General features: G+C 59.5%; 77 protein-coding genes and 3 pseudogenes. 28 read left to right on the forward strand and 52 right to left on the reverse strand.

The annotated features are described in order from the left end of the window. The coding region (locus BMZ83_RS10970) for a TFIIB-type zinc ribbon-containing protein (RefSeq protein ID WP_281243259.1) at positions 1–239 on the reverse strand (239 nt) is incomplete at its 3' end. 184 nt (positions 240–423) lie between these two features. After that, positions 424–850, reverse strand: a pseudogene (locus BMZ83_RS10975) (hypothetical protein). Between the two features lie 601 nt (positions 851–1,451). On the opposite strand from BMZ83_RS10975, the gene BMZ83_RS16330 reads away from it, so the two are divergent. Next, a complete protein-coding gene (locus BMZ83_RS16330; RefSeq protein WP_143076932.1) occupies positions 1,452–1,673 on the forward strand; it encodes a hypothetical protein in 222 nt (73 codons plus the stop codon). Between the two features lie 391 nt (positions 1,674–2,064). On the opposite strand, the gene BMZ83_RS10980 is transcribed toward BMZ83_RS16330, so the two are convergent. Further along, on the reverse strand, positions 2,065–2,934 hold the full coding sequence (locus BMZ83_RS10980) for an SDR family NAD(P)-dependent oxidoreductase (RefSeq protein ID WP_074878601.1): 870 nt from the start codon (positions 2,932–2,934) through the stop codon (positions 2,065–2,067). 239 nt (positions 2,935–3,173) lie between these two features. On the opposite strand from BMZ83_RS10980, the gene rdfA reads away from it, so the two are divergent. Further along, on the forward strand, positions 3,174–3,791 hold the full coding sequence (gene rdfA, locus BMZ83_RS10985; protein ID WP_074878604.1) for a rod-determining factor RdfA: 618 nt from the start codon (positions 3,174–3,176) through the stop codon (positions 3,789–3,791). Between the two features lie 95 nt (positions 3,792–3,886). Then, positions 3,887–5,827, forward strand: a complete 1,941-nt coding sequence (locus BMZ83_RS10990; RefSeq protein ID WP_074878605.1) for an archaea-specific SMC-related protein — start codon at positions 3,887–3,889, stop codon at positions 5,825–5,827. A 477-nt stretch (positions 5,828–6,304) separates the two neighbouring features. Here BMZ83_RS10990 and BMZ83_RS10995 read toward each other — a convergent pair whose 3' ends face one another. After that, complete coding sequence (locus tag BMZ83_RS10995) at positions 6,305–7,072, reverse strand: IclR family transcriptional regulator (protein ID WP_074878608.1); 768 nt, start codon at positions 7,070–7,072, stop codon at positions 6,305–6,307. Positions 7,073–7,474: 402 nt separating this feature from the next. Between BMZ83_RS10995 and BMZ83_RS11000 the strand changes: the two genes are divergently transcribed. Beyond that, entirely contained in the window at positions 7,475–8,194 is a 720-nt protein-coding gene (locus tag BMZ83_RS11000; RefSeq protein WP_074878611.1) for a competence/damage-inducible protein A, read from the forward strand. A gap of 41 nt (positions 8,195–8,235) precedes the next feature. After that, positions 8,236–10,146 (forward strand): oxidoreductase, encoded by a 1,911-nt coding sequence (locus BMZ83_RS11005; protein ID WP_074878613.1) that lies wholly within the window; start codon positions 8,236–8,238, stop codon positions 10,144–10,146. A 19-nt stretch (positions 10,147–10,165) separates the two neighbouring features. Here BMZ83_RS11005 and BMZ83_RS11010 read toward each other — a convergent pair whose 3' ends face one another. Both BMZ83_RS11010 and BMZ83_RS11015 read right to left on the reverse strand, forming a co-directional pair. Then, a complete protein-coding gene (locus tag BMZ83_RS11010) occupies positions 10,166–10,987 on the reverse strand; it encodes an SDR family oxidoreductase (RefSeq protein ID WP_074878731.1) in 822 nt (273 codons plus the stop codon). A gap of 2 nt (positions 10,988–10,989) precedes the next feature. Beyond that, the gene (locus tag BMZ83_RS11015; protein ID WP_074878732.1) at positions 10,990–11,808 is read right to left on the reverse strand and encodes a mycofactocin-coupled SDR family oxidoreductase; all 819 of its coding nucleotides are present in this window, start codon (positions 11,806–11,808) and stop codon (positions 10,990–10,992) included. Positions 11,809–11,927: 119 nt separating this feature from the next. On the opposite strand from BMZ83_RS11015, the gene BMZ83_RS11020 reads away from it, so the two are divergent. Continuing rightward, positions 11,928–12,233, forward strand: coding sequence for a putative quinol monooxygenase (locus BMZ83_RS11020; protein WP_074878615.1), 306 nt, complete (start codon positions 11,928–11,930; stop codon positions 12,231–12,233). Positions 12,234–12,278: 45 nt separating this feature from the next. Next, the gene (locus BMZ83_RS11025) at positions 12,279–12,584 is read left to right on the forward strand and encodes a hypothetical protein (RefSeq protein ID WP_074878616.1); all 306 of its coding nucleotides are present in this window, start codon (positions 12,279–12,281) and stop codon (positions 12,582–12,584) included. Between the two features lie 21 nt (positions 12,585–12,605). Here BMZ83_RS11025 and BMZ83_RS11030 read toward each other — a convergent pair whose 3' ends face one another. The 9 genes from BMZ83_RS11030 to BMZ83_RS11070 form a co-directional block, all read right to left on the reverse strand. Then, on the reverse strand, positions 12,606–13,433 hold the full coding sequence (locus BMZ83_RS11030) for a mycofactocin-coupled SDR family oxidoreductase (protein ID WP_074878618.1): 828 nt from the start codon (positions 13,431–13,433) through the stop codon (positions 12,606–12,608). 3 nt (positions 13,434–13,436) lie between these two features. Then, a complete protein-coding gene (locus BMZ83_RS11035) occupies positions 13,437–14,264 on the reverse strand; it encodes a mycofactocin-coupled SDR family oxidoreductase (RefSeq protein WP_074878620.1) in 828 nt (275 codons plus the stop codon). Between the two features lies 1 nt (position 14,265). After that, complete coding sequence (locus BMZ83_RS11040) at positions 14,266–15,087, reverse strand: mycofactocin-coupled SDR family oxidoreductase (protein ID WP_074878622.1); 822 nt, start codon at positions 15,085–15,087, stop codon at positions 14,266–14,268. Positions 15,088–15,105: 18 nt separating this feature from the next. Beyond that, complete coding sequence (locus BMZ83_RS11045) at positions 15,106–15,927, reverse strand: mycofactocin-coupled SDR family oxidoreductase (RefSeq protein WP_074878624.1); 822 nt, start codon at positions 15,925–15,927, stop codon at positions 15,106–15,108. Between the two features lie 9 nt (positions 15,928–15,936). Continuing rightward, on the reverse strand, positions 15,937–16,758 hold the full coding sequence (locus tag BMZ83_RS11050; RefSeq protein ID WP_074878626.1) for a mycofactocin-coupled SDR family oxidoreductase: 822 nt from the start codon (positions 16,756–16,758) through the stop codon (positions 15,937–15,939). 2 nt (positions 16,759–16,760) lie between these two features. Further along, positions 16,761–17,582 carry a mycofactocin-coupled SDR family oxidoreductase gene (locus BMZ83_RS11055; protein ID WP_074878628.1) on the reverse strand — a complete coding sequence of 274 codons (822 nt, stop codon included), beginning with the start codon at positions 17,580–17,582 and terminating at the stop codon, positions 16,761–16,763. Between the two features lie 32 nt (positions 17,583–17,614). Then, positions 17,615–18,436, reverse strand: a complete 822-nt coding sequence (locus tag BMZ83_RS11060; protein ID WP_074878630.1) for a mycofactocin-coupled SDR family oxidoreductase — start codon at positions 18,434–18,436, stop codon at positions 17,615–17,617. Between the two features lie 168 nt (positions 18,437–18,604). Then, the gene (locus BMZ83_RS11065; RefSeq protein WP_074878632.1) at positions 18,605–19,696 is read right to left on the reverse strand and encodes an ATP-binding protein; all 1,092 of its coding nucleotides are present in this window, start codon (positions 19,694–19,696) and stop codon (positions 18,605–18,607) included. Between the two features lie 43 nt (positions 19,697–19,739). Continuing rightward, positions 19,740–21,686: a VWA domain-containing protein gene (locus BMZ83_RS11070; protein ID WP_206674355.1), complete on the reverse strand. Its 1,947-nt coding sequence runs from the start codon at positions 21,684–21,686 to the stop codon at positions 19,740–19,742. A 165-nt stretch (positions 21,687–21,851) separates the two neighbouring features. On the opposite strand from BMZ83_RS11070, the gene BMZ83_RS11075 reads away from it, so the two are divergent. From BMZ83_RS11075 to BMZ83_RS11100, 6 genes are all read left to right on the forward strand, one after another. Further along, entirely contained in the window at positions 21,852–23,780 is a 1,929-nt protein-coding gene (locus BMZ83_RS11075; protein WP_255458119.1) for an oxidoreductase, read from the forward strand. A 16-nt stretch (positions 23,781–23,796) separates the two neighbouring features. Continuing rightward, positions 23,797–24,801, forward strand: a complete 1,005-nt coding sequence (locus BMZ83_RS11080) for an electron transfer flavoprotein subunit alpha/FixB family protein (RefSeq protein WP_074878637.1) — start codon at positions 23,797–23,799, stop codon at positions 24,799–24,801. Beyond that, positions 24,798–26,111: an FAD-dependent oxidoreductase gene (locus tag BMZ83_RS11085; protein WP_074878639.1), complete on the forward strand. Its 1,314-nt coding sequence runs from the start codon at positions 24,798–24,800 to the stop codon at positions 26,109–26,111. The genes BMZ83_RS11080 and BMZ83_RS11085 overlap by 4 nt, the downstream gene beginning before the upstream one ends. 84 nt (positions 26,112–26,195) lie before the next feature. Continuing rightward, positions 26,196–26,486 (forward strand): ferredoxin family protein, encoded by a 291-nt coding sequence (locus BMZ83_RS11090; RefSeq protein WP_074878640.1) that lies wholly within the window; start codon positions 26,196–26,198, stop codon positions 26,484–26,486. Between the two features lie 2 nt (positions 26,487–26,488). Beyond that, complete coding sequence (locus tag BMZ83_RS11095; protein ID WP_074878642.1) at positions 26,489–27,268, forward strand: SDR family NAD(P)-dependent oxidoreductase; 780 nt, start codon at positions 26,489–26,491, stop codon at positions 27,266–27,268. Next, entirely contained in the window at positions 27,265–28,122 is an 858-nt protein-coding gene (locus tag BMZ83_RS11100; protein WP_074878644.1) for an electron transfer flavoprotein alpha/beta- subunit, read from the forward strand. The genes BMZ83_RS11095 and BMZ83_RS11100 overlap by 4 nt, the downstream gene beginning before the upstream one ends. Here BMZ83_RS11100 and BMZ83_RS11105 read toward each other — a convergent pair. Genes BMZ83_RS11105 through mftA form a run of 4 tightly spaced genes read right to left on the reverse strand, consistent with a single transcriptional unit; the run spans position 28,119 to position 31,007 of the window. Continuing rightward, the gene (locus tag BMZ83_RS11105; RefSeq protein WP_166623282.1) at positions 28,119–29,669 is read right to left on the reverse strand and encodes a glycosyltransferase; all 1,551 of its coding nucleotides are present in this window, start codon (positions 29,667–29,669) and stop codon (positions 28,119–28,121) included. The genes BMZ83_RS11100 and BMZ83_RS11105 overlap by 4 nt on opposite strands. 4 nt (positions 29,670–29,673) lie before the next feature. Further along, the gene (gene mftC / locus BMZ83_RS11110) at positions 29,674–30,633 is read right to left on the reverse strand and encodes a mycofactocin radical SAM maturase (RefSeq protein WP_074878647.1); all 960 of its coding nucleotides are present in this window, start codon (positions 30,631–30,633) and stop codon (positions 29,674–29,676) included. After that, entirely contained in the window at positions 30,623–30,865 is a 243-nt protein-coding gene (gene mftB2 / locus BMZ83_RS11115) for a mycofactocin biosynthesis chaperone MftB2 (protein WP_074878649.1), read from the reverse strand. Before mftB2 ends, mftC begins: the two co-directional genes overlap by 11 nt. A gap of 1 nt (position 30,866) precedes the next feature. Then, the gene (gene mftA, locus BMZ83_RS11120) at positions 30,867–31,007 is read right to left on the reverse strand and encodes a mycofactocin precursor MftA (protein ID WP_074878650.1); all 141 of its coding nucleotides are present in this window, start codon (positions 31,005–31,007) and stop codon (positions 30,867–30,869) included. A 124-nt stretch (positions 31,008–31,131) separates the two neighbouring features. On the opposite strand from mftA, the gene BMZ83_RS11125 reads away from it, so the two are divergent. Beyond that, a complete protein-coding gene (locus tag BMZ83_RS11125; protein ID WP_074878652.1) occupies positions 31,132–31,920 on the forward strand; it encodes a creatininase family protein in 789 nt (262 codons plus the stop codon). Positions 31,921–31,955: 35 nt separating this feature from the next. Here the strand turns inward: BMZ83_RS11125 and BMZ83_RS11130 are convergent, their stop codons facing one another. Genes BMZ83_RS11130 through BMZ83_RS11175 form a run of 10 tightly spaced genes read right to left on the reverse strand, consistent with a single transcriptional unit; the run spans position 31,956 to position 45,956 of the window. Beyond that, entirely contained in the window at positions 31,956–33,479 is a 1,524-nt protein-coding gene (locus BMZ83_RS11130) for a primase-associated protein (protein ID WP_074878655.1), read from the reverse strand. Beyond that, positions 33,476–34,360: a bifunctional DNA primase/polymerase gene (locus tag BMZ83_RS11135; RefSeq protein WP_074878657.1), complete on the reverse strand. Its 885-nt coding sequence runs from the start codon at positions 34,358–34,360 to the stop codon at positions 33,476–33,478. Before BMZ83_RS11135 ends, BMZ83_RS11130 begins: the two co-directional genes overlap by 4 nt. Beyond that, positions 34,357–38,181: an ATP-binding protein gene (locus tag BMZ83_RS11140; RefSeq protein ID WP_074878659.1), complete on the reverse strand. Its 3,825-nt coding sequence runs from the start codon at positions 38,179–38,181 to the stop codon at positions 34,357–34,359. The genes BMZ83_RS11135 and BMZ83_RS11140 overlap by 4 nt, the downstream gene beginning before the upstream one ends. After that, the gene (locus tag BMZ83_RS11145; RefSeq protein ID WP_074878660.1) at positions 38,174–40,399 is read right to left on the reverse strand and encodes a VirB4 family type IV secretion system protein; all 2,226 of its coding nucleotides are present in this window, start codon (positions 40,397–40,399) and stop codon (positions 38,174–38,176) included. Before BMZ83_RS11145 ends, BMZ83_RS11140 begins: the two co-directional genes overlap by 8 nt. Beyond that, positions 40,392–41,513, reverse strand: a complete 1,122-nt coding sequence (locus BMZ83_RS11150) for a hypothetical protein (RefSeq protein WP_074878665.1) — start codon at positions 41,511–41,513, stop codon at positions 40,392–40,394. Before BMZ83_RS11150 ends, BMZ83_RS11145 begins: the two co-directional genes overlap by 8 nt. A gap of 2 nt (positions 41,514–41,515) precedes the next feature. After that, positions 41,516–42,631 (reverse strand): hypothetical protein, encoded by a 1,116-nt coding sequence (locus tag BMZ83_RS11155; protein ID WP_074878667.1) that lies wholly within the window; start codon positions 42,629–42,631, stop codon positions 41,516–41,518. Between the two features lie 2 nt (positions 42,632–42,633). Beyond that, entirely contained in the window at positions 42,634–43,494 is an 861-nt protein-coding gene (locus BMZ83_RS11160; RefSeq protein ID WP_172863988.1) for a hypothetical protein, read from the reverse strand. Beyond that, complete coding sequence (locus BMZ83_RS11165) at positions 43,491–45,224, reverse strand: hypothetical protein (protein WP_172863989.1); 1,734 nt, start codon at positions 45,222–45,224, stop codon at positions 43,491–43,493. The genes BMZ83_RS11160 and BMZ83_RS11165 overlap by 4 nt, the downstream gene beginning before the upstream one ends. A 27-nt stretch (positions 45,225–45,251) precedes the next feature. After that, entirely contained in the window at positions 45,252–45,671 is a 420-nt protein-coding gene (locus tag BMZ83_RS11170) for a hypothetical protein (protein WP_074878673.1), read from the reverse strand. 6 nt (positions 45,672–45,677) lie between these two features. Next, positions 45,678–45,956: a hypothetical protein gene (locus BMZ83_RS11175; RefSeq protein WP_008364407.1), complete on the reverse strand. Its 279-nt coding sequence runs from the start codon at positions 45,954–45,956 to the stop codon at positions 45,678–45,680. Between the two features lie 474 nt (positions 45,957–46,430). Here BMZ83_RS11175 and BMZ83_RS11180 point away from each other — a divergent pair. Beyond that, positions 46,431–47,305: pseudogene (locus BMZ83_RS11180) on the forward strand (hypothetical protein). Positions 47,306–47,462: 157 nt separating this feature from the next. On the opposite strand, the gene BMZ83_RS11185 reads toward BMZ83_RS11180, so the two are convergent. The 7 genes from BMZ83_RS11185 to BMZ83_RS16345 all read right to left on the reverse strand — a co-directional run bounded on the left by BMZ83_RS11185 (position 47,463) and on the right by BMZ83_RS16345 (position 54,165). After that, a complete protein-coding gene (locus BMZ83_RS11185; protein ID WP_074878675.1) occupies positions 47,463–48,701 on the reverse strand; it encodes a phage integrase SAM-like domain-containing protein in 1,239 nt (412 codons plus the stop codon). A gap of 27 nt (positions 48,702–48,728) precedes the next feature. After that, complete coding sequence (locus tag BMZ83_RS11190; RefSeq protein WP_174955904.1) at positions 48,729–49,238, reverse strand: DNA-binding protein; 510 nt, start codon at positions 49,236–49,238, stop codon at positions 48,729–48,731. Continuing rightward, entirely contained in the window at positions 49,231–49,926 is a 696-nt protein-coding gene (locus tag BMZ83_RS11195) for a nucleotidyltransferase domain-containing protein (RefSeq protein WP_074878677.1), read from the reverse strand. The genes BMZ83_RS11190 and BMZ83_RS11195 overlap by 8 nt, the downstream gene beginning before the upstream one ends. A 100-nt stretch (positions 49,927–50,026) precedes the next feature. After that, the gene (locus tag BMZ83_RS11200) at positions 50,027–50,608 is read right to left on the reverse strand and encodes a DUF7342 family protein (RefSeq protein ID WP_074878679.1); all 582 of its coding nucleotides are present in this window, start codon (positions 50,606–50,608) and stop codon (positions 50,027–50,029) included. Positions 50,609–51,110: 502 nt separating this feature from the next. Then, positions 51,111–52,733, reverse strand: coding sequence for a transposase (locus tag BMZ83_RS11205; RefSeq protein ID WP_096396406.1), 1,623 nt, complete (start codon positions 52,731–52,733; stop codon positions 51,111–51,113). Between the two features lie 125 nt (positions 52,734–52,858). Next, positions 52,859–53,161: a hypothetical protein gene (locus BMZ83_RS16340; protein WP_137711804.1), complete on the reverse strand. Its 303-nt coding sequence runs from the start codon at positions 53,159–53,161 to the stop codon at positions 52,859–52,861. Between the two features lie 38 nt (positions 53,162–53,199). After that, a complete protein-coding gene (locus BMZ83_RS16345) occupies positions 53,200–54,165 on the reverse strand; it encodes a hypothetical protein (RefSeq protein WP_143076933.1) in 966 nt (321 codons plus the stop codon). Between the two features lie 191 nt (positions 54,166–54,356). Between BMZ83_RS16345 and BMZ83_RS11215 the strand changes: the two genes are divergently transcribed. Continuing rightward, positions 54,357–55,151, forward strand: coding sequence for a helix-turn-helix transcriptional regulator (locus BMZ83_RS11215; RefSeq protein ID WP_074878682.1), 795 nt, complete (start codon positions 54,357–54,359; stop codon positions 55,149–55,151). A gap of 143 nt (positions 55,152–55,294) precedes the next feature. Here the strand turns inward: BMZ83_RS11215 and BMZ83_RS11220 are convergent, their stop codons facing one another. Both BMZ83_RS11220 and BMZ83_RS11225 read right to left on the reverse strand, forming a co-directional pair. After that, complete coding sequence (locus BMZ83_RS11220; RefSeq protein WP_074878684.1) at positions 55,295–55,702, reverse strand: hypothetical protein; 408 nt, start codon at positions 55,700–55,702, stop codon at positions 55,295–55,297. After that, on the reverse strand, positions 55,699–56,517 hold the full coding sequence (locus tag BMZ83_RS11225; protein WP_074878686.1) for a ParA family protein: 819 nt from the start codon (positions 56,515–56,517) through the stop codon (positions 55,699–55,701). The genes BMZ83_RS11220 and BMZ83_RS11225 overlap by 4 nt, the downstream gene beginning before the upstream one ends. 406 nt (positions 56,518–56,923) lie before the next feature. Between BMZ83_RS11225 and BMZ83_RS11230 the strand changes: the two genes are divergently transcribed. Both BMZ83_RS11230 and BMZ83_RS17460 read left to right on the forward strand, forming a co-directional pair. Further along, positions 56,924–57,598, forward strand: coding sequence for an RNA polymerase subunit sigma-70 (locus tag BMZ83_RS11230; RefSeq protein ID WP_074878688.1), 675 nt, complete (start codon positions 56,924–56,926; stop codon positions 57,596–57,598). Then, positions 57,595–58,272, forward strand: a pseudogene (locus BMZ83_RS17460) (hypothetical protein). Before BMZ83_RS11230 ends, BMZ83_RS17460 begins: the two are co-directional and overlap by 4 nt. A gap of 76 nt (positions 58,273–58,348) precedes the next feature. Here BMZ83_RS17460 and BMZ83_RS11240 read toward each other — a convergent pair. The 5 genes from BMZ83_RS11240 to pglZ all read right to left on the reverse strand — a co-directional run bounded on the left by BMZ83_RS11240 (position 58,349) and on the right by pglZ (position 71,822). After that, entirely contained in the window at positions 58,349–61,984 is a 3,636-nt protein-coding gene (locus BMZ83_RS11240; protein ID WP_074878690.1) for a UvrD-helicase domain-containing protein, read from the reverse strand. After that, a complete protein-coding gene (locus tag BMZ83_RS11245; protein ID WP_074878692.1) occupies positions 61,977–65,033 on the reverse strand; it encodes a PD-(D/E)XK nuclease family protein in 3,057 nt (1,018 codons plus the stop codon). Before BMZ83_RS11245 ends, BMZ83_RS11240 begins: the two co-directional genes overlap by 8 nt. A gap of 320 nt (positions 65,034–65,353) precedes the next feature. After that, positions 65,354–68,272, reverse strand: a complete 2,919-nt coding sequence (locus tag BMZ83_RS11250) for a helicase-related protein (protein WP_074878693.1) — start codon at positions 68,270–68,272, stop codon at positions 65,354–65,356. A 55-nt stretch (positions 68,273–68,327) separates the two neighbouring features. Continuing rightward, entirely contained in the window at positions 68,328–69,605 is a 1,278-nt protein-coding gene (locus BMZ83_RS11255) for a hypothetical protein (protein ID WP_074878696.1), read from the reverse strand. Between the two features lie 21 nt (positions 69,606–69,626). Then, positions 69,627–71,822, reverse strand: coding sequence for a BREX-5 system phosphatase PglZ (gene pglZ / locus BMZ83_RS11260; RefSeq protein WP_074878697.1), 2,196 nt, complete (start codon positions 71,820–71,822; stop codon positions 69,627–69,629). 154 nt (positions 71,823–71,976) lie between these two features. Here pglZ and BMZ83_RS11265 point away from each other — a divergent pair, with 154 nt between their 5' ends. Then, on the forward strand, positions 71,977–74,439 hold the full coding sequence (locus BMZ83_RS11265; protein ID WP_074878699.1) for a hypothetical protein: 2,463 nt from the start codon (positions 71,977–71,979) through the stop codon (positions 74,437–74,439). Positions 74,440–74,545: 106 nt separating this feature from the next. Next, on the forward strand, positions 74,546–76,201 hold the full coding sequence (locus BMZ83_RS11270) for an ATP-dependent nuclease (RefSeq protein ID WP_074878701.1): 1,656 nt from the start codon (positions 74,546–74,548) through the stop codon (positions 76,199–76,201). Positions 76,202–76,205: 4 nt separating this feature from the next. On the opposite strand, the gene pglX is transcribed toward BMZ83_RS11270, so the two are convergent. Continuing rightward, positions 76,206–80,414: a BREX-5 system adenine-specific DNA-methyltransferase PglX gene (gene pglX / locus BMZ83_RS11275; protein WP_074878703.1), complete on the reverse strand. Its 4,209-nt coding sequence runs from the start codon at positions 80,412–80,414 to the stop codon at positions 76,206–76,208. A gap of 149 nt (positions 80,415–80,563) precedes the next feature. Between pglX and BMZ83_RS11280 the strand changes: the two genes are divergently transcribed. Next, positions 80,564–80,815 carry a hypothetical protein gene (locus BMZ83_RS11280; protein WP_074878706.1) on the forward strand — a complete coding sequence of 84 codons (252 nt, stop codon included), beginning with the start codon at positions 80,564–80,566 and terminating at the stop codon, positions 80,813–80,815. 120 nt (positions 80,816–80,935) lie between these two features. Here BMZ83_RS11280 and BMZ83_RS11285 read toward each other — a convergent pair whose 3' ends face one another. Next, on the reverse strand, positions 80,936–81,979 hold the full coding sequence (locus BMZ83_RS11285) for a PDDEXK family nuclease (RefSeq protein WP_074878708.1): 1,044 nt from the start codon (positions 81,977–81,979) through the stop codon (positions 80,936–80,938). A gap of 269 nt (positions 81,980–82,248) precedes the next feature. Here BMZ83_RS11285 and BMZ83_RS11290 point away from each other — a divergent pair, with 269 nt between their 5' ends. Beyond that, complete coding sequence (locus tag BMZ83_RS11290; RefSeq protein ID WP_143076934.1) at positions 82,249–83,022, forward strand: hypothetical protein; 774 nt, start codon at positions 82,249–82,251, stop codon at positions 83,020–83,022. Between the two features lie 110 nt (positions 83,023–83,132). Here BMZ83_RS11290 and BMZ83_RS11295 read toward each other — a convergent pair whose 3' ends face one another. Genes BMZ83_RS11295 through BMZ83_RS11310 form a run of 4 tightly spaced genes read right to left on the reverse strand, consistent with a single transcriptional unit; the run spans position 83,133 to position 92,069 of the window. Beyond that, on the reverse strand, positions 83,133–86,972 hold the full coding sequence (locus BMZ83_RS11295; protein ID WP_074878712.1) for a hypothetical protein: 3,840 nt from the start codon (positions 86,970–86,972) through the stop codon (positions 83,133–83,135). Beyond that, the gene (locus BMZ83_RS11300) at positions 86,969–87,550 is read right to left on the reverse strand and encodes a BREX protein BrxB domain-containing protein (protein ID WP_074878714.1); all 582 of its coding nucleotides are present in this window, start codon (positions 87,548–87,550) and stop codon (positions 86,969–86,971) included. The genes BMZ83_RS11295 and BMZ83_RS11300 overlap by 4 nt, the downstream gene beginning before the upstream one ends. After that, the gene (locus tag BMZ83_RS11305; RefSeq protein ID WP_074878715.1) at positions 87,547–91,230 is read right to left on the reverse strand and encodes a hypothetical protein; all 3,684 of its coding nucleotides are present in this window, start codon (positions 91,228–91,230) and stop codon (positions 87,547–87,549) included. The genes BMZ83_RS11300 and BMZ83_RS11305 overlap by 4 nt, the downstream gene beginning before the upstream one ends. Continuing rightward, positions 91,227–92,069, reverse strand: a complete 843-nt coding sequence (locus tag BMZ83_RS11310; protein WP_074878716.1) for a DUF1819 family protein — start codon at positions 92,067–92,069, stop codon at positions 91,227–91,229. Before BMZ83_RS11310 ends, BMZ83_RS11305 begins: the two co-directional genes overlap by 4 nt. Positions 92,070–92,374: 305 nt before the next feature. On the opposite strand from BMZ83_RS11310, the gene BMZ83_RS11315 reads away from it, so the two are divergent. Beyond that, positions 92,375–93,403: a Cdc6/Cdc18 family protein gene (locus BMZ83_RS11315; RefSeq protein WP_074878717.1), complete on the forward strand. Its 1,029-nt coding sequence runs from the start codon at positions 92,375–92,377 to the stop codon at positions 93,401–93,403. A 15-nt stretch (positions 93,404–93,418) separates the two neighbouring features. On the opposite strand, the gene BMZ83_RS11320 is transcribed toward BMZ83_RS11315, so the two are convergent. Continuing rightward, entirely contained in the window at positions 93,419–94,108 is a 690-nt protein-coding gene (locus BMZ83_RS11320; RefSeq protein ID WP_074878719.1) for an SOS response-associated peptidase, read from the reverse strand. Between the two features lie 66 nt (positions 94,109–94,174). After that, positions 94,175–94,765 carry a hypothetical protein gene (locus BMZ83_RS16905; RefSeq protein WP_174955907.1) on the reverse strand — a complete coding sequence of 197 codons (591 nt, stop codon included), beginning with the start codon at positions 94,763–94,765 and terminating at the stop codon, positions 94,175–94,177. Positions 94,766–95,037: 272 nt separating this feature from the next. Here BMZ83_RS16905 and BMZ83_RS11330 point away from each other — a divergent pair, with 272 nt between their 5' ends. From BMZ83_RS11330 to BMZ83_RS11345, 4 genes are all read left to right on the forward strand, one after another. After that, positions 95,038–95,982 carry a hypothetical protein gene (locus tag BMZ83_RS11330; protein ID WP_174955909.1) on the forward strand — a complete coding sequence of 315 codons (945 nt, stop codon included), beginning with the start codon at positions 95,038–95,040 and terminating at the stop codon, positions 95,980–95,982. Positions 95,983–95,984: 2 nt separating this feature from the next. After that, positions 95,985–96,290, forward strand: coding sequence for a hypothetical protein (locus tag BMZ83_RS11335; protein ID WP_074878720.1), 306 nt, complete (start codon positions 95,985–95,987; stop codon positions 96,288–96,290). Between the two features lie 2 nt (positions 96,291–96,292). Beyond that, a complete protein-coding gene (locus tag BMZ83_RS11340) occupies positions 96,293–98,458 on the forward strand; it encodes a type B DNA-directed DNA polymerase (protein WP_143076935.1) in 2,166 nt (721 codons plus the stop codon). Positions 98,459–98,632: 174 nt separating this feature from the next. Then, a complete protein-coding gene (locus BMZ83_RS11345) occupies positions 98,633–99,901 on the forward strand; it encodes an orc1/cdc6 family replication initiation protein (protein ID WP_074878724.1) in 1,269 nt (422 codons plus the stop codon). A gap of 560 nt (positions 99,902–100,461) precedes the next feature. Here BMZ83_RS11345 and BMZ83_RS11350 read toward each other — a convergent pair. Beyond that, positions 100,462–100,785: a hypothetical protein gene (locus BMZ83_RS11350; RefSeq protein WP_074878727.1), complete on the reverse strand. Its 324-nt coding sequence runs from the start codon at positions 100,783–100,785 to the stop codon at positions 100,462–100,464. 137 nt (positions 100,786–100,922) lie between these two features. Here BMZ83_RS11350 and BMZ83_RS11355 point away from each other — a divergent pair, with 137 nt between their 5' ends. Next, a complete protein-coding gene (locus BMZ83_RS11355) occupies positions 100,923–101,849 on the forward strand; it encodes a helix-turn-helix transcriptional regulator (protein WP_074878729.1) in 927 nt (308 codons plus the stop codon). Positions 101,850–102,004 lie beyond the last annotated feature (155 nt).

Below are 102,004 nucleotides of genomic sequence, written 5' to 3' on the forward strand. Positions count from 1 at the left end.
CGATCGTGCCGTGCCGGTGTCAGTGTCGCTCCGGTTCGTTTCGCCGTGTCGGCGCCGTCGTCGATGTGCCACTCTGGCCCGTGATCGATCGCTTGGTCGTCGATGATGAGGCCACAGTCGTCACAGACCGTTTCAGCCGCATTCGTCCGGACGGTGCCGCCACATTCAGGGCAGGGATCAGTTGGACCGCACTGGACATCCTCGTCGAAACCACGACCGTAGATGTCGCTTGTCGTCATCAGTCTCACCTACGCGAGGCGACGCCGATGCAGCGCGCCCCGCATCCCTCTCGGGGGTGACAAACTCGGCAGCGGGAGGCGCAAATCGGACTTCGACGCCGATGATGCCGAGGTGTTAACCAACACTGTGTCGGTATCGGTCCGGTGTGTTGGTTAAGCCTAACCGCTACGGCGTTCGGAGCTCTCAAACTGGCTTCACGACGAAGGTGTCTGGCTCGCTGGTTGCTCCTTCACCTAATCGCTCCGCCGACATCGAGGACGACTGCGTGAGCTGGGTGATGAGCTCGTCGCGAACGGTTCGTCGAGGGACGGTGGTCTCGTGCCAGCCCAGTCGGTCGTCGAAGTGCCGTTTCTGGAACTGCTCGCCGACGTCGTCGGCGGCGACGTACTGCGTCCGCGTCGACCGCCCGACCTGGTGGGCGACGAAGACGGCGCCCACGGCCTCGTGCGTGAGCTCGACGAGAGCACACTCCACGAGCGCGACGACCGACGCGTGATCCCGGTCGGTCGGTCGGAACCGCCATCTCGAGGTCCGCCAACGGCGCCTCATCGTCGGTGGTAGTTCCTACGTGATCCGCTGATCGTGACTTGCTGCGTCGTTCCGAAGCCATCGTTTCTCGAGGGCACGTGATACGCACCCCGCCACCCCCTCCCGGGGCGACAAACACCACCGAAACAAACCCCGCCAACCTATGCGCTAATTCTGATACTTCCGTAGTTCCGCTACCCCTGTGATGGCCCCTCGGCCTGAGAGAGCCGGCGGCCTTCGCACATTGCATATCGCCTCTTTCTTTGGACGAAAACCGCGATATGCATGGCAAAATAACGAACTCAAATTACAGAAGAGGCCCGTCGGGCCGATTTGAGGGCGTACAAAGTACCTCGACGAGTTTGAGGATTGTTCCTAACGGACAGAATTTGCTCGACGACGGGGTAAGGAGGAAGATCTCGGCCGCACCTAATCCGTTTCGAGACGATGCTCCATCGGTCCTCGGTAGCTTGAAACTACACCGTTAGCACTTCGAAACGTGAATTACCCCCCAATTCAAACGAATCTGGTCGGGAGAACTGCTGGAAATTGCTTGACGAAGATACTGAAGTAACTGATACTAGGCAGTAGCTTAGCTCTCGAAGTACTGATAGATACAAACCCTGTGAGCCATTACAGTTTGGCTGCGGAAGTTATTTCGATTGAAACAGCAGTCATCAGACATGGATAGGACGTTGCCCCGCCCCTGGACATTCGAGAGAGAAGCAATATTGATTGGGTTGAGGAAACTCAATATTCATCTTCATTGTCCAGATATTTCATCTATAGATGATATATCTATTCTTGATAAATATGGTATTGATAGGTACCGACCCAACGGTCACAGATGGGTTTACAAAGGCGATCCACAGCCGGATGGAACTGGACCCAAGATCACGGTGTGATTGGAAAAGTTTTAATTAGACTTACTATAGAATAGTATTGAATCTACGCTGCTGTCGAGTCTGATACGAACGATTCACCCAATACAAAGCTAGATTTCTAACTACTATTTTATATGCTGTGCTAAATACCGTAAAAGACGACGTTGATCGCGTCGTGTTCACTGACGGCGTCGCACGGCTGAAAGAGGTGTGCTCGTCACAACCTCGATGACAGATACGAGAACACGGCAATCGGACCGTACCGAATACATATTTTTAGAGGTAATAGTAAATACCTACCAATCTCTCGATATACCACAAACGTGGTTCGAAACTGCTGTCGAGTGGGCCGGAACTTCGCCTACCATAGACAAGCGTATCTGAACACTCTACTGTGTCGATCCGGAGGCGGTCAGGGCCACGCCGGATCAACGCCAACAAGTTCGGCGCTCCGGCGCCAGAGTCGCGCCCGGATTTCAGGGTCGACAGCCTCGTCGGCCGGTTGGACGACACCGTCGCCGGTCACGTATACGCCAGTCCGGTCACCGAACTCGGGTGCAGTCGCGAGACGGACCAGCCGTCGTCCGCCCGCCCGTTCGCTGGTCCCGACACCGGGAACGATCCCCGCAATACGGACAGCGAGCCGGGTAGTGAGGGCAGCATCGCGAAACAGGTTCGTCGACGGGACGAACCCAGGGTGGAAGCTGTTCGCAGTCACATCTTTCGGAACCCGGTCAGCGAGTTCGAGTGTGAACGCAATCAGCGCGTGTTTCGAGCGTGAGTAGGCCTGGAGGGCGTCGTAGTCGCGTTCGAACTGGAGGTCCTCGAAATCGATCGAGTCGCGGCGATGCATTTCGGAACCGGTCGTGACGATCCGGGCCGGTGCCGACGCGAGTACGATGTCGAGCAATTCGTGTGTGAGAAGATAGGGGGCCAGATGGTTGACTGCGAGCGTGCGTTCGATCCCGTCGGCGGTCTCAGTGCGCTCGCTCACAGAGAGCCCGGCGTTGTGGGCGAGCACATCGAGGCGATCATACGTCTCTTGGATCTCCGTCGCGAGTGAACGCACTGCCGACTGAGACCCCAGGTCGGCGCGGTGGAACCGGATCTCGCCCGGTAGCGTCGACGACTCAGCCGCCAGCGACTCTCCACGGGACCGATCGCGACCGACAACACCGACGGTCGCCCCACGTTTGGCCAGCTCCGTCGCCGCGATCCGCCCGATACCGCTCGTCCCGCCAGTGAGGAGCACGACGTGCTCGTCCATGTCGCTAGAGGACATTGGTAGATGTTTGCTCGCCGACGGGATCAAGTTTCGGGTCGATATCGGGGGTTCATGCTGACAAGATGTCGGACGAGAGTTTACAGGCGGCCGAGGCGAATGCCACGGGGCTTGACTCCAAGGCGATTCACGACGAGTGAGATTCCCGACCAGTTCGCTATATCGACTCCGGATAATAACGCCAGTACTGTTGTTATTTAATCCATACGCCTTTACGATCGGAGCCGGACCAGAGAGTAGTGAGTGATTCAGAACCTGGCCGGCGGGGTAAAGTAGAACAGCTGATCGAGAAGCACGATTTGGAGGGAATCGGTGATCGACTCGAACGTCGCTGGACTGCGAACGGTGAGGAACGGAAGAGTTTGCGGGACCTTGCCGACGAGTTCAACCGAGAACTCCTACGTGTCGCAATGATTGATGCAGAGATGCAGCCTCTCGATGGAGCTGTCGAAAACGTGTACCGACTTTTGACTGACGACGACGTTAGCACCGCCGACCGTAAAAGGGCCCAACGTCGCCTCGATCGTGAGGATGTCGACGTCGATCAACTTCAACAGGAGTTCGTTACCTACCAAGCTATCCGAACCTACCTGAGGGAACACCGCGGCGCCTCGTACTCTGGTGAGACGAGAGACCGAACCGAATCCGAGAAGGAGCACATCCAGCGACTTCGTGGCCGCGTTCAGTCGGTTACCAACAGCAAACTGGCACAATTGCAACGGAACGGTGACATCGATCTCGGCTCGTTCCGCACGCTAGTAGAGGTTAACGTACTGTGTGAGGACTGTGGTACTCAGTACGCTGTTGAGACGCTACTCGACAACGGCGGCTGTGACTGCGTCGGTTCGGACGAGTAGCAACCTGTTCGAGGGGTGGCTGTACTCTCTCGAATGGGAGATGACATCGGGACTGGCGCCGACATGTTTATACGATTTCCGCTGGCAGAATACCTATGCAGCGACGACAGGCCTCCGCTCCCCGGGCTACGGTCCACGCCAACAATATCGGAGGGATTCAGGAGACGGAGGTTACGATCGAACCCGGAGTAACTATCCTTGTCGGCCGGAACGCCACAAACCGTACTTCGTTCCTTCAGGCCATCATGGCCGCGCTCGGGAGCGAGAACGTCGCGATGAAGGGGGACGCCGACAACGCCGAGGTCACGCTCGAACTAGGCGAGGAGACGTACACCCGGACGTTCACCCGGCGTGAAGGGGGCATCGAGCGGGGCGGCGATCCGTACCTCGACGATCCCGAGTTGGCGGACCTGTTCGCCTTCCTGCTCGAGTCCAACGAGGCGCGACGGGCGGTCACGACGAACGCGGACCTCAGGGAGCTCATCATGCGCCCCGTTGACACCGAGGAGGTCCAGGCTGAGATCGACCGCCTCCAAGACCACCGTGACGATCTCGAGGGGGAGCTCGCCACCATCGACGACCGGAAGGGCGAGCTCCGCGGCCTCGAGGATCGCCGCGAAACGCTCCGCGGGAAGATCGAGGAGACGAAAGCCGAACTCGAAGCCACGGAGGACGAACTCGACGCGGCCGACGCCGATGTCGAGGCCCGGCAGGAAGAACAGTCCGAACTCGAAGACCGGCTCGAAGAACTCCACGAGAAGCGTGCCGACCTCGAAGATGTGCGGTACGAACTCGAAACGGAACAGGAGAGCCTGCAGGCGCTCAAGACCGAACGCCGAGAGTACGAGTCCGAACTGGAGGACTTGGACGAAAAGCCCGACGCCGACGCCGACGAGATCGAAACTCAGCTCCGAGAGCTCCGGGAACGAAAAAGCGAGCTCGAAAGCCAGGTGAACGAACTCCAGAGCGTGATCCGGTTCAACGAAGGGATGCTCGACGAGGACGGGCCGGCGGCGCCGATCGACCTCGACGCGGGGGGTGACGGAGCTCTCACGGACCAGCTCGTCGACGATGCCGTTACCTGCTGGACCTGTGGAACCGCGGTCGACCCGGACCAGATCGAGTCCACACTCGAGCAGCTCCGCGACCGCAGCCAGTCGAAAGTCAGCGAGGTCGACCGACTCGAACGCGAGATCGAGCAACTCCGGAGCGAGAAGCGAGAGATCGAACAGGTCCAAACGGAACGTGAGCGACTTGAACACCGGCTTGACGAACTTGAGACTGAGATCAGGCAGACGGAGGCGACAATAGACGATCTTCGGGATCGACGTGAGCAGCTGACTGAGTCGATCGAAGAGGTCGAGGCCGCTGTCGACGAACTGGAGGGCGAGGAATACGACGAGGTGCTCGAGCTCCACCGGAACGCAAACGAACTCGAGTACGAACTGGGACGGCTAGAAGGTGAGTTGGAGGACCTTGAGTCCACTATCGCCGAGGCGGAGGCACGCATTGAAGAAGAGGACGATATTCGTGCTGAACTTGACGACGTAAATGAGGATATCGAGCGCCTTCGCACGCGGATTGATCGAATCGAACGGGAGGCAGTTAAGGCGTTCAACGACCATATGGGCTCGTTGCTAGATCGGCTCGAGTACGAGAACCTCGATCGGATTTGGATCGAACGTGTTGAGCGCGAGGTCCGCGAGGGGCGTCACAAAGTGACTGAACGTGCCTTCGAACTTCACGTTGTCCGCACGACTGACTCGGGAGCGGCCTACGAGGACACTGTCGACCACCTATCCGAAAGCGAACGGGAGGTGACGGGATTGGTGTTTGCACTCGCCGGCTATCTCGTCCACGACGTGTCTGAGACGGTGCCGTTCATGCTGCTTGACTCCCTGGAAGCGATCGATGCCCGGCGCATCGCTGCCTTGGTCGACTACTTCTCTACCCACGCCCGCTACGTAGTGGTTGCGCTCCTACCGGAGGATGCCGCTGTGCTGGACGACGAGTACGAACGGATCACAGAGATCTGATTCGAGCTGACGTGTGGGGCTTGGGACTGTGATTGAACCAGCCGGATTGACTTCACCGACCTCACTGATTCTAAATCGATTTGGGGAACTCTACTAACGGAGGCTCCGCAAATTCAAGGACCGGATCAAAGCAATTCCATATCGAACTCTAACAACCCCTGTTCTATAACAAAAGTACTAGTGTTATCTATAGAGCCCGGTGGCTGATCTGGACGATGTTTCTCGGTTGCGAACAGAACGACAGATTGAATCGAGGAGGAGCAACCGGAAAGGTTCTACAACGCCTTTACTACGTAATACGGACGGGTTCTGGAAACGATGCAAACCGTCAATAGATGCGTTCGCGCCGTAGTAGAGACGAGGCGCTTTCCGGATATTCTGTGGCAGTTCGGTCCTCCATTACCCCGATTGACTTTCCGGGGAGATGATCGAATTTTCAGAGACTAGGGGGTCATTCGGAGCCTAGCGATGCTGATCTCACACAGACATATTCTCCATCAGCTTTAGCTCGATAACGTTTGTCACATCTAAGACGGCATCTGGGAGTTCTTCCTCGAAGAACGGGCCTCGTAACTCCCGTTCCGGGCCCGCAACACTGACTGCCCCGCGCACTTCACCATCCGGGCCTAAGACGGCGGCCCCAACGCCCCTAAGTCGCTTGACATGCTCCCCTCGGTCGAGAGCAAACCCCTGCTGGCGGATCTGCTCCAGTTCCTCGTCGAGTGCGTCCCGATCGACAATACTGGATTCGGTCATTCGGGGAAGGCCATGCTGATCGACGATTTCGTCGACGCGTTCTTTCGGTAGTTGTGCCAGGATCGCCTTCCCCATGGACGAGGTAGTCAGCGGCACTGTCGTTCCGATAGAGCCGAGGTCGATCTCGTTCTCTAGGTGGCGAAAAATCACGGTTGCTAGACCTCGCTCCTCGACAGACAGGTACGCGTTGGTCCCCATCTCACTGCCGAGTTGTTCGATCTCGGTACGTGCAGCTCGGTATACGCTAAGCCGTTGTCTAGCGGCCTCACCGAGGGGAAGGAATTGGAGCCCTAGTTCGTACTCTCCGTCGTTTTTGATGACGTACCCTTCGTTTTCCAGTGTCTCGAGATGGTTATATACTGAACTTTTCGGTAGTTCTGCTGACTTCGCGATTTTGGTCACCCCTGCAGGTTGCAGGTCACGAAGCGTTTCGAGGACTCGCAACGTTCGATTTACCGAGCTTACCTCCGTACTGTGTTCCTCTGCCATAGTGTGTCGATAGTTATCCACTGACATAAATTGAATGGTCATATAGCTTTGTGGGATAGCTGTTTTCTTTTGTAGAACAGATGTTCTTACTCCTCGTGACAAAGGATTGGTCCTAACAGTAGGACGAGCCCTAAACTAGACACAAACTTCTGTGAACAATCATGATGATACCGCCCCGAACAGTCATCAATTACTGTTAATGATTTCTTGCTAATAGGTATGCTTGTTCTGTGTTAATGAACGGATATCGGCTCAAAGAGAACAAATATGATGTATAGCTAAAACTGATGCGGTGGGTGGAACCGAGCAGGCCTCTTAACACTGTACGATACATGTAGCCGCAAAACACGATAGGTCCATCCATACACTTACGAAAGGAGCGATACAACAATAGAGAATAGTATGGCGACAACTGCAGCGATCGTCTCTATTGGGGATGAACTACTGGCGGGCGACATTGAGAACACGAACGCGTCGTGGCTCGCGGCCCGGCTCACAGAGTTTGGTATCGACGTCCGTGAAATACGAGTCGTTCCTGACGAAGCTTCTCCGATCGAGACGACCGTCTCAGACCTCAGCCAGACACATACCCTTGTAATAACGACTGGAGGACTTGGATCGACGCCGGACGATATCACGATCGAAGCTGTAGCTGACGCGCTGGGACTCCCACTCGAACCCAATTCTGAGGCACGAAAACACGTGGAAGCAGCTGTAACCGAAATTCGGGACGACCATCCCGACTTTCAACACGATATTGAGACAGCATCACGGTATCCGGCTTCTGCAGAGATCGTCCCAAACGACGTTGGGATCGCGCCGGGTTGCATCTGTGGGAACGTATACGTACTACCGGGAATCCCAGCCGAAATGAAGGCCGTCTTCGATCACATCGAGAACGATTTGGAGGGGGGTATCACCTCTCGGACTCTCTATACTGAGACGCCAGAAAGTCATTTGAACACGGTGCTTAGTGAGGTAAGTGAGCGGTTCGACGTACGCATCGGTTGCTATCCAACAGGCGAACTGAAGCGCATCAGACTCGCAGGGGAGGAAGAAACGGCAGTCGAAGATGCGGTTGCGTGGCTGGTCCGTCATCCAAACATCCGGCGGGACGTGTGAACTGCGCTATCTTCAAGTACAACTAATTGATACCTGTTACCATGGACCTCTCCGATTCCGCAACAGTTGGATCTCTCTCGGTTCCGAACCGTGGCGTCTTTCGGCCTGTACGCACCCGATTCGTCGACGATGGGCGGCCGACAGAGGAGCTCGCTGCCCATCTCGCTGCTCGCGCGGCCGGCGGTGCGGGGCTGGTGGTCGGCCCTGCTGAGATGCTCGTCCACTCCTCTGCTAGTGGCCCGGCGTTCATCGACGCGTACGACGACGAGGCAGTCCCGGCGCTGACGAGCGTCGCCGATGCTGTCCACGATCAGGACGCGAAGATCGTCGGTCAGCTCACTCATACGGGTGCAGAATCCCGGGGTGACTGGGAGATGCAGCCGCAACTGGCTCCTTCGGCGTCGCCATCCGACGCCGCCTACGAAATGCCCAAGACAATGACGCGGGACGACATCGAGGAGGTACTATCCGGGTTCGCCGAGGCGGCGGCGAACCTCGATGCAGCCGGCTTCGACGGCGTTGAACTGGCTGCAGGCCCGTTTTCGGTTCTCCGACAGTTCCTGTCTCCGCGGTACAACGCCCGGGACGACGAATACGGGGGCGATTGGTCGTCGAGGGCGCGGTTCGTGAACGAAGCACTCGATACGGTCGCCGGCCAGATCGAGGGACCGGTGGGACTCCATCTCTCGCTCGCGGAACTGGAGTACGGCGGCTACGAGTTCGACGACGTGCCCGAGATCCTCAATGCGTTGGACGGATTCGACTATCTCTCCTGTACGGTTGGGAGCCACGCGACGTACAACCAGACACACGCCGGAATTTCGTCCGATGCACCGGATCTGGTTGGTCCGATCGCTACGGCCGCCGAGACCGTCGACGTGCCCGTAATCGGTCGGTTGCCGTTCACGACTGTGGATGACGCCGACACCTTGTTCGATGCGGGTGCCGAACTCGTGAGCTTCACTCGTCAGCTGCTCGCTGACGCCGAAACGCTCCGCAAAGACGAAGCCGGGGAGGGCTACGACCGCTGCATCCAGTGTAACCAGAAGTGCCTTGAAGCGGTGTACGGGCACGCCCACGGCGGTCACGTTGAGTGTGTAGTAAACCCCCGAACCGGTCGTGAGTCCGAACTGAGCGCTCGTTCCGCCCTCGACGCCGCTGCTCTCCCTCAACGCGTCCTCGTCATCGGCGGCGGTCCGGCAGGACTGCGATTTGCCGCGATCGCCGCCGAGCGCGGCCACGACGTGACGTTGCGCGAGGCGAGCGATAGCCTCGGTGGCCAACTCACGCTCGCCGCACAGGGGCCGCTCGCGCCGTTCGAGCGCGCAGCTGCTGATCTGGAGACCGCCGCTCGCGAAGCGGGGGTAACGGTCGAACTCGATTCTCCTGTCACAGCTGACGACGTTGGGCCTTCGTGGGACGCCGTCGTCGTCGCGACAGGGGCAACACGACCCGAGACTGGTGATCGGTTCGACGGTTCGGTGGTAAACGCGTTCGACGTGCTCGAGGGTGCCGATGTCGGGGAGGACGTGCTCCTGTTCGATGAGAACCGCTGGATCGTCACCGCCCAGACAGGGCTCGAACTCCTTGGCCGCGGGGCGTCGGTGGAGATGGTCAGCAGCGACCACTACCCCGCGTTCCGAACCGAGCAGCCGAACCTTCCCGGGTTCGTCGCCGCGCTGCAGGCCCAGGGGGCCGAGTTCACCGGCAACCACACTGTCGATTCGGTCGCCGAGGATGGCACAGCTACGCTCCGGAACACCCTCACTGGTGACACTGCGACTCGCGACCCGGACACTGTTGTCGTCGCCGGCCGCCGACAGGCTGACGAATCGCTCTACCTCGAGTTGGATGAGCGTCGCGACGACGTCTACCGGATTGGCGACGCCGTCTCACCTCGGAAGCTCGACCGCGCGTACTACGACGGCGAACTGCTCGCAAGACGGCTATAGTCGGCAGCCGACGGACCGGTCACGAGAGCGTCCGGTACAGCCAGTCAGTCAGCGCCGTCGGAATGACGCGGTCGGCAAGGATGGCGAGTCGTGCGTCCCACCCAACCACGTACCGTCGCTTCGGGGCATCAGCGGCCGCTGCACGGTAGATCACGTCCGCGACATGGACCGGCGGCATGCCCCGTCGTTCGGCGAATCGTTGTGCCCTGTCGACGACCCGACGTAGCCGTGCGTACGCCGGTCGCTCGTCGAGTACCGCTTCGGTCTCGCGCAGTCGATCCTCGAACCCCGTCCGTACGGTCCCGGGTTCGACCAGCACCACGTCGATGTCGAATCCCCCAACTTCGGCCCGGAGCGTGTCGCTCAGCGCTTCCAGCGCGTGTTTCGACCCCGCGTACGCTCCGCGGGTGGGGTACGTGACCCGTCCCATGAGGCTGGAGACGTTCACAATCGTCCCGCCGCCGGCGTTCCGCATATGTGGCAGAACGGTCTGGATGAGTCGGACGGGGCCGAACACGTTGACGTCGAACTGGGCCTGCAGCCGATTGATCGGAATCTCTTCGATGGCGCCCGCCTGTCCGAAGCCAGCGTTGTTCACGAGGCAGTCGATGCGGCCGTCACGTTCGACGACGCGCTCGACGACGCGCTCGATCTGTGCCCCGTCAGTCACGTCCAGTGCGGCGGTTCGACAGCCAGCGTCGGCGAGATCGGTGATGTCGGTCGGGTCGCGTGCGGTCGCCCAGACCCGCCAGTCGGCGTCAAGGAACTGGTGTGCAGTCGCACGGCCGATCCCTGACGAACAGCCCGTGACGAGGACGACGGGGGTCGCTTCGGGAGCCATGGTCATTTCGCCAGCATGCCGGCGTCGACGGGGAGAACGATCCCGGTGACGTAGCGTGCGGCGTCACTCGAGAGCCACATGTACGCTTCGCTCACGTCGCCCGGCTCGATAAGCTGTTCGTCCAACACGTTCATCGACCCGCTGGCATCGGAAACGGAGGCGAGCGCCGACTCCCCTACCGTCTCCAGGATGCCGTCGATCATCGGCGTGGCGACGCCGGTTGGGGCGACACAGTTGACGTTCACGTCGTGGGGGGCGAGTTCGAGCGCGAGCGCCTTCGTCAGGCCAACGATGCCGTGTTTTGCGGCCGCGTAGTGGCCCGAGCCCTTCGCGCCGACGAGCCCGGCCGTCGATGCCGTGGAGACGATTTTCCCACCGCTGTCGCGCTCGATGAAGTGCTGGCCGACGTGTTTCGCACAGAGCCACGCCCCCTTGAGGTCGGAGTCAACCAGTTCGTCCCACCGCTGTTCGTCCATCTCCACGAGGTCGGTGACGTTCCAGATACCGGCGTTGTTCGCGAGGATGTCGATCTTCCCGAAGCGGTCGATTGCCTCCTCGACGGCGGCTTCGACTGCCGGCTCCCGGCGGACGTCGGCGCGTAGCGCCAGCGCTTCCTGTCCTTTGTCCTCCACGAGACTCGCGGTCTCGTCCAGCTGAGCCACAGAGGCGAGTGGGTACTGACTGGTCTCTATCCCGCGTGCACCGCCGGTTACCACCACGTCGGCGCCGTGTTTCGCGTAGTACTGGGCGTGGGACCGGCCTTGGCCTCGGCCGGCACCGGTAACGAACGCGACCTGTCCGTCGAACTTGTAGCGCGGCACTGCCATGTGTATTGGTGCCACAGCAGTTCTAGTTTGTGGTGTTCGCTTTCGAACAGATACACCGTGTCGCTGTTCCACCCAGAAACTACATTGTGTGGCACGTGCTAGCAAACGATGCAATGATCGTACTCCACGCGTCGTTCCCGATTGACCCGGAGCGGCGAGACGAGGCGCTTGACCACGTAGAGACGCTCGTCGAACAGTCGAACCGGGAAGACGGGATGATCGAATACCGGGCTGCCGTCGACGTCGAAGACGAGAACACGATCCGGTTTTTCGAACAGTACGAGGACGCGGAGGCTGTCGACGCACACAACCAGACGGAGCATTTCCAGGCGTTCGAGGAACGACTTCCCGAACTGCTCGCCGGTGAGCCGGAAGTCGTCCGGTTCGAGGTCAGCGACGCGACCACCCTCGAACTGTAGGGAATTCCCCCGAGATACTATTAGCGAGTAGTCAAATACGGAGGTATGGCAACGAGTGTTGAGTTCGTCGTGTTCGCCCTTATCGGCCTGTTCGGCACGAACGCGATCCCACACTTCGTCCGGGGAGTCACCGGACAGCGCCACATGACGCCGTTCGGCTCGGAGTCGAGCGCGGTGCTAAACGTCCTCTGGGGCAGCGCGAACGCGGCAGTCGCCGGATCGCTGGCGTGGGTGTACTACGACGCCATTGAGGCGAGTACGCTTGTTGTCGCCTTCGTCGCCGGCGTCGTGATGGCTGCCGGGCTCGCATCGTACTGGAGTGAAGAGAATCCGGAACTGCCCTGGGAGTGACCCAGAGCATCGGTTGGTTTACTACTTCGCCGTGAATCCGGCGTCGACCGGCAGCGTGATCCCCGTGACGTAGCGTGCGGCGTCGCTGGAGAGCCACATGTACGCCTCAGTGATGTCCTGTGCGTCGACCATCTCGCCCGGTTCGAAAATGTTGTAGGGTCCTCCGAGCGCCGCGCCCCCCTCGTCAAGGACCTCCTCGCCGTAGGCCTCAATCATCCCCGATAGCATTGGCGTGTCGACGCCGGTGGGGGCGACGGCGTTGACGTTGACGTCGTACTCAGCGAGCTCGAGCGCCAGCGTCTTCGTCAGCCCACGGACCCCCCACTTTGTGGCGACGTAGTGCGCGTTCCCGATAGGAAGACCCGTCATGCCCGACACCGACGTGGTGTTGACGATCTTGCCGCCGTCGCCACGCTCGATAAAGTGCTGGCCAACGTGTTTCGCACAGAGCCAGACGCCTTTCAGGTTCGTGTCGACCAGCTCGTCCCACATCGCCTCGTCGAGCTCCGTCGCCTCAGCAATTGACTCGATACCGGCGTTGTTCGCGAGAATGTCGACGTGGCCGAAGTGGTCAATAGCTTCCTCGACGGCGGCCTGAACCTCGGCTTCCTTCGAGACGTCTGCTTCGACGGTCAGCGCCTCGCTGCCGTGCTCCCGGACTTTTTCGGCGGTCGCCTCGAGCTCGTCCGCGGTTCCGAGATCGTAGGGAATCGTCTCCTTGTTCTCCCCGATATCGAGGCAGACGACATCGGCGCCGTGTTTCGCGTAGTCGATCGCGTGCGATTCGCCCTGGCCGTGTGCGGCCCCGGTGACGAATGCCACTTGGCCGGTGAAGTCGTATTCTGGCATAGTTCACTTGATGGTGTGCCCCGTATCGACAGGGAGAGTAATGCCAGTGACGTAGCGTGCGGCGTCGCTGGAGAGCCACATGTACGCCTCACTAATGTCACCTGGATCGATTCCTGGGTTGTCCGGAGTAAAGATATTCATCGGCCCGGCTACCTCACCAATGGAACCGAGTGCCTCCTCACCGTACGCCTCGGTTAATCCGGTTATCATCGGCGTGTTTACGACCGATGGAACGACTGCGTTGACGTTGACGTCGTACTCGGCGAGCTCAAGGGCCAGTGTTTTGGTCAGCCCACGGACGCCCCATTTCGAGGCAACGTAATGACCGATTCCTGGATTTCCGGTCATCCCTGCCTGTGAGGAAGTAGAGACGATTTTCCCACCGTCACCGCGTTCGACGAAGTGTTGGCCGACGTGTTTCGAGCAGAGCCAAACTCCCTTTAGATTTGTATCGAGAAGCTGATCCCACATTTCTTCGTCGAGTTCAACTAGATCACTTACGGTGACCACAGCGGCATTGTTAGCGAGGATATCGATCCTGCCGAAGTGATCAACTGCCTCGGTAACCGCGGCTTCAACCTCGTCCTCATTTCGCACGTCCATTTCGATAGCCAGTGCTTCTTGGCCTTCGTCCTCGACGAGTTGTGTGGTCTCTTCTAGTTCCTCGCTGGTACCGAGGTCATACGGTACTGATTCGACATCACTGCTACCGATGTCAGTAACGACAACGTCAGCACCGTGTTTGGCATAGTGCTGAGCGTGTGATCGCCCCTGTCCACGTGCGGCCCCGGTGACGAATGCCACCTTGCCGCTGAAATCGTAGCTGACCATCTTACTTGGCTGTCGCGCCGGCGTCCACGGGCAATGCGATCCCGGTGACGTAGCGTGCGGCGTCACTCGAGAGCCACATGTACGCTTCGCTGATATCTCTCTCCTCGATCATCTCACCGGGTTCGAATACGTTCATCGGTCCGGTCAGCTCGCCCATGTTCTCGAGCATCTCCGGCCCGTAGGCCTCCATATAGTTCTGCATCCCTGGACTGTCCAGTGCGGTGGGACAAACGGCGTTGACGTTGACGTCGTACTCTGCAAGTTCGAGCGCCAGTGTCTTGGTGAGACCGATCACGCCGTGTTTCCCAGCGACGTAGTGACCTGTCCCCGGCGCGCCGACGAGCCCAGCCGTCGATGAAGTCGAGACGATCTTGCCGCCGTCGCCGCGGTCGATGAAGTGTTGCCCAACATGCTTCGAACACAGCCAGACGCCTTTCAACAGCGTATCGATCACCACGTCCCACTGTTTCTCGTCCATCTCGGTCATGTCCGCAGCCGGCCAGAGGCCGGCGTTGTTCGCGAGGAAGTCGATGCGGCCGAACTCGTCGAGCGCCTCGTCGACGGCGGACTCGACCTGATCTTCCTCTCGAACATCCATCTGGACAGCGAGCGCGTCCTGCCCTTCGTCCTTGACGAGGCTTGCTGTCTCATGTAGCTCGTCAGTAGTCCCCATGTCGTAGGGAACCGAATCGATGTTGTGGCCTACGTCGGTGACCACAACGTCAGCACCGTGTTTCGCGTAGTACTTGGCGTGTGATCGTCCTTGGCCGTGTGCGGCCCCGGTGACAAACGCCACCTTGCCGCTGAAGTCGTACTCTGGCATGGTTGTCGTGTCTCCTAGTTATTTCGCGAGCATTCCCGCATCGACGGGGAGTCCGATCCCGGTGACGTACCGGGCGGCATCACTCGAAAGCCACATGTACGCCTCGCTGATGTCCTTCGACTCGATCATCCCCCCCTCGTCGAAGATGTTCCACGGACCGGTCATCTCCGTTGCCTCCTCGAGGGCTTCCTCGCCGTACGATTCCAGCACTCCCGAGATCATCGGCGTGTCGACGCCAGTGGGACAGACGGCGTTGACGTTGACGTCGTACTCGGCGAGTTCGAGCGCCAGCGTCTTCGTCAGTCCCAGCACGCCGTGCTTGGCGGCGATGTAGTGTCCGGACCCAGGCCCGGCGACTTTCCCGTAGATGGAGGATGTGGAGACGATTTTGCCGCCGCCGCCGCGCTCGATGAAGTGCTGGCCGACATGCTTGCTGCAGAGCCAGACGCCCTTCAGGTTCGTGTCGAGCATCTCGTCCCACATCGCCTCGTCCATCTCGACCAGATCGCCGAAGTGGGCGATACCGGCGTTGTTGGCGAGGACGTCGATTTTGCCGAAGTGGTCGACCGCCTCGTCGACGGCCGACTCGACGGCCGACTCATCGCGGACGTCCATCTCGATAGCCAGTGCCTCTTGTCCCTCGTCTTCGACGAGGCTCACCGTCTCCTCGAGCTCGTCGGGGGTGCCGAGGTCGTACGGCACCGTGTCCATGTTCTGATTGATGTCGGTGACGACGACGTCGGCGCCGTGTTTCGCGTAGTGCTGTGCGTGCGAGCGTCCCTGTCCGTGTGCGGCCCCGGTGACGAACGCCACCTTGCCGCTGAAGTCGTAGCTAACCATCGTTCTGTGTTACTTGGAAGTCATCCCCGCGTCGACTGGGAGTCCGATCCCGGTGACGTACCGGGCGGCATCACTCGACAGCCACATGTACGCCTCGCTGATGTCCTCCGCCTCGATCATCTCCACACCGTCGAAGACGCTCCAAGGGCCACTGAACTCTCCCATCTGATCCATCATCTCCTCGCCGTAGGCTTCGGAAAACCCCGCGATCATCGGCGTGTCGACGCCCGTGGGGCAGACGGCGTTGACGTTGACGTCGTACTCGGCGAGCTCGAGCGCCAGCGTCTTCGTCAGGCCGAGCACGCCGTGTTTCGTCGCGACGTAGTGGCCCGCGGAGGGACTGCCGACCAGCCCCGCTGCGGAGGATGTGGAGACGATCTTCCCCCCGTCCCCCCGGTCGATGAAGTGCTGCCCGACGTGCTTCGAACACAGCCAGACGCCTTTCAGGTTCGTGTCGATCATGTCATCCCACTGCTGCTCGGGCATCTCCGTCATATCGGCGGCGTTGAAGATGCCAGCGTTGTTCGCGAGGATGTCGATGTGGCCGAAATGATCGACTGCTTGCTCGACAGCTGCCTCGACCTCGTCCTCCTCGCGGACGTCCATTTGGATCGCGAGTGCCTCCTGCCCCTCGTCCTTGACGAGGCTCGCTGTCTCCTCCAGTTCGTCAGGGGTACTGAGGTCGTAGGGGTTGGTGTCGATGTTCTCACAGATATCGGTGACGACGACATCGGCACCGTGCTTTGCGTAGTGCTGTGCGTGTGACTGTCCCTGGCCATGCCCGGCGCCAGTGACGAACGCGACCTTTCCGTCGAAGTCGTATTCTACCATTGTTATTTCGCCGTCATTCCCGCGTCTACTTTCAGCGTTGTGCCAGTGACGTAGCGTGCGGCGTCGCTGGAGAGCCACATGTACGCCTCGCTGATCTCCTTGGGTTGGAGCATCCCGCCGTCATCGAAGATATTGGCCGGACCGGTCATCGCCATCGTCTCCTCGAGGAGTTCCTCGCCGTAGGCCTCGAGGTACCCCGAAATCATCGGGGTGTCCATCCCCGTTGGTGCGACGGCGTTGACGTTGACGTCGTACTCGGCGAGTTCGAGCGCCAGCGTCTTCGTCAGGCCACGGACACCGTGCTTGGCGGCCACATAGTGGCCGTTCCCCGGCGACGCGGTAAACGCGGCCGTCGAGGCAGTGGAGATGATCTTGCCGCCGCCGCCACGCTCGATGAAGTGCTGCCCGACGTGCTTCGAACACAGCCAGACGCCTTTCAGGTTCGTGTCGATCATCTCGTCCCACTGCTGTTCACTCATCTCCGTCGCGTCAGCAGCGTTGAAGATGCCAGCGTTGTTGGCGAGGATGTCGATTTTGCCGAAGTGGTCGACTGCCTCCTCGACTGCGGCTTTGACCTCATCCTCCTCACGGACATCCATCTCGATCGCGAGCGCCTCCTGTCCCTCGTCCTCGACTAAACTCGCTGTCTCCTCGAGTTCGTCGGACGTGCTGAGGTCGTAGGGGTTGGTGTCGATGTTCTCGCAGATGTCGGTGACAACAACGTCGGCACCGTGTTTGGCGTAGTGCTGTGCGTGTGAACGCCCCTGACCGTGACCGGCGCCAGTGACGAATGCGACCTTTCCGTCGAAATCGTATTCGACCATTGTGTGTAGTTGGTAGTGGGAGGGTGGTTAGCTCACTTTGCGAGGAAACCAGCGTCGACTGGGAGGAAGACGCCAGTGACGTAGCGTGCAGCGTCGCTGGAGAGCCACATGTACGCCTCGCTGATGTCGCTCGGTTCGATCATGTCGGTGTCCGGGAAGACGCTCATTGGCCCCGCGACAGCGCCCATTTCGTTCATGAACTCTTCGCCGTACCCCTCGAGCATCCCTGCGACCATCGGGGTATCGACAGCTGTCGGCCCGATGCAGTTGGCGTTGACGTCGTACTCGGCAAGTTCGAGTGCGAGCGTCTTCGTGAGTCCGATGACACCGTGTTTCGCCGCGACGTAATGGCCGTTACTCGGAATGCCAACTTGGCCGGCAGTGGACGCGGTGGAGACGATTTTGCCGCCGTCACCACGGTCGATGAAGTGCTGCCCGACGTGTTTAGAGCAGAGCCATACCCCCTTGAGATTCACATCGACGAGTTCGTCCCACATCGCCTCGTCCATTTCCGTCAGGTCGGCGATCGACTCGATGCCGGCGTTGTTGGCGAGGATGTCGATGTGACCGAACTCTTCGAGAGCCTCGTCGACGGCGGCCTCGACTTCGGCCTCGTCGGAGACGTCGGCTTCGACAGTGAGTGCCCGCTGCCCTTCGTCCTCGACGAGGCTTGCCGTTTCGTCGAGTTCGTCCGCTGTACCGAGGTCATACGGGACCGTGTCCTTGTTGTGGCCGATGTCGACGGCGACGACGTCGGCGCCGTGTTTCGCGTAGTGTTGTGCGTGCGAGCGTCCCTGTCCGTGTGCGGCCCCGGTGACGAACGCCACCTTACCGCTGAAGTCGTACTCTGGCATGGCTCTGTCTCCGGGAACGACCTTGCGTCAAAGATTAACGCGGTGTGCGTTCCCACATTACCATGTTCTATCATCCACAATAAGTGTACTCCAAATAATCAATAGTTGGAACCCTGTTAGAATCAATGAGTCCCACGAACAAGGGAAGAACCGTTTCAGCGGGGCGAATCAGTCTTCGAGTCCAAGTTCACGACGTACGTCGTGGAAGACACTCAAGACGTCCTGCTCTTCTTCCTCGAATGGGAGGCGCTGGAGACGGTGTTCAAGCGCCATCCGTGCGACACGGCGAACAGTTCGAGGGGTGACCTCGTCAGCTCCCTCGTAAGCGGCCAGCGTCCGGGCGGCCCGGCGGAGCGTGATGTCACCCCGGTGGCCGTCGACGTCGAGTTCGATGTTCATCCCCGCGATCAGCCGTGCGATATCGTCGTCGAGCTCTACCTCGTCGAGTCGCTCCCTGGCTGTCGCGATGTCGTTCCGTAGCGCCGCCTGCTCCTCAGCGTATTCGGCGCGGAACGCTTCGGGGTCGGCCTCGAATTCGGCACGGCGGCGGCTGATCTCGACACGATCGTCCACTTCGTTGACCCCCTCCACGTCGACGACGAGGCCGAAGCGGTCGAGGAGTTGCGGTCGGAGGTCACCCTCTTCGGGGTTCATCGTGCCGACGAGGATGAACTCGGACGGGTGGCGGAACGAGACGCCCTCGCGTTCGACGATGTTCTCGCCCATCGCGGCGGCGTCGAGCAACACGTCGACGATGTGGTCGTCGAGCAGGTTCACCTCGTCGACGTAGAGGATGTTACGGTTGGCCTCGGCCAGTATCCCGGGTTCGAAATCCCGTTCCCCCGCCTGGACCGCGCGTTCGAGGTCGATGCTGCCGACAACACGATCTTCAGAGGCGTTTAGCGGTAGGTCAACCACCCGCATCGGCCGCGTCTCGATCGGCAGGTCCTCGCCAGCATCGTATCGCTCGCGGCACTCATCGCACATCCGGTCTGGATCGGTCGGCGGACAGCTGTAGGGACAGTCTGCCACGGCCTCGATGTCTGGGAGCACTTCCGCCAGCGCCCGAACCGCTGTCGACTTGGCCGTCCCCCGCTCGCCCCGGATCAACACACCGCCCACGTCGCGGTTGACGGCGTTCAGCACGAGCGCACGCTTCATTTCAGTTTGGTCGACGATGGCCGAGAACGGGAACGTCCCGCCAGCCCGTGATTCGTCTTCGATCGTCTCGGTGTCGTGTGTGATGTCGTGGTCGGTCATCGATTGGATTCGATCGTTTTCCCGCCAACTTCGTCGCGTTGTATCATGCTGTCCCCTCTTCCCAGTCGAGTGCTTCGAGATCGACGTCACGCGGCAGGTCGATCAGGGGCAGGTAGTCGGCGCCCATCGTCGCCGCGAACTCTCGATTGCGCTCGTGGCGCTTCCGTTTCATTCGCTTGGCCTTCCGATCGGTCCAGATCTCGTCGGGCGTCGTGTCGAGTTTGTGCCCGGTGTCGACGAACACTCCCGGGATGTCGTCCTCGTCGAACAGCGCCGCAGCACGGAGCGCGTCCTCTCTGGCGTCACTGTCCTCGCGGTACTCGACGTTCGACTGTCCGTCCGAGAGCACTACGACCAGCGGATAGAGATCTTGATCGCGACGTTTCTCACGTTCCACGAGCTGGTAGGCCTCGATCAAGCCGTGGGCCAGTGGCGTATTGCCCCCGACGGTCAATCGCGAGACAGCGTCGCGGGCTCGCCGATGGTTCCGAGTGGGTTCGACCAGCGTGAAGGCACTCTCGCCGCGGAAGACCACAACGGCGACGCGGTTTCGGGCGCGATAAGCGTCCTCGATCAGCGAGAGCAGCCCGCGTTTGGTCTCCATCATCTGCCGGCCGCTCATCACGCTACCACTGGCGTCGACGACGAACACCACCAGCGCACGAGCGGTGCGCTCGCGGAGTTTCTGCCGGAGATCTCGTGGTTCGATCACTAAGTCGTCCCCCTCTCGCCCACGCTGTCGTTGGTGAGGTGCAGCCGCCCGAAGCGTCGCGTCGATAGCCACGTCGTCCACGTCTTCCTGTATGCGCGATCGGACGTATCGACCGCTACGCACGTCAACGCGTGAGGGGGTGCGCCGTGCGAGCGCGCTCCGCATCGTCCGGTCCTTCTCCGGGTCGATAGCGGTCCGATCAACTGTGTAGGACTCCTCGCCTTCGGCGATCGGGATACCGCCGCCTTGCTGGTCGGCCGAGTCGTCGCCTTCGGGATCGTCCTCGTCGTCCTCACCCTCTTCAGGTTCGTCGTCATCGTTCCCGGTCGAGAGTACTGCCTCGCCGAAGCTCATCTCGGCGACGCCTTCCACCCGGTGCGGGAACGCGAAGTATTGAGCCTCCGCGACGTGAGCGTCAGTCACCTCGTCCTCGCCATCGAGTGCCGCGAGAGCGCGTGCAACCCGGGAGACAGCGATGTCCGCGCGCATCCCGTGAGCGCGCTGCCGGAGCGCCTCGTAGGAGGCTTCGCGCTGCAGTTCCTCGGTCATTTCGACATCGGTGAGCCGTTCGCGCGCATCCCGCACTTGCTCGCGAAGCGCGTCCTGTTCGGCTGCGTATTCGGTGCGGAACCCCTCGGGATCGGCATCGAACGCCTCTCGACGTTCGGCGATTTCGACGCGCTCGGCTGGGTCGTCGCTGGCTTCGACGTCGACAATGATGTCAAAGCGGTCGAGAAGTTGGGGCCTGAGTCCGCCTTCCTCCGGGTTCATCGTCCCAACGAGGATGAACTCCGCCGGGTGGCGGAAGGAGACGCCCTCCCGCTCGACGATGTTCTCGCCCATCGCTGCTGCATCGAGCAGCACGTCGACGATGTGGTCGTCGAGTAGGTTCACCTCGTCGACGTAGAGGATGTTACGGTTGGCCTCTGCAAGGATTCCCGGTTCGAACGTCGCCTCGCCAGCACCGACGGCTCGCTGCAGATCGATACTGCCGACGACGCGGTCCTCGGATGCGTTTAGCGGCAGGTCCACCACCTGCATCTGTCGTCGTTCGACCGGGAGATCAGTGTCAGCTGCGTGCCGCTGCCGGCACTCGCTGCACATCCGGTCGGGGTCATCGGGTGGACAGCCGTAGGGACAGTCCGCGACGACATCGATCTCGGGAAGGACTTCCGCGAGCGCACGGACCCCGGTTGACTTGGCAGTCCCGCGCTCACCACGGAGCAGTACACCGTTCACCTCAGGGTTGACAGCGTTGATTAGTAACGCACGCTTCATCGCTTGCTGATCGACTATCCCGGCAAACGGGTACGGTGCTTCCATGCCAGTGCTTCCCAATGGGATATAAGGTTATAAACAAGTTCCGGACATCACACCGGCGGTACATCTTTATCCTCGTCCGAACTACACGTGATAGAGAACCACATACAACCTATGCCGGACATGCTTTTCACACCGAGACGCATCGGATCGGTGACTATCCCGAATCGGACGGTGTTCTTGGCACACGAGACGGGGTTCGCGGAGGACGGGCTGCCGACGGAACGCGACGCGGCGTACTACGAGGCCCGGGCCCGCGGCGGCGTTGGTCTCATCATCGGCCCGTCGAGCATGCTCGTCCACCCGAGCGCGTCGAATCCGATGTACGCCTCGGGGTACGACCCTGACGTCGTCCCGCGTCTCCAGATGATTGCGGACGCAGTCCACGACTACGGGACTAAGGTGTTCGCCCAACTCCAGCACACCGGCGGGGAAGATACCGGCGAGCACGCGATGCGGGAGACATGGGCACCTTCGGCGGTTCCGTCAGAGTACGGCTACGAGATGCCAAAGCGAATGGAGAAGGAGGATATCGAGGAGATCAAACTCGGCTTCGCCAAAACCGCTGAACACGTCAAACGGGGCAATCTCGACGGGATCGAACTCAAAGCCGGCCACGACGGGATTCTTCGACAGTTCCTCTCGCCGAAGTACAACCACCGTGACGACGAGTACGGCGGGTCACTGGACAATCGTGTTCGGCTCGTGAACGAGGTAGTCGAGGCCATCCGGGACCGCGTCGGGGACGAGTTCCCCGTCGGCATCCGGCTCACGCTGGACGAGATGGAGGACGGCGGTTACGACTACGACTACGCGGTCGAGGTGATGCGGCGCCTCCACCCGAGCCTGGACTTCATCGACTCCGACATCGCAACCATCTCGAAGCTGCACATCACTGATGCGCCGATGCACGCGCCGCTCGGCTACACCTCCGAGTACTACGGCGCGGCCAGGGAGGAAGTCGACATCCCAGTCATTGCGGCCGGTCGGATTAACGACCTCACGAAGGCCAACGACGTACTGGAGGAGGGCCGCGCGGACTTCGTCGGAATGTGCCGTCAGCTCATCGCCGATGCCGACACGGTCCGGAAGGTCCGGCGCGGCGAGGACGAGGAGGTCACTCACTGTATTGCGTGCAACCAGAACTGTCTGGGCGGTATCCACACGAACGGTCACGTCGGCTGTATCCAGACGCCTCGATCGGGACGGGAGACGAAGATTCCCCACCTCGAGGACCGCGATCCGGCGTCGACGCCCCGGGACGTACTCGTCGTCGGCGGCGGACCCGCGGGCCTCTCTTTCGCGGTGACGGCCGCCGACCTCGGCCATCAGGTGACCATCCGTGAGCGAGAGGGACAACTCGGCGGCCAGTCAAACATCGCGACACAGGTCGACTCCAGACAGGAGTTCGGCGATGCCGTCCGGAACCTCAAGAACCAGCTGGGCAATCGTGACGTGACCGTCGAAACGAACACCGAAGTCGTCCCCGAAGACGTCAGCTCCGACGCATGGGATGATGTGGTTGTCGCCATCGGCGCTAGTGAGAGCCAACCCGATCTGCAGGGACCGGACGTTCACCGCTCGTGGGATGTCCTACGCGGCGAAGATGTCGGGGACTCGGTGATCGTCTTCGACAACAACAAGCACGCTGCAGGAGTCAGCGTCGCGGAGCACCTCGTGGCCGACCACGACGTGACCTTCGTGACCACTTCCTACCATCCGGGTGATCAGCTAGAGGGGACGAACGTTCCGCCGTTTCTCGAAACACTGTACGAGCATGGCGTCGACATCGAAACCCACGCCACCATCATCGGCTTCGAGGATAACACCGCCCAGTTGCTCAACGTCTACTCCGAGGACGTGAACACAGTCTCTGCTGACTCGCTCGTTGTTGCGGAACGTCGGGAAGCCCGGACTGGCCTCGCCGATGCGCTGGAAGAACAGGGATTCGCGGCCGATTCGATCCATCGTATCGGTGACTGTGTCGCCCCGCGACTGATCGACAAAGCCATCTACGACGGCGAACTACTCGCCCGGGAGCTATCCGCATGACTGTGAGGTGCTACCAATGAGTCAGATCGTGGCCGTGCCCGACGCCGACGATGTCGCGCTGCTCGACGAGGCCCACCGACTCGCCGAGGCGATCGGCGATGCGGGGCCGGCGTCCGAACCACCCACCGTCGTCGCTGTCACGTTCGACGGCCTCGTCACACCGGACGAAGCCGCAGCGGGGGCTCCCGACGAGGTACTCCACGTGACCTCCGAGGAGGGGACGTTCACATCGGGCGCAGCGGGGATCCGTCCCCGTTCACAGGCGCTCGCGGAACTCACCGACGACGCACGAGCAGTCCTGCTTCCCGATACCGCAGACGGCGTCGACCTCGCGGCTGCGACGGCGCGGCGACGACGGGGTGCCTGTGTCACCGACTGCCTACTGCGGGTCCGGGACGGCAAACTGCGGGCCGGTCGACCCGCGTACGGCGGCCGTGCGTACGCCGAGTTCGATTTCGAACGGGAGCCTCCTGTGGTGACGCTCAACACCGAATCACTCGGGACACCCGACCAGCAGCCCGAAGGTGAACCAACCCAACGAACCGTCGAGGTCGATGTGGACGACGACGACCGCATCCGGCACGTTGAGACGTTCGAGGTGCCGGAGGACGACCTCTCGAAGGCGCGCCGCATCGTCGCGGGTGGCTTCGGGTTGGGTAGTCCGGACGGTTTCGACCTGATCGAAGACCTCGCAGACGCATTCGGCGCCGCCATCGGCGCCTCGCGTCCCCCGTCGGATGAAGGCTGGGTGCCTTACGACCGCCAGATCGGCGTGACAGGCAAGGAAATCGACGTCGAGGTCTACGTCCCCTGCGCAATCTCGGGTGACTCCTACCACATGCGTTCGGTGAACGCCGACCATCTGATCCCGATCAATTCGGATCCCGAAGCGCGCGTCTTCAACTTCGCCGACATCGGTATCGTCGGCGATGTGTACGAGTACGGACCTGCATTGGCCGAGGCAGTTCGCCGGGCGAGAACGGACAACGAGTCCGCAGCGGCCGAGGAGGTGGTCGAATGACCGACGTCTCCTTCGACGTGGTTGTCGTCGGCGCCGGTCGGGCCGGCGTCGCCGCCGCCTACAAACTCGCCGACGAGGGGTTCGAGGTGGCACTGGTCGAACGCGCCAAACAGCCGGGGATGAAGAACGTCACCGGTGGCGTACTCTACGGCAGTATCTTGGACGATCTCGTGCCGGAGTTCCCGGAAGAAGCACCGCTTGAACGCCACGTAGTCGAGCATAACATCAAACTGCTCCACGGCGATGCAGAGGTCTCCATCGGTTACCGCGACCTCGAGCTCCGGGAGGAACCAAACTACACGCTGATGCTCGGGAAGTTCGACCGGTGGTTTGTCGACCGCGCGGTCGACCAAGGGGTGACGTTCCTCTCGGAAACGGCCGTCCGAGACGTCACACAGGAGGAGAGCCGTGCAGTGGTCCACACCGATCGCGAGGACGGCGATATCGCTTGCGACGTTGTGATCGGCGCCGATGGTGTGAATACGACGGTCGGTCGGAAGACGGGGATCCAGCGAACGATGCGCAACGAGGACATGGCGCTGTCGGTCAAGAAGGTAATCGACGTCGGCCGGGAGACGATCGACCAGCGCTTCAACCTCGATAGTGACGAGGGCGCCGCATACATCTACACGGGATTCCCCGAAGGCGCACCCACCATCGGCTACTTCATCTACACGTTCGACGAGTACATCTCCGTCGGCGCGGTCGGTGGTCTCGAAACCCTCCGGTGGCTTGGCGACGAGGGGTACGGCGAGACCGGTACCCCGCTGTACTCGCTACTGGAGGATTTCATGGAACTCGACACCGTCCGTCCATACGTTCAGGGCGACGCCGTGGAGGAGTACCAGGGAATCCTCGTCCCCGAGCACTCCTACGATACACTCCCAGACCGCCAGGATCGCCGGGTCGCACTCGTCGGCGACGCTGCGGGGCTCGTACTCAACAAGGGGTACACGTTCCGGGGACTCGACTACGGGATCAAGAGCGGTCTCGTTGCCGCCGAGGCCGCAGTAAAGTGTGCCGAAGACGGGGACTGGGACGCATTCGGCCGACGGTACGACACGAGTCTGGAGGACTCGTACGTCCTCCAAGACATGAAGCAGCACCGTCACCTCCCGAAGTTCCTGAAAAACGAACGGATGTACGATGCGTATCCGGGTATCGCGACGGAGACGCTCAGGGGGATGTACTCAGCTGAAACCGACGCATCCGGGCTGACGTGGCGACAGGCGTACCGCGCGTTCCGGCGGAGTGATGCCGGGTTCCTCGACCTGCTCAAGGACGGGTATCGGGGACTCAGATCACTGTGACCAAAAGAGCAATACCTATCGACACCAACACATAGCTATGAGTTCACACACACCACGAACTGACACCGATGGAGAGACAGAGCGATGAGTGTCCAGGACGATCTGGAGACGGTTGAGTGGGATGTGAGCGAGGACGCCCACATCACCGTCGACAACGAGCAGTGTATCACCTGCGAGGACAAGCCCTGCCTACACCTGTGCCCTGCGGAGTGCTTCGATTACCAGGAGGACCAGGAGGGCGGTATCTACTTCGCGTACGAACCGTGCGTGGAGTGTGGCGCCTGTATGGTCTTCTGTGCGAACGACCCCGACAAGGGCGCCGTCTCGTGGTCGAAGGCGGAGGGCGGCAAGGGCGTGGAGTTTGACTTCGGCTGACCATGTACCTCGATGACCAGACGGCTATCGTGACCGGCGGTGCAAGCGGGATCGGTGCGGCGACGTGTCGCATACTCGCTGAACGCGGCGCTGATGTCGTCGTCGCAGACCTCTCCGCCGAGGAGGGTGAGGGGTTGGCCGAGTCTATTGCTGGCGCAGACGGTGGCGACGCCTCGTTCGTCGAGGCCGACGTCAGCGACGAGGATGCCGTCGCAGGGATGGTTGAGCATGCCGAGAAGACGTTCGGGAGCGTAGACGTCCTCGTGAACAACGCTGCTGTCGCCTCACAGGAAGCTGATAGCCGGATCACGGAGTTCGATGACGACGCCTACGAGTTTCTGACCGGCGTGAACCTCAAGGGGCCGATGTATGCCGCGAAGCATGCGATCCCGGCGATGCTCGATACCGGCGATGGAACCGGTGTCGTGGTCAACAACGCCTCGATTGCCGCACTGATCGCGGAATCCGGGATGGACATCTACACTGCGACAAAGGGGGCGCTCGTCTCGCTGACTCGATCGATCGCCGTCGAGTACGCACCCGATATCCGGGCGAACACAATCTGCCCTGGTGTCGTCGAGACGCCGATGCTCGAAGCCGCCATGGAATCGGAGGGAGACAGCGACATACCCGACACGATGGCGTCGATGATCGAGGAGACGCCGCTGGGGATCGCTGAGCCCGAAGACATCGGTCGTGCAATCGCGTTCCTCGCGTCCGACGACGCGGCATTCGTTACCGGGTCAACGATCCCCGTTGACGGAGGGTACACCGCACAATGAAGGCGATCGTCGCCACGCGGCCCGAGCCGCACCGGGTCGTCGACGATGATGGAAACGCAGAGCCGTACCGGCCCCAGCTGAGCATCGACGACCGGGTCGCGCTGGCAGCCGCCCATGACGTTGCCGAGGAGGTGACAGCGGTCGGCATCGGCGGTGATCCGGCAAAGCGCTGTGTTCGTGCGGCGCTCGAACGTGGCGCCGACGAGGGGCTTCATGTGGCCTACGATCCCATCGAGGAGGCTGCCGGGGACAAGTACGCGACCGTACTGGCCCGCGTCGCCGCCCGCGAATCACCAGACGTCGTCGTCGTGGGACAGTCGTCATCGTTCGCGGGATCTGAGATCGCGACGTTTGTCGGCGAACAGCTGGACTGGCCCGCTGCGACGCGGGTAACACGACTCGGCACGCCGAATATCGACACCGAGGTTACGGTCGATCAGGGCGAGCTCGCCGTCCAGCGGAAACTGGCGATCGGCCGGCAAGAGGCAGTCGTTGTCGAGTCACCGACAGTACTGGGGATCGACGCCGGGTATACGGACCCTGACCGTGCACCGCTCTCGACGATCGTCGCCGGCCAGCAAGCCGAAATCGAAACAGTACCCTTGGAAGATGTCGCGCCGGGAGAGTCCCGGTTCTCGATGAGTGTCGGCGCTGCAACGATGGAAGACGTGACCCCAAACGAACGCTGGGGGCGCGGGCGCCCACCGAGAACCGGCACCGTCGAGCAACGCATCTACCGGATGCTCGGCCGCGGGACCGACGAGGGGACGAGCGCCGGCGAGCGCATCGATGCTCCGCCCGAGGAAGCGGCCGAGCAGGTCGTCGACTATCTCCGACGGAACGAACTGCTCTAGGAAACGAGGCGGAAGCGTGCGCTCGGTCGGAGGTGGGCGAGCGTCCCGTGGACGAGTGCACCACGGTAGACGCCGAGCTGGTAGCCGAGGTGGTCGGCAAGGTAGTAGCCAGCGTAGGCAGTTCTTGACGTCTCGGGATCGTGGACGCGGTATTCGACGATCGCCGGGAGGGCGACCGTAACACTGAGAGCGGTGGCAATACTCGGCCCAAGCCACGACGGCCCGACGACCCAAGAGATTCCACCGAGCACCGCGATGGGGAGCACGTAGTAGCGTGTCACCTCCTGTGAGAGTGCGTACGCCGACGATAGTCGCTTGCGGCCCCAGCTCTCCACGAGGTCGCTCAGCGAAACTGCTGGTGTGAGCCGACGGGCACGCCGCCAGCCGCGCCAGCCACGAACGCCAGCAGTAAGTCCGAGTACAGCCCCAGCGAATACGACTGCGCCAGTCGCGACCGTTCCGGTGCCGACGACACCAGTCACCGCGAGTGCGAGGACCAGCAGTACGGCAACCGGGACGTCGACGCTACTGTCCTCACGGTCGTGTTCGCTCGCCAGGAGCGCTTCGGAAGCACCATAGGTTCCTCGCCGGGCGGCGAATTCCCGGGGGCTGTCACGGTATGTATGCTCCACCACGCCGGTCGGGGTGTACACCACCGTGTACCCGGCGTCCAGTGCACCCCAGCAGACATCCACGTCTTCGGCAATGTTTCGCTCGGGAAATGCGACCGTTTCGAACACTGCACGACGGCCGACGAGGTTTGCGGTTGGGAGGTACGGTGTGGTTCCGGCGGGGTCGACGCGGGCAGCGTACCCCCCCATGTCGAGCGAAGAGTTCACGCCCTCGTAGACGCTCGCAGCGCTCTTCCCTGCCGGCCGGACGCGGCCACCGACGAGGTCCGCGGCTGCGAGACACGGGACGAGATCGGCGAGCCACGGAGGCCGCGGTCGACAGTCGGCGTCGGTAAATGCGATCACATCGTGGTGCGCGGCGTCGACGCCACGATTCCGGGCGGCACCGATACCGATCGGGTCGTCCGGTTCGCCGACTCGAACTAGGTGGATATCGCTATCGTCCTTCGCCCGGTCCTCGACTAATTCTCGCGTTCCATCGGTCGAGCCGTCGTCGACGACGACAATCTCGTAATCAGGGTAATTCAGTTCGGCCAGCGCATCGAGGCAGTGGACGAGGTTTTCGCGGTCGTTCCGAACCGTGACGACGACCGACGTCGGCGGACGATGCTGGAGGTCACGTGCCGGTCGCCACTCGAGGAAGTCCCGTGTGGCGAGCCGTTCGAAAAGTCGGTCGACGGTCTCACGGTCGTGACCTGTCTCTGCCGCGATGCTCGCGGGTGAACGGAATTCGGACGTAGAGAGCGCCTCAATAAGCGGCACAGCGGCATTGTTGAGCCGTGTCGCAGTCAGCGGCTGTCGCGAGACCACCACGTTGTCGGCGATCGAGACGGTGTCCCGGCGCCGATACTCGCCCGCGTTGCTAGTGGTTCCGTCGTCGGTCCGTTCGGCAGAAGCGGCAGCGGGGGGCGACACGGTCTCAGTCGCCCGAGAGAATTGCCCGCAGCTGGGGGTCCTCGCCGTCGGGGTCGGAACTCCCCATCGCGACCGCTGGACAGCCTTCGTGATCGTCGATCTGATTGCGAAGGTTGGCGATTTCGTCCCACGCAGTCTGGAAGCCGTCCTCGACGACGTTCCCCGAAGCGAGGTGGTCCCACTGCGTGAACGCACACGGGAACACGTCGCCCGCGGGGTCGACCAAACAGGTCATCGAGCCCGCACCGCATTGCTTGAGCGTGTTGTTGCGCACCTCGCCCAGCGCATTGAGGTAGAAGAAGGAGTCTCCCGTCCGTACGTCAGGGTGGTCCTCGATCCAGCCGTGGAGCCAGCGAATCTGTTCCTCGGTCAGGCGGAACTCGTCCCAGGTATCCTCGCCACGGCCGCTGGGGCGGAAGCGGTTCAGTCGCAGGCCGGCGCCGTGGGCCTCGGCGAGCTCGTAAATCTCCGGGAGGTCATCGACGTTCTGTCGAGTAACCACGGTGTTGACGGTCGTCCCGATGTCGCGATCCTCCAAGCGCTCCAGCGCGTCGACGACCTGCTCGTACACACCCTCACCGCGGATCGCGTCGTTTTCGGCCTGCAGTCCGTCCATACTCACTTGCAGGAACAGAGGATCCATCGCCTCGACCCGGTCGAGCGTCTCCTCGTCGAGTTGAGTCCCGTTCGTACTCACGCACGTCGAGATGTTCCGATCGGTGAGTTCCTCGAGCAGTTCCAGCATGTCGGGACGGACGAACGGCTCGCCGCCGCCGATGTTGACCTGGAAGACGTCCATCTCATCGAGTTCGGCGATGAACTGGTGAGCCTGCTCGGTGGTGAGTTCGTTCGGAAGCTGGTGGCCGGGGCCGCTCCCCGAGAGACAGTGGTCGCAGTGGAGGTTACACCCCAACGTCACTTCCCAAGTGATAGTGACCGGCGCCGAGAGCGGTTCACTCGACATCCGCAAGCACCCCACGGGAGATGAGCGTCTCGACGATGGCCGGCGAGAACTCACGTTCGACAGCCTCACGCGACCGCGGCTGGTCGTCAACGAACTCCAGCACGTCGATGACGGTGTCACTCACTTCGTACATCGACGCGTCTTCATAGCCGTAGTTCTCGTGGTCGTACACCAGTCCTCCGTCGGCCTCGCGGCGGAACTTGACGTAGTCGGGTCTGGCGACGGCCGCCATCTCAGTAGACGCCGCAGATCCCGTCGATTCGGAGCTCCTCCTCGAAGAGGTCTTCCTCGATGTCCGGTTCTTCGGGGGTAGACTGGTCGGTATCCGAGGTAGACTTGTCGGTGTCAGGACTCGAATCCGCTGATTGTGACATGCGGTAAGCATACACAATGGGTTGGTAAATAGATTTTGATGCCTGTGGTACTTTCCTCATAGAGGGATTCGGAATATACGCTATCCGGGAGAATTGTCTTGTGTCGTCCACCCAGGGTTCCCGTATGGAAGATAACGAACTGGAACGGGTGGCCCTGTCTGAGCTGAAGTGGCCGGAAATTGAAGCGACACTCGAAGCGGGAACTGATACGATTATCCTCCCACTCGGGGCGACAGAACAACACGGACCGCATCTACCGCTTGATACGGATACACGGCTCGCGGCAGCGCTCGCAAAGCGCATTGCTCACCGTCTCGGAGAGACACTCGTTGCACCGACAGTACCCGTCGGTCCCTCTGAAGAACACACAGGGTTTCCCGGCACCATCTCTATCTCTCCGGACACACTCACCGATCTCCTCCGGGACTACGTCTCATCGTTCGGGGCGCAAGGGTTCGAACGTGTTGTGCTCCTCCCCGGCCACGGTGGTTGGTTCCCCGTTGTTGAGGCCGCTTACCCAGAACTTTCGCAAGCGGAAGGGATCGAGGTAGTCGCTGTGACAAGGTTACAACGGTATCTAGATCTGCTCCAAGAGGGGTTAACGACCGCCGGAATCAACGTGAACGAACCCGTCGTCCACGCAGGTGCCAGTGAAACCTCGATACTCCTCGCAATTGATCCGTCCCTGGTTGACGACCAATTACCGGAGGGGCACACAGGAACAGTATCTGCAGCCAACTTATTTACTGAAGGAATTGGGGCGTATGATGAGAATGGCGTGCTCGGCGATGCCCGGCCAGCAACTGCCGATGCTGGGGAGATTATACTTGAACACGTAGCTATCGCCTATACCGAGTACATTCGTGAGGAATTTCGCGAGCTGGACATCAATAATTCGGAGAAGAATTTGTAACTCATCGGTCTGATACCGAATCAGCCACTCCTCCATTAGAATTGCTCGGTGGGGCCGTCAAATTCCTCGTCGACTTGCTCGTACATCTCATCCGGAAACGGGAGACTTCCCCAGATCGAGTAGGGACACTGGTCCTGGCCGATACAGTAGCGCTGTAGATCGTCGTTATCGCAGTTCATCGGTAACGGCGTGTCGCCGTCGATTGTGTTCGAGAATTCGTAGCGAACCTGGTATTCGGTCTCCTGCTCGTCGTACCACGGCCACCTGGAGAAGACGTCCTTGAGGTCCGCGACAATCTCGTCGAGGCTGCTGTCTTGGTACTGCGGCAGCCACATCACCATCCGCGCGAAGTTGTAGAGGTCCTTCCGGACGGGCTTCTTCTCGTGTAGTCGCTCCTCCATATTCGCCATACAGGGGAGCTCGAAGAGGTCCTCGATCTCCCGGACCTCGATCTGTTCGGCGCCGGTTCCGGCTCGTCCGATTCGGTACGTATTGACGCGCCCGTCGCGGTCGATGGTGACGGCCGAGTGGGACTCGTGGTCGGCCAGCGTCTTCGCGAGACTGCTGGGACTCGAGATCCAGTCCGTCACGGAGGATTCCCACTCATCCTCGGAGTCGTACGCCGTAACCGCTCGATAGAGCTCCTTCGCCGTGTGGAACTCACCCTTTTGCGCCACGTCATCGGACGCGTCACTCAGGGCTCGTCGGAGGACGCGGATCGTCCGTTCCCCACGGTCCCAGTTCCGCCAGATGCGCTCGTGGTGGCCGGTCTCGAGGGAGCGGTCGATCCGCTCCGTGATCGCCGACTCGTTCGTGGTCAGCCACGTCAGCTGGTCGTCGGAAAGCCCGTCTTCTTGCACCCGCAGGAGCTTCTTGAACGCCCGCTCTGCGTAGTTCCGATACTTGCTGTCGAAATCACCGACCGGGACGTACAGCTTGTTGTCTTTCACTCGCGTCAGTATCTCCCCGCCACCGTCACTCCTCGTCGACGCCTCGTCCTCCCGAACAAGGCATTTGCGTGACGCCGCAGCCATCGGGATTTCGAGATAGAGGCCATCCCCGAACTCCGGCATCTCCGTGATGCCTGTACAGACCCGACCCGGATGCGGGCCATCCTCACCTGGCTCCTTGCTGTACAGTACGTCGGCGATGTCCTGCTGGAGCGACCCATCGCCGTGGGCGCGGATGAGGGAGGCGAGATTGTTGACGTACAGCTCTCGGATGTCGTAGAGCACCTGGATATTCCGGGGCGACGCGTGCTTAAACTTCGGGTGCTCTTTCACACAGATCGCACTCAACGTCGCGAGCACAGCGAGCGTCCCCGGCTCGTCGACAAACGACTCTTCGGCGGCGTCGGCACGAACCTGCTCTTTGAACGCCGCCGTCCCGAACCGCTCGACGTCGTTCACGAGGTCCTCGGGCTGGTCCTCGCCGTCGACGACGTATCGATTGTACCCACGCGTAAACAGCTGGTTGATGCGGGTCTCACCGTACTCCAGCGGGAGTGCCGCAACCCGATACGCCATGTCCTCGTCGTCGGTGGGGGTACTCGGACTCATTCGTCGATCACCTCGGGTGTCGTCGACCGAACGTCGAACGCCGGGCTCTCGATTGGTTGAACGATGCTACAGACGTCGGCGTGCAGCGAGTAAGGCAGGCGAGCGACACGTCGACGGTCGGCCGTCACGACGGGGTCGATCGGGATGTCGTACGTCTCGAGAAGGAGGTCGTTCAACACCTCGCGACTCTGCTCGTCGTATCGGTGCGCCGGGTCGGTATCCAGCAGGTAGACGTGGACACCCTGCCCGCTGTACACGACCATCGTCTCCTCGGCGTCGAAATTGTCCTCGAAGATGTCGCGCACCTCGAACCCGTACTCGATGGCGCGGTCGACGTCTTCGAAGGCGTACGGATACCCCTCGGGAGCGGCGTCAAGGATACCCGCAGTGTCGAGGAGCGCATCGTCGTCCCGATTCTCGATGTCTGCCGAGACCATCTCGTCCGCTCGGTCTCGGGCGATCTCTTTGGCGTCAATATCGACGAGGAGGACCCACGGCCGTTCCCAGTGATCCAGCGCGTAGTAGACGGCGTCGGACCGTGGGTCCGGTTGCTCCAATACCTCCGGATCAGCAAGCGCGAACTTGCTCCGCCCCAGCGGGTCGTTGCGAGCGGGGTGTCGAATGAACTCGACGACGTCCTCGAAGTCGTCGAACTCGGGCGTCGTTCGGTCGCCCGACGCATCTGTTTGCCACGTATCCCGCCGGATGAAGTCCTTGTCCGGCACCTCGTCTTTGCGCACCGGGTGGGACTCGCGGAAGGCGACGGCGTACTGTTTCGGGCCGGTCGCCGTGATGAATCCCGGCAGGTCATCCAGATAGCGGGGGAATTCTTCAGCGTAGTAAGCGTAAATCTCCTCGCGGGTCGCCTGTCGCCAGGTCATTGGTTGAGTTCTTGATCGAGATTTTTGAAGCCCCGAACGGTGGTTAGGCCCGCAGCATCGAACTCATCGACGGCGTCTCTGATGGTCGCGAACGACCGTGCCGCCCGCCCGCTGACCCGCTCGCCGATCCGATCGGCGTCGGCAAGGCTATCCAGGACGTCGAGCGCCGTCTCGCGATTGTTGAAGGCCCAGATTGCGTCGGCGTCCACCGCGCTGAGTTTGTCGTAATCCTCGACCGGGGCGTGCCGGTTGTTACTCGCGAGCTCTGCTTCGCCGGCCCAGACGAGATCGCCGTCCGCGTCGAAGCCGGCCACGTCCAGTACCGTGCCGTCGTCGGTTTCGTAGTACGGCTCCACGCGACCGACGTCGTCCCGCTGCTGGAGCCACAGCTCGAGGAGCCGGACGCCAACCTTGTGTGGCGTTTTCTCGCCGAGATCCCCCGCTCCTGGCCCCGCCTTCAATTCTTTCCCGAGGAGGTCTCGACCGTCTGGGAGGACGGTGTAGTACTTGCGCCCCGCCGCGGAGTCCGCTTCCAGGAGGTCCTGCTCCGTGAGCCGCTCCACATGGAGGTCGTCGTATTCGTCTCGAAGCTGGCTCATTCTGTCCAGTAGCGTGTACTCGTTGTCCTCTCGGTTCATCACGTCGAGGACCCGGTTCAGGAACCGGACGTCGTCACGGCTGAGCCCGCGTTGTCGGAGTTCGTCATCGGGGACGGGTACGCTGCTTTCCTGAACGGGCGTTGCCCCGTTCTCCGGCTGCGTTGCTTGGTCATCAGCTGGTTCCTCGTCCGTCTCGGTAGTCTGTCCGAACAGGGGACTCATCTCGGACTCGTCTGCATCTGGGTCGCTGTCCGTTGCGGGCTGGGTGGTCGACGTCGACGCGTCCTCGGTCGTCGATTCGCTGATGAACGCGGATTGCGTCGGGTCGGTTGCTGCATCGCCGTCGGCAGCCGAGCCCGTCGTTTCGGCCCCCGAACTCCCCCAGCCAGTCTCCTCTGGGGCAGTGCTCGACTCAGTTGGCTCTGTCAGCCCGTACTGGGCCTGTGTCCGTTCGACCATCCGTGGCCGGGACACGGACTCGAAATGGTCTTCCTGGGGCTCTGTGAGCGGCTGGTCGCTTTCTGGATGCCCCGGCGCAATCGGGAGCGGCTTCAGCGAAAACGGTGGCGGACCAGTCTCCCCGAACGACGGACTCGGGAGTTGCGCAATCCACTCGCCGCTCGGCAGCGTGTTGATCCGGTTGCGGAGTTCGGTCGGAGAGAGGTCCTCGTGCGCGAGCGACTCCGCGAGGTCGCGCTCGATCGAGATGTTCCCGATGAGCTTCGTCTTGATGTTGTTCAGCACCTCGTCGTAGGCCCGCTCATTCCGGTTCCGAACCTGTTCAGGGAACTGCATCACAAGCCCCATACTCAGCCCGAACGACCGGCCCTGCGGCAGTAGCTGCTCGGAGACCAGCTTCGTCGACGCGACCGGCGCCGCCTCCTCGATGATGAGGTTCGTGAGCTTCTCGTAGTCGGTCTGACCGTCGCGCCGGCGCACCTGGACGGCATCCCAGAGGTTGCTCAACAGCAGGAGTGTGATTGCGCGCTGTGCCTCCGGCCGGAGGTCGCCGAGGTCGAAGATGATGGTAGCGTCTTCGTCGAGGAACTCGCGGAAGTCGAAGCGGTTGTCGACGTACTCGCCGGCGTCATTCTGCTCGGGGACGTGGCTGAAGATCCGCCGTAGATGCGCGTCCTCTTTGAGCTTGTCGAGGCGGTTCCCGACGGCGTCCATCGACACTTGGAACTGGTGGTTGTCCTTCGCGAAGTGGCGCGTCAGCGATTCCTCGATGTTCTGGTTGTCCGCCGAGACCGGGGGAATCGTCTGATCGCGCTGCATCCGGAGCGCGGCGGCGAAGAGGTCGTCCAGCCCGAACACGTCGTTCCCGTACTCCTCGTCGAACAGCGCCTTGATCAGATAGCTCAGAATCTCGTTCGCGACGAACGCCTGCCCGTACTGTTCACGACCCATAATCATCCGGAGGATGTCGTGGAAGTGGTCGACCTTGTCCTGAATCGCGTCCTCACGGTTGCGACCGGCCTCGAGCGCGGGCCGGATGTCGAAGAAGGAGAACGCGGGGATGGTCTCCGGGACGCGGAAGTGGTAGACGTCGTCGAGACCACCGAACCGCTCGTAGTGGCAGCGCAGGTAGTTCTCACACATCCCGTCTCCCTTCGGGTCGACGAGGACGACGGGGCCACCCGTCGACTCGCGAAGCGAGAGGGCGTCGTTGATGATGGCCTTCGACTTCCCGCCACCAGTCGAGGCGAACCGCCCGTAATGCGTCGGCAACAGATCTGGCGGGATCCGGATGGGGTCCGGCCGTGGCTCACCATTCTCGTCGAGCGCGTAGCCGATGGCCATCCCGTCCTGGAACTGCTGGATCAGATCCGGATTGGGCCACGGAAGCGGGTTCCGACTCTGCTGTTCGGCCCTCGTTCCCCGCGTCCCTTCGACGGTCAACTGTTCGGAGGAGGGGACGAGGACGAAGTTCGCGAGCTCCGTCCCGCTGAGGACCAGCTCGGGACGGGTCTTCCCTCGTCCCGTCGTCAACTCGCGATTGAGGAGTCGCTGGAGAGCGGCCCGTGCCTTCTTCTCCTTCGTTTTCTCCCGGAAGCCGCTGTCCCGGAGGCGTTGCCCCTCGACCTCATAGAACGGCCCATCAAGCGGGTCGAACACGGGGAGGAGCGAGTCCATCCGGCCATCGAGGTCGTCGCGGGTGTTGTCGGTGGGGACGCCGACGGCCCGGATGTTGACCGTGAACGACCGTTTGGCGTTCTTCGCGTCGATGTACTCGATCCGCTTCTCGACGGCCTCGCTGAGCTGCCGGTCGTCCTGGTCGCTCCGCTGCTCCTCGACCTCGAGCAACGAACCGACGACTTCCTGGAAGAACGTATCCCGGCCGTCGACGAGGTCCTCTTTCCGCACCTCCGCGTCGGACTGCCAGCTGGCACGCCGTTGGAAGACGACTTGGAACGCTGTCGGCGCTGTCGCCTCCATCAGGTGGTCGATTAGCGACGCCAGCGCCGCGCCGGGCTCGTCGACGGACGAGAGATCGCCGTTCGTTTCCTCTGCCGTGAACGGCGTCAGCGAGGTCATCCAGTCCTGCTTCCGCGACGCGGCGCCACACCACCGAACCCCGAGCGGCGAGACAGCGTCTTGTGCCGGGCGAGCCAGAATCGTTCCCGCCGGTGTCATCGTCGGCTTCTCGATGGCCCGTCGTTCTTCCTCGTCGTCTGGAAGTGCATCGGGCGGCGCTAGTTCGAGGGCTGAGTCCCCGACAGTAACGTGATGATCGGGGACGCTCGTGGCTGCTGTACCGCCGTCGACAACGGGGTCCGCTTCGGCTGGCTCGGAGTCCGCTGATTCCTCGTCGACGATGTCGTACTGTTCTGCCGGGCCAAACTCGTACTGCAGCCGCCCGGCCTCGTAGTGGTCGACGAATTCCTGCGGTGTGAACTCGACTGGCTGAATGAGCCGAGAGGCGACGTCGACGTCGACGCGCTCGATGTCGAACGTGCTTGGATAGATGGAGCGGAGACGCTTCTCAAGCGTATCGAGGTGCGCATCGGCCCCGTAGAAGAACTCTACCGGGTCGTCCGGGCCATCACTGATCGCGAGGAACTCGAATCGGGGTGGTGTCTCACTGTGGAGTGGGTTCAGCTTCGCCCCGAGGCCCGACGAGCCGGGCGTGGTCAGTTTGTGGAGGCTGTCGAGGACTCGGGGGATGCTCTCCGGGTCAAGCCGCTCGGATGTCGGCGTGACGCGCAGGTACTCAGCCATCGTTGGTGTCCTCCGTTGACCCGCCGTCTGGCTCAGCTTCGACGGCGTCTGATTCCTCGTTCAGTTCGCTCGTTTCGTTCGTTCCGTTCGTTGCTCGGTGTTCGAGCTCTTCCTGGAACTCCTGCATCTCGGTCTCGACGGCGTCGTCGCCGGCGCCGGGCAGCGAGGACCGGATCTGTGAGGTCGGGTCGAAGTCGATGACCTGCTTCTCCTTGGGCATCGCTTTGACCTGGATACCGCGCCACTCGCCGTCGACGCCCACGAGGGCCTCGGAGAAGCCGGCGTCCTCGTTGCCCGGCACGGCGTCCTGGACGAACCGCATCTGCGCGTAGTTCAGCCCGAACTCGTCGGCCCACTCCTCGTCCATCCCGTCGAGGCGGTGGAACTGCTTGACTGCACACTGATCCAGGATCGCCTCGGATTCGGCGTGCTCGAAGAACTCGTCGACCGTCTGCGTGACCAGCCGGATCGAGAGGTCGTGGTGGCGGTGGTGACGGAACACCGTTTCAAGAAACGCCAGGCTCGCGGCGTCCTGCATGATGTACCGCGCCTCGTCGATGTAGAACACGACCTCCTTCTCCGAGACTTTCGCCCGCTCGTAGACGAGCGAGATGAGCAACTGCATCGTCAGCGCCGTGCTGCTGTCGACGCTGCCCTCCTGCTGGGCGAGATCGAGGTAGATAACCTTCTCGTCCCGAATGTCGAAGTCGGACTCTTGGCCGAGGTTGGCGTGCCGACCGTCGTCCTCGAAGGGGCGGAGCTGGTCGAGTAGCCACGTCGCGTCTTCCTTGATCTTCCCCGCCTCCTCGTCGGACCGGACGACGAACTCCTCGGGGTCGTCAACCATGTCCTCGAAGACGTCCATCATATCCTGAATCGTCGGGCTCGGGTTGCCGTGCGTCGAGATGTCGTCGGTAATCCCGTTTCGCTTGTACGCCCGCTTGAGCCCGAGTTCGAGTGTCGTCCGGCGGTCGCCCAGCGAGATGCCGCGGAGGGCGAAGAAGTTCGTCAGGAAGCTCATCGCGTCGTCGAGCTTCTCGTTGAACGGGCTGGCGTCCTCGCCCATCGCCCGCTGGACGTGCTCGGGCGTCTCCCGAATCTCCAAGGGGTTCAGCCCGAGTGTCCCGCCGACAGTGATGCGTTTGGCATCGAGCGCTTCGGCGACGCCGGCCCAGTTATTCAGCGGCTCGAGGATGATGCCGATACGGTCCTTACTCTGCTCGATCGACCGGATGAAGTTCTGCTTCGAACTGAACGACTTCCCCGAACCCGTGTCGCCGACGGTGAACATCGCGTACCCGTTGTCCCGCGCGAACGGGTCGATGACCACGGGACTCTGGTTGTCCTTGTGAATCCCGAACTCGACGCCACCCTCCTCGAGAATCGTCGCGTTGTGCGGCGAGGACAGCAGCGCGCCGACGGCGCCGCCGAGCGCAATCGACGTCCGCCCGAACTCGTTGTCGCCGATGGGCGCGGCGGACTGAAGGGCGAGGTCCTGCCGACAGATTGCCGTCTTCGGCGTGAGGTTCGCCGGGTCGTCGCGGAGCGCGCTCTTGACCTTCTGGACGGCGTCGCGGAGGTCCTCCTTCTCGTCGGCCCGGACCGTGATGAACATCCCCTGGTCGAAGACATTCGCGCCGTTCTCGACGGCCTTGTACGTCGCTGCGGCCTCGTTGGCGCGTTCCTGTAGGTAGGCACTCCGCACGCTCTGTTCAAGGTCAGCGTCCACCTGAAGGTCGTCAGCGATATCCTGCAGTTCGTTCCGCGCCCGCTCCTGGTTCTTCGGCGTGATGTGGGCCGTCAAATCGAACTGCACGTCCGTCATCTCGAAGAGCTCGGAGAGGTAGCCGTCGTTGGGGTAGTCCGGGTAGTCAGCGATGTACAGCGTCGTCGTCCACTGCTCGCCGACCCGTGCGGCTCGCGTTTCCCACTCGGCGGCAGCCGGCGCGGTCACCGTCTTGTGTGATTCGGCGATGTCGTCGAGGAGCTGGCGTTCGGCCTCGCCCTGTTCGAGTGTCTCCTCGTCGAGTACGTCGGAGAACTCGACTTCTTCCGTGTCGTCTTCGGTGTACCAGTCCCAGAGGAGTTTCCCACCGATACCGAGCAGGCCAACGATGAGGAGATAGAGCGCTGCGCCCTCCGTAGAGGTCGGACTGGAGAGCCACCTGACGAGCTGACTGCCCACGCCGCCTCCCGCTTGAAGGATCGCGCTACGCATCGAACGCATCCTCCCGGCGCGACTGGCCGATGATCGGCTGTTCGCGAACGACACGCTCTGCCTCGTCGTAGTCGTGTTCGCGACCGTTCCAGAAGTCCATATTCAGGACGAACAGTTCGACCGTGCTGAGCCGCCGTGCGGACCATCCGGACGCCTGCTGGATGAACTCGGATCGCACGTCGTTCACCCGACTGTCGAGCTTCTCGAACATCTGTGCGCGACGTTCGACGTCGGTGAGGTCCTCGCGACGGGTGACGAACGGGTTGAACAGGAAGCCGATGACGGGAAACTGCGTCAGCTTCTCGGCGGGCGTGCCCTCGTCGCGGAAGCGGTCGTAGACCTCCAACGGGCTGACCTGGACGCCGATGTAGTATCGCACCTGCTGGATGCCGCGCTCCCGCATCTCCTTCGGCCGGGTCTCCCGGTACTCCTCGAGGAGTTCCTTGAAGATCGGATTCTCCGTGACGTCCTCGTCGTTGAGGCGGTCCTCGATGTTCTCCGTGATCTGCTCCACCGGGAATGAGCGGGTTGTGGCGTGGAGTTTGAGCTTCGAATCCAGCTCTTTGTTGGCGAAGTCCTCGCCGGCGTCTTGGAGCTGTGCCCAGTCGTCGGACATCGCGAAGTCCATGTTGTCCGGGTCGATCTCGATGAACGCCTCCATCGTCCCGTCGGCCCGCTGAATGGCTCTTGCGCCCGGCCACGCTCGCTCGATGTTCGTGAGGTCCTGCGTACGTTCGTCCGGCTTGAAGGGCGTGTAGTTCGCCAGACCGCCCTCATTCCGCTCTGTCTCGTTGGTACTCCCATCAGCGTCTTCGGGAGCACTGAAGGTAATCTGCGGCCGTTTGACGTACCGATAGACGTCCTTGGTCCACGTCCACGCGTTCAGGTGATCGGGAGAGACGTAGACGATGGCAACGCCAAAGCCGAAGCCGCCGGCGACGAACGGAAGTGCGAGCGATTCGATCCCCGTGAGGCCGGCGATGAATAGGCCGACGATCGGAAAGGCGATCAGGACGCCGACGTCACCCTCCTCAATGTTGAGGTAGGGGATGCGACTCTCCTCGCCGAACTGGTCCATGATGCGCCGTGCGGCTGCGTCTTGATCTATCGACATTGTTAGTGGATACCTCTATCAAAGTCCATTCCGCGTTCCTCACCCGCTGTATCCGACGTAGTACCACCAGGGTCGTTCTCGGTCCGTCGGTATGAGGGCGTACTATCTCCACCCTCACCATGACCGCCTTGGGCCGCAGCTTTCTGTGCAACGGCATGGCCGGCTGCGGCTTTCGGCCCCCACCGAGCAGCGGTTGTCGCGACGCCGGCACCCCCAACATACGCACCGGCAGCTACGCCGCCGATGAGGGCTGCGCCCTTGGTGGCGCCGCCGATAACTTTCGCCGTCAGCGGGGTTGCGTATTTGAACGTCTTCCAAGTGATATAGAGCGCGATAAGCGGCAGTGACGCGGCAACCAGGTACTTCAGAAACGCACTATTTGGCGTGAGGGCCCCTTCCGAATACAGCAAATCGTATCCTTTGAACACGACTGCTGCTGGGAGGGGTAGAACCGCCAAAGGAACAAACCGCTTGGAGAATCCCATCGCGATGTCCGAAAGGACTGGGACATTACCATAGGCGAGAGCAAACGCTATCGGCATCCCGTAGACATACACGTAAAGCAATACCTCTCGAATATAGTAGAGGGCCTCAAGTGCCCACATCGAGAGGCCACCAACAATTGCGAACACGAATGCAAGCCCGGGATTGGTCAGAGATTCTTTGAGAAAATTCAGCATCGCATCACCCAGGGTTTCGAGACTCGGCATCAATGCGATGGTGAACCCGTCGACGATGTAGAGACCAAGAACACTGACCCAGTACCAGCTGATGATAAGAAACGCGCCAACCCACGCAGTCTTCTTTGTCCGTCTCGCTTCGTATACACTTCCGATATTGAATATCCGAACTGTGTGTCGCCCTTGAATACACATCACCAGAAGGAGTAATGAGATGAGCATAATCTCACCTCCGACCAACGCATCCCGAATTGCAGGCCAGGGTCCGTTTGTTGGCGCACCAAAGACAAATGCACCGTCGGTTTCGGGCGTTGGAGTCCCGAACATCTCCTCAGTGAGGGTTTCATAACCAGTGTTCAATCCCTCCATGAAGAGGGAGATCACCCAATCGACGACGTCTTTGAACCCCTCTAGGACGACATCAATCAGGTCCACCATAGTTAGTCCTCACTAATCGTAATCTCGCAATTATCGAATTCCTCTGACGCGGAGTAGTGGATACTGTAAGTATTGGAAACTCGGTTTGTCCCCACTCGTGTTTCTATAATGACTTCGAAGCTCCCGGTTTGTTCTTCGCTCTCACACGAAGTCCCCTCACCTCGAACGAACGCAAACGGTGAACGGTAACTGTACAGTGTGAGCTGCTCTCCCGGTTCTATGACTACCTCGTCAACCTCTGTATCTTCTTCTGGATCGTATATGCCACTGACATCATCGTTTTCATCATAGTTCGTCCCTTCCTCATCCGAGGGATATGGAACATCTCCAATAAAGAGGAGCTGCGTGATCGCATCCGGGCCATTCCCTTGGTTTTCAACAGATACGAAGGCCTCTTTTGAGATTTTATCACTCGAGCTATTCCACATCTTTTCAGGCTGATTCTTCCCGATCCCCATCTCCACGATGCTAAGATTCGGCTGAACGGACAGAGCGGACTCTTGCACAGTTTCTTCGCCCTCTAGTGCGAGAACGCGATACTCGCCTGGAGCGTATGACGTTCCAATCTCAAACGAAACCTGCTGTGCTCCTGTCGCTACGTCACGTTGACCGAACAATTCTCCATTCGGCTGGATGAGATTGACTTGGCTGACATCGGTGTCTTCCGAGAGTTCCACCACGACCGTTGTCCCATCAACAGCAACGCGCTGAAGTGGACCTTGGTCATTTTGAGATGGAGACCCATTACTGGGTGTTCCGGAGCTCTCATTTGTATTCATACACCCAGCAAGGGTTGTGAGTGCGGCGCCGGCGACTGTTCGGAGGGCGGTTCGCCTACTGATGGGTGGGGTATCTCGTGTCATGAATTGCGTTGGAAGATGTCTGCTGGACCGAGCATCCGCAGGAGGCGCTTGCCAGCGTAGAACATCACGAAGAACGGCAGGAGCTGCCAGCCGACCTCGAACACCAGCGCAAACCAGCCGTCGATCGTTCCTAGAGGGTGCCAGCGGGCCGTCGCGGTATCACTCACGTACGCCGGGTCGTGACCGAGCCACGAGCCAGAGTGGTACCGAGCCGTGTAGATGCCCGGTTCGTCGATGGTCACGATCGCCACCCCCGAGGCGTTGGTCTCGACGCGCTGATCTGCGACCGTGATGTACCCGTTCCGGGTGGTGCCGCCGATTGGATACTGACGGCTATCGTCAAGCGCAATCGGCGCACCAGTTTGATTGTCCCGCAGTTCGACCCTGAGCGTCGCTTGCGACTGATTCTGCTGGATAACCTTAACAGTAAGATTGCTGCGGTGGAGTTGTCGCTCGGAGCCGGCATCCGACTCGACGATTGACGCATTCACGCCCCGGACGATTCCCGCAACATGGAGCGCCTCTCGATCGACGTTCTCAGCTCGAACGGCGACGCCGTACGTCGTCGTGTACGATTGGTTGACGATGTCGATATTGATGTTCTCACCGATGGTGCCGACCGGAGACGGGCGGTCAGTCCCCCAGGTCTCGATGAGTTCCGGCCCGTCTCGAACCGGCTCGGCACGCGGCCCGATCCGCGAGGGATAGGCGTGGACGTACACCGGAATCGCGTCCGACTCGACGGTGGCGCTATCCGTGCGATTCGACCGGACGAGCGTGTCCCAGTTGGTGTTCCGAGCGGTGTAGAACCGCCAGATGCCACGGACCCGTGCCTCACCGTCCTCCGTGAGCGTGTACCCCTGCCACGGCCGCGACTGGAAGATGGCCACGCCGGCTTCGCCGTTCGGATACTCGGCGTAGTAGGGGTACGCCGAGAGGTCGTAGATCTCGACGGCGATCGAATCGGAGACGTTGTGTGATTCCGTCCGATAGGTGACGTCGACGTCCGTCCGGTCACCCAGGTCGGTCCTGACGGTTTTCTTCAGCCGGACGCTAATCTCCGCTTCCAGCGTGAGATTCGCACTCCAGTCGTCCTCGATCTGGTAGTCGAGGACAGGCGTATGGGCTCCGTCACGCTCGGCGATGGTCTCGCCGTCCTTCTTCAACCGGACTTCTTCGATCTCGTGCTCCGTGAGCGACCATGAGATAGTTGTGTTGCCGGAGGAACTCCCGTTGGGGACGCGAACGCGGTAATCAACGAACCCGCGCATCGTCCCATTCGGTGCGATATAGAGTGGGGTTTCACCGGACTCGAGGTGTCCACGAGTGGAGGGCTGGACCGCGAAGATCGTTGCGTGAGCATCTTCGATGAAGACGCCGTCCTCAAGGTCCGCGTGCGGCGGATGCACGGACGTATCTGGGCCGCCGGCGTCGAGGTCCTCAAAGTCGTTCCGCGTCCACGTCGCCGCAGTCGCCGGCGGTCGTTTGAACGTAACGTCCGTCCCGTTGGCGACCTGATGGACGGCGGAGCGGTTCTCGCCGTAGCGCTGGCGGTACTCTTCTTGGCTGATGTAGTTGTCCGCATCACGTGACCACAGCGTTGCCGACTCGTTTTCCGTGAGCCCATTCCCCTCCGTACCTGGTCGTGGCGGGTCAGCGGCGACGATACCCGTGACTAGGCTCGTCGCGAGCAAGCCGGCCATGAGCACGGAGAGCTCTCGGTGGTTCATAGGGCTCGCAACGGTGCTGTGGAGTGCTTACCAGGGGACGAGGTCGACGCACTGCGCCAGCGGGAGGCCCATCATTGACCCGGCGACGGTGTAGAGCGGGCCGAGGACGACGAGGACGACCGCGGACTTCATCGCCGAACGCTTGTGGCGCTTGAGCCCCTTCTTCTGCTCGGGATTGAGGGTGAACATCTCGATAAGGGAGTCAGCCTGCCAAACGATTGCGAGGCCGACGATCCCCAGCGCGGTGGTCAGCTGGAAGAACCCCTCAATCATACTCGGGAGGTTGTCTGCGCTACAGACCGCGTTACTCTGGGCTGCAACCGGTTGAACGGCAAACAGGCTCAGGAGGACGATGGTGAGCGCTGCCTGCCGAGGGATTTTCCCAGTCAGCGGTGACTCGGTGTCAGTGCTACGCTCAGGGTCGGAGGGAGTCTGGTCCTGTGACATAGCGGGTCAATCATCGGTGGCGTCTCCAGCCGTTGGCTGGTTCTGCTGCTCTTCGACGAGCGACTGGAGGTCGTCGAATCGGTTGGTGTCCTCTGCGATCTCTTCGAGGGTGTAGCCCTGCTCGCGGGCCCGTTCGAGGAGGTCGCGGAGCTCATCGGGGTCAACACCGCGGACTTCCATTTCCTCGCGGAGGGCGCGGCGATAGAGGGCGGAGGCGTTGATGTGGTCGTTCCACATCAGGTACAGGTCATCGATGTCCTCGATGGTGACTGACCTCGTAATCATACATGCGGGTATGGGTATGCACCGGCTGAGTCCCGGTACATATTGGCACGGTAGCTGGATGAGGAATAAATGCTTTCTGGCTGCCAAGTGGTGCAAATTTATCCGATAAATTATAACCAAATCACTTGTTGACCTAGTAGAAAAAGTCTTAACCAACATCCACTGAGAAAGTTGGGCATCTGTTGGTTAAGAATGAGAATCAGCTCGCTTACTCGAGCTCTACAACCTCGCCGTTTCCGTCGTCGAGGAGCCCCTTCTCGCCTACGCCCGCGGAGAACTGACTCACGATGAACATGAACAACGTCGAGAGACGCACGAATGAGACACCTGAATTCAGACCACGGACGGCCATAACTGGAGAAATAGGTATTCGGCATGCTTAGCAGTATAAAAAAGCAGTCCACCGACTTTTCGAAGAGAATCTCGCTCGTGAACTTGATTAAGAAGCACAGATGAGTAGTAATACGCACGCAGATGGGCCACGTCTACTACCACCACCCCGGCGACAAGCAGTTCTCCCTTGACTTCGTCCATCCAGCTCCTGCCAAAATCGTCTCGAAGATCGTCGACTACGGCGACGACGTCGCTGTGAAGGTCCAGAAATACGATATCGACGAACCGTTCTACGTCATCTACACATCCCGCGTCGGCGGTGGGCCTGTTCAAGAGATTGATTTTAACCTGAACGAGTCGCTCTCAGAGATGAGTGCCGACAACAGTACCATCATCGTTCGTCTTCTCGAGATTTACCGCGCACTTATCGCTCAGAACGAAGAAGAAGAGGGAACTCCCGTTGAGGCGTACAAGAATATCGACGTCGATGCACTGCCGGACGTTCTCGACCGGACGTCGTGGGAAGGATCAGCAACAGACGTAGCGGGCCGACTCGCCTCGAACCTGATCCTCAAGCACGCGCTTCCAAATGCCAACCATCGAACCGCTGTTGCGCTGATTCAGTTCTACCTCCGGCGACTGAATCCGGATTTCGCTATGCCGGAAACCTCTGTAGAGACCGATCCAGAATCCTACGACTGGCGAGAGTGGGTGAACGAGTACATCAACGAATCGAAGCGACTGTTGACCGTTCGACGGAAGAACGTCCTCTTCAAGCACTGTATAGCTTCGGTGCGCGGACGCTTGAGCGAAAACACGCAGTCGAGATCGATCTGACTGAATACGAGTTGGATATGTACCCAAGTGAGGCGAAAATCGCCTACGCGGAGAAGCACGAAGATCTCTGGGTAACGTTTGTTGAGGAGGCTGTCGAACGTGCCGGCTATCCGGAGCTAAAAGAGACGTCTGGCCTCTCGAAAGCAGAATTCGCCGAAAAAATCCGAGACCTCAACTAAGCGGTTCTACTAGTCTTGAAGCGTGGCGACTGTTCGGCCCGTTTCCTCGGCCTCTTCGCTGCGCGACATATTGTACGTCGCGAGCGCTTCGTCAACCGCTTGGTCAAGGCTCATTGGTTAACCTAATCTAGGTTCTCCTCCCGTATAAACGCTTGCGTCAATCGATCTGTTCGAGTGCTTCAGTTGCGACATCACCCAATTCACCGGCTTCAATATGCGAATACCGTTCACGAACCATCTCCTCCGAGTTATCGAGATAGCGAGCCGCAACAGTGTACCCGAACGCGCGGACTAGCACCTCGCCCATTCCACGTCGACCACCGTGGGGCGCGAGATAGTCGTGTTTCGGATGGTCGATGTCGATCTCTGCAGCCTCTGAGAGCCGTTGGAGAATCGACCGTGCGCCGTCCGTCGTGATCGATGGAGGCCGAATGTCCTCATCGAGCGCCAGCAGCAGGTCGCGAGCGTACTCCGCACGGCGTTCAGTGATTGCTTCTGGGCGTTCCCCTCGATCGGCGAGGTCATCCTGGACGAGCTCTGCGAGCGTCCGTTGGTCGAACGTCGGAAACACCGGCCACTGCTCCGTCGGCGGGTCCATCAGCTGGCGATAGCTTCGCAGCGGAGAAATCACTGGATCGGGGAGACTCGCGGCGTCCCACTGCTGTTTCTTCCGGTAGACGTCCATACTCCCGTCGTCGAGGGAGAGATCCTCCCAGCGGACGCCGCGCCGGCGCGGGTCGTTTGGATCTCGGAGGAGTTCGCCAACGCGGACAGCGGTGTACGCGAGGACGAACACCAGAGCCCGGTCACGAGTCGCCTTCAGCGCTACGTAGCGCGCTCGCTGCTTGTCGAGGGGGTCAGTATCCTCTGGGAGTGTCGTGTACGCCTCGACAGCGTCGCGGGCCCGTTCGTCGACGTGGCGGGTGAGAGCGTGGCGCTGTTCAGACGTCCAGGCCTGCTGGTCGCCGGGCTTGCGGCCGTCGTCCTCCGGCAGCGGCGCCATCGCACTCGCCCGCTGGGCGTAATGCGCTTCGAGATATCCCTCGTTGACACACCACCCGCACCACGCAGAGATATAGCGATAATAGGTTTGTACCGTGTTCTGTTTGAGTCCTCGATCGCCGGCGAGATGCCGGGCGTACTCCCGGAACACGCGTTCGTCGAGGTCCTCGAAGGTGGGGTCGCGGTCGACGTCGTCGGGGACGATCCCGGTCCAGTCGTCGCCCCCGCGGTCGCCGGCGGCCCACTCGGCGAACCGTTCGAGTTCGCGGGCGGCGTTGCGTCGATAATTCCCGCCGTCGCCTCCACGGCCTTTCCCCTTGTCCTGGAGGTAGCGCTCGAACGACTCGGAGAGTGAGGTCAATGGCGTCCGTTCCGTCGGTGTATTCCGGTCCATAGTGCTCTCCTGAACTGTTGAACGTAGTCAGTCACACAGACAGACGCCGCCTTCCCGAATCTGGCTCACTGCGAACTGATGGACAGCGCCGGCGAGGTCAGTCATTGCTTCCGCCTGCTCTTCGGTTGGACGCCCCCCGCCGTAATAACTCTCTGTCCGGTTCTCGCTGTAGAGGTCCTTCATCGCCTCTGCAGTCTCCCGCTCAAACAGCCCGATCTGGTGGGCACGCTCGTAGCTGAACTGGTGGTCCTGAAAGTCCTGAAGCGTATCGTTCGTCATCGCGAGTGCGTACGCCTCGATCGACCGTTCGATCGCGCCGAAACAGACCTCGATGACGGCCGTGTAGTACCCATCCTGTGACTGGAGAGTGTCGACGACCTCGAGGAGGCGGCACGCTTTCGTCAACTGTGTCTTCCAGTCTTCGTCGGCACTAATCCCGTCCTCGAACGCTGTTCGACCGCGTCCGACCATCTCGAAGGCATCCTGTGCACGGTCGAGTGCTGTGAGCACAGCGGTCGGGTCCGAGCCGTTACTCATCAGAGGCTCCTTCCTCCAAGAGGAGGTTCTCGACGGTTTCGAAGTCATTCGTCTTGTAGACCGGAATCCCTGAAACGACGATTTCTCGGATGTCTTCGGTGTACGCCGGGATCGCCTGGACGGCCTCGACATCGATATCGTAGGCGTATCGGTCACCATCGAACTCCGTGTCTTCGAGGTCACGGGCAATGGTGTTCGCTTCTCGTTGGCTTTCGGCCCGCCCAGACCGGGTTAGCACCCAGAGATCGATATCGCTCCGTCGGTCAGCCTCGCCCCGAGCCACACTCCCATAGAGGATGATGCCGACGACGTCGTTGATGTTCTCACGAAGCTCCGTAACCGCAGCTTTGACGGGTTGATGATACTCTGGTTGGGGGATCCGAAGGATCGGATCGTCTGGAATCGACAGGCGCTGTCTGTTGATCTGGACGAGTCGCTGGTTGCTTTCGGCCGATTCGATGACCAAGTTGTTCGCGCTGAGAACGTTTACTGCCCGTCGGACGGACTGGTGTGAGTGACCGATCTGTGTCGCGAGTTCTCGCAGTGAGAAGTCACTGAATCGGTGGTTTGTTAAAAAGAGAAGGACGTCGCTCGTCGCCTTGTGTTTGAATAAAGTCGGATCTGAAGGGGGTATTGAAAGAGAAATAGCTGCCCCAGACGAATTCGTACTATTCGTCTCGCGGTTCATGTGCCGTATCACGGACCACTACTATATAAACATTATACGTGAGTCGGAATCAGCCTAAATATTCCTCTGCCAGCAATGGACGTGCGGAGAACGAGGTCCGTCACCTCCGGGCCTCACCACGTTCGGTCGCTGGGGCTAGAAAGTCCCACTCTCGGATGGCAAAACCCACAATTTCGATTCGCCGTTGGAGCTGTTCCCACTCACGCGCGATCTCTCGGCGACGATCCTCTTCGGTGACTTCGAGTACCTGGTCAGCGATCGTCTCGCGAAGTTGGTTCGGTGACTCGACATCGAACTCGTCCTTCCATCCTCGGATCTGAGCGTTCATCTCGGTGAGCCGTTCGGTGAGGTCTTCGACGCTGTGGTCGCTGTCCCGAAGGCGTATGGCCTCCGTGAGTGCTTGACGACGATAATCGGGGAAGTATGTCGTGTGGCCCCCGGTGTCGTCACGGTGGAGGATGCCGTCGTCGACGAGATGTTCGAGGACGCGCTTGGTCGGCCCGTGTGACCAGTCTGCTTCGGAGGCGATCCAGTTTGCTGTCCGCGGCTCTGAAACCTGTCGGGCGACCATCCGCACCCGGTCTTCACCCGTGGGTTGGCGTTCCATCGGGCCCTCTGAAATCGATTCACCTCCAGTCATAGAACACCGTTCGTACTTTGTCGTAATATAGATCACAGGCATCTAGTCTATCACGAAAACGGCCCTCGCCATCTCCACGGACTCGGCTGAGGAGACCCAGAGCTATCTCGAACCCCGTTCTTGGCGGTGCTACCCCGGGGAAGCACCGTTCTGAGCCGGTTGCAGCATTCATGCTTCACCGACGGCGTCGGGGTACTTCAAAGTGGTCGTGATTACCGGCGTAATCAGGACCACTTGTAGTATTTGGCTCATCGGGAGAATTCGGAGGTCTAGAGTCTCTTAACGCCGTAAATCCGTAATACAGTAGAATGTATATCGTATATCGCTATACAAAATTTTACGCCTCGCGCAGTGTGCAGTTTCGGAGGATAGGCCAGTTCCAAGTCGAATCTCCGCCGGTTCGTGGTCTATTTCCCAACGAATCGCTCGATTCCTGTTCATTCAGAACGAGATAATCGGACGAGCATGGGAAATTGCGCGGATTTTTGTGCTCCTACAGAGCGTCGCCACTCCCAAGCGGTGACCCCGGTGGAGAATCGGTCACTCAGTCGGGCGGAATCAATGCCGAAACGACGATCTCGACACACTCACCCGCAGTCAGGACCGGCGCATAGTCCATTTCGCCATCGACGCCCGCTTTCAGCAGGAAATCCGTGAGTCGCCAGATATTGTAGAGGAGTACGGCGAACACGAAGTAGAACAGCCGGACGCGGTAGTCTTTTGAGGAGGTCTTCGCGAGGAAATCGCCCTTGATAGACTTGTACTCGTTTTCGATCTGCCAGCGGCGGCTGTAGCGGCGACAGAACGACTCGGCCTCATCGGGGCCGACTCGGAGATTCGTGGCGAAGACAGTCGTCCCCTCACCACTCGTCGACGGCACGTACAGAAACTGCATCGAGTGACTTCCCGATTCGACGTGAACGGACGCTGATTCGACCGCTACGTTTTGTCCATCGGCATCCATTGTTTCGATGACCTCCCGCTCAGTGCTATTGATCCGTGTGGGAACGAGGTAGTTCACGCCGAGATTCGAGAGTGTCTGGTAGACTCGCTTAGAATCGAACTCCCGGTCACAAAGCACCGTCTCTACGGGGACGTGTTCTTTCGCTCGTTGAACGAGCCGCCGAACTACACGGTGAACCTGATTCGGCGGATTCCTATCCCACGCTGAGCTCTCCCGAATCGGCTCCACAGCGAGCACGAGCGGGATGTTCTCGCCGACAATCGAGAGCGTCGCGAACTTGAAAACCCGTTCTTCTTCACCTTTTGTACCGCTGACCATCGGCATCGCCTCGACCTCGCCGTAGTAAGGAACTGTCGTGACGTCGATCGCGGCCGTCACGGGTCGTCGGAACGAGGCTTCCTCCCCGATTACCGAGAGTAGTCGGTCGCTGGCCCGGTCGAACCCCTCGATCAGCGCTTCCGGCTCAAATTGCTTGACCGCCCGCAAGTGCGTGTCCCCGTGTGGACCATATTCTTCGCCACGCCTGTACTGGAAGCGAGCAGCTCCCTGCGCAGTGCCACAACCAACCATCCCCATGAACGTCTGTAGCTCGAAGAACTGCGTATCCTCGTAGGAGGCGTTCTGCGCTCGATCAGAATCGAATCCGTCAAATCCGTGGTCCCGTGCGAGGCGTGTCGTCCGGTGAACCTGCTCGTCCGAAAACTCAGTGCCTGTAGAGTGGGTTTGCTCATCGTCGTCGGCCGACTCTGGGTTCGAGTCAGTGACCTCCTCTTTCGGACGCACCACGGGGACAGGAGGTCCGTAGTCGTGGACCTCTTTGACGACGAAGTGAGCGGCGACGGTCACGTATTCGCGGACCCCATCGTCGAAGCGCTTGCGCCAAGTGCGCGAGAGAACCGACTCGTCAGGAACGTGGTCTAGCCCGAACGGTTCGGCGAGCTCCTGATGCGTTTCGAGAGTCCGATAGCTGTCGCCGGTAATCTCCCGATACATAAACAGCCGGAGCATCCCCTGGAACGAATCGGATGCCGGGTGCCAGTCCGGGTAGCCGTCTTGGAGATGTTTTGTGTAGAGCGTGACGCCGCTCACCGCAGCTCGGAGACACGCTCGATCTCGCAGTGTTTCGCTGAGCTCGATTCCGGTTTTATAGGCGTGGGTCAGCCGGCGGGCACGGTCCGACAGCGGGTCCAAGATCTCTGACATCGTTTTTCAGTTGTATAGATGTTACAAAAATATGCGAATATGTTATTTATGTAGTCTAGTCTGGCTCAAATAGTCGGCCCAGTTGTCTCAGGTTGAGTATATTACCATATCATACACGGATACAGCTATTCATCCAAATCAATATCGGACCCGGTGTCCGGGTGTCCTACCAGTAATAAATAAAAACCGGCAGCAAGGAATACGAGCATACCGATTTCAATAACCGTTCTCGCTGTCCCACTCGGATTTCCTAACAAGACAAATAATTGTGGAGCGTACGTTTGAAATAATAACCCAACCAGCAACAGGACACTACCAATCCGTGTAGGTTGACTCATCCGGGACCAACGGTATGCCCAAGCAACACCGGCACCGAGTAATAAAATCGTTCCGAGTACCGTCCGGAGGGTAAGTTCGAGCGGGGCCATTATATCTGAATTTGCGAGGAGATCATAAATCAGTTAGGTCAACAGAGCGGCTTCGGACCAAGGCATGGGTCGCAGAGAAAGCCCAGCTTTGGGGCTGAAATAATCGCTCCCAAACAAGTCGTACAGGTCTTGAATTCTTTGAAAACGCCACACAGGGAGCAGGCCGCAAAAATACCTCCATATGCGCGTGCCAACCGGTACCAACAATTCAAGTCTGGCACACATGGGCCGCATGGTAGGAGAGCGGCGGTTTGGACGCCGTCATTAACCGAGAAGGTGGATACAGCCCCAGAATCATCAGTTTCGTCCTCTATTTCATCAAGTAAGTCACGGTATTCTTCAGTCGTCAGTGAGGTCTCTTGAGTGTTCAATTCACCACTTTCTGCTGAAGTTGAAACAACATCTGCACGTGCAGTATCTTCTCCAGTGTCAATATAGGTGACCGTAGTATAGGTCGGTGGGGAGTCGTCTCGATCGTCCCACCCGAGGAAAGCGTCGGGGATTCGTTCCACATCCTCGTCGGTTTGAAGAGATACGCCCGTATCGAAAGGAAGATCGACGGTCCGATAATCGATATCTACATCCCCGACGCCCCGTATTCGAAAGGCAACGGCGTCCTCAGGTTGTTTGTTATAACTATGTTCAGAGGCGGCATCATTCAGGAGCTGCTGAACATCGCTGTTACCCAGCGCGTCGTCAACTGCTTCTCTACGACGTTTCCCGGCCAGTCGTTGAATGACAACCTCTCGTTCGCCGTTAGTGCTATCGCTTCCATCACCAAGATCCTTTTTATTGTCTGCAGTGGCAACTCCCGGCACGAGCGTTGTAGCGATTCCCAGAGATCCAATCTTTAGAACTGTCCGGCGGTCAACACCTGGGCGCGGATCGGGACTACTCCGTATATCCGACAATTTTTCCCACGTCTCGGTACAACCACCACCATCATCGACAGCGTCGTTCAGTTCGGCTTGGTACTGGTCTGGGTCGGAGTCTGGTTTTTCCATGGTAACACACCACTTGCCATTCTTTCGCGGTTTGTATTCATGTTAATTGATGAGTACCCCTCCCAGACTACTCCCACCCCCCTCACTTGCTGAGGGTCCCCCTCAAGCTGTACACATACCATTGACATAGTTCGTGTACAGCCAATTAACCTCCCCAGAACTGAATACGCTCACGCTACTAGAACCCGCTAATGAAACAACCCGATCCCGCCGATTTTGAAGCGCTCATCGCAGACCGGTCGGGTTTTCTCCGTGTCCTCACCGCGGCGCCACGCTCAAAACGCGACCTTACCGAATTGTTCGACTGTTCGCGCTCGACGATTGATCGAGTGTTACGCTCGCTCGCTGACGCATACCTCGTTGAGTACCAGGACGGTGAATGGCACGCAACCGCCGCCGGGGTGTGTGCATATCGCAAACACGACGAGTACGCATCGTTCCTCACCGACCTCGCCGACGCAGCACCGATCCTCGCTGCGCTCCCCACCGAGACCCCCATCGGTGAAGCGTTTCTTCCGGGATCAACTGCGCATATTGCCGAGAGCAGTGTTCCCGATGCAGTCCTCGATGTAATGCTTTGCTCAGTCCGCGGAGCATCTGTCGTCCGAGGGCTAGTCCCGAAGGCGCTCGCAGGCTCAGCGACTGAGTTCTACGAGGCAGCAGTCACAGATGATTCTGCTACACTGGAGTTGGTGCTCGATGGAGACGTATTCGACCGATTATACGAACTGAATCCACAGGAGACGAAAGATGCGTTAGACAAACCGAGCGTTACGTTGTTTCGCGGGACGATTCCGTGGACGTTTGGGCTATGGATAGCGGATGAAACGGAGGTCGGTGTCGTCGTTTACACGGAACAAGGAATTCAGGGCTGTATGCTGAATGATACTAAGACTGCGGTTGAGTGGGCGACAGAACAGTATGATTCGGTTGAGCGAGATGCAGAGGAAATTTTCCTTCGTGGAGGTCCCAAAGGGATACGGTAACGGGAAATCCCGTAGTCACACTTAGTGTTCGCTGAAACGGATTACTAAGAAAAAAATCAATTTCCAATTTCTATTCGTTTTCTATATCTCTGTATAGAAGGCACGCATCAATTCCATCCTCCGAGATTGTGCGCAGAGCGAGGTCATTCGTCGCCGAGTTCCGAGAGACGAGCCTTGATTTCCTCGGCATCCGCCTCAGAGAGCGCCTCAACACCGAACTGAACGAGTAGCGGGTAGAAGTGGCGGTTCTTCTTAAACTCGTCCTGACCCGCCTTGCGGAGCTTCAGCTGGGACTCGAGGTAGGTGTCCTCCATCTCGTCAAGGACATCGTCGGGAATGTAGATCGTCCGCCCGTTCCACTCGTCCTTGATGTTCGTCTTCGTTTTGCTCGTTTCGTTCGTTTCACTCGTTGAAGTCGGTTCGGTCGTTTCGGTCGATGAACTGGTTTCCACCGGTTCACTCACCTCACTCGTTTCGCTGGATTCGGCCTCATCGTCCTCCTCTTCGTAGTTGCCCTCGATGCCGGAAGCATCGCCCCAGCCGTCGGTCATGCTTCCACCTCCTCAGGTGCGGTCTTCTCAAACGTCTCGTCGAACAGGTCGGCAATCTCGTTGAACAGGTCGCGTGCATCCTCGACACGCTGGTTCTCCTTGCCGAAGCCGAAGACGGACACACCCTCGCCAATCGACTGAGAGAGGTCGGTCCGCTTCGGGATCTCGAACACTGGGAGGGAGTACGCCGACTTGATCTCCTCGATAGTGTCACGGTGTTCGGCGTTCTGCTCGACACGGTTACAGACTATCGCGAGCCGATTGATGTCTCCGTACGCCTGTTCGAGGGAACTCAGCTGCTTTGCGAAAATTTGGAGGCTGTTGGCGTTGAGCTTCTCGGGAATGACGGGGATGACGACGTTGCCGGTCGCGACCAGGGCGTTGTCGGTGAGGACGTTCAGGGATGGCGGCGTGTCGACGATGATGTAGTCGTAGTCCTTGTCGAGCTCGTCGAGTGTCATCTCCAGCCGCTCGCGACTCTTCGGCGCCTCAAGCAGCGTCTGGATGTTCTTGTTGTTCGCGAGCTTCTCGCTGGCGGGAAGGATGTCGAATTCTTCGTGCTCGACGATGATGTCGTTCACCGACTCCATCTGGTCGAAGTCGAGGACGTCGAACAGCGTCGTACGGTCGGTATCGTAGTACAGATCGTTGTAGCCAAGCGAGCAGGTGAGCCCTCCGTGATAGTCGATATCGACCAGGAGGACGTCGTGGCCTCTGGCGGAGAGTGCGCCGCCAGTATGAATGACGTCGGTTGTTTTCCCCGCGCCTCCTTTCTGATTCGCCACCGTGATTCGTGCGGTATTGGTGTCGGTCATTATCTTCGTTTCTCTCGTTATGTTCGTTTCGTTCGTTTTGGTCGTTTAGTTCAGTGCGTTCGGTGAGGGTGTTTCACTCGGTGAGAGGATTACTACGGTGTTAAAACCAACTGTTCGTTCCACTCGTTGAAGCAAACACACTCGTTGCCATCAACTCATTCGTTCTGTTCGTTACTTTCGTTTTCTTCGTTTTGTTCATCGAGTAGAGGGCGCCAGTTCGTTCCTCAGAATGCGTTCAACACATTCGTTTTTCTCGTTCAGTTCGTTTTGTTCGTTGAATTCGTTATAGTCGTTCCACGTGTTTTCAGCGGGAATCAGGACTACCTTCGAGAGTATGGAGAGATAGTGGCTTCATGGCCATTCGAGTAAGACTTTTAACTGTTACCGGATTATTGGTAACCACCAGATGTACGAGGTACTCGACGACACGGCGGCACAGACTATCCTCACCATCGAGAGTGGTGACTCCATCCGCCGTGTCGCCCAACACCTCCACACGCCCTACGAGACAGTGAGACAGGCCGTCAATCGGCTGGAAGACGCAGGCTACGTTTCCTATGACGACGGCCTCACTGTCGTCGACGAGCGCGTACACGACGCAGCGCTCGAGCTCGTCGCTGCCAGCGCCGGCGTCAGTCCACCCTCCATCGAGGAAACATACGTCATCCCACAATTCGGTGACTGGCCGTTCGCATTCACACGGATCGACGCCGTCTACGTGTGGACTCAGGGCGGCTACCAGGTCGGTCGCGAGCCCGACGACTATCCACTGTTCCTGGCTGTTCGTGAGCAGGACGTCGACGCCTGGGAGACATTTTTCGAGTGGTTCGACCTCCCCACCGGATTCGAACGACAGCCCCGAGACGAGTTGGACGGACCGCTGCAGATCGTCCTCGAGCCAGGGCCGTCCCTCGGCATCGAGCACGTCGAGGGGTACCCGGTGATCCCGAGAGCAGAGACGATCGAGTATATGCGTGAGAACTACGCCCAGTTCCAGTCGGCGCTCGCGATGCTCGACCGGATGTACGAGGACCTCGACCTCAGCGTCACGTATCGAGAGACCGAACGGGCACAGCCATGAGTTTCCACAACCGGAGTGACGCGCTCATCGATCTGCTCGAGGAGCTCACCCAAGAGGGCCACGAGTACGTTCTTGTCGGCGGCTACGCTGTCTCAGCGTTCAACGCACGCTTCTCTACGGACCTCGATATCGTCGTCGCACCAGACTCCAAGGCCGAGTTCGGCGAATTCCTCGAACATCGGGAGTTCGAAGAAACGGATAGCCACGCCAAAGAGTGGTTCTACGACACCGAAGTGATCGAATACGAGAAGCGGCTCACGCCACAGCAGCCGATAGGCTTCGATCTGCTAGTGAATGGACTCGGCTGCCGCCAGACGGAGGCACAGTAGTCGTTTGACTACCTGTACGACCATAGCCACCAGCAGGAGGTGAGCGGGGGCACAGTAACGACGACGGCCAGAGTGATCGATGGTGCTGTCCTCGTGGCGGCAAAGCTCCACAGCGGCCGCGAAACAGATCTTCGGGACATCCTGGCAGTGGCGGAAGAGATCGACCTCGACGCTGTCACGCCCCACCTGCGGCGGGGGGACGACGATGCGCTACGGGAGCAGCTAGAGCGTGGACTGGAGATATTGGGGAGCGACGAACTCAAGCACGGGTATCGGAGTGACTTCGGGGCCTCGGCTGTCTCAGAAGAGACAGCCACCGCCCTCCAAGATTATCTGGCAGAGTAAGTAAATAGGTTGGATTGAGAATCAGTCGTGGCTACAAACCATTCTGCGAACAGCTGATTGTCGAATAGCCGTGTGACTACTTGATTAGGTCCATCATCGGTCGAAGTTCAGATTCAATTTCCGCCATCTGATCCGATACCCAATTGAACCGTTCCTCAACGCCCGTATCAGTAAACCGGAGTGAAGCTCGTACGTCACGATTCCGATCATGTTGGAGGAGTGCGAGAGCGTACGCGAGCATCTGCGGCCGATAGTGTTCCGCGAGCTCACCCGACGTCGTAGCAGAGAGGTCGTTGGTCTTGTAGTCGATAATGTGGAAGGCATCCGGTGTGACGAGCAGCCGGTCGATATCTCCGACAATTTGCGACTCATCAATCCGGGCGACAACAGAATACTCGTCGTAAACCGCTTGGAGCTGGGAATCAGCCTCAACCTGGTCCACAAATTCGACCGCATCAGCGGTATGATCGACAGCATCGCGGAGGTCAGGTTCTGTCGGCTCCTCACCGGACATTCGACTCAGACGGCGGATCAGGGTAGGCCACTCGTCTCTCGAAGGGCGGAGTTCGTTGATGCGGTGGACAACCGTCCCGAACGTCGTTGGACTCAGGCCGTCCGACTCCTCACGTTGAGAGTAACTGTGACCGTCTGAAGACGCATCCGCCACCGCATTCACGAGCGTCGTGGTCGCGATCCGTTTCGCCGGCGCTAGCGACGGTGGTGACGGAATCGATATCTCCGGCGCTGAATCAACAGCGTCGTCGTCGGTGTGCCAGTCTACTGGGCGCGGCGGCCTGCGAACAGTATAGCTGGCTCCATCTATCTCGCCACGGGCCTGTCCGTCACGAACCGCCTTGGCGACGAGTGTTCCGTCGAGGAGGGCTGGCTGTAACCAGTCGCGCCACCGGTCTGCGTCGTCGAAAGCTGCAGGCTCGCCGAGTTCGATTGTCCCGGACTCGTCGACGTCGATGTCGTGCGTGCCGCAGAGAAGGAGGTGATCGCGCGTTCGTGTACACGCTACGTAGAGGAGGCGTTTCGACTCCGCACGCTCCTGTGGACGCGACCGTCGGTCAGCGTACTCGTGGACAGCCGTCTTCTCGATGGAGAACGCATCGCCCGGATTCGGCCCGCCGACCGCCGGCACCGGCGGCGCGTCATCAGTTCCGTCCACGAGTCGAACGTACCCATAGTCGTCGACAGAGCGACCGAAGTTGAGGTCACTCCCGAGATCGGGGACGGTGACGATCGGGAACTCGAGTCCCTTCGCGGAATGGATCGTCATAATCCGGACGCCCTCGGCGTCACCCGGAATATCTGCCTCCCCCTCACGAGGGTCGATCTCGGCTTGGCGGTCGATCCGGTGGAGCAACCCGGCAGCTGTGTGAACACCGTTCTCGCTCCAAGTACGGACCTGGTCGCGGAAATTCTCGACGTTCGCGACGGCCTGTCGACCGCGTTCGTCAGCACTCACACTCGCCAGATACCCCGTGTCGTCGATCACTCGGGACAGCAGCCGGTTCCACGGAAGGACGCCATCTTCGGACGGCGTCGCACAGCCGCTAAGTGTCCGCCACGTCGTGAGGAGGTCGAACGCGTCCGCGAGTTGTGGATCGTCCGCCTCGGCGAGCCCATCCCATACTGAATCAGCTTCTGCGACAGCCGGTGCGAGGCGATCATCCGCGAATCCGAACAGCGGCGACCGAAGCACCCCGTAGAGAGAGACGTCGTCCTGTGGATCACCGAGTACTCGAAGCAGGTTCGTAAGCGCCTGGACCTCAGGCGTATCGTAGAACCCGACGCCACCGACGACAGTGTAGGGGATGTCGTACTCCTCAAGAGCGCGCTGATACCGATCCAGATGAGTTCGCCGGCGGAGGAGGATTGCCGTGTCGTCCGGCGTAGCGTCACGATGAGCACCTGTGTCGGGGTCTTGGACTTGCGGCGGATCGTCGAACAGGTGGGTCAGTCGAGCAGCAAGCGCTTGCGCCTCGGCCTCGATGGTGTGGTCCAGCGCACCTTCGGCGACCGGATGGTCGTCGCCGAAGAGTTCCGCTGCAGTATCGGCATCGTCGGGCACAGCGAGATACTCGACACTCCCGGTCAGTCCCTCGATGTCCTCGATACGGTCGCGTTGTGTGGTCAACTCCTGCGGTGGGGCTTCGTGGGGTTCGTGGCTGTCACCCTCCGGCTGGAACAGGTATTCGAAGAGCTCGTTCAGGAACGACAGCGGCTCATCCAGCGTCCGGAAGTTCCCGGAGAGTTCGAGTGCCGTCGGACTCTCGGCCTCGCTGTCGGGGACATCGTCGACCTCACGGGCTTCATTAACGGCCTGAAGTTCCGCTCTTGCCGCCCCGAACGTCGTCACGTCGGCCCCACGGAATCCGTAGATACTCTGTTTCTCGTCGCCGACCAGGAAGACGTTCGACGCCGTCTGTCCGTCGACGCCCGTGAGGAGATTGACTAACTCCCACTGTCGCGGGTCCGTGTCCTGGAACTCGTCGACCATCACGGCCGCAAACTGCTCTCGTAGCCGCTCCGTGACGGCATCGTTCGTTCGCAAGAACTCAAGGGTGGTCTCGATCACGTCGGGAAAGTCGAGCGTATCGCGGCGCTCCTTCTCGTCGGTGTAGGTTGCGAGGACGTCGTCGAAGACCCGCATCAGAGCCAGCGCGTAGTGAGCGCTATTCTCTTCCAGTTCCCCCGGTGTCGTCTCGACCGCATCCGCATGCGGTTCGACGGCATCGATGACCGTGTCGATGGCGTCTTTCAGATCGTCGTAGACGTCACCGTACTCACCCCAATCGTCCCGGTCACCGACGACGTACCCCGAACTGCTGTACAGGCCGCCGTTCTTCTTCTCACAGGCCTCGTAGAGCTCGAGGATTGCCCGTTGACAGTCGCGAGGATCGCTTTCCTCCGGGTCGGCCGAGAGTGTGGTCGCGACTTCGGTGAAGGTCCGGTAGGCTCGAAGACCGTCTTCGTCGGCGATAGCGCCCTCGTGGTCGACGCGGCCCGCGACTGTGCGTAGCCGCTCAAGGAGTCCGTCCGCATACAGCGTCTGTCGGGCGTCGACGACGTCGAGATCACAAACGACCTCCCAGCAGATATCGAGGTAGTCGTCGACCTCGGCGTCACGCCACTCCTCGAGGACCGCCTCGCTCTGTGGGCGCTCATCGAGTAGTCCAGTGAGTACATCGACCAGCTGGTCACGACTCCAAAGCTGAGCAAGGAGCTCCACGTCGTCATCGTCCTGGTTGCGTTCGAGGAACTCCGTCACGACTTCGCGTTGGAGTGTCGCGGCACCGTCTTCATCGAGCACGTCGAAGCCGAGCGGGACCGGAGCCTCGACGGCCCGTTCTCGCAAGAGCCGCGTACAGAACGCGTGAATGGTGTGGACGTAGCCATCCTCCAGGTCGTCGAGGACGTTTCGCCAGCGGTGGTAGGCCTTTGGTGAGTCGACAGCCTCGAGCCGGTCGTACACCTCCTCCCGAACGCGCTCAGTCAGTTCGGCAGCGGCCTTTCGCGTGAAGGTGATCGTGACGATATTCTCCGGGGTGAGCGACGGGTTCTGGGCCAGTATCGTCACGTACCGCTCGGTGAGCGTTGTCGTCTTCCCCGTCCCGGCGCCGGCAGTGATCGCGACGTTCCGGCCCTGGACGAGCGCGTCCTCCTGTTCCTCCGTGAGCTGAATCTCCTCGGGGTCCTCAGTCATCGCTCATCACCGCCTCGATGTCCTCGTCGTCGCGAACACGGAGGGGAACGTACGCAGCGTCGTCCTCGTGCACCTCGTCGACAAACTCCCGCTTGCGGTGATGGCGGACATCGCACGCCCGACGGTAGTCACAGTATCGGCAGTTCGCACCCCGAGCGGACAGGAGGGTCGTGTGGAACCGACCGTTGCCGATCGCCTCGTCGATCTGGCCCAACCACTCCGGAACGACATCGTTCAGGAACCGGCGGAGTTCGGCCTCTGAACCGAACTTCGATTCGACGCCGCGTGGAACCTTGAGGTCGTTTGGCGGTCGAACCTGATAGTACGTCGCTGAAAGCGATCCCTGCTCGAATAGATCACTGTCGACGACGTTGGCCGCAGCAAGCAGATAGATAGGGAGCTGGAACTTCGTGCCGCCGGTCGTCTTCGTCATATACGGTGCTCGACCAGTCTTGTAGTCGTAGAGCGTGAGCGTCGGTTGTTCGCCATCCCGACCCACGTCAACGCGGTCTATGTATCCCCGAATCGAGACAGTCGAGCCGTCCGGTCGCTCAACCGTGAACGGCCCAGCATCCGAGTCGGGCAGCCCCTCACCGAACGGAGCCTCGAACAGGTGTGGGCGGGCGGCGCCGTCACGCGCGAGTTCGTTGTCAAGGAAGGTAGCGAACAATCCCTGTTCCGGTGCGTCGTGGGGTTTGCTCCCGGCCTCGTACGGAGCGCTCTCGCCCTCACCCAGGCCCGCGAATAGCTCCGCCTTCCACCGTTCGTAGAACAGGCCGTCGTACTCGAAGTCAGCATCTCGGAGTCCCTCGACGGCAATCTCGCGAAGATGCGTCGCCAGGTCGTCCCGGTCGAAGTCTGTGAGATCGACACCATCCTCGGTCTCGTCCTGCAGCTCCGCGAAAAACCGTTCGAGAACGTCGTGAACGTACGATCCGGTTTCGAGGGGCGTAGGAACGACCTCAACGTCGTTGGGATCCTCGATTCCGAGCACTTTCTCGGCGTAGAACTTGAACCCGCACTCGACGTATCGCTCGATCCGACTCGCGCTGTAGGGTTCTCGTTCCGACGGAGGATAGACCTCAGCGACGGTCTCGGGTTCTAACACGCCGTCGTGTTCGGAGAGGCCAGCCGTTCCCCTGTTGTCCGCACAGTGGAGTCCCCGATCCATGTGCTTGGTTTGCTCGGGGGAGAGATCACCTCGGTCGCCGGCGTAGCTGACTGCCGCACGCCGGTCGGTTGTTGCGGCGACGTGCCGCTGGAGGTCTTCGCGGGAGCCTACGCGGTCGTCGACGCCATCTTCGGGTTCGATGCCGGTCACGCGCTGGAATTCATCGAGGACCGGCGACCGGACGACTGCGGACTCGTCGTCGCCCGTCTCTGGTGTGGTAATCGTGAGTTCATCGACGTTCGCGAGGAGCGTCGCGAAGAGATAGCGCCCCCGGAGGCGCTCGTCGCCAGTGTCGAACCGCGGATGGGCGTCGGTCATCTCTTCGAAGAAGGCCGGGCGTTCCGGCGTCACCGGGAAGTGCTCGCTCGTCAGTCCCACGAGGAACACCTTCTCGAACGAGCGCATCCGGGCGTCGAGCAACCCCATCACTTCGACGTGACCGCCAGCAGCGCGCTGCGGAACCCGGATCGGAACACCATCGAACGCACGAGTGAACAGTGCCAACGGAGAGAGATCGCTATTGACCGCCGCCAGCGACTCGAACGAGGAGAGGACCTCGTCTACGAGGTCGTAGGCTCGCTGTTCGACGGCTTGCTCGGCGCCGCTGGCGTAGTCCTCCGTCGCCCCCTCCAGGTCGAACCGTTCGTCCAACAGTCGTCGGAGCGTCTCGGTTGCGCCCTCGATGTCCTCCGTTCGGAGCGGCTCCAAGGTGGCCAGCAACTCCTCGATCAGCGCCGCCGCTTCGTCGTCGACGTCCTCGAGCAGGGGTGACACAGAAACAGTATCACGCCGGCGAGCAGCTGCCGTGACGGCGTTGGCTTGGTCGGTGTCGACGACGTCGACCAATGGATTTGCTAACAGGGACGTGAGGTCCTCAGCACGGGGGTCGGGTTCGGCGAGGTTCAGGAGGTCGTGTACAACGCTCCCGGTGAACGTCCGGTTCAGCTGTGAGGCGGCGGTCGTGACGTGCGAGATGTCGAACGTATCGAACGTGTCCTCGACGTACCCCGAATAGGCCTCGGTCCCCGGGACGACGACAGCCAGGTCGTCGGGATCGCGACCATTGGCCAACTCAGTCCGGAGCTCGCGAGCGACAAAGCGAATCTCGCGCTCGGGCGTCGGGAGTTCACGCCATCGCAGAGTGTCTGGAGCAGGGACAGTGTCCGGGTCCGGGCGGTAGAGCGACTCGGTGATCGTTCCAAAGGCCCGCCCTGACTCGTCGACGGGCTCGAGTTCTACTGTCTCAAAGTCAAGTGCTTCGTAGACCTCTAAGGCGTCCTCCGCAACGGCGTCGACTCCGCTCCGGCCATCTTGGTGGAGCGGCAGCAGCGCGATCATTGGAAGTTCATCGACGAGGCGTTCGATGAGTCGGCGTTCGACGGGACGGAACTCGTGATACCCGGAAAGGATGACGACATCCAGTTCTGGGGAGAGCGCCGATAGTGACTGGTCGGTCGTCGCGACGGCGTCGAACATCTCTCCTCGGGTACAGACCCACTCATCAACGTAGTCAGCATGGAGGTCCTGATAGTGGCGGTACGCGTCGACAGTAGCTGCCGCGATGCGGTCATTGAGGGCTGAGCCCTCGAACTCCGCCGCCAGTGCATCGGCAGTCCCGACACCGGCGTCATCGAAGAGTGAGAAACGGCTACTGAACGAATCCGCGAGAGCAGCCGAGGCGGGTTCGCCGGCGAGAGCGCCATCTGTTTCGGCTGTCGTTCTGTCGAGTGCGTACTCCGCCAGCCTGCGGTTCAGCTGTCCGGAGAGGGGTTGAACCGGACCGTGGAGATGCTCGTACCACTCCCGAACGACTGCGTCGAGCGTCTCGGCACGAAGACGGAGGGGTTCGTGGGACGCGGCCCAGCGGTCCTCAACCATACTCCGGCGAGCATCGTTCCGCGTTATGTAGAGAATTGAACCAAGAAGGTCATCAGCCACCTGGTCCGCCCGTTCAAAAGCAGCTTGTTCCAGATGTGAATGTTGGGAACCAGTTAGAAGCGTGTTATTCATCGAATACTACTCAACAAGAGTTCCATCTCACTTCACTCTTGGCGAGACAGTTTCGTCAGTAAATGAAGTACCGAAGTGGCTCCATACGCGTGTCAAGCCTGAACTACCAGAATTAAATTGGATACGCTGTACTACAGGAATCTACCCATTCACGTTTGAATCGGCACTAGCTAAAGCGCCATACATACTCATAAAGGGAAAGTCAAACAGTAGTTCTCAACCTCGGGCGCCAGTGAGATGACCTGTTCTCGACGTTCTAATTCAGAGCGACGCGTCTCGATTCGCTCTTCGAGCTGTTCGAGACGCTCCTGTTGGCCACGGATGGCGATGTCCATATCCGAGCCGGCGTCGGATTTGCGCTCGTACTCCTCGATGAAGGACTCGATCCGTTCTCGCTCCGCCTGTGCATATTCCTCGAGATTGTCCAGCTCCCGAGCGGTCTCCTCATGACGCTTCTCCTGAAGATGCTTCTTGATCTCATTGATCCGTACGCTCACATACCGGTCGGCGGCCGTCCGTAAATTGGATTGAGCGTCGAGAACTGTCCGAAGGTCGTCGATGTCGGGCTTTGCTGCTACGGAGTCACCCTCAACGACACGTTCACCAAGCGCCTGCTGAGCGTCTCCCTGCGCAGCATCCACGAAAACGGGGATGGTCTCCTCGCGAATCACGTCGCCAGTGCCGTCCTCAAACGCCACGCGATAGTTGTAGGTGATCCCCGGTGTGTCGACGAACGGAAGCAGTTTGAGTCCGACTTCACCGCGCTCGTCGTCCAACACACGTGCCATGAGTCGTCGCAGGACGTCCGTATCGGGAGCGAGGTAGGTGATGTCCTCGTGATCCATCGCGAAGTCGCGATCGAATGTGAACGGGCCGAACGTCGCGTCTTGGCCGGGCGAATTGATACCGTCCGGTAACTCGGCTTGATAGAGGTTGGTGCCGCGCTTCTCGAATTCGCCTCCGAAGGCTTCGACTGCTCGCTCGAAGAACTCGCGAATGTCGCCCTCGCTCCCGTAGACATCCTCTGACTCGTCGACGACCTCCTGAATCTGCCGGCGACTCTCCGCGTCGAACGTGCTCGTATCGACGAGGCTCCGCTCGTACCACTCCTCGAGCGTCCGCTGACGCTCTTCGATCATCTCCTCGAGTTCCTCTTTGGTCGCACTCGGCGGTTCGTCGTTCTCGATGGACTCCATGATGAGTGAGTCCACGTCGATGTCGTCGAGGATGCCGAGCACGTCCGCCGTGTTTCCGAGCTGGGAGCGAATCTCCTCGACCTTGGTTTGGAGCATCTCGAAAATCTCGCTCTCGCGAGTGTCGTCGAAGAGAAAATTCCAGACCTTGACCTCCTCCTCCTGTCCGTAGCGATGGATGCGACCGATCCGCTGCTCGAGCCGGTTCGGGTTCCACGGAAGCTCGTAGTTGGCCATGATGTGGCAGCTGTGCTGGAGGTCGATCCCCTCACTCGCGGCATCGGTCGCAAACAGGAGTCGCGACTGGCCGTGGTTGAACTCGTCTTCGATTCGCGCCCGTTCCTCCTTGTCTACGTCGCCGTGAATCACGAGAATCTCGTCGGCCCACGGCTCGTCCTGCACGAACTCGAGGAGATAGTCGAGCGTGTCTCGGTACTCCGTGAACAACAGGAGTTTCTCGTCCGGTTGTTCCTCGAGGAGTTGGGAGATGAACCGTCTGACCTTCTGGGCCTTAGAGTCGACCGGCAAATCCTCGGCCAGCGAGACGAGGTCACGGAGTGTATCGATCTCCTCTTGGAGTTGTTCGTCGGTACTGGTGACGGTCAGGCCGGCGATCTCGTCTTCCGCGTGTTGCTTGTCGTCCTCGTCCAGATCCTCACCGTCGAGATAGGCTCGTGCTTCCTCGGAGAGTCCATCCGTTTCCGCCTCCTCGCCGAGGAGGTCATCCAGTCGTCGGCGGAGCGTCGCGTGAATCGCGCCGACGCTGCTCACCAGCCGTTTCTGCATGAGGGCCATCGCGAACCCGACCGCGGGTTCGTTCAGCTTCTCCGAGCGGTTGTAGACGTTTTTCACGTAGTCGGTGACTGCGCGGTAGAACTGCCGCTCGTCGTGCGTCATCGAGACCGATACCGAGTTGACCTCACGGTCTGGGAAGACGCGTTCACCATCCTCGTCGTAGATGTCGGTCTTCCCGCGACGGATCATGACGCGGTCGACTGTCTCCTGTGAGAGTTCCCGGTTTTCGGCGACGAGGAATGGGTCGATGTACTCAACGAGTGAGCGGAACGCCTCGCCCTTTCCGTCGTGGGGCGTCGCGCTGAGCAGCAGCAGCGAGTCGGAGTTCCCCGTGACGGTATCGACCATGTTTGCCGTCTTGCTTGGCGACTCGCCCCGCTTTGCGGTCTTGTGTGCCTCGTCGACCACGACGACGTCCCAGAACGCGTCCCGAAGTGCGGGCCGGAACTCGTCTTGTCGCAGGAACGCCATGCTGGTGACGAGCTGTTGCTGGTCTTGGTTCCAGATGTTGGCCTCCTCGCCGAGCCGTCGGCGCTCACCTTCGACCCACGCCCGGTCTGCAACGGTGAGATCGACGTCGAAGAAGCGATCCATATCTCGGATCCACTTCTTCTGCAGGTGCGCGGGAACAACGAACAGGACGCGGTCGGCACGATTCCGAGCAGCGAGTTCCTTCAGGATGAGCCCGGCCTCTATCGTTTTCCCGAGCCCGACGTCGTCGCCGATGAGCGCACGCTGCCGAAGCTTCTGCATCACCCAGTTCACGGCGTCGAGCTGGTAGGGTTCCAGTCGAACGAGTGAGTTCGAGATACTCAGGAGCTGCCCCTGTTCGTGGGCGAGCTTGAGTTTCGTCGCTTGCGTGTGGAGGTCGAACCACTGTGCTGAGACTGCATCGTGATCAGGATGAAGATCATCGATTCGCTGATTGGACAGCTCCTCAATCCCGGAACGATGCGGTTGAATCTCAACATCGTCGAGACAGACCGTCTTAGCGCCCTCGCCGTCGATGTATGCTCTTAGGTACTCGATCTCTCCGACCGTTTGGGTTTTGATGACTTCAGCCGGCGCTCCGTTTAGAATCACCCGCTGCCCCGGAGAGAACTGGGTAGAGTTTGTCATCGAGTGATGTCTGTGTCAAGACCGCACGCCGCCTTCAAGATTGCCAGTCCCCCCATTATCGAGCCTCCGTTCCGGCGAACGACCGTAGGGTACGTTCGATCTCCGACTCAACATACCCGATTTCTGCACTGTAGGCATCTACGATGTCGGCGTAGTACTGCGGTATCTGTCCAGCCAGTTCCCGACTTTCAAACTCCTCGGTGTACGTCTCCAGAATGGAACCCGCGGCGGCTTCGTTGACTAACGTCCGTTCTTCGTTCTCAATGAATTGTGTGAGGACTGGCTTCAGTACCGAATCTGGAACGTCGAAGGCACGCTCGGCCGGGAGTATCGACTCGAACAATCCTCCGCCGAGGTACGGTACGTCGCTGAACATCTCTGGAAGTTCGGCGTCGCGCTGTTGTTTTGGAGTCGAAAGCGCATCGTAGAACAACGGCTGGAGGTATTGAGAGTAGAAGCTGCCCCGGAACCGATTGAGCCCCTGATTATGTTCGCTCCATTGGGCGTGGAGCGCGACGCGGTCAAGGATACCGCGATCTGCCAGCAGTTTCACAAAGGCGAGTCGATCAACGAGTAGTGTCGCGAAGGCCAGTTTCTCCGACTTTGAGGCGTCTGGTGGCTGCTCGATTGCGTCAACGAGAGCAGCATCCAGATGCTGGTATTCACCGCCGCCGGTAGTCACCTCCAAGTAGAGGTCGTAAAACTCGGTCAGTCCGCCGATAGCTCGCCGGATACCGTAGTGGTTGAACGTCTGGTAGAAGTCTCCCAACACTCCTTCGACGGTGCCGTTTTCCTGCAGCTCTTCGGTGTAACTGACTAATCCTTGATTACGGGCAATCCGCCGTACCGCTGGTGCGATATTCTGCTCTTCGACGACGGTGACGAGGTCTGCTCGACCGCGTTCATCCGTTTCGACGGCGTACATTCCCCATCGGAATCCGTCAGTCGAAAGCCCGTACTCGTATCGGCGTGAGTCGAGGTAGCCCTCGATATCACCCTGCGCGGTTTCGAAGTTGTTGACCGATTTGTTCTCTCCGATAACCGTTTCAGAGAGATTGTCGATTCGGAAGTCCGGCTGCTCATCGCTGTCACCGACGGGATAGTACGGTCTTGGTGTGTATTCGTAGCCGAGCGTCTCCAGAATCGGCCAGATGAGAGCATCTTCGACACACCGCTCGGGTGTTTGGCCGAGATTCTTGCTCTGAAGTGTGCCGTCTGCCTCGACGATCTCACTGAGCCGCGGCTCGTCCATCTGGTCGTCGAGCGTCGTCAGAAAGTCGATGATGTGACTCCGAATAGCGGTGGTCGCTTCTTCTATTTCCTGTGATGACATAGATGCGGAGTTCGTGAGAGATTAGCCCTGCGTGATGCTGATGAAGTCAAGCACGAACTCCTGTGGGAGCAGTCCGCCGTGGTAGAATCGCGCGTCACCGAGCCCCTGCTTTCTGAACCGCTTGAGTGGGCTGGCAAGGACGCTGACGTTGGCATCGAGATAGCCCAGTCGTGAGCTGGAGTCGAGCAACACGCCGGGCGAATCCTCGTCCACATTCTCCCCGGCGATCCATCGGCGCCCGGAGTCGGACGCTTCCGCCGGCCGCGAGATCTTCTCCGGCGAAGCGTTGTCTGGGAGCAGGACGAACCCGTGGTCGGTCAGCACGTAGGCCTGATCCCACTCGCCCTGTTTGAGTTTCGTGCCGATGAACTCCGCGAGCGAGTCGACACGTCGCGCCAGCATCGCCTCGAGGTCGCTGAGTTCCTTCTCGCCGATGTCGTCGATGTCGTTCTTGAAGTAGGCGACACGCGTCGACTGCCAGCCGTCGTCCTCCTCCTCGCGAGTGACCGTCCAGCCGTCGCTGCCCAACAGCGACTCGCGGCGGTTGGTCGTCACCCGACGATTGTTTCGCAGCGGCTGTAACTCGCCATCGACCAGCGAGACGTCGAACATCTGGATCTCTCCCGGCGTGAGTGCAGCCTTCCCGAATTCGGTCTCCGAGGGAAGCATTCCAAGCCAGACGTCTTCATCGATGGCAAACTCCGGAGCATCAGACGGAAGCGTCGATACGTAGTCACGCAACTCGTCCGCGAGGCGGCGGGCGAGGTCAAGCCGAAGGGCGTCGATGACGAACAGCGCAATCGTCTGGCCGCTTTCGAGGCCGTCCGATTCCTTCGTGAAGAACTGGTAAGAGTGATCCTCGTCGACGAATGGAGCGCCAGCTTCGACGGTATCGGTGACGAGGTCGCCGAGGTCTTCGAGGTACTCGACGTATTCCGACTGGAGCTGGGTACGGAGGTCGTCGAGCGCGGCGGTCGCGGGATGATCGTCGGGGAGGTCGGTCTCGGGCTCGCCGGCGACGACGAGATTGAGCACCGCGTTGTCGATCTGCCACGTGCCGTCGTCCGGGTCAGCGTACAGCGAAACGACGTCGTCAGTGGCGGTCTCATCCCACGTTTCGAGCTGGTAAGCGAGGCGAGCGATTTCCGCGGCCTGCTCCCACGTCCGCGTCCACGGACTGTCCGGGCCGTAGGCTCCCTGGTAGGAGCCACGGAAATCCTCGCTCCCGAGCAGAGCGTCGTACCGCTCCTCGGCGCGCTCGAGACACGTCTCATAGTCGCCGGCGTCGAAGGACGCGTGCCACTCCTCCCAGAGGCGACGTTCGAGCGCGGCGTCGACGATACAGTCCGCGAGTTCCCACGGGTCATCGACGTCCGCAACGACGTCGGGCCAGATCGCCTCGCCGAGGTAGCGGTCGGCGAGGAGACTGGCCGAGGTGGTGTTATTTAGAAGCGACTTGAGCTCGGGGAGGTCGTGATCGCCGGCTGTCTCGGCGCGGAACTCCCTCGGGAAGCGTTCGGCGTCGGCGCCGGCGTGGATCAGCCACTCGGCAACGGCCCACCGGCGCGTCGCCGCGACGATCCCTACGGGTTCGTCCTCGCTGGCGACGGCGTCGACGCCCTCGCTGGTCAGCAAGTCCTGCATCTGCTCGATGGTGCTGGGGCTGTCGTCGATGTCGCCCCAGCCGTTCTCCAGCACGAACGCGACCGGATCGGTGTAGCCGCCTGTGACGATCTGCGTGCGGAGTTGTTCGAGCGTCGGGAGCTGTCCGCCGGTGAGCTGGTCGTGGAGGATCCGCGCGATCTCACGGCGCTTCGTGGGATCGTCCGCCTGCGTCGCGGTTTTTAACTCCCACGCATCGAGTTGCCCGCGCTCAAACGCGTGGACGGTGAGGTCTTCGATGCTCATCTCTACCTCGCCGCCCGTGTGCTCGACGTCGCGGAACCAGTCGAAGTCGCCCTCGGCGTCTTCGGGCTCTTTGACGTGTGGGACGTACCAGACCTGTTCACCGTCGACTGGATCGGCACGGAGTTCCAGCGGCGTCTTCTTGGCGACCTTCAGGTGAACCCCGAGTTCGTTACAGGCCTGCTCGATGATGTCCTCGAGGTAGTTGCCATCGTCCCACCAGAGGACAATCGGGTCGGATGACTCGGCTCGATCGAACTCGCTCCGGATGGTGTTTTTTGCGGCATCGGGGAGGGTCTGGGTTGCTTGCATGAGTAGTTAGAGAACTGCGGATGTGTTATTCGATCTGTAAATGAGTGCGACGTGCATTGGTTTATTAACTTCGCTGCTATGTTCTGGGGGACAAGTACTCCACCCGACATCTATTTGCGACTGGCATGTTGAAACGTGGTAATAATTGACTTCCATGTCTCAACAGGCTACGATTCCGCAGGTGTTTGAGGAACCTGAATTTTGGTACAAGATCGACGTTGACTACGAGGAGGCTCGGGAACTGGTACAGACTGAAGAAGACGAAGAGGCTTCGACTTCGCAGGATGGTTCCCAGAGTGATACAGAGGGACAAGACGAAGATTCAAAAGGGCCTGAATCATTCGAAGGGGCACTTCTCGAGGTATTCATTCGGCGAAAGAAACGCGTCATCGAGGACAAACACGACTCCGTCAGTGAATTCAAACAAAGAGTACTGACGGCTGACGATGATGACGCACGAAGATTGTTGAACGAGGTGTATGTGGAGTATATCTGGATCCAAAATCAGGAAGGTGAGGTATTTGAGAGTGATGCTGAGAATCCAACCGAACTCGACTTAGTTGATGACGAAGAGAACCTCGTTCAAGAGACAATAAACGATGAATTCGAACTTCTGTGGCCGGGGCAGCCTACAATCGGAAAGGAGGTAGATGACGGTGAAATCGTCGCACGTCGGTATCTGCAAACGAAACCGGTCGTAGTTAGAAAGTACGAAGAATCGTTCGAGGTTCGAGGTCGGCAATCGGATCGGAAGAAAGTCGTGACGCGGTTTCGCTCAGACGATAGTGTCCAAGAGCGGCAGCCGGAGCCAGCAGAGGAACCAATCGTTGGCAAGGTAGAGAACCTTCTTGTCGAAGATAATGAGGAGTTCCGTGTGGTGGGCGTTGACTTTGCAGAATCCGAACTACCCGAGAGCTCCAGATTACGGGTGAAGAACGAACGATCGATCTACAGAGACATTCACTCGCTGCGGAACGAGAATCTTGTCTCCTTCGACGGGATTTCTGAGGTAAACAAGCTGTACCTCAAAGACATCCGCTACGGTGGGAAGTTCCGTGTTGAACTCACTCACGGTGTCGATGGAGTCGAATTCGAACTCAAGACCAATCACAAACTGGACGAACAGCGCAGTCGCTTCAAGCAAGGTTTCACAGCTGTAACGGGTATCGAATTCGAGAAAATCTACGAGTATGGCTCACAAGATGAGGAGTACCTGTTTAATCGGATTCTCGCCGAGCGAGGGACTGCGTACGAGAATTACTACGAAGAGTTGAGTGATGAGGTGCAGAATGTGCTGGAGGGGAACGTAGACGCAACTGGTAACGCACTGGTCAGTACAGAAGTCGAGGAATTCAAGACCTGTTCGCACTGTTCGGAGGAAAATCCGGATTCAGAGCCAGAGTGTGTTGAGTGTGGAGCAGAAGACTTCTCTGAGTCTGTTGAAGAAACCGTGGTCGAGGTCAATGACACGAGTGTTGCAACGTATATTCAGAACCGGCTGGACGATCTCTCTCCAGCACATCCAAAACGCGACTTTTCTGGATGGGAAGTCGGAGACCGGGAAATGGCGAACCGGAAGATCGTCGAAACTTCGTTTTCTCTAACCGACTCAGAAGGACGGCGGACAACCAGCTCGTATCAAGAGATCGATGTGGTTCCTCACGGTAACCATCCTCGTCCGGGTACTGTCAACGACTATCTCCTGCAGTGTGTCTACGTAACCTACGGGCAATCCGCCTCTGCAGACGACGAGGGATACGGCCGGCTTCCTCTCTACGACATCATCACGGCAAACGATCTCGACGCTCTCGTCGGGAACGCCTTGCATAATGCTATTGTCGGTGTCAAAGATAGGCTCATCAGCAAGGCAAGCGAGGGCCACGAAGAGGCGAGCGAATACTACGGGCTCGTCGACGAACTGGGCCCGATGCACGAAAACAAGGATGAGTTGGAAGAAATCTACGACCCCTCTAATGACAGCTATTTCGAGAAGCACCTCTTCTACCTTCTGAAGAGACTTTACTCACAGACTGAGCGGTGGGGACGAATTGGTGAGCGGGAAGCGGATGGGGTGCTCATCGTCCCAGAGGAAGACCCGAGCGACTACTACGTGGCGACCTATGACGCAAAGCTATCCCATCGTGAAGACGGATACGACCTCGGTTCGGAGGAAGAAGATCAGGCGACGCGTTACATCCTAACCGAGGACGAGCGGGAGGCAATCGAGAACAAGACGGGGGACAACGGTCTGTCTGCACATCTTCTCATCTCGCAAAACTTCGACGAGGGTGACTTCTCCCGTATCGCTGGGCATGTCCAAGAGAATATCTTAGCCTATACTGATGGAGATGCTCCTGACCAGAAATTGGTATTCATGGAGTTCAGAGCAGTGGTCGAACTCTATGAACTCCTGAACGAGTACTGGTGGGCACTTCGTGATGCTCGAATCCGAGGGAAGTTCGATAGCTATGTCATTGACGAATTGAACGATGAACGAACGGAAGATGGTGAATCCTTTGTTCACTTCGATACCGACTCTGTGGCTAACGTTCGGGAAAACCTCATCGGTCGACTCGACCGTTACGACCGTGACCAGCTGGAATACTATCCAGAATAACGGCCCTTCTCTCTAGTCCTTCAAGCGTAATCCTCAGTCAATTTGAGACAGCCCACAAGCCGCTACCGAAGAGTTATGGCGCTTTCATGAGATGTCGTAATTCCTGATGGCGGTAATCACGATTGATACATTTGAGGTGAAGAATTACAAACCAATCCAAGATTCGGGGCCGATTAATATTGGTGATATGACGACGTTTATCGGAAAGAATGATGCTGGCAAATCTTCTTTCCTCGAAGCCCTCCACATCTTTCTTGAGGGAGATAAACCAGACAACGACCATTTCCACAAGCGAGAGGCTGAGTCGATTTCCTTCATTGCAAGGCTTGCAGAGGCACCATCTGAACTCAAAGACGCACTCTCTGATGACTACCTTCCTGAGGGGGATGAAGAGTTCACGATCAAGAAGGAATTCACAAGGAGGGAGGGAACGACTCCGGGAGCCGAAACCTACGTTAATGGCGAGAAGATGGCCAAAGGGGCGGTTGTCGTCGATGGTGACCAACTGTACAAAGCGAAGTCTCGTGATTTCATATGGGAATACTTCCCTGAGCCACTCCCGATTTTCGCGGAACGTGATGTGAATGAGGAGACGAAGCTGAAGGGTGGTACCTTCCTAAACAAGCTCCTCATGCCGGTTCTAAGAGGTGGTGGGCTTCACGACGAGATCGACGAGCAGATCAAGGAACTCAAAGGTTCTCTTCAGGAGACTTCCGAGGGAATCGGGGATCGGTTGACAGAGTACATGCAGTCTCACCTAGCTGATGTCGAGAAGGTGAATATGAGTCCCGGAAGTATCCAAATCAGCAAAGCGATTTCCCCGAAGATTCATCTCGAAGACAAGCACCTCTCGGAGAGCATCGACGTTCGGGAACGGGGATCGGGTGTAGGCAGTCTTCTTCTTCTGTCGATGATGCAAGCCTACGTTGATCTGCAAGTTGGTGAGGGGTACATGCTCCTCTTCGAGGAGCCGGGGAACTTCCTCCATCCAGCAGCAGAACGGAAGATGCTGGATGCCTTGCGAAGTATCGCTGATAGTGGTGGCCAAGTGATGATAACCACGCATTCGCAGGTATTCATCGATAACCGGGCGGATGCGGAAATGTACATCACGCGTCGTGACTCCGGAGTCACATCCTTCGAACACATCGAGGAAGACGCATTCAAAGCCGTCGACGAGATCGGGGCACGAAATAGCGACATCCTCCAGAGCGACTTCGTAATCTACGTCGAGGGGCCGTCAGATGTGAAAGTCCTAGAGGCACTTTCGGAAGCGTATGTCGAGGATTGGAAGGAGCACAACATCACGATACAACATCTCGGTGGCACCGGAAATATGCGTCATTGTGAACCAGCGAAGCTGAAAAAGATCAATCGGAACTTCGCCTTCTTGTTTGATAGTGATAAGAAAGCCGCAGGTGACGACCTGAAGGGGGAAGTTCAGTCGATTAAAGAGAAATCAGCCAGAGAGGGCATTGATTGCCATGTGTTGGAACGAAGAGAGATTGAAAATTACTATCATCCTGATGCGATTGGGAAAGTGCTATCCATTCCAATTTCTGAAGATGACCTCTCCAAGTATTGCGATATTGAACAGGAGGTGAATAGGCTGGTAGCTCAGGAGTATGATGTTAAATCAGTCAGTGCTTACAACAAAATTGACCACGGAAAGCAAATCATCGAGTGGATGTACGAGAACGGCAAGTCAATCGAGGAAATCGAGGGATTCCTCGATGACTGTGTAGAACAAGCGAAGGCGTAATCGACTACAACACTTTGTCCTCGACGACCTCCGGGATGATGTCCTTCTCCGCGAGCGGCGTGATGTTGATCGCCACGCCATGCTTGTGGACAGGCTGGTAACCCGTAGTCGTCACCTCTGAGAGCGCCCGATCTTCCCAATCGTTGGGGATGTCTGCAGCGACCTCGTCGCAATCGTCAGAGATCTCTTCGGCCAGTTGGGTGTACTCGTCAACGTCGGCGGCGAGTTCCGACAGAAGCCGCTGCCGTTCAGAGACACCGGCATCCCCGATTTGGGCCTGTCCGGCGTCCTCGAACTGATCAAAGTAGTACGTCATGAACAGAATCCCGTTGCTCGCGTAGTGGGAGGAGCCGACGAGATCCTCGTAGTACTCGAAGAGGTCGTAGAGATGTGCCTCGACGGGTTCGGAACCATCCCCGGCGTAGGTCTCGAAGGCAGTCTGTAGGTCGTCGAGCGCATCGAGCCACTCGTCTTGGTTTTCCTGTACAGTCTCGTAGAACGAGGGGCTGAACAGGTCTTCCATATCCACGTCATCCAGACCGGCGAGCGTTTCGAGAGTGTCCAGCCGTGACGCTGTCCGCTCCCGGAACTCCGCGACGCGTTCGGCTGCCTCGGCGGCGCGCTCCTGATTCTGTTCGGGCCACTCGCGAGGGTTGGATTCGGCAAGTTCGCCCAGCTGTTCTTCAAACACGCTGAGCTGTTCGAGGCCGCTCTCGCACCGTTCGTACTCCTCGGCGGCGTCGGCGCGCTCGGAGGTCGAGAGCGATTCATCGTTACGGCGGCTGTTTGCTGCCGCCCGTCGTTCGCGAAGGTACGTTCGCCGGGGTTCGAGATACTGGTTCTGTAGGCGGTCGAAGATGCTCGCGTCTAATTGATGGTAGTCGACGAGGCACCCGAAGCCCTCGCCCTCTGGATCGGAGACGAGTCGTTCGGTCGAGAAGCGCCAGAGGATCGGCGTCCGATCGAACTTCGAGATGTGGTACTCGAATAGGTCGTCTTCCAACCACGCGTGGAGGTTCGGATAGGCTTCGTCACTTGCGCTACGGCTTCCGAGTATCTCGTCGACTTCTGCGAGGCGGTCAGTTGCGTATTTGCCCCAGACGCGCTCGAACTCCATCTCGATGTGAGTGAGTAGATCATTCTCGCCGTCGATCTCTGAGAGGGGTATGATACCATCGTCGGTGTCATGGATAGCTCGGAGAGTGAAGTGAAGAAGGAGGTCTTTGACTTGTTCCGGGAACTCGTCTGAAGGCTCTGTAACTTCTTCGGGATTGTACTCTTCTCGTTTGTAGGGGTCTTCGTTCGTTCGTAGAGCGATCTCTTGGAGGACGATTTCGCGTTGCTCATCGGTGATCCCGAAAGAGTCGAAGACTGCCTCGTCAATGTCATCGGTACACGACTGAAAGTTCTCGCCGACGGTTTCTAGATGCCTTGCAGCTTCTACCCCTAGTTCTTCTATAGATGCCGACCTATCGATCCTGCTGTCGGCATCCTCAATATTGAGTTCATCGCGGAGTTTACGATGAGGATGCTCGTACTGGGGGAGGTCACTGTCGATCCCTAAAATATGGAGAAGTACGGGGCCACAGTAATATGGGGAGTTAAACTCGTGTTGACGCTTCTGAATGATGTGTCCGACTGCGTCTCTTGGCAACTGGGATATTCGCTCAATATCATTAAGCTCACTGGGCCATGGAAGCCTTGAAACATGACTCACCTCCCAATGACGGTCTGGTGTCTGGCCAAGCATAAGATACGTAATTAGATGAGAATTCGCATACCCAAGCATAGACCAACTCTCTACATCAGGAGCAAAGATCTTCCCAGCGTGATCAAATAGTGATCCCGGATTAAGATAGCCGAACCGTCGCCCTCCTTCCTTGAGATAGGTGTATGTCAAAACCTCCTCAAAGTAATAGTCCTCGTTACGCGGATAAGATCCTGAGTGACGCTTTACTTCTGAACCATTCTGGCCCCAGTATAGAGTCCGGTCAATACGAGGAAGTAGCCATGCATCTTTCCCGCCCTTTGCGTAAGGAACAAATCCGCTTCCATTACTTTCCCAAAATCTACTAACGAATCGTTCATTATCTCCAGTCGTAAGTCCTGCTTTGACTGAACCGGCACTCTCTGCATCCAGTCCGCCGTTATCGGCGTCAAAGACAATATCAGAGTCAAATAGTCCTCTGATCTCCTTGGGCATCCAGTATGAAAGTGGAGAGCCGGGGATCAGCGAGAAATCCTCTAGGTCACGGACAAAATTCCGCTCAATATTGCCATCATACCTGCCAAATGATGTCTCAAGAAAGAGCCTCTCTTTCTTTTCCTTCGGCACATCGTGCAGCCGTATGAACCTCGCAGAAGGCTGTTTATTGGTGGTATTGCCTGACCTGACGACAGTACCGGCGGTTCTGACGGTAGCGTTGTCCAATACGTCATTTCCGTATTCGGTTAAGAAGTCGAACGTCCCGAGCCTTCCAACAAAGTCTTCTCGGAAATCCTCCAAGCTCTGTTTGAACATGAACGTTCGGGGGACAATCATCCCAATTCGTCCGGTTTCTTGTGTCATCGACATACATCGCTCGAAGAAATTGATGTAGTATTCCGCAGTATATCGGTACTCCTCTTCCAGATACTGCCGAACATTCGATGGAATACGCCCTTGTGAACCGTATGGCGGATTCATCAGCGCCACGTCGTACTCCTGCGTTAATACTACCAGCAGGTTCAGGAAGCTCTTGAGGTTCTGTTCTCCGAACGAATCGCTCGTCCGTTCTTCGACGGCCCGCCGGAGAGCCTTCAAGAAGGAGTTCAACGACTGATGAGCCCCGTCATTGTAGTCAGTGAGCTCGGACTGTGTCTTACTAGAGTCGAATACGTCCTCAAGTGTCCCACTCACATCGAGCAGGCTTCCGAGTGCCTCCGTGTGCTGGAAGGTATCGATGATCTCGCTCAGCGCCTCGCGCAGATCAGTCCCCTCTCCAGTGATCTCGTCCAGCACCTTTGCGCCTTCCTCAACCTCTGCCACGCGGGCATCCGCACAGACGATGTCGACGTTGGGCATCTCGAACTGGCCGTCTTCCTCTTCGGCACGCGTCCGGGCCTTCAGATACAGATTGAACGCCGAGAGCTGGCACGAGCGCAGGTCGATGTCGACGCCGTAGAGGTTGTGTTCGAGGATTTTTGCAGGGATCTCCGCTCGGTCGAGCTCGTCTTCTTCTTCCCACCAAATGCGCTCCAGCACGTCGAACGCGTACAGTAGGAAATGCCCGCTCCCACACGCCGGGTCGATGACCTTCAGCTCCGAGGGGTGGTCGAAGTCGGGCGCGTCGCCAGCCTCCTCATCTGGGATAAGGTACGTACAGAGTTCGGGAACGGTCGGACTGTCCTCTGGCGTGACTAAGCGTTCCTTGCGCTCCTCGGGACTGAGCGCCTCCGGCTCCGGTACCGCCGACTCTTGTCCTTTGGCCTCGAGATAGAGCTTCCCGAGAGAGTTGTCGGTGAGCATCCGGACAACCCAATGGGGCGTGTAGAACTGGTTCGCCGGGCCCACGTCTTCCGGTTCGAGCGTGTTCTTTGCGTCAAGAGCCTCGACGATCGGTCGGTTGTAGTACTCGTACACCCACCCCAGTACGTCATCTCCTCGCCAGACTTCGTCGGAGACCTTGTCGAGCATTCCGCAGAGGTCTTCGAACGTGTCGTCGTCGGGATCGATCAGGCTGTAGACGGTCGAGCGGTCGAATAGAATCTCGATCTCCTCGGCGAGGTTGTCGCACGCGTTACGGTACGCTTCGAGGACGGCCTCCTCCTCGAGCATGAACTCCTCCGTAACCAGCCGGTCGGCGGCCGGCGTGAGGCCGTCGTCGCGGAAAGCCGTCACCTCGTCGTCGATGAAGTCTCGAACCTCCATACAGCGGAGCGCAGCCAGCCGATTGACGATCGTGTAGCCAACGCCCGTAATGTACTGCTCGTGGGCTCCGTCCCAATTGTGGCCATCGGCGGCTTCGAGTTCGATGGCTTCAACGAGGTCTTCCTGCTCCTCGCTCAGGGACGCGTCGTCGTCCGGCTTCTCGTCGAGGTTGTACTCGTCCTCTAGCTGGTAGCGAACGTTCGCCTCGACGCGGTCGCGCATCTCGGTGACGACGTCCTCGAGATGCTCGCGCTCTTCCTTGTCGAGCTGGGCCTTGCGGGGTTGGGTAGATTGTCCGTCCATGCGAAACTCAGTGATGTTATAAGCAGAGTCATCAAGATGTCTTGAAGATTGTCCATATATTCTGGGACAGCGGCCGAGTTAGGAGTTGGAAATGAGCTAACGAGGTAGTCCTCCACGAAGCATTTATGCCAAAACGTGGAAGCTGAGGTATGGTAGATGACTTCGCTGGCCCTCGGAAGCTTCGGTACTTCCTGTATCTACTGCTGATTGTGGTCTTCGGAGCCGTGATCTCGACGATACTCGCAGACTTCTACGGGATCATGTTTCTCAAACCAATCTTCTGGTGGTTCGTAGAGAACCCGATGGCGCTCTTTGAGCTTGCAGGGTTCTTCTCGATCATCGCGCTGATCCTTATTGTGGGGATGAAAGCTCTGGAACTGGCCGATAATAGCGGATTCTAACTGTCACAGCGAAGTATTCTAAGCGCCTTACGTGAACAGAAGGCCGACACAGCGAAAGCCGACCCAGTGTTGGGTCAAGGTTCGAAAAGAGTGGGGCTGCGGCCTCTGCTGCCCTCTATCTCATTCAGTAGTCTCGCCGAGTATCTCCCGAGCCTGTGATTCAAGCGCGTCAAAATCGATCTCCTGATTCGGGTTACAGGTGATTCTCACTCCGCTTCGACCACTGCCCCGCATATCCTCTTTGACTGCAACCGACTCAGCATCGATCCCGAGTGCATCCGCAATCTCCGCAGGGTCTAGCGACGCGGTATCGACGTCGTACAGGTCGATGTGGAACAGCGTCCGCTTCGTCCGGATTGCGATCCGGCGCTTCCGACCCTTGTTGAACGCGACGTAGTGCTTCTGCCCCCATTCCGGGCCGTTGAGGAATTCTAGCTCCTGCAGCGCGGCTGTGACGTCTTCCAGTAACCCGCCTGTTTCCTCGTTTGAACGCTCGTTGAGGTGCCAGCTCTGTCCGTCCTCCTTCCACGGCTCGTCAGAGGTGTCGGGACTTACGTCCGTCACGGTGTGCTCCGGTGTCGGAATCGTCTGCTCCGCATCGAGATACAGCCGGTCGTCGTCCTTCAGGAGCTGGAACTCGATGACGGAGATGTCGATCGATCTGTCGCTGAGCCACCGGAGGACGATGTCCAGCCGCTCGCGGACGGACTCACCGACGAAGACGATTCGCTGATCCTGATTGAGAGTGTAGTCCTCGTTGCAAAACTCGTCGAGTACCTCGGTAAAGGTGGTTTCCTCTTCGTAGAGCGTCCGGCCCCACGTCGTGGACTTGAATTTCTCGAACTGGTCGCGAAGCTTGGAGTAATCCCAGTGCGAGGTGTAAGCGGCGTACTTGAGTCCCTGAAAATCGACCTTTGGCTTCAGCGCGCCCCGTTTGAGTTCGATAGCGACCACGTTGGCGTCACGGTCGATGGCGAGAAGGTCAATGCCATCGCCGATCTGCTTGACAGAGACCTCTCGTCCAACGAGGCGAAAGTCCTCTCCTAGGATGCTCTCGGGACTATTGATGATCCACTCCCGGAGGTCATCTTCACGAAACCCCTCGTCCTTCAGGGAGACCGTTTCTAACGTGGAAACGTCTTCCTTGTCCCCGACTCTCAGCATGATGTCGAGATAGAGTCACAGACGCATCATAATCTTTTGGAGGCAAGAGATGGGCTTCAATCGTACGTTCAGGATTCAAATGGACGTGTCTCGAGTATCTGTTCGATACGTGGAATCAAACGACTGATGTTCACCGTGATTTAACGGTCTTCCATCGAGAGGAGCTACAAAGGATGGGACTTCTTCGCTCTATCGTCGGTTCAGTACTTGGGCTTCCAGCTCGGATGTGGACTTCGGCGAGAGCGACCCTCTATCGAAGCGAGGCCGAGTTGAACGACGAGGTGGCCTCCCATCTTCCTGATACTGAAGACTTGCGCACAATCAGCGAAATCGACATCCGCGTCCGAACGAGAGCCTCCTATCCGCGACTGGGTGAGTTCTATTCGAGACAGGCCTTAGCTTCGATCAGCGTGGAACTGGTGGAAGAAGCACCTTCATACGACATCGTTCACCTGCAGCGCCAGCTACGAGAATCGAATATTCCGGTCGTACAGGTTTTCGAAGACACGCTGGTCTCCCGAGGTAACCTCGGAATGAACGAGAGACTCCTGTTTGCTGCCCGTGATGATTCCTCGTTCGAGGTCTTGATCGAACTGGGTGCTGATGTGGGCGATGTCGAGAAGTGGATCCGAGACCTCGGTCTGGAACTTCTAGAGCACCTTCGAGACATGGAGGGCGCCGCTGATGAGGAGTTTAATCTCGAAAGATACGATCATGGCGAGCGGATCGCTACGAGCATCACAGCACATCTCGAGAGATGTTCCCGAAGTAAAGCTCTTGACCGACTTCTAACGCGAGTTGAGGACGAAACGGATAATGTGACAGTGTTTCGGCGTTACGAGCCTGACTGGTACCTTGAACGCGTAGGGGGATCAGATCATACTGACACGACGATTCTGACCGTGAGTCACCGGTATCGTATTGACGGTGAATGGCGCGATGGTGCAGGGACTCACGAGGAGGAACTCACCGAAACAGAGGCTGCACTTCGGTGGCTAAGGGAGTTCCGGAATGACCCGATAGAATATCTCGATACACGATAGGCCACCGTGATCCTCATAGAGGTACGTCGTTTCCGAGCGTGATGACGTATCTATGTTGCATAATTACGAGATGAATATAAATGAGTTCGCTGTTTTGCAACAGCAAACCGTCAGTCGAGCGGTTGGATCATCATCACAGAGCCATCCGGTAGTTCATCCATAGTCTCCCGAATCTGCCGCAGCTGCTCGTCAACACCATCGAGTAACTGCTCGGCATCTTCGATTAATTCACCCACGCGTTCCTCACTCGGTGGGCTGGTGCCCTCTACTGCATCGACGGCCTCTTGGGTGAGATCGTGGTCGGGATACTCCGACTGCAGCTTGTCGGCGAGTTCCTCGAGTCGCTCGTCGACCTCGAAGGGGTTCTCTGCCTCGTCGAGGAGCTGTTCAACATCCTCGACACTCGGCGGCTGCGGCCGACTGAGCATCTCGCTCACATCGGTCGTAACTGGGTGGTTCGGGTATTCTTCCTCCAGCCGTTCCGATGCCCCTCGAAGCTGCGACCAGACCGAGGCCTCGTTCTCGGATGCTTCGAGGAGCTGCCGTGCCCGTTCGTACCGTTTGGCTTGCTGAACGACCGTTGAGTCGACGAGGTCTTCCTCCGAGAACGAATCACCGTTCCACGCCGTCTCGAAGAGTTCGTAGAGATCGTCGATGGTTACACCGCCGAATTCGACGGCGACGCGGTCGGCAGTTTCCTTGCTGCTCCCATCGTGAGTGTAGAGCCACGTCACAAGACTGGAAACCACGCTCTCGGGCTCCTCGTCCGCCGGCGATTCCCCCGTGATACGTTCGTACTGCTCGCGGACGACGGTTCGTCTGTGAGCGTCGGCTTCGGCGATCATTGCTCGAAGCCGGTCGGCATCTGGCACTTCGTCCCCGCCGACGATCGCTTGCATCTCCCCTGTGATGTCCGAACCGGAGTAGAGCCGCTGCATCTCTTTTGCCCGGTGACCGAAGCGCTCCCAGAGGGAGTCGCCATCTTCTCTCGGTCGGAACAGTTCCTTTGCCCGAGTGAAGCGCTCAGACTGCCGTTCAATCCCGTCCGAGGTGAGATCCTCTGTTTCGAGCGGTTCGCCTCCGAGCGCGGGTTGAAGAACCGTCTCGAGTTCCTCCAGCGAAGCGTCTTTGCCGAACTCTCTGCTGACGCCTCGCAAGACTTGTCTCACTAGCACACTGTTTTCGTCAACCCACTCAGCCAACTCGGAGAGCCACGAATCGACATCGGTGCCAGTCGGCTCCCGGCCGAGCAAAGTCTCGACAATCCCCTGAACCCGGTCGAAATCATCATCTATCGATTCAAACCGAATCTGTACGTCAGTCAGATTCGTCTTGTTTCTGACTGCTCGGCCGATCTCGTCCGGCTCGGTAATGTACTCGTCATCTCGGCGTAGCGCGATTTCGTTTGCTGTTGCAAGTGTGATCAGCAGGGCCGAAATCGATTCTTGCGGAGTCCCGCGATACGTGCCTCCACGCTGGACAGTTTGGGCAAGCAAGTCCTCGGCACGAAGCGATTGGGTGTCCTCGTACTCGTCGAGGAACTCCTGACACCAGCCGTCGGCGAGTTCGTCACGGTCGGTATCCACACCGAGCGTGACTGCGTCCTCGCTCGAAAGCGGCCAGTCGTCGATGCCGCGGAAGAACTGCGCCATCTGCTTGGCGTCCTCGACTTCCGTGATTCCGTTGGTTAGGACGAAACGCGTCCCACTAAACACGGACTGGACTTGCGTTTCCACGACCTGCTCGAACACGTCCCCGTATCGTCCTCTCGTCCCACCCGTCCGAACGAAGACGTCCGCTTCCTCAAGTTGCTCTCGAATCGCCGATTCGAGCGCCCGCTGTTCGTCACGGTGGTCGGACTCCAAGTCTGGATACGTTTCCGTCTCCTCTGACAGCACCTCCTGCATACCCATCACGTCTCGCAGGCGATCAATCGTCGATCCCTGTAGATCGACGGCGACGAGGACGTGCTCGCCCCCGTCCCGGCCTTCGTTCGTCGACTGCCATGCATCAACCTGATCGCTAACCTCCTCGTCGCGGCCCGCGACCAGCCGCACACGCACGGCGTCAAACTCCGGCGTTGGTGCTTGCTCGATAGGGTTGAGAACAGAGTAGCCGAACCGGAGTGGGACTTTGCGCTCCCCCTCGAGATCCACCTCGTGTCGACTGCCCTCAGAGAGCAGAAGGTTGCTTCCCTCCCGAAGGGAGTTCTCCAACTTGGCCGAAAGTCGATGCGACGGGATCTGTTGTGCGCGGGTCTTCGCCCGCGTCAGAATGTCCTCCTGTTCCTCGGAGACCAGCAGGTACTCCTCGTCACCGCGGTCGTTCGTCTCCGTTAGCACCTTCCGATCCTCGAGGAGGTCGGAGAGCGCCGATTCGACATCGCTTCGGACGGAATCGAACGACTCGTCAGTCGACTTGACCATCAGTCGGGCGAGGTTCGCCGGCGTCGACGGCACTTCGGAACGCACCTGATTTAGCAGGTACAGCGCCTTCGCAACGCGAACCGAGAACGCATCTTCGTCGCCGCCAGCCGAGGGGACGAGCTTGTTCTCGACCATCTCCTGCACCCAGAGCGGGATGTAGGTCGTCTCTTCGACCAGCAGGTCGTACAGCTCGTCCCACGTGACGAGTGCTCCGACTTGCTTGTCTCCCCACTCGAACCGCGTGAACAGCGAGCGGACGAGGATGAGCAACGCCCGACCCTGCACGTACTCCTCTTCGGTCACGCGTCCCCGTGGCATCAATTGCTGAATCACCGTCCGGAGCAACCCGAGATCGTACTCGCGGAACGGATACGACTCGATTGCGTCCGGGTCGGCTCCGGCAATATCGGAGTATGCGTCGAGCGTCAGGTCGGGCATCTCCCGAAGAGCGGACTCGACGGCCTGTCCACCCTCGGCGTCCTTCTGCAGCCACCGCTTCCGAACGATTATCTCGGTATCGGCTCCTTCGAGCGGTTCTTGAGCCCCGTACCACGGTTGCTCCGTGACTTCGGTATCGTCGAACTCGCCGTGGATACGCTCGATCGGATACTGTCCAGTCCCGATAACTGGCGGGTTGGGCCCGACACCCAACTCCGTCAGCGCTTCCATCGTCTCTTGGAACTCTCTGTAGCGATGGCGGCCATCGCCGATGAACAGCGCCACCTCGTCGAGCCCGATCAGCAACTCCGTCTCGGTCTCTTGTGTGCTCAGCGACTCTTGGGCCTCTTCGATGCGCTCGACGAGTTCGTCGGGGTCGAACTCGTCGGGATCGACTTCCTCGATGGCGTCGTCGATCGACTGCTTGACCTCCTCCCGAGACGCGAACGGTGAGTCATCGAGTGTCGGAACAGCGTCGTAGAGCCAGCTCCGTAGCGACGCCCGCTCGTCGTACACGTCCTCGAACGTCTGTCCGTCGTGCTCGACTTCCTGTAGTCGCTCCCAGCAGTCACCGTGGTTCATGTCGAGCTGCCATGCCCACTCGAGCAGCCAATTCGGGTCGGTGGGGTACCCGAGTTCGCGACCGATTGCCTCGTAAATGAGGTAGGGGAGTGGCGGTTCCTGTGACGCGTCCCGGTTGAGGAGGTTCAGGAAGACAGGTTTCAGCCGGTCGACGTGAGAGTTGGCGACGCTCTGCCGGAACGACTGGAAGCCCGGCCATCTGTTCGCCAGCTCTTCGCCGAGGTCGGAGAACTCCGATTCGGTGTCGGCAGCGAACCCAATAAGTTTCAGGAGGTGCGTCTTCCCCGACCCGAACGTCGCGGAGATGTAGAGGAAGCGCGGTTCCTCGTGTGGATACTTGTCGACGAGGTTCCCGAGCGTGGTGAGCACGTCGCGAGCGCTGTCGGTCTCGTAGAACTCGCGGACGTCGTTTTCGGCCTGCGCTCTGGCGTTGACCTTCTGGACTTCCTCGAGTTCGCGAGCCGGTGACTGCTGGAAGATGTCGTGAATGTGTATGTCGCTCATTGGAGATGCACCCCCTTAACTCGGCCTTCGATCTGGTGGGCCGGGTAGTAGTTGCGTGATTCCTCGCCGAAGAAGTTCAGATTGCCACCATAGATGTCTCCGGGGAACGGTATGCCGATCGTAGACTGGACGTTGCGGCGGTCGAGTTCGTCGAGGAGTTCCGACGCACGCGTGAACGGGTAGAGGCTCCCGAGGTGCGTGAGGAGAACGACGTGTCGCTGCTGGGCTGGTGCATCGATTTTCTCGACCATAACCGCGACGAGTTCCTCCGCTAATCGGTCTTGCATCGTCTCAGTGATCGTCGCGGGTTGGCTGTTCTCGCCGAGGTCAACCGCGAGTTCGAAGACATCGGTTTCGACGAACAGCTCGTCCAGTCGGAGGACTTGGACGGTTCCGTCATCCGGGAACTCCTCGGTACGATGCGGGTTCGTCGCCCAATCGGTGAGCCGTTCGGCAACCCGGTGCTCGTACTTCGGTTGGACGGGGACGATTACGAACGGATTTCGGATGCCGCGTCGTCCGTCGGCGAACTGTGCGAGTCGCTCCGTGAAGTCGTGGAAAGGACGGTTAGTCGTCATCGGATGATCACCCCCGTCTCAGTCCGCTCGATACTGAGGTCATGGCGTTCGACGAGCCGTTCCAGTTCCGAGTCCAGCGATTCGCGATCCGACGGGAGAACCCCGATCGCCGTGATGTCTGTGGGAGACTGATCCCCAACGAGTGCCTGTAACTCCTCGAACGTATCTCGTAATTCGTCGATGTCGCTACCGGCAACCACAGCGAGGGGTTCGCTGTCGAGCAGTGTGTTCGTTGCTCGAATGAAGTCATCAGCCTCGGTGTTGGTCGTTCCGCCGGTCACCGTCGATACCGCGTCCGAGACGTCCTCGTACCACGATGCGGCGCGACGGAGTGGTGTGATGTATTCGCTCTCGAAGGCCGGCCGAACGTTCGACTCAAACTCATTTGCGGGCTGGATCCACGGATGCTCCTGTAACTCGCCGACGAACGCATCGACCTCGGTTTCCGTTCGGAACGAGTCCCACGCGGTCTCGATCGCCTCGTCGAGGGCCGGCGAGGTAGTTTGAGCGTCGTTGAACCGATCCCAGCCATCGTGTGTCCACCATTCACCCTCGTAACCGCCGATGCTCTCGCGAAGCGTCTGGCTGGCCGATTCGACCTCTTCGGTCAGCCAGTCGTACGACTGCTGGGCGAGAGTCAACTGCGAGTCGATTCGTGTGAGCGCGGGGAGGCGCAAGCTCCACACTTCCTCGGCGTCGTCGTACCACTCCCGAGCGTCGTTGGTTGCTTCGACGACGTCCTCCCAGTCGGTGTCACGTGATTTGACGGCCTCTCGTCGGTCGATCGCGCTCTGCTGCTCGGCTTCGAGCGCTTCCACGAACGACTCGAGGAGGTTGCGAACGGCGCGCGTTTGGATGTCACTCTCGGCGACCAGTCTGACGTCTTCTACGAGACTACCGAGTCGACCCGCGAGCGTGTCGTTCGCGGACTGGAGCCTGACGATTCCATCCGGGATGGTCTCCGTCGAGTCCATAAATCCTCCCTCGCGGAGGATCTTTCCTACACTGTCACCTTTCGCAATCTTCAGACGCGTCGTCGTCAGTTTGTTCAGGTCGATTACGTCGTCGAGTTCGAGGGAGTCACCTGTCTCGTCGATGGGCAGGAAGTCTCCCTTCCGGCAGAGGCCCCAAATAATCGCACACAGTGCGGGGCGAGCGTCCTCGTAGATCGGCTTCTTTTCGATGATTCCGTCAAGGATCGTCGCCATCGCGAGGTTCCCGCCGCGTTGGTTCAACTGTCGGCCGGTGAATGCACGCACGTTGTTCTGGATCGACCCCTCGTGCGTTTCGGGGTCTTCTGTCGCGACATCGATCTGCTGGGCCCACGTAGGGAGCGGGTCTTGTGCGGAAAGTCCACGGAGTTCCTGTAAGTGCTCGTCGCCGACCTGCAGCATTACGGGGTGGAAGTCGTCGGGGTAGTTGACGTCGAGATACTCCTCGACTCCCGAAACCATACCCCCGATCTGATCGCCGCGATCCTTGACGTCGAATGTCCCGCTCTTGAGCGCCTCGACGAGTTTGCTCTGGACGCGAGCTGCGCGGTCGGAGAGATCACGCTCGACGGACTGTGGGAGCGTGTGGTCTCCGACGGCATCTCTGAGCGACCACCACTCGATGAGGCTATCACGGAGATCGTCGAGTCCGTCCTGTCCGATCGTCCATTCGAGCGGGTCGTCGTCGTAGCTGATGTCTGCTGCGGCGGGAGAGATTCCTTCGACGGCGACCTCGACATCGAGGGCGTCCTCAGCGTCGACTGTCGTATCGAGTTCGATCCCGTCGATACTGAATTCGTAGCGAACGGGATACTGCTCGCCGGTGTCTGGGTACTCGGCCGATGTCGGGAGTGAGAGGTCGCGCACGATGTCCTCCCAGAGATACCCGTCTACGGCTTCGATGATGGACTGCCAGTCCGGGTTGTCGAGGTTTTCCTCGGAGGCTTCGATGATCTCGCGCTCCTCCGGATGAGTGAACGCGTACTTTGGCCCGGTTTCGTCGTGCGTCGGCCGGATGAACTTCCGAAGCCGTTGGAGCGAGTCCTCGACGCGGTTCTCCATCTGGAACTGAGTCGGGCCGTCGAGGTCACTCAACACGGCGACTGCGAGATTCCGCTCGGACATCGGGATCGTGTCCGGGATGTGCTGGAGGAGCAACACGGCCTTCGCGACATCCACGTCGATCTCCTCCAGTTCGCCTGCCTCGTGCTGTTCCTCAATCTCCTCGATGACCCCCACGTCCTGTGGCGTGATGTCATCGAGTTCCGGTTCGATGAGGTCGTAGAAGTCGACCAGCGAAATGACGTTGGTCTCCTCGCCGGCCTCTATCCACTCTTGGAGGAGTCCGTGAACGAGAGCCAGAATCGCCCGTGCGGTTCCCGAGAAGATCGACTTCGCCGGGTCGTGTGCTTCCTGCCGGAGGTTCGAGAGGATCTCGAGGAACAGCGGTGGCTGATACGGAAGGAACGGATAGAACTCGACGAGGCGCTCACGGTCGATGTTGTCGAGCGGTGGTTCGGTGTTCTGTTCGATGCCCGAGTACACGAGTAACGTCTCGGGCTCGTTGCTGGTTCGGTCGAGGACGCGTTCCGTATCCTCCTTCCCGTCCACAGTCTTTTTGAGCAACCGCTGGGTCGATATTTCGCCGACGTGTCGACTCGGAAGACCAAACCGGTGCGGAAACCGATCCTTGACGATGCTGAAGTCAGCACCACGAGCCGCGAACTGCGGCTGGACGTCCTCGATTTTGGCCTGTGCCGTCGCCACCAGTTGGATGTCGCCGTCACCGGTCTCATCGACGCTCTCCGCGAGGGTCTGCAGCTCGGTGAGGCGGTCGAAGTCCGTCCCGATGAAGAGGCTGACCTCGTCGAGCAGTAGTACGAGTTTGACTGGACGGCCGAGTTCCTCTTCGCGATCGCCCCGCAACTGTTCGAGACGCTCGACCATCGCTTGTGGGTCGAGATCCGACGGCATCAGGTCGTCTAGACCATCCACCGTGCCGGTCTCCTGCTCGAAGAGGGTGGGAAGAACGGCGTCCGCGAGAGCGTTGTACTGCTGAACGTCTTCCCAATCGTACTTCTCGGGGCTATTAACCGTACTCCGAAGTGCTGTTTGGGTGTTGGTCGTCCGGTCATCCCACGCGTCGGTCGTCCGGTACCAGTCCTCGAAGAATGCGACGTCGAGTTGCGACGAGAGCCCCCCATCGGCACCGGTGAGCCGTTCCGACGTGTGAGCACTGCGGAGGACGATCTCACTGAAGCTCAGTTTCTTCTGGCCCTGATGCTTCAGGAGGTTCACCGAGATCGGGATGACCTCGTACTCATCGTGGATCGACGACCAAGTGGACTCGAGCGTCTCCAGCTCACGACCATCGGTTAGCTGTTCCCAGACATCCTCGCGCTCTCGAAGCCACTCGCTATCCAGCAGGCCGCGAAGCACGCTGAGGAGGTGGCTCTTCCCGCTCCCATAGTACCCGTAGAGCCAGTAGTTTGCACCTGACCGCATATCCTCGGAACGGCCGAGCAGGCGCGAGAAGAAGTCGGACATAAAGTCCTCAGACTCCTCCGTCACGTGGTAGGAGTCGATCGATTCCAGTCGGTGATCGCGACCGTTATCCTCGCGGTCGATGCGGACGGACTCCTCGAAATCGCTCCCAACATCGGCAGCGAACCAGCTCTCGTCAGTCACACTTCGCCCTCCCATGGTTCGGCCCAGTCGTATGTATCATCCACCGGCTGGAGCCTCAGCTCACCGTGAATTCCGCTCGCTTCCCAGTTCGGATCGTCGCTCACTCGTTCGGCCAAGGAGTCCCAGTACTGTTCCGGTTGGAAGAGATAGAGCCAGCCAGTCGGCTGGGAGAGCCAGTCATCCCCGTGAATCTCCCACGAGTAACCTGACGCAACGAGCAGTGGCGTCGTTCCGAGGTTGGGGATTTGTCCTTGAAGGGCCTGCTGTGTCTCGAGAACACCGATCTCTCGCATTACCGACCGAAGACCTTCTCCCCATCGACGAGTCGTCGATTCCGCATAGTCGAACTCGCTTCCATCGTGGTAATGGAATTCGTTCAGGAGGCGCTCAACCGTCTCCTGCTCGAAATCCAATCCTTCGACACCGGACTCCTGAAGCCGGTCGACGTACCGGTGAACGGTGTACTTCACGAGAGGGTCGTCCTCCAGCAAGTAGAAGTACAGTACCTGCGCTTTGTCGCCCACCGTCTCACACTGGTCGAGGACGGAGGGTAGCTGGACGATAGACGGAAGCTCGCTACCAGTAGTCTTGAATCGAGAACTGAGAGCGCGATAGATTCCCTTCGAACTCCCACGCGTACTGCGCTCGTCAAAGCGTTCTTCGATCCATTTCTGTTCGACGACCGTCCAGTCTCGATGTTGGGCGTACAGCCGAGCGAGCATCTCTGCTCTATCCACAAGAAGTCCGCATCTAGTGAGAGCCATCGACACCTCGTCGTGAGAAAATGTCGAGTCGAGCGACGGTAGGGAAGTTCCCCTCCCGTCGGTGCGGAGAGTCATATATCATCTCGAACCATCCACACCACTTAGTTGATATGGATAACCTGATCACGAGGGGTCTAACCTCGACCTCTCATATCGGTTAGTTTAGCTGGAGTGAATGTCGCTGACTGGAAAATTCAGACTTCACACGCTCCTGCTCATAAACGAATTCCGGAAGCTCCCGGAAATCTGGGTCTTCCACAAACCGAACCGCGATACTGCGCGGGAATTACCACAGGTCAGAGCGGACTAATTGAATCGTTTCCGGAAACAACCCGGTCACGTTTTTACTACTAGCCAGAAAACCAGTCTATCAAGCAAAGATGATCCGCGATGCTCGCGTTCTCCGCGCCGGGTTCGTCCCTCGGGAAGTTGAGCATCGCGACGCCGAAGTCAACCACCTCTCCAGCGTTCTTGAGCCCATCACGAACGGGGAACCCGCCGACACGGCCATCGTCACTGGACCCAGCGGCGCCGGCAAGACGTGCATCTCGAAGTTCGTCACCGAACGACTCCGGGAAGAGGTCCTCGACGTCGAGACCACCTACGTCAACTGCTGGCGCAACTACACCCGGTTCCGGACGCTCTACCAGATCCTCGACGACCTCGGCGCGACCATCGACATCCACCGGCAGTCGACGCCCCACGACGAACTCGTCGACCGCCTCCAGCAGCACGACGGCCCGCGAACCGTCGTCATTCTCGACGAGGTCGACCAACTGGAGGACCCCAGCGTCATTTACGACCTCCACAGCCTCCCACAGTTCGCGATCATCTGCATCGCGAACAAGGAAGAGGAGCTGTTCAGCCGCGTCGACGACCGCCTCGTGAGCCGGCTGCGCTCCAGCGAACACGTCCGGATGGACAAGTACCACGACGAGCAGCTGTACGACATTCTGAGTGCGCGGGCGAAGTGGGGACTCGATGAGGACGTCATCACCGACGACCAGCTCTACCGGATCGCCGACGCGGCCGCCGGCGACGCTCGCCTCGCAATCGGCATCCTCCGAACGGCTGCCGGCAAGGCCGATCGCGAGAACCACGAGCGCATCACCGACGACATTCTCCTGGACGCCGCCGAGGATGCTCGAGCCCAGATCAAGCAGAAGAGCCTCGACTCGCTCACGCCGCACCAGCGCGTCGTCTACGACATCGTTCGCGAGCACGGCCCGGTCGGGCCGAGCGAGATTCACGAGCGCTATACCGAGGACGTCGATGATCCGCGGACGAAGCGGACTATCCGCACGTACCTCTCGAAGATGGAGCAGTACAACCTCCTCGAGGCGGAGGGGACGAGCCGAGACCGAGAGTACTCGCTTGTCGATTCGGCAGCGGCGTCGCCGATGCAGTGACCGTGACGCCGTCAGCTATCCCGAACTGAACTCGCCGAGGCCCGATTGCTCGTGGTCAAGCGGCTCGATGACCTGGGGATCGTCGTTACCGGGATTGTTGACCCGCGTCGAAATCTCGTAGGCGTCCAGATCGTCCTTCGGGTACGGTTGGCACAGTTCCTTGCGGGTGTCCGAGTCTGCGGAGAGCCAGTCGGACTCAGCGTCCTTGGGGAGGACGACCGGCATCCGGTCGTGGATTGAGTTCATCAGGTCGTTCGGCTCCGTCGTGAGAATCGTGACGCACGAGATCGTCTCGTCGTCGCCCTCCCAGACGTCCCAGAGGCCGGCCATCGCGAACGCGGGGTCGTCCTCGCGGTAGATCCGGTAGGGCTGTTTCGACCCGCCGTTCGGCGATTTCCATTCGTAGAATCCCGACGAGAGGACCAGGCAGGGGCGGGATTCCCACGCCCGCTCGAAGACGCGTTTCTCGCCGGCAGTCTCGGAACGAGCGTTGATGATGCCCTCCTCGTGCTCATCCGCCCAGAACGGAATCAACCCCCAGTGGTAGGCGTCGATCTCGTCGGAGGCCTCGTTCGTGATGATGTAGAGGTCCTCACCTGGCGCGATGTTGTATCGGGGTGTGTACCCGCCGTCCGCGACGACCTCGGCATCGAAGCGGGCCTCAAGGTCTGCTTGGTCGATGAAGAGCGAGTTCCGGCCACACATACATCCGGGTCCGGCCGGGAGAGTCTTCAACGTATCTGGAAATGTGAACGGCTCTGAATCGTGCTGTTAGAGCTCGGTCGGCGGCAGAAGCTCACAGAGAACAGCTGCTTGTTCAAGAAGTGCGTCGAAGAGCCGTTCAGTCGGTCGATATAGCGCGTGGTGTTCATCAACAGAGTATGGGGTTTTCTCATCATCTGTGTGTGAGAGAAATCCGCACTCAAGAAGCGGAGCAAGGGTAGTATCCAGCGCAGTTCCGGAACGGCCGGATTCGGCTTCAAGAGTGTGTCGAGGGAACTCAGAAAGGAACCGCGTACAGCAACTCAGGACGTGAGCACGTCGATCAGCGAATAGTTCGTTGAGCGCAGTACGATGGGTGCGTGTCCAATACTCATCGAGTTTGACGTATGTGCGAACGATCGGGGATAGCTCGTTCAAGGAACCAGTAGCATGGACGATGCCAAGGTCGTTGAGCGCATGTTGGTCTTTGGTGTCCAAAGACTCGCCGAGGGGATGGAGAACAGTTTGAAGCGCCTCGTGGTACCGCGAAGTGAGGAATTCCCCGGCAACAACGTGGGCGTTCACGATATTTCGAGTTGGGTGCATTGATTCGTGGTGGTCGGGGTTTCGGTGGTCGACGTGGGTTCGTGGATAGCTCATTGAGCACCTCTTCCAACGTGGCGTTGAGCATTAACATTCCGAGCAGTCAGGCTCGAGACTGCAGCTGGGTAGGTTTAACCAACACACCGCCGTCAATACGGCCGGGTGTTGGTTAACACGAAGTACGCTCGATTCAGGAACTATTCTCGGAAATAGGATCCAAACGGAGACAACTCGGGACTGTACCGGAATTGGAGGGGATCACATCGAGTTTCCTGAAACGCGGAAGCGACACGCCGCGGCTTATCGGGAACGTAGACAACTAATCTAGTATGGGAGAACACTCAACGTCGAACCGATTGGCGGTGGACCAGCCGACACGGGGCGCTGACCGCAATCGGTCCCTTCCTGACCAGGCCGATCCGACTACGGACGAGATGTTGTTGCCGTCACTCGGCGACGGCATCACGCTGCTCGACGTCGAGGGAGGCCGTGGCGTCCCGATCCTGCAGTCGCTCGTACTCGACCATCTCCTCCTGCAAGACGGGCCCGCCTTCTGGGTCGACGCAAACGGACACGCGACGACGACGACACTCGCCCAAATCGCGCCCAGTCAACGGTTGCTCAATCGAATCCACGTGGCACGCGGATTTACCGCCTACCAGCACTACGGCGCGGTCTGTGATCTCCCGTCAGCGGTGAATAAGGTAATCCAGACGTCCACCGCCGATGCCGGGGCGGCCGGTCGAGGGCAACCAAGTCGTGACGAGGACACGTCGCCCCACACACCCGCCCTCATCGTCGCGCCGGCCGTCGACGCCCAGTACCGCGCCGACGATACCCTTGGCGAAACCCACGCGAAAACCCTCCAGGCTCGAACTCTCGCCCGGTTGGCGACCTACGCCGATGGGTACGACATCCCGGTGCTCGTTACGCGAAACGAACGAAACGAATTCACCGAGCCAGTCGCGACGGTCGCCGACCATCACCTCGAGTGCGAGCAAACTCGGATGGGGCCACGGGTCGTCGGCGAGGACTTCGAGACGCTCGTCTATCCCGTCGACGACGGCGCGTACTACCAGACGACGTTCGCTTACTGGCGGCAGCTGCTCGCGGCACGCGCCACGCAGGTCGGCGTGGAACCGACAACGCCGACGCCGTCGACGCCGACTCCGGAGGGTGTCGGGACAGGCGTCACAGCTGACGGTGAGACGGTGGCGGCCATTGCGGACCCCTTGCTCGATGCGTGGACCGCGACCGGGACAGGAGGCCGATAGCGATGGGGCGCACAAACCCGACGTACCGGGATGCGCTCCGGGCCATCGAAGAGCGGTGGGCGGAGTTCCGCCGGGCACTGCGGCGTCGCGACCAGCCGCGCTTCGACCGGCTGTTCGAGTACGCCCGCGAGCACGCCGACGCGAGCGGGCTGTTGAACCACCAGAACCCGCTGCTGCCGGCGCTGCTCAGCATCGATCTCGAACAGGAGGCCCGCCTCGACGACCACGAGGAACGCCTCGAAGAGCTCGAAGCCGCGGTCGCAACGAGCGATGACCAGGAGGCCGCTCCACCGGACGCGAACCCGTGACGATGCCGTTCAGTATCGACTTTCTGGACGACGGCCGCGTCCTGGAGTGGGAGGCAACCGCCGACGGCGCCGTCGCGACCGAGCGCAATGACTACACCCCACGCTTCTACGTCGCCGCTCGCGACCCAGCGTCCGACCTCGACCTCACGACACTCCAGTCGGTGTACGACCAGCACCCGGACGTCGTCGCGACCGAACTGGTTGCGCGACGCCCCGGCTTTCGACGAGACGAGGAGGCAGTTCTCGCGGTCGACGTCGCCCACATCGACCGCGTCACTCCACTCGCCCGGCAGGCACGCCAGCTGTCGGACTATCCAGTCGGGGATCTCGCCTGTTTCAACGTGGACTTCTCGCGAGAGTTCCGATACTGTCTGGAGACCGGCGCCGATCCGACGCCGGCGAGCGAGCTGTCGACGCTCCGGCTTAGTGTTCCGGTGACCGAAACGAGCAACGACGTCTACGGCGAGCTGACCGTCGCCGGCGACGCCGTCACCGGCTCGCCGACGGATATCCTGACCGCCGTCCAAGGGGCACTCGAAGCGCACGATCCGGACGTCCTGGTCTGCTCAACCAGCGAGATCATCCCGACCCTGTACGAGATGGCGACGGACGCCGGCGTCGACGACTTCTCGCTGAGTCGGTGGCCGGACGTCGACTACCAGCAGCTCGCGAGCCGGTCGACGTACTCGAGCTACGGCCGCGTCGGCCACTCGCCGGCGAGGTACAACGTGCCCGGCCGGGCGATTATCGACGAGTCGAACACGTTCTTCCACGGGGAGACGAACCTCGACGGCGTCCTCGACCTCGTGTCGCGCTCGAAAAAGCCCGTCCAGGAGCTTGCGTGGGCGTCGATCGGGAACGTGCTCACGGCGATCCAGATCTGCGAGGCCCACGACCGCGATGTCCTCGTCCCGTGGAACTCCTGGCGTCACGAGTTCTACAAGCCGATGGGGACACTCCACGACGCCGACCGTGGCGGCTTCATCTTCGCGCCCGAGGTCGGGCTTCACGAGAACGTCCACGAACTCGACTTCTCCTCGTTGTACCCGAACATCATCTGTACACGGAACATCTCGCCGGACGTCATTCGATGTGACTGCCACAGCGACCGCGACGACGTCCCCGGCCTCGGGTACTCGATCTGCGACGACCGGGGCTACCTCGTCGACGTGCTACAGCCGATCATCGACGCGCGCGACGAGATCAAGGCGGCCATCCGTCGCGAGAAGGAACAGAACAACCCCGACGAGGACCGGCTGGCGGAGCTCGAGGGACGGTCGGGAGCGCTGAAGTGGATCCTCGTCGCCTGCTTCGGCTATCAGGGGTTCAGCAACGCGAAGTTCGGCCGCATCGAGTGCCACGAAGCGATCAACGCGTTCGCTCGCGAGATCCTACTAACAGCGAAACAGCGACTGGAAGCTGGCGGCTGGCGGGTCGTCCACGGAATCGTCGACTCCATCTGGGTGACGCCGGACCCCGACATCGACGACGATGACCGCGAGGACCTCGAGACGCTCGCGACGGAGATCACGGAACGCGTCGAGATTCGGCTCGAACACGAAGCCCACTACGACTGGGTGGCGTTCGTCCCGCAGCGCGAGAGCGGCGCCGGCGCGCTGACGAAGTACTTCGGGAAGGTCGCCGGCGACGACGACTTCAAGATCAGAGGCATCGAAGCCCGACAGCGTTCGACTCCGCCGTTCATCGAGGACGTCCAGCAGGACTGTCTTGACCGGCTCGATGCCACGCGGTCACCGGACGCGGTGCTCAGACGTCTCGAACGAGCAATCGACGAACTGCAGGCGGGCAACGTAGCAGTGGAGCGGATCGTCGAGCGGAATCGTGTCTCCAAGCCGCTGGAAGGCTACTCACAGAATACCCAGAACGTGGCCGCCTTGAAGCGAGCCCGCGAGCAGGACCTGGCAGTCCACCCGGGCCAGGATATCGAGTATGTGGTCGTCGACGACGAGAAATCCTCGCGAGACCGGGTCGCCCTCGCCCACGAAGCGATCGAGACCTACGACGCCTCGTACTACGAGACACAGCTGGTCAGAGCGGTCGAGAGCGTGCTTTCACCGCTCGGGTGGGATCGGACAGACATTCGACGGAGACTCGCAGAGACACGAGAGCTGGAGCTGACGGAGTTTACAGCAGCCCGGAACGGATGAGTTGTCTCAAATCTCTTCTGAGGTGAGCAAAATCACAAGTGGGCGACGAGGTCGATCCCATTCACACTCTGGGGGGTCCTGCTCTCTGGAACACCCCCCGGAGTGTGAATGGACGTAAATCAATCACACCGAGGGTGGACAACCTATATGTGAATGGGGCGAATTGGTCCGGTCATGCCAAACAACGATTCCACGCAAACAACCGTCGACGAGATACTAAATGTCGACGAGGGGGATAGCGAAGATGAATCGGATATTTTTGAGAAACCGTGGTTGCTCGAGATCGATAACGTTCCTGACGCCAATCGAATTGTCGGACGAGACGACCATATCACGTTCTTGGCCAAGAATCTCCGAAAGATGCGGACAAACAGCGTCCCGGATAACGTCCTGGAGTGGGGAGAAACCGGGACGGGGAAAACACTAGTTGCAAGACACGTCTGCGAGCGGCTTGAAGCAGCAACTGCAGGAACGGACTCCCCCATCGTTACTGCCTACATTAACCCAGACCCCATCTCTACGTATACCTCCACCTTCCGAAAGATTGCAGAGCAGGTGAACGCGAAAGCAGAGAATCCGCTTGATGTCCCCTATCAGGGCCTCTCAGCCGAGCATTATCGGGATCAGAAATTGTGGCCCGTTGTTCAGCGGGAGTTTTCTGGCGGTCTTGTCGTCATTATCGATGAAATCGACAAGCACGGAGAAGTGAACGAAGTCCTCTACACGCTATCACGGTCACAATCAAAAGACGACGTTGACTTCCCAGTCCTTACAATCGGGATTTCGAACGACATCGAATTCAAAGGAGAAATCGAGTCACGGGTTCAATCGACTCTCCAGCCAGAACACCGAACGTTCACACCGTACGAAGAAGACCAGCTCATTGCAATCCTCGAAAATCGACGGGACGCATTTTACGACGGTGTCCTCGATGACGAGGTGATTCCAACCACAGCTGAACTCGCAGCTGAAGAACACGGTGACGCTCGACGGGCAGTCCGATTGTTCCGAAATGCGGGCGAGATCGCCGACGAAGAAGGCGACGATATCGTGACCGCGAATCACGTTCTCGAAGCTGACGAACTCGTCGAAGTTGAGCTCTTCATGGAGATGGTGAAAGGGACTCCGTTGTCCGGGAAATTACTCCTGTTTGCTCTCACGCGTCTTGACCGGAATAACCCGGAGAAAGAATGGTTCCGGACGTCAGAGATTCACGAGGTTTACCAAACAGTAGCACGGGACGTCGAAGTAGAGCCCAAGGGGTACAATCGTGCTCTTGAGCTTCTGAACAAGCACGTGACGACAGGAGTTCTCGAATCGAAAAAGAAGGAGGGCGGAGATCAGGGGAAGTTTAGGTCGTATTCGCTCCAAGGAGACGTCGAGAGTACACGAACTGGACTGATCAACTCGACGCCGGAACTCCAGACGTTGATGGGATGGTGACACCCCCACCCCTCGGTGTGAATGGTCCCCCATAGGATACGACGGTTGTAGAGATAGAGCGGGAGTCGAGGAAGCAGGCTCGTTCGTCTGAAGAACCTAGTACGGCACGGAGAGCGGCTTACACGTTCTGTCACGGTAGCTGACCCGACCCGCTACTGCACCGCACCGCAGTTGTAGTTATCTTTATTATACTACAGTCTAAACAGCCCTCCGAGTAGATACATTTTGAAAGGCGAGGCCTTGTGCCGAAGCCGAAGATTCGCCACTGAGGCGAGAACCCTCCCTACGGCGTGAGGACTTCAGCTGTTAATGCCTTCTTAATCGCGGTACCCTGGGTGGTGGACCATTCACACTGAGGGGTGTGGGGGTAAACGAGGCGTAATCTATCCGAGTGTTGCTCTGTCTTCTCTCAGCGTGAAGTCTCGTTAGAGATCGGCGGTTGGTAGCCCATTCACACCGAGGGGTGTCGGGTAAACCGATCCCATTCACACTCTGGGGGGTGTCATCTGCTACGCTACGAATCACGTTGAAACGAACATCAGGCTACAGTTCCATCTCGTCTACTCGTCGGGATTCACCGGCCCTTTGTACTTCGACGTCACCGAATCGCCTTCCCGCCACTGCCAGTAGTAGTAGCGGTTGTCGTTGATCTCCTTGATCGTGATCGTCGCCTTCGCCGGCACGTCGTCTGGGAGGTCATCGGGGCGCTCCTCGACGTCGGCGTCGTCCGCTTCCTCCTCGAGACGAGCTTCCCGCTCTTTGTGTTCGGCCAACGCCTCGGCGTAGCTGACAACTTCCCGAAGCTGCTCCGGGTCCGACTCGTTGAGCGTGTTGACGATCTCCGTCGGGAGGTTCGCCGGTGGGGTCGGGGGTTCGTAGGACATCGGCTACTCTCGTGTTAACCAACACGGCCCATGAATCCATAGTTTTGTTGGTTAAGACGATGGGGCGGTTCTCGCGATTGCTGGCTGTAACACTACTCGAAACTTCTTTATATACAAGTTTCGTACTATGTTACACCGTGCTCCGGCGCATCGAACTCGAGGTCCTAGCTACGGTCGACCGCGGCGACACGATCTCCGAGCTCGCGACGAAGCTCAACCACAGCGAGAGTTACCTCTCGCGTGCCGTCGCCGACCTCGTCAAGAAGGGGCTCGTCTACACGGAACGCGATGGCCGGCGAAAACGAGTCGTCCCGTCGGATGCTCGCGCCGTCGAACTCTATCGGGACCTCGTCCGCCAGCACTCCCACATTGACTTCCCCGAGCTACTGGCCGGCAAGGCACTCGAGGTGCTGTACTACCTCGACCAGCCGCGAACTGTCTCCGAAATCGCTGACCAGAGCGATAACTACCGCAACACGGTCAACCGCGTCCTCAAGCGGTTTCGCGACCGTGGGCTCGTCGGGACGGACGACGGCCGCTATGACTTCAACGCCGATTTCGACCGCCTCCACGAGTTCGCCCGTGAACTCGCACACCATCTGCATCGTCAACGCCTCGAAGCCGTCGCCCCGAAGGGCACGATTCTCTGGGAGGACTATGACGAATTCCTCGCCCAGGCCGAGACGGAGATCGACGCCGAGGAGTTCCACGAAACCGGCCTCGCTCGATTCGCGGCCTTCGACCTCCAGTTCCTGCTCACCGGCCACCGCTACTACGTCTACTCCGAGGAACTTGACGAAATCTCGCCGGCAGAGCTCTGCTGTCACACGCTGTTGATCGACGACGGCAGCCGTCACCGCTCGTACTGTCTCCTCCTGCTCAGCCACGTCGACGTCGACGAGGCGGACCTCCGAGAGCAGGCGGCGAAGTATGGCCTCGAAGACGAAATCGACGCCTTGCTCCGTTACCTCGAGACGCACGGCGAGGTCGACGACGACCGGCTCCCGGAGTGGGACGAGTTCCAGGAGCTGGCGGCTGACTACGAGGTGCCACTACCACAATGAGACCAACATTCGGACGTGAGTACATCGAGAACGAATTCCAGCGGATCGGGGACGGGCTATCTGAACCGCTCACGGTCTACCTGATCGGTGGTGGCGCGATGTCGCTGCGCGACCTCAAAGGGGCGACGAAAGACATCGACCTGGTCGTCCCGGAT

Source organism: Halolamina pelagica, from assembly GCF_900115675.1.
Lineage (GTDB): Archaea > Halobacteriota > Halobacteria > Halobacteriales > Haloferacaceae > Halolamina > Halolamina pelagica.

Bases quoted from the DNA above. Each gene is read 5' to 3' on its own strand.
- BMZ83_RS11160 (WP_172863988.1), bottom strand. From the start codon at position 43,494: ATGACACGAGATACCCCACCCATCAGTAGGCGAACCGCCCTCCGAACA.
- BMZ83_RS11190 (WP_174955904.1), bottom strand. From the start codon at position 49,238: ATGAGTAACGGCTCGGACCCGACCGCTGTGCTCACAGCACTCGACCGT.
- BMZ83_RS11085 (WP_074878639.1), top strand. From the start codon at position 24,798: ATGACCGACGTCTCCTTCGACGTGGTTGTCGTCGGCGCCGGTCGGGCC.
- BMZ83_RS11310 (WP_074878716.1), bottom strand. From the start codon at position 92,069: ATGACTCTCCGCACCGACGGGAGGGGAACTTCCCTACCGTCGCTCGAC.
- BMZ83_RS10990 (WP_074878605.1), top strand. From the start codon at position 3,887: ATGCAGCGACGACAGGCCTCCGCTCCCCGGGCTACGGTCCACGCCAAC.
- BMZ83_RS11255 (WP_074878696.1), bottom strand. From the start codon at position 69,605: ATGTCATCACAGGAAATAGAAGAAGCGACCACCGCTATTCGGAGTCAC.
- BMZ83_RS11100 (WP_074878644.1), top strand. From the start codon at position 27,265: ATGAAGGCGATCGTCGCCACGCGGCCCGAGCCGCACCGGGTCGTCGAC.
- BMZ83_RS16905 (WP_174955907.1), bottom strand. From the start codon at position 94,765: ATGAGCTATCCACGAACCCACGTCGACCACCGAAACCCCGACCACCAC.
- BMZ83_RS11065 (WP_074878632.1), bottom strand. From the start codon at position 19,696: ATGACCGACCACGACATCACACACGACACCGAGACGATCGAAGACGAA.
- BMZ83_RS11060 (WP_074878630.1), bottom strand. From the start codon at position 18,436: ATGCCAGAGTACGACTTCAGCGGTAAGGTGGCGTTCGTCACCGGGGCC.
- BMZ83_RS11050 (WP_074878626.1), bottom strand. From the start codon at position 16,758: ATGGTAGAATACGACTTCGACGGAAAGGTCGCGTTCGTCACTGGCGCC.
- BMZ83_RS11005 (WP_074878613.1), top strand. From the start codon at position 8,236: ATGGACCTCTCCGATTCCGCAACAGTTGGATCTCTCTCGGTTCCGAAC.
- BMZ83_RS11125 (WP_074878652.1), top strand. From the start codon at position 31,132: ATGGAAGATAACGAACTGGAACGGGTGGCCCTGTCTGAGCTGAAGTGG.
- BMZ83_RS11285 (WP_074878708.1), bottom strand. From the start codon at position 81,979: ATGCTGAGAGTCGGGGACAAGGAAGACGTTTCCACGTTAGAAACGGTC.
- BMZ83_RS11055 (WP_074878628.1), bottom strand. From the start codon at position 17,582: ATGGTCGAATACGATTTCGACGGAAAGGTCGCATTCGTCACTGGCGCC.
- BMZ83_RS11245 (WP_074878692.1), bottom strand. From the start codon at position 65,033: ATGGTTGAGGACCGCTGGGCCGCGTCCCACGAACCCCTCCGTCTTCGT.
- BMZ83_RS11090 (WP_074878640.1), top strand. From the start codon at position 26,196: ATGAGTGTCCAGGACGATCTGGAGACGGTTGAGTGGGATGTGAGCGAG.
- mftC (WP_074878647.1), bottom strand. From the start codon at position 30,633: ATGTCGAGTGAACCGCTCTCGGCGCCGGTCACTATCACTTGGGAAGTG.
- BMZ83_RS11230 (WP_074878688.1), top strand. From the start codon at position 56,924: ATGTACGAGGTACTCGACGACACGGCGGCACAGACTATCCTCACCATC.
- BMZ83_RS11340 (WP_143076935.1), top strand. From the start codon at position 96,293: ATGCCGTTCAGTATCGACTTTCTGGACGACGGCCGCGTCCTGGAGTGG.
- BMZ83_RS11075 (WP_255458119.1), top strand. From the start codon at position 21,852: ATGCTTTTCACACCGAGACGCATCGGATCGGTGACTATCCCGAATCGG.
- BMZ83_RS11145 (WP_074878660.1), bottom strand. From the start codon at position 40,399: ATGCGTAGCGCGATCCTTCAAGCGGGAGGCGGCGTGGGCAGTCAGCTC.
- BMZ83_RS11140 (WP_074878659.1), bottom strand. From the start codon at position 38,181: ATGGCTGAGTACCTGCGCGTCACGCCGACATCCGAGCGGCTTGACCCG.
- BMZ83_RS11330 (WP_174955909.1), top strand. From the start codon at position 95,038: ATGGGAGAACACTCAACGTCGAACCGATTGGCGGTGGACCAGCCGACA.
- BMZ83_RS11175 (WP_008364407.1), bottom strand. From the start codon at position 45,956: ATGATTACGAGGTCAGTCACCATCGAGGACATCGATGACCTGTACCTG.
- BMZ83_RS10980 (WP_074878601.1), bottom strand. From the start codon at position 2,934: ATGTCCTCTAGCGACATGGACGAGCACGTCGTGCTCCTCACTGGCGGG.
- BMZ83_RS16330 (WP_143076932.1), top strand. From the start codon at position 1,452: ATGGATAGGACGTTGCCCCGCCCCTGGACATTCGAGAGAGAAGCAATA.
- BMZ83_RS11170 (WP_074878673.1), bottom strand. From the start codon at position 45,671: ATGTCACAGGACCAGACTCCCTCCGACCCTGAGCGTAGCACTGACACC.
- BMZ83_RS11270 (WP_074878701.1), top strand. From the start codon at position 74,546: ATGGCGGTAATCACGATTGATACATTTGAGGTGAAGAATTACAAACCA.
- BMZ83_RS11130 (WP_074878655.1), bottom strand. From the start codon at position 33,479: ATGAGTCCGAGTACCCCCACCGACGACGAGGACATGGCGTATCGGGTT.
- BMZ83_RS11265 (WP_074878699.1), top strand. From the start codon at position 71,977: ATGTCTCAACAGGCTACGATTCCGCAGGTGTTTGAGGAACCTGAATTT.
- BMZ83_RS11095 (WP_074878642.1), top strand. From the start codon at position 26,489: ATGTACCTCGATGACCAGACGGCTATCGTGACCGGCGGTGCAAGCGGG.
- BMZ83_RS11295 (WP_074878712.1), bottom strand. From the start codon at position 86,972: ATGAGCGACATACACATTCACGACATCTTCCAGCAGTCACCGGCTCGC.
- BMZ83_RS11315 (WP_074878717.1), top strand. From the start codon at position 92,375: ATGATCCGCGATGCTCGCGTTCTCCGCGCCGGGTTCGTCCCTCGGGAA.
- BMZ83_RS11135 (WP_074878657.1), bottom strand. From the start codon at position 34,360: ATGACCTGGCGACAGGCGACCCGCGAGGAGATTTACGCTTACTACGCT.
- BMZ83_RS11250 (WP_074878693.1), bottom strand. From the start codon at position 68,272: ATGACAAACTCTACCCAGTTCTCTCCGGGGCAGCGGGTGATTCTAAAC.
- BMZ83_RS11035 (WP_074878620.1), bottom strand. From the start codon at position 14,264: ATGGTCAGCTACGATTTCAGCGGCAAGGTGGCATTCGTCACCGGGGCC.
- BMZ83_RS11350 (WP_074878727.1), bottom strand. From the start codon at position 100,785: ATGTCCTACGAACCCCCGACCCCACCGGCGAACCTCCCGACGGAGATC.
- mftA (WP_074878650.1), bottom strand. From the start codon at position 31,007: ATGTCACAATCAGCGGATTCGAGTCCTGACACCGACAAGTCTACCTCG.
- BMZ83_RS11200 (WP_074878679.1), bottom strand. From the start codon at position 50,608: ATGCCTGTGATCTATATTACGACAAAGTACGAACGGTGTTCTATGACT.
- pglZ (WP_074878697.1), bottom strand. From the start codon at position 71,822: ATGCAAGCAACCCAGACCCTCCCCGATGCCGCAAAAAACACCATCCGG.
- BMZ83_RS11000 (WP_074878611.1), top strand. From the start codon at position 7,475: ATGGCGACAACTGCAGCGATCGTCTCTATTGGGGATGAACTACTGGCG.
- BMZ83_RS11345 (WP_074878724.1), top strand. From the start codon at position 98,633: ATGCCAAACAACGATTCCACGCAAACAACCGTCGACGAGATACTAAAT.
- BMZ83_RS11020 (WP_074878615.1), top strand. From the start codon at position 11,928: ATGATCGTACTCCACGCGTCGTTCCCGATTGACCCGGAGCGGCGAGAC.
- BMZ83_RS11215 (WP_074878682.1), top strand. From the start codon at position 54,357: ATGAAACAACCCGATCCCGCCGATTTTGAAGCGCTCATCGCAGACCGG.
- BMZ83_RS11240 (WP_074878690.1), bottom strand. From the start codon at position 61,984: ATGACTGAGGACCCCGAGGAGATTCAGCTCACGGAGGAACAGGAGGAC.
- BMZ83_RS11225 (WP_074878686.1), bottom strand. From the start codon at position 56,517: ATGACCGACACCAATACCGCACGAATCACGGTGGCGAATCAGAAAGGA.
- BMZ83_RS11320 (WP_074878719.1), bottom strand. From the start codon at position 94,108: ATGTGTGGCCGGAACTCGCTCTTCATCGACCAAGCAGACCTTGAGGCC.
- BMZ83_RS16340 (WP_137711804.1), bottom strand. From the start codon at position 53,161: ATGGCCCCGCTCGAACTTACCCTCCGGACGGTACTCGGAACGATTTTA.
- BMZ83_RS10995 (WP_074878608.1), bottom strand. From the start codon at position 7,072: ATGGCAGAGGAACACAGTACGGAGGTAAGCTCGGTAAATCGAACGTTG.
- BMZ83_RS11155 (WP_074878667.1), bottom strand. From the start codon at position 42,631: ATGGTGGACCTGATTGATGTCGTCCTAGAGGGGTTCAAAGACGTCGTC.
- BMZ83_RS11080 (WP_074878637.1), top strand. From the start codon at position 23,797: ATGAGTCAGATCGTGGCCGTGCCCGACGCCGACGATGTCGCGCTGCTC.
- BMZ83_RS11010 (WP_074878731.1), bottom strand. From the start codon at position 10,987: ATGGCTCCCGAAGCGACCCCCGTCGTCCTCGTCACGGGCTGTTCGTCA.
- BMZ83_RS11040 (WP_074878622.1), bottom strand. From the start codon at position 15,087: ATGCCAGAGTACGACTTCAGCGGCAAGGTGGCGTTTGTCACCGGGGCC.
- BMZ83_RS11195 (WP_074878677.1), bottom strand. From the start codon at position 49,926: ATGAACCGCGAGACGAATAGTACGAATTCGTCTGGGGCAGCTATTTCT.
- BMZ83_RS11220 (WP_074878684.1), bottom strand. From the start codon at position 55,702: ATGACCGACGGCTGGGGCGATGCTTCCGGCATCGAGGGCAACTACGAA.
- BMZ83_RS11030 (WP_074878618.1), bottom strand. From the start codon at position 13,433: ATGCCAGAATACGACTTCACCGGCCAAGTGGCATTCGTCACCGGGGCC.
- BMZ83_RS11185 (WP_074878675.1), bottom strand. From the start codon at position 48,701: ATGGACCGGAATACACCGACGGAACGGACGCCATTGACCTCACTCTCC.
- BMZ83_RS11280 (WP_074878706.1), top strand. From the start codon at position 80,564: ATGGTAGATGACTTCGCTGGCCCTCGGAAGCTTCGGTACTTCCTGTAT.
- BMZ83_RS11070 (WP_206674355.1), bottom strand. From the start codon at position 21,686: ATGAAGCGTGCGTTACTAATCAACGCTGTCAACCCTGAGGTGAACGGT.
- BMZ83_RS11025 (WP_074878616.1), top strand. From the start codon at position 12,279: ATGGCAACGAGTGTTGAGTTCGTCGTGTTCGCCCTTATCGGCCTGTTC.
- BMZ83_RS11335 (WP_074878720.1), top strand. From the start codon at position 95,985: ATGGGGCGCACAAACCCGACGTACCGGGATGCGCTCCGGGCCATCGAA.
- pglX (WP_074878703.1), bottom strand. From the start codon at position 80,414: ATGGACGGACAATCTACCCAACCCCGCAAGGCCCAGCTCGACAAGGAA.
- BMZ83_RS11045 (WP_074878624.1), bottom strand. From the start codon at position 15,927: ATGGTTAGCTACGACTTCAGCGGCAAGGTGGCGTTCGTCACCGGGGCC.
- BMZ83_RS11205 (WP_096396406.1), bottom strand. From the start codon at position 52,733: ATGTCAGAGATCTTGGACCCGCTGTCGGACCGTGCCCGCCGGCTGACC.
- BMZ83_RS11300 (WP_074878714.1), bottom strand. From the start codon at position 87,550: ATGACGACTAACCGTCCTTTCCACGACTTCACGGAGCGACTCGCACAG.
- mftB2 (WP_074878649.1), bottom strand. From the start codon at position 30,865: ATGGCGGCCGTCGCCAGACCCGACTACGTCAAGTTCCGCCGCGAGGCC.
- BMZ83_RS11165 (WP_172863989.1), bottom strand. From the start codon at position 45,224: ATGAACCACCGAGAGCTCTCCGTGCTCATGGCCGGCTTGCTCGCGACG.
- BMZ83_RS11150 (WP_074878665.1), bottom strand. From the start codon at position 41,513: ATGTCGATAGATCAAGACGCAGCCGCACGGCGCATCATGGACCAGTTC.
- BMZ83_RS16345 (WP_143076933.1), bottom strand. From the start codon at position 54,165: ATGGAAAAACCAGACTCCGACCCAGACCAGTACCAAGCCGAACTGAAC.